General features: G+C 40.2%; 114 protein-coding genes (2 of these 114 cut by a window edge). 81 read left to right on the top strand and 33 right to left on the bottom strand.

The annotated features are described in order from the left end of the window. Window positions 1-79, bottom strand: partial view of a TetR/AcrR family transcriptional regulator gene (locus tag AACM45_RS16070; RefSeq protein ID WP_339143999.1) — the 5' end (the start) only. The gene continues 557 nt to the left of window position 1, outside the view; the window shows 79 of its 636 coding nt (coding positions 1-79); the start codon lies at window positions 77-79; its stop codon lies off the left edge, out of view. Window positions 80-439: 360 nt separating this feature from the next. Between AACM45_RS16070 and AACM45_RS16065 the strand changes: the two genes are divergently transcribed. The 3 genes from AACM45_RS16065 (at window position 440) to AACM45_RS16055 (ending at window position 4048) form a co-directional block, all read left to right on the top strand. Beyond that, window positions 440-2548 (top strand): M48 family metalloprotease, encoded by a 2109-nt coding sequence (locus AACM45_RS16065; RefSeq protein ID WP_339143997.1) that lies wholly within the window; start codon window positions 440-442, stop codon window positions 2546-2548. A gap of 80 nt (window positions 2549-2628) precedes the next feature. Next, window positions 2629-3201 (top strand): Crp/Fnr family transcriptional regulator, encoded by a 573-nt coding sequence (locus AACM45_RS16060; RefSeq protein WP_339143996.1) that lies wholly within the window; start codon window positions 2629-2631, stop codon window positions 3199-3201. A gap of 76 nt (window positions 3202-3277) precedes the next feature. Further along, window positions 3278-4048: a sterol desaturase family protein gene (locus tag AACM45_RS16055; protein ID WP_339143995.1), complete on the top strand. Its 771-nt coding sequence runs from the start codon at window positions 3278-3280 to the stop codon at window positions 4046-4048. Between the two features lie 162 nt (window positions 4049-4210). Here the strand turns inward: AACM45_RS16055 and arsM are convergent, their stop codons facing one another. The 4 genes from arsM to AACM45_RS16035 all read right to left on the bottom strand — a co-directional run bounded on the left by arsM (window position 4211) and on the right by AACM45_RS16035 (window position 7571). Then, complete coding sequence (gene arsM / locus AACM45_RS16050; RefSeq protein WP_339143994.1) at window positions 4211-5179, bottom strand: arsenosugar biosynthesis arsenite methyltransferase ArsM; 969 nt, start codon at window positions 5177-5179, stop codon at window positions 4211-4213. A gap of 132 nt (window positions 5180-5311) precedes the next feature. After that, window positions 5312-6397, bottom strand: a complete 1086-nt coding sequence (gene arsS, locus AACM45_RS16045; RefSeq protein WP_339143993.1) for an arsenosugar biosynthesis radical SAM (seleno)protein ArsS — start codon at window positions 6395-6397, stop codon at window positions 5312-5314. Window positions 6398-6430: 33 nt separating this feature from the next. After that, window positions 6431-6766, bottom strand: a complete 336-nt coding sequence (locus AACM45_RS16040) for an arsenosugar biosynthesis-associated peroxidase-like protein (protein ID WP_339143992.1) — start codon at window positions 6764-6766, stop codon at window positions 6431-6433. Window positions 6767-6869: 103 nt separating this feature from the next. Continuing rightward, window positions 6870-7571, bottom strand: a complete 702-nt coding sequence (locus AACM45_RS16035) for a TIGR04282 family arsenosugar biosynthesis glycosyltransferase (RefSeq protein ID WP_339143991.1) — start codon at window positions 7569-7571, stop codon at window positions 6870-6872. A 261-nt stretch (window positions 7572-7832) separates the two neighbouring features. On the opposite strand from AACM45_RS16035, the gene AACM45_RS16030 reads away from it, so the two are divergent. Beyond that, entirely contained in the window at window positions 7833-8630 is a 798-nt protein-coding gene (locus AACM45_RS16030; protein WP_445227734.1) for a patatin-like phospholipase family protein, read from the top strand. Between the two features lie 7 nt (window positions 8631-8637). On the opposite strand, the gene AACM45_RS16025 is transcribed toward AACM45_RS16030, so the two are convergent. Then, entirely contained in the window at window positions 8638-9687 is a 1050-nt protein-coding gene (locus tag AACM45_RS16025) for a ferredoxin--NADP reductase (protein WP_339143988.1), read from the bottom strand. 127 nt (window positions 9688-9814) lie between these two features. Between AACM45_RS16025 and AACM45_RS16020 the strand changes: the two genes are divergently transcribed. The 5 genes from AACM45_RS16020 to AACM45_RS16000 all read left to right on the top strand — a co-directional run bounded on the left by AACM45_RS16020 (window position 9815) and on the right by AACM45_RS16000 (window position 18924). Next, on the top strand, window positions 9815-11284 hold the full coding sequence (locus AACM45_RS16020) for a DUF5687 family protein (protein ID WP_339143987.1): 1470 nt from the start codon (window positions 9815-9817) through the stop codon (window positions 11282-11284). Window positions 11285-11351: 67 nt separating this feature from the next. Next, window positions 11352-12047, top strand: a complete 696-nt coding sequence (locus AACM45_RS16015; RefSeq protein WP_339143986.1) for an ABC transporter ATP-binding protein — start codon at window positions 11352-11354, stop codon at window positions 12045-12047. A 72-nt stretch (window positions 12048-12119) separates the two neighbouring features. After that, window positions 12120-14984, top strand: coding sequence for a response regulator (locus AACM45_RS16010; protein WP_339143985.1), 2865 nt, complete (start codon window positions 12120-12122; stop codon window positions 14982-14984). Window positions 14985-15300: 316 nt separating this feature from the next. Then, a complete protein-coding gene (locus AACM45_RS16005; protein ID WP_339143984.1) occupies window positions 15301-15933 on the top strand; it encodes a hypothetical protein in 633 nt (210 codons plus the stop codon). 210 nt (window positions 15934-16143) lie between these two features. After that, window positions 16144-18924 carry a CHAT domain-containing protein gene (locus AACM45_RS16000; protein ID WP_339143983.1) on the top strand — a complete coding sequence of 927 codons (2781 nt, stop codon included), beginning with the start codon at window positions 16144-16146 and terminating at the stop codon, window positions 18922-18924. On the opposite strand, the gene AACM45_RS15995 is transcribed toward AACM45_RS16000, so the two are convergent. Both AACM45_RS15995 and AACM45_RS15990 read right to left on the bottom strand, forming a co-directional pair. After that, window positions 18897-19634 (bottom strand): tetratricopeptide repeat protein, encoded by a 738-nt coding sequence (locus AACM45_RS15995; RefSeq protein ID WP_339143982.1) that lies wholly within the window; start codon window positions 19632-19634, stop codon window positions 18897-18899. The genes AACM45_RS16000 and AACM45_RS15995 overlap by 28 nt on opposite strands. Further along, window positions 19627-20202 carry an RNA polymerase sigma factor gene (locus AACM45_RS15990; RefSeq protein ID WP_339143980.1) on the bottom strand — a complete coding sequence of 192 codons (576 nt, stop codon included), beginning with the start codon at window positions 20200-20202 and terminating at the stop codon, window positions 19627-19629. The genes AACM45_RS15995 and AACM45_RS15990 overlap by 8 nt, the downstream gene beginning before the upstream one ends. A 104-nt stretch (window positions 20203-20306) precedes the next feature. Between AACM45_RS15990 and AACM45_RS15985 the strand changes: the two genes are divergently transcribed. From AACM45_RS15985 to AACM45_RS15860, 26 genes are all read left to right on the top strand, one after another. After that, complete coding sequence (locus AACM45_RS15985) at window positions 20307-20906, top strand: hypothetical protein (RefSeq protein WP_339143979.1); 600 nt, start codon at window positions 20307-20309, stop codon at window positions 20904-20906. 77 nt (window positions 20907-20983) lie between these two features. Beyond that, the gene (locus tag AACM45_RS15980; RefSeq protein ID WP_339143977.1) at window positions 20984-21631 is read left to right on the top strand and encodes a hypothetical protein; all 648 of its coding nucleotides are present in this window, start codon (window positions 20984-20986) and stop codon (window positions 21629-21631) included. A gap of 181 nt (window positions 21632-21812) precedes the next feature. Next, on the top strand, window positions 21813-22859 hold the full coding sequence (locus tag AACM45_RS15975; protein ID WP_339143976.1) for a hypothetical protein: 1047 nt from the start codon (window positions 21813-21815) through the stop codon (window positions 22857-22859). 15 nt (window positions 22860-22874) lie between these two features. Further along, entirely contained in the window at window positions 22875-23252 is a 378-nt protein-coding gene (locus AACM45_RS15970; protein ID WP_339143975.1) for a hypothetical protein, read from the top strand. Further along, window positions 23249-24043 carry a DUF4412 domain-containing protein gene (locus tag AACM45_RS15965; RefSeq protein WP_339143974.1) on the top strand — a complete coding sequence of 265 codons (795 nt, stop codon included), beginning with the start codon at window positions 23249-23251 and terminating at the stop codon, window positions 24041-24043. Before AACM45_RS15970 ends, AACM45_RS15965 begins: the two co-directional genes overlap by 4 nt. Before the next feature lie 10 nt (window positions 24044-24053). Further along, entirely contained in the window at window positions 24054-24734 is a 681-nt protein-coding gene (locus AACM45_RS15960; protein WP_339143973.1) for a hypothetical protein, read from the top strand. Next, window positions 24731-26668 carry a hypothetical protein gene (locus AACM45_RS15955; protein WP_339143972.1) on the top strand — a complete coding sequence of 646 codons (1938 nt, stop codon included), beginning with the start codon at window positions 24731-24733 and terminating at the stop codon, window positions 26666-26668. Before AACM45_RS15960 ends, AACM45_RS15955 begins: the two co-directional genes overlap by 4 nt. Next, a complete protein-coding gene (locus tag AACM45_RS15950; protein WP_339143971.1) occupies window positions 26652-28583 on the top strand; it encodes an OmpA family protein in 1932 nt (643 codons plus the stop codon). The genes AACM45_RS15955 and AACM45_RS15950 overlap by 17 nt, the downstream gene beginning before the upstream one ends. Before the next feature lie 122 nt (window positions 28584-28705). Continuing rightward, window positions 28706-28861, top strand: a complete 156-nt coding sequence (locus AACM45_RS15945) for a hypothetical protein (protein WP_339143970.1) — start codon at window positions 28706-28708, stop codon at window positions 28859-28861. Between the two features lie 24 nt (window positions 28862-28885). Beyond that, window positions 28886-30103, top strand: a complete 1218-nt coding sequence (locus AACM45_RS15940; RefSeq protein ID WP_339143969.1) for a DUF763 domain-containing protein — start codon at window positions 28886-28888, stop codon at window positions 30101-30103. 93 nt (window positions 30104-30196) lie between these two features. Beyond that, window positions 30197-30913, top strand: coding sequence for a hypothetical protein (locus tag AACM45_RS15935; protein WP_339143968.1), 717 nt, complete (start codon window positions 30197-30199; stop codon window positions 30911-30913). 81 nt (window positions 30914-30994) lie between these two features. Further along, window positions 30995-33547 (top strand): type IX secretion system periplasmic lipoprotein PorW/SprE, encoded by a 2553-nt coding sequence (porW, locus tag AACM45_RS15930; RefSeq protein ID WP_339143967.1) that lies wholly within the window; start codon window positions 30995-30997, stop codon window positions 33545-33547. 5 nt (window positions 33548-33552) lie between these two features. Further along, complete coding sequence (locus AACM45_RS15925) at window positions 33553-33975, top strand: bactofilin family protein (RefSeq protein WP_339143966.1); 423 nt, start codon at window positions 33553-33555, stop codon at window positions 33973-33975. Continuing rightward, window positions 33953-34192 carry an AtpZ/AtpI family protein gene (locus AACM45_RS15920; protein ID WP_339143965.1) on the top strand — a complete coding sequence of 80 codons (240 nt, stop codon included), beginning with the start codon at window positions 33953-33955 and terminating at the stop codon, window positions 34190-34192. The genes AACM45_RS15925 and AACM45_RS15920 overlap by 23 nt, the downstream gene beginning before the upstream one ends. Continuing rightward, entirely contained in the window at window positions 34192-34590 is a 399-nt protein-coding gene (locus AACM45_RS15915; protein ID WP_339143964.1) for a hypothetical protein, read from the top strand. The genes AACM45_RS15920 and AACM45_RS15915 overlap by 1 nt, the downstream gene beginning before the upstream one ends. An 86-nt stretch (window positions 34591-34676) precedes the next feature. Beyond that, on the top strand, window positions 34677-35759 hold the full coding sequence (atpB, locus tag AACM45_RS15910; RefSeq protein ID WP_339143963.1) for a F0F1 ATP synthase subunit A: 1083 nt from the start codon (window positions 34677-34679) through the stop codon (window positions 35757-35759). A gap of 15 nt (window positions 35760-35774) precedes the next feature. Further along, window positions 35775-35996: an ATP synthase F0 subunit C gene (gene atpE / locus AACM45_RS15905; RefSeq protein WP_339143962.1), complete on the top strand. Its 222-nt coding sequence runs from the start codon at window positions 35775-35777 to the stop codon at window positions 35994-35996. A 93-nt stretch (window positions 35997-36089) separates the two neighbouring features. Next, on the top strand, window positions 36090-36584 hold the full coding sequence (locus AACM45_RS15900) for a F0F1 ATP synthase subunit B (protein ID WP_339143961.1): 495 nt from the start codon (window positions 36090-36092) through the stop codon (window positions 36582-36584). Between the two features lie 3 nt (window positions 36585-36587). Next, a complete protein-coding gene (gene atpH / locus AACM45_RS15895; protein ID WP_339143959.1) occupies window positions 36588-37127 on the top strand; it encodes an ATP synthase F1 subunit delta in 540 nt (179 codons plus the stop codon). Between the two features lie 61 nt (window positions 37128-37188). Next, window positions 37189-38766 carry a F0F1 ATP synthase subunit alpha gene (atpA, locus tag AACM45_RS15890; RefSeq protein WP_339143958.1) on the top strand — a complete coding sequence of 526 codons (1578 nt, stop codon included), beginning with the start codon at window positions 37189-37191 and terminating at the stop codon, window positions 38764-38766. 19 nt (window positions 38767-38785) lie between these two features. Then, complete coding sequence (locus AACM45_RS15885; RefSeq protein ID WP_339143957.1) at window positions 38786-39124, top strand: four helix bundle protein; 339 nt, start codon at window positions 38786-38788, stop codon at window positions 39122-39124. Between the two features lie 33 nt (window positions 39125-39157). Continuing rightward, window positions 39158-40015, top strand: a complete 858-nt coding sequence (gene atpG, locus AACM45_RS15880) for an ATP synthase F1 subunit gamma (RefSeq protein ID WP_339143955.1) — start codon at window positions 39158-39160, stop codon at window positions 40013-40015. A gap of 233 nt (window positions 40016-40248) precedes the next feature. Then, a complete protein-coding gene (locus tag AACM45_RS15875; protein ID WP_339143954.1) occupies window positions 40249-41460 on the top strand; it encodes an MFS transporter in 1212 nt (403 codons plus the stop codon). Between the two features lie 87 nt (window positions 41461-41547). Then, window positions 41548-42399: an alpha/beta fold hydrolase gene (locus AACM45_RS15870; RefSeq protein WP_339143953.1), complete on the top strand. Its 852-nt coding sequence runs from the start codon at window positions 41548-41550 to the stop codon at window positions 42397-42399. After that, complete coding sequence (locus tag AACM45_RS15865) at window positions 42392-42883, top strand: RNA polymerase sigma factor (protein WP_339143952.1); 492 nt, start codon at window positions 42392-42394, stop codon at window positions 42881-42883. The genes AACM45_RS15870 and AACM45_RS15865 overlap by 8 nt, the downstream gene beginning before the upstream one ends. Beyond that, complete coding sequence (locus AACM45_RS15860; RefSeq protein WP_339143951.1) at window positions 42876-43433, top strand: hypothetical protein; 558 nt, start codon at window positions 42876-42878, stop codon at window positions 43431-43433. The genes AACM45_RS15865 and AACM45_RS15860 overlap by 8 nt, the downstream gene beginning before the upstream one ends. 20 nt (window positions 43434-43453) lie before the next feature. Here AACM45_RS15860 and AACM45_RS15855 read toward each other — a convergent pair whose 3' ends face one another. Then, window positions 43454-45109 (bottom strand): sulfatase family protein, encoded by a 1656-nt coding sequence (locus tag AACM45_RS15855; protein ID WP_339143949.1) that lies wholly within the window; start codon window positions 45107-45109, stop codon window positions 43454-43456. A gap of 316 nt (window positions 45110-45425) precedes the next feature. Between AACM45_RS15855 and AACM45_RS15850 the strand changes: the two genes are divergently transcribed. From AACM45_RS15850 to AACM45_RS15810, 9 genes are all read left to right on the top strand, one after another. Then, complete coding sequence (locus tag AACM45_RS15850; protein ID WP_339143948.1) at window positions 45426-45593, top strand: DUF6747 family protein; 168 nt, start codon at window positions 45426-45428, stop codon at window positions 45591-45593. A gap of 94 nt (window positions 45594-45687) precedes the next feature. After that, window positions 45688-46173 (top strand): hypothetical protein, encoded by a 486-nt coding sequence (locus AACM45_RS15845; protein WP_339143947.1) that lies wholly within the window; start codon window positions 45688-45690, stop codon window positions 46171-46173. Between the two features lie 106 nt (window positions 46174-46279). After that, window positions 46280-47737, top strand: a complete 1458-nt coding sequence (locus AACM45_RS15840) for a lipopolysaccharide biosynthesis protein (protein WP_339143946.1) — start codon at window positions 46280-46282, stop codon at window positions 47735-47737. Continuing rightward, window positions 47727-48161 carry a dUTP diphosphatase gene (gene dut, locus AACM45_RS15835; protein ID WP_339143945.1) on the top strand — a complete coding sequence of 145 codons (435 nt, stop codon included), beginning with the start codon at window positions 47727-47729 and terminating at the stop codon, window positions 48159-48161. Before AACM45_RS15840 ends, dut begins: the two co-directional genes overlap by 11 nt. Window positions 48162-48229: 68 nt before the next feature. Then, entirely contained in the window at window positions 48230-49246 is a 1017-nt protein-coding gene (locus AACM45_RS15830) for a sugar phosphate nucleotidyltransferase (RefSeq protein ID WP_339143944.1), read from the top strand. 40 nt (window positions 49247-49286) lie between these two features. Then, on the top strand, window positions 49287-50225 hold the full coding sequence (locus tag AACM45_RS15825; protein ID WP_339143943.1) for a tetratricopeptide repeat protein: 939 nt from the start codon (window positions 49287-49289) through the stop codon (window positions 50223-50225). 37 nt (window positions 50226-50262) lie between these two features. Next, window positions 50263-51006, top strand: coding sequence for a DUF4292 domain-containing protein (locus AACM45_RS15820; protein WP_339143941.1), 744 nt, complete (start codon window positions 50263-50265; stop codon window positions 51004-51006). Between the two features lie 133 nt (window positions 51007-51139). Further along, window positions 51140-52228, top strand: a complete 1089-nt coding sequence (locus tag AACM45_RS15815; protein WP_339143939.1) for a murein hydrolase activator EnvC family protein — start codon at window positions 51140-51142, stop codon at window positions 52226-52228. Window positions 52229-52232: 4 nt separating this feature from the next. Continuing rightward, complete coding sequence (locus AACM45_RS15810; RefSeq protein WP_339143937.1) at window positions 52233-53069, top strand: aldo/keto reductase; 837 nt, start codon at window positions 52233-52235, stop codon at window positions 53067-53069. A 1-nt stretch (window position 53070) separates the two neighbouring features. On the opposite strand, the gene AACM45_RS15805 is transcribed toward AACM45_RS15810, so the two are convergent. Next, a complete protein-coding gene (locus tag AACM45_RS15805) occupies window positions 53071-53583 on the bottom strand; it encodes an acyl-CoA thioesterase (protein WP_339143936.1) in 513 nt (170 codons plus the stop codon). Window positions 53584-53640: 57 nt separating this feature from the next. Beyond that, the gene (locus tag AACM45_RS15800; protein ID WP_339143935.1) at window positions 53641-54594 is read right to left on the bottom strand and encodes an HU domain-containing protein; all 954 of its coding nucleotides are present in this window, start codon (window positions 54592-54594) and stop codon (window positions 53641-53643) included. A 105-nt stretch (window positions 54595-54699) separates the two neighbouring features. Between AACM45_RS15800 and dprA the strand changes: the two genes are divergently transcribed. Further along, window positions 54700-55803, top strand: a complete 1104-nt coding sequence (gene dprA, locus AACM45_RS15795; RefSeq protein ID WP_339143934.1) for a DNA-processing protein DprA — start codon at window positions 54700-54702, stop codon at window positions 55801-55803. 575 nt (window positions 55804-56378) lie between these two features. Here dprA and trpS read toward each other — a convergent pair. Further along, a complete protein-coding gene (gene trpS / locus AACM45_RS15790) occupies window positions 56379-57347 on the bottom strand; it encodes a tryptophan--tRNA ligase (protein ID WP_339143933.1) in 969 nt (322 codons plus the stop codon). Window positions 57348-57443: 96 nt separating this feature from the next. Between trpS and AACM45_RS15785 the strand changes: the two genes are divergently transcribed. After that, on the top strand, window positions 57444-58193 hold the full coding sequence (locus AACM45_RS15785; protein ID WP_339143932.1) for a lysophospholipid acyltransferase family protein: 750 nt from the start codon (window positions 57444-57446) through the stop codon (window positions 58191-58193). A 62-nt stretch (window positions 58194-58255) separates the two neighbouring features. Here the strand turns inward: AACM45_RS15785 and AACM45_RS15780 are convergent, their stop codons facing one another. The 4 genes from AACM45_RS15780 to recA all read right to left on the bottom strand — a co-directional run bounded on the left by AACM45_RS15780 (window position 58256) and on the right by recA (window position 61914). Beyond that, entirely contained in the window at window positions 58256-59821 is a 1566-nt protein-coding gene (locus AACM45_RS15780) for an outer membrane beta-barrel protein (protein ID WP_339143931.1), read from the bottom strand. 10 nt (window positions 59822-59831) lie between these two features. Next, a complete protein-coding gene (locus AACM45_RS15775; RefSeq protein ID WP_339143930.1) occupies window positions 59832-60362 on the bottom strand; it encodes an RNA polymerase sigma factor in 531 nt (176 codons plus the stop codon). A gap of 32 nt (window positions 60363-60394) precedes the next feature. Further along, window positions 60395-60823, bottom strand: a complete 429-nt coding sequence (locus tag AACM45_RS15770) for a hypothetical protein (RefSeq protein WP_339143929.1) — start codon at window positions 60821-60823, stop codon at window positions 60395-60397. A gap of 83 nt (window positions 60824-60906) precedes the next feature. After that, window positions 60907-61914: a recombinase RecA gene (recA, locus tag AACM45_RS15765; RefSeq protein ID WP_339143927.1), complete on the bottom strand. Its 1008-nt coding sequence runs from the start codon at window positions 61912-61914 to the stop codon at window positions 60907-60909. Between the two features lie 270 nt (window positions 61915-62184). On the opposite strand from recA, the gene trhO reads away from it, so the two are divergent. The 9 genes from trhO to AACM45_RS15720 all read left to right on the top strand — a co-directional run bounded on the left by trhO (window position 62185) and on the right by AACM45_RS15720 (window position 71120). Then, complete coding sequence (trhO, locus tag AACM45_RS15760) at window positions 62185-63216, top strand: oxygen-dependent tRNA uridine(34) hydroxylase TrhO (protein ID WP_339143926.1); 1032 nt, start codon at window positions 62185-62187, stop codon at window positions 63214-63216. A gap of 102 nt (window positions 63217-63318) precedes the next feature. Further along, window positions 63319-64491, top strand: coding sequence for a PSP1 domain-containing protein (locus AACM45_RS15755; protein WP_339143925.1), 1173 nt, complete (start codon window positions 63319-63321; stop codon window positions 64489-64491). Further along, on the top strand, window positions 64484-64975 hold the full coding sequence (locus AACM45_RS15750; protein WP_339143924.1) for a gliding motility lipoprotein GldH: 492 nt from the start codon (window positions 64484-64486) through the stop codon (window positions 64973-64975). Before AACM45_RS15755 ends, AACM45_RS15750 begins: the two co-directional genes overlap by 8 nt. After that, window positions 64975-67308, top strand: a complete 2334-nt coding sequence (locus AACM45_RS15745; protein WP_339143922.1) for a penicillin-binding protein 1A — start codon at window positions 64975-64977, stop codon at window positions 67306-67308. The genes AACM45_RS15750 and AACM45_RS15745 overlap by 1 nt, the downstream gene beginning before the upstream one ends. Before the next feature lie 14 nt (window positions 67309-67322). Beyond that, the gene (locus AACM45_RS15740; protein ID WP_339143921.1) at window positions 67323-68027 is read left to right on the top strand and encodes a CoA transferase subunit A; all 705 of its coding nucleotides are present in this window, start codon (window positions 67323-67325) and stop codon (window positions 68025-68027) included. A 24-nt stretch (window positions 68028-68051) separates the two neighbouring features. After that, window positions 68052-68408 (top strand): four helix bundle protein, encoded by a 357-nt coding sequence (locus AACM45_RS15735; protein ID WP_339143920.1) that lies wholly within the window; start codon window positions 68052-68054, stop codon window positions 68406-68408. Between the two features lie 35 nt (window positions 68409-68443). Further along, window positions 68444-69097 (top strand): CoA transferase subunit B, encoded by a 654-nt coding sequence (locus AACM45_RS15730; RefSeq protein ID WP_339143919.1) that lies wholly within the window; start codon window positions 68444-68446, stop codon window positions 69095-69097. A gap of 339 nt (window positions 69098-69436) precedes the next feature. Then, window positions 69437-69961 carry a GNAT family N-acetyltransferase gene (locus AACM45_RS15725; protein ID WP_339143918.1) on the top strand — a complete coding sequence of 175 codons (525 nt, stop codon included), beginning with the start codon at window positions 69437-69439 and terminating at the stop codon, window positions 69959-69961. 1 nt (window position 69962) lies between these two features. Further along, window positions 69963-71120 (top strand): serine hydrolase domain-containing protein, encoded by a 1158-nt coding sequence (locus AACM45_RS15720; RefSeq protein WP_339143917.1) that lies wholly within the window; start codon window positions 69963-69965, stop codon window positions 71118-71120. Between the two features lie 18 nt (window positions 71121-71138). On the opposite strand, the gene AACM45_RS15715 is transcribed toward AACM45_RS15720, so the two are convergent. Continuing rightward, the gene (locus AACM45_RS15715; RefSeq protein WP_339143916.1) at window positions 71139-71459 is read right to left on the bottom strand and encodes a hypothetical protein; all 321 of its coding nucleotides are present in this window, start codon (window positions 71457-71459) and stop codon (window positions 71139-71141) included. A 140-nt stretch (window positions 71460-71599) separates the two neighbouring features. Between AACM45_RS15715 and AACM45_RS15710 the strand changes: the two genes are divergently transcribed. Continuing rightward, on the top strand, window positions 71600-72313 hold the full coding sequence (locus tag AACM45_RS15710) for a helix-turn-helix transcriptional regulator (RefSeq protein ID WP_339143915.1): 714 nt from the start codon (window positions 71600-71602) through the stop codon (window positions 72311-72313). A gap of 11 nt (window positions 72314-72324) precedes the next feature. Here AACM45_RS15710 and AACM45_RS15705 read toward each other — a convergent pair whose 3' ends face one another. The 5 genes from AACM45_RS15705 to AACM45_RS15685 form a co-directional block, all read right to left on the bottom strand. Continuing rightward, window positions 72325-73467 (bottom strand): methionine aminotransferase, encoded by a 1143-nt coding sequence (locus AACM45_RS15705; RefSeq protein WP_339143914.1) that lies wholly within the window; start codon window positions 73465-73467, stop codon window positions 72325-72327. Further along, window positions 73460-73936 (bottom strand): very short patch repair endonuclease, encoded by a 477-nt coding sequence (locus AACM45_RS15700; RefSeq protein ID WP_339143913.1) that lies wholly within the window; start codon window positions 73934-73936, stop codon window positions 73460-73462. Before AACM45_RS15700 ends, AACM45_RS15705 begins: the two co-directional genes overlap by 8 nt. A gap of 86 nt (window positions 73937-74022) precedes the next feature. Further along, window positions 74023-74769, bottom strand: coding sequence for a succinate dehydrogenase/fumarate reductase iron-sulfur subunit (locus AACM45_RS15695; protein ID WP_339143912.1), 747 nt, complete (start codon window positions 74767-74769; stop codon window positions 74023-74025). Window positions 74770-74778: 9 nt separating this feature from the next. Then, the gene (locus AACM45_RS15690; RefSeq protein WP_339143911.1) at window positions 74779-76782 is read right to left on the bottom strand and encodes a fumarate reductase/succinate dehydrogenase flavoprotein subunit; all 2004 of its coding nucleotides are present in this window, start codon (window positions 76780-76782) and stop codon (window positions 74779-74781) included. Between the two features lie 3 nt (window positions 76783-76785). Further along, window positions 76786-77454 (bottom strand): succinate dehydrogenase cytochrome b subunit, encoded by a 669-nt coding sequence (locus AACM45_RS15685; RefSeq protein ID WP_339143909.1) that lies wholly within the window; start codon window positions 77452-77454, stop codon window positions 76786-76788. Window positions 77455-77675: 221 nt separating this feature from the next. Between AACM45_RS15685 and AACM45_RS15680 the strand changes: the two genes are divergently transcribed. From AACM45_RS15680 to AACM45_RS15670, 3 genes are all read left to right on the top strand, one after another. Then, window positions 77676-77819, top strand: coding sequence for a hypothetical protein (locus AACM45_RS15680; RefSeq protein WP_339143908.1), 144 nt, complete (start codon window positions 77676-77678; stop codon window positions 77817-77819). Window positions 77820-77941: 122 nt separating this feature from the next. After that, on the top strand, window positions 77942-78835 hold the full coding sequence (locus AACM45_RS15675; RefSeq protein ID WP_339143907.1) for a RimK family alpha-L-glutamate ligase: 894 nt from the start codon (window positions 77942-77944) through the stop codon (window positions 78833-78835). Beyond that, window positions 78810-79772, top strand: coding sequence for a succinylglutamate desuccinylase/aspartoacylase family protein (locus AACM45_RS15670; protein ID WP_339143906.1), 963 nt, complete (start codon window positions 78810-78812; stop codon window positions 79770-79772). The genes AACM45_RS15675 and AACM45_RS15670 overlap by 26 nt, the downstream gene beginning before the upstream one ends. Before the next feature lie 327 nt (window positions 79773-80099). Here AACM45_RS15670 and AACM45_RS15665 read toward each other — a convergent pair whose 3' ends face one another. Continuing rightward, window positions 80100-80543 (bottom strand): hypothetical protein, encoded by a 444-nt coding sequence (locus AACM45_RS15665; RefSeq protein WP_339143904.1) that lies wholly within the window; start codon window positions 80541-80543, stop codon window positions 80100-80102. Window positions 80544-80677: 134 nt separating this feature from the next. After that, a complete protein-coding gene (locus AACM45_RS15660; RefSeq protein WP_339143903.1) occupies window positions 80678-81067 on the bottom strand; it encodes a DUF2721 domain-containing protein in 390 nt (129 codons plus the stop codon). Between the two features lie 143 nt (window positions 81068-81210). On the opposite strand from AACM45_RS15660, the gene AACM45_RS15655 reads away from it, so the two are divergent. Both AACM45_RS15655 and AACM45_RS15650 read left to right on the top strand, forming a co-directional pair. Next, the gene (locus AACM45_RS15655) at window positions 81211-81492 is read left to right on the top strand and encodes a hypothetical protein (RefSeq protein ID WP_339143901.1); all 282 of its coding nucleotides are present in this window, start codon (window positions 81211-81213) and stop codon (window positions 81490-81492) included. 174 nt (window positions 81493-81666) lie between these two features. Continuing rightward, window positions 81667-82704, top strand: a complete 1038-nt coding sequence (locus AACM45_RS15650) for a DUF547 domain-containing protein (protein ID WP_339143900.1) — start codon at window positions 81667-81669, stop codon at window positions 82702-82704. 87 nt (window positions 82705-82791) lie between these two features. Here the strand turns inward: AACM45_RS15650 and AACM45_RS15645 are convergent, their stop codons facing one another. Next, window positions 82792-85944: a VPS10 domain-containing protein gene (locus AACM45_RS15645; RefSeq protein ID WP_339143899.1), complete on the bottom strand. Its 3153-nt coding sequence runs from the start codon at window positions 85942-85944 to the stop codon at window positions 82792-82794. Between the two features lie 73 nt (window positions 85945-86017). On the opposite strand from AACM45_RS15645, the gene AACM45_RS15640 reads away from it, so the two are divergent. Both AACM45_RS15640 and AACM45_RS15635 read left to right on the top strand, forming a co-directional pair. Next, complete coding sequence (locus AACM45_RS15640) at window positions 86018-86959, top strand: hypothetical protein (RefSeq protein ID WP_339143898.1); 942 nt, start codon at window positions 86018-86020, stop codon at window positions 86957-86959. Between the two features lie 60 nt (window positions 86960-87019). Beyond that, the gene (locus AACM45_RS15635) at window positions 87020-88312 is read left to right on the top strand and encodes an aminopeptidase P family protein (protein ID WP_339143897.1); all 1293 of its coding nucleotides are present in this window, start codon (window positions 87020-87022) and stop codon (window positions 88310-88312) included. A 255-nt stretch (window positions 88313-88567) separates the two neighbouring features. Here the strand turns inward: AACM45_RS15635 and AACM45_RS15630 are convergent, their stop codons facing one another. Both AACM45_RS15630 and brnQ read right to left on the bottom strand, forming a co-directional pair. Continuing rightward, on the bottom strand, window positions 88568-90142 hold the full coding sequence (locus tag AACM45_RS15630) for a hypothetical protein (RefSeq protein ID WP_339143896.1): 1575 nt from the start codon (window positions 90140-90142) through the stop codon (window positions 88568-88570). A 78-nt stretch (window positions 90143-90220) separates the two neighbouring features. Further along, window positions 90221-91492, bottom strand: coding sequence for a branched-chain amino acid transport system II carrier protein (gene brnQ / locus AACM45_RS15625; RefSeq protein WP_339143895.1), 1272 nt, complete (start codon window positions 91490-91492; stop codon window positions 90221-90223). Window positions 91493-91754: 262 nt separating this feature from the next. Here brnQ and AACM45_RS15620 point away from each other — a divergent pair, with 262 nt between their 5' ends. Continuing rightward, window positions 91755-92024, top strand: a complete 270-nt coding sequence (locus tag AACM45_RS15620) for a hypothetical protein (RefSeq protein WP_339143893.1) — start codon at window positions 91755-91757, stop codon at window positions 92022-92024. Window positions 92025-92238: 214 nt separating this feature from the next. Here AACM45_RS15620 and thiL read toward each other — a convergent pair whose 3' ends face one another. Then, window positions 92239-93294 carry a thiamine-phosphate kinase gene (thiL, locus tag AACM45_RS15615; protein WP_339143891.1) on the bottom strand — a complete coding sequence of 352 codons (1056 nt, stop codon included), beginning with the start codon at window positions 93292-93294 and terminating at the stop codon, window positions 92239-92241. 66 nt (window positions 93295-93360) lie between these two features. On the opposite strand from thiL, the gene AACM45_RS15610 reads away from it, so the two are divergent. The 13 genes from AACM45_RS15610 to AACM45_RS15550 all read left to right on the top strand — a co-directional run bounded on the left by AACM45_RS15610 (window position 93361) and on the right by AACM45_RS15550 (window position 105916). Continuing rightward, the gene (locus AACM45_RS15610; protein ID WP_339143890.1) at window positions 93361-95277 is read left to right on the top strand and encodes a choice-of-anchor B family protein; all 1917 of its coding nucleotides are present in this window, start codon (window positions 93361-93363) and stop codon (window positions 95275-95277) included. Between the two features lie 7 nt (window positions 95278-95284). Beyond that, window positions 95285-96634 carry a hypothetical protein gene (locus tag AACM45_RS15605; RefSeq protein WP_339143889.1) on the top strand — a complete coding sequence of 450 codons (1350 nt, stop codon included), beginning with the start codon at window positions 95285-95287 and terminating at the stop codon, window positions 96632-96634. 168 nt (window positions 96635-96802) lie between these two features. Next, complete coding sequence (locus tag AACM45_RS15600; protein WP_339143888.1) at window positions 96803-97132, top strand: HesB/IscA family protein; 330 nt, start codon at window positions 96803-96805, stop codon at window positions 97130-97132. Between the two features lie 67 nt (window positions 97133-97199). Further along, the gene (sufB, locus tag AACM45_RS15595; RefSeq protein WP_339143887.1) at window positions 97200-98645 is read left to right on the top strand and encodes a Fe-S cluster assembly protein SufB; all 1446 of its coding nucleotides are present in this window, start codon (window positions 97200-97202) and stop codon (window positions 98643-98645) included. A gap of 70 nt (window positions 98646-98715) precedes the next feature. Beyond that, window positions 98716-99468 carry a Fe-S cluster assembly ATPase SufC gene (sufC, locus tag AACM45_RS15590; RefSeq protein WP_339143885.1) on the top strand — a complete coding sequence of 251 codons (753 nt, stop codon included), beginning with the start codon at window positions 98716-98718 and terminating at the stop codon, window positions 99466-99468. Between the two features lie 102 nt (window positions 99469-99570). Next, window positions 99571-100887 carry a Fe-S cluster assembly protein SufD gene (sufD, locus tag AACM45_RS15585; protein ID WP_339143884.1) on the top strand — a complete coding sequence of 439 codons (1317 nt, stop codon included), beginning with the start codon at window positions 99571-99573 and terminating at the stop codon, window positions 100885-100887. Then, window positions 100877-101563 carry a porin family protein gene (locus AACM45_RS15580; RefSeq protein WP_339143883.1) on the top strand — a complete coding sequence of 229 codons (687 nt, stop codon included), beginning with the start codon at window positions 100877-100879 and terminating at the stop codon, window positions 101561-101563. Before sufD ends, AACM45_RS15580 begins: the two co-directional genes overlap by 11 nt. 26 nt (window positions 101564-101589) lie before the next feature. Then, window positions 101590-102174: an outer membrane protein gene (locus AACM45_RS15575; protein WP_339143882.1), complete on the top strand. Its 585-nt coding sequence runs from the start codon at window positions 101590-101592 to the stop codon at window positions 102172-102174. A 116-nt stretch (window positions 102175-102290) separates the two neighbouring features. Further along, window positions 102291-103505, top strand: a complete 1215-nt coding sequence (locus AACM45_RS15570) for an aminotransferase class V-fold PLP-dependent enzyme (protein ID WP_339143881.1) — start codon at window positions 102291-102293, stop codon at window positions 103503-103505. 70 nt (window positions 103506-103575) lie between these two features. Then, complete coding sequence (locus AACM45_RS15565; protein ID WP_339143880.1) at window positions 103576-103998, top strand: SufE family protein; 423 nt, start codon at window positions 103576-103578, stop codon at window positions 103996-103998. 2 nt (window positions 103999-104000) lie between these two features. After that, the gene (locus tag AACM45_RS15560) at window positions 104001-104330 is read left to right on the top strand and encodes an SUF system Fe-S cluster assembly protein (RefSeq protein WP_339143879.1); all 330 of its coding nucleotides are present in this window, start codon (window positions 104001-104003) and stop codon (window positions 104328-104330) included. A gap of 87 nt (window positions 104331-104417) precedes the next feature. Next, window positions 104418-104921: a DUF2480 family protein gene (locus tag AACM45_RS15555; RefSeq protein WP_339143877.1), complete on the top strand. Its 504-nt coding sequence runs from the start codon at window positions 104418-104420 to the stop codon at window positions 104919-104921. Between the two features lie 68 nt (window positions 104922-104989). Next, window positions 104990-105916, top strand: a complete 927-nt coding sequence (locus tag AACM45_RS15550) for a DUF3078 domain-containing protein (protein ID WP_339143875.1) — start codon at window positions 104990-104992, stop codon at window positions 105914-105916. Between the two features lie 231 nt (window positions 105917-106147). Here AACM45_RS15550 and hflX read toward each other — a convergent pair whose 3' ends face one another. After that, window positions 106148-107359, bottom strand: a complete 1212-nt coding sequence (gene hflX / locus AACM45_RS15545; protein WP_339143873.1) for a GTPase HflX — start codon at window positions 107357-107359, stop codon at window positions 106148-106150. An 87-nt stretch (window positions 107360-107446) separates the two neighbouring features. Here hflX and AACM45_RS15540 point away from each other — a divergent pair, with 87 nt between their 5' ends. The 3 genes from AACM45_RS15540 (at window position 107447) to AACM45_RS15530 (ending at window position 111572) form a co-directional block, all read left to right on the top strand. Then, window positions 107447-108217 carry a TMEM175 family protein gene (locus tag AACM45_RS15540; protein ID WP_339143871.1) on the top strand — a complete coding sequence of 257 codons (771 nt, stop codon included), beginning with the start codon at window positions 107447-107449 and terminating at the stop codon, window positions 108215-108217. A 29-nt stretch (window positions 108218-108246) separates the two neighbouring features. Further along, window positions 108247-109221, top strand: a complete 975-nt coding sequence (locus AACM45_RS15535; protein WP_339143869.1) for an endonuclease/exonuclease/phosphatase family protein — start codon at window positions 108247-108249, stop codon at window positions 109219-109221. Window positions 109222-109373: 152 nt separating this feature from the next. Continuing rightward, a complete protein-coding gene (locus tag AACM45_RS15530) occupies window positions 109374-111572 on the top strand; it encodes a S8 family serine peptidase (protein WP_339143868.1) in 2199 nt (732 codons plus the stop codon). On the opposite strand, the gene AACM45_RS15525 is transcribed toward AACM45_RS15530, so the two are convergent. Further along, a complete protein-coding gene (locus AACM45_RS15525; protein ID WP_339143867.1) occupies window positions 111569-111937 on the bottom strand; it encodes a glyoxalase/bleomycin resistance/extradiol dioxygenase family protein in 369 nt (122 codons plus the stop codon). The two genes, AACM45_RS15530 and AACM45_RS15525, sit on opposite strands and share 4 nt — an antisense overlap. Then, window positions 111934-112647 (bottom strand): 3'-5' exonuclease, encoded by a 714-nt coding sequence (locus tag AACM45_RS15520; RefSeq protein ID WP_339143866.1) that lies wholly within the window; start codon window positions 112645-112647, stop codon window positions 111934-111936. The genes AACM45_RS15525 and AACM45_RS15520 overlap by 4 nt, the downstream gene beginning before the upstream one ends. A 78-nt stretch (window positions 112648-112725) precedes the next feature. Here AACM45_RS15520 and AACM45_RS15515 point away from each other — a divergent pair, with 78 nt between their 5' ends. Beyond that, a complete protein-coding gene (locus tag AACM45_RS15515) occupies window positions 112726-113835 on the top strand; it encodes a hypothetical protein (RefSeq protein ID WP_339143864.1) in 1110 nt (369 codons plus the stop codon). On the opposite strand, the gene AACM45_RS15510 is transcribed toward AACM45_RS15515, so the two are convergent. Both AACM45_RS15510 and AACM45_RS15505 read right to left on the bottom strand, forming a co-directional pair. Then, complete coding sequence (locus tag AACM45_RS15510) at window positions 113832-114302, bottom strand: methylated-DNA--[protein]-cysteine S-methyltransferase (RefSeq protein ID WP_339144194.1); 471 nt, start codon at window positions 114300-114302, stop codon at window positions 113832-113834. The two genes, AACM45_RS15515 and AACM45_RS15510, sit on opposite strands and share 4 nt — an antisense overlap. Beyond that, on the bottom strand, window positions 114302-115343 hold the 3' portion of the coding sequence (locus AACM45_RS15505) for a hemolysin family protein (RefSeq protein WP_339143862.1). Its footprint extends 80 nt past the window's final position; only the last 1042 of its 1122 coding nucleotides appear in the window; the start codon falls outside the window, past its right edge — the gene reads right to left on this strand; the stop codon is at window positions 114302-114304. Before AACM45_RS15505 ends, AACM45_RS15510 begins: the two co-directional genes overlap by 1 nt.

The raw sequence follows: 115343 nt of genomic DNA, 5'->3' as shown, positions 1-115343 counted from the left end.
AACCATTTTCATAAAAAAGACGAAGGCCCCTATCACGCAGTAAATGAAGTGTTTTGCTCTTTTCAAAAGTTGTTTCCATAAGATTTGGTGACTAAGATTAATAATTCAAGTAGGTTTGTTTTACAAATTTCAAAAGAAATACCTGTAAGATAAATCTTATAAGATTATCAGTATGAAAATATCGTTACAGTGCAGTATTTGACGATTTTTTGAAAAGAGGATGGGTTTTTAAATTCCAATTATCGATAAAAAAGACCATTTGTCGTTATTTCACCCTTTCAAGTCTTTACAGATTTAACTTACATGTTCTCCAATGTTTCTCGCTCTTAGTCCAATTGCTATTTTGATATAAGTTTTTAAGTAAGACCTAAAATAAATAGGAACAAAAAAAGTTTATGTTTTACCAAACTTAAATATCCAAACCTTAAACCAACCCATTATGATTACGGCTTACTACCCCGATAGCCCTAAAGCAGTACCCAAAAAATTAACGGCGTTACCCCCATCCTATCAATTGAGGGCTTTCTTGGCCATAGTCGCCATTATATTGTTTTTTATGCTTTACGGGGCACTGGTCGTTGGACTGGGATACTTGCTTTATTATGCACTTGTATATGACATGGGCGTAATCAACAAACTAACTATTCTGTTGAAAGTTGGTGCAATAGCAGGGGCTGGCATGCTTTTTATTTTTACCCTAAAGTTCATATTTAAACTTAAAAACCACAAACCCAATAACCGCATTAAGTTGGTAAAAGGGAAAAACCTTGAGCTATGGGGCTTCATTGGGCAAATCTGTAAAGAGACCGGGGCACCCAAACCCAAAAACATCTATGTAGATCCAGATGTGAATGCATATGTAGCTTATAGTAATATGTGGTTGAGCCTTTTTCTACCTGTGAGAAAAGAACTTACGATAGGTATGGGATTGACCGATTGTTTGAACCTTTCTGAATTTAAGGCCGTCATAAGTCATGAATTTGGTCATTTTGCACAACGCAGTATGAAAATAGGCAGTTATATTATTTCTGCGAACACGATTATTCACGATATGATCTTTGAAAGGGACAAATGGGACGATACTTTAGATCAGTGGAGGGCTTCAGACCTGAGGTTATCGGCAGCGGCCTGGGTGATTACCCCTATGATTTGGGTAATAAGACAGCTTTTGAACCTATTTTATCAATTTTTGAATATGATGTATTCTTCCCTTTCAAGGGAAATGGAGTTCAATGCCGATAAGGTTGCCGTAAAGACCTCTGGAAGCGATGCCATAATCTCGGCACTATGGAAATTGGACGGAGGGGTATCAGCATGGCAGGCAACTTTGAACCACAGCATTTTAGCGGGCAAGAAGAATATTTTTGTAAAAAACCTATATCGGCATAATGCATTTGCTATTGAAAGAGGTGCAACGGCGCAAAAAAATCTTCTTGATGCTTTGCCCAATGATATTAGAGGAGGCAAGAAGTATTTTTCCAGTTCTGAACTTTCAACGGTAGGCATGTATGCCAGTCATCCACCGAATGACAGAAGGGAAGACAATGCGAAGGTACCGTATATCAATTGCGAAGCCGATAAAAGATCACCTTGGAAGTTATTTGGCGATAAAGAAGCTTTACAAGAAGAAATGACACTGTTGGTTTATAAGCTTTACTTGGATAAAAAACCAAAAGAATGGCAGGCATCTGAAGTACTCGAAGAATTCATTACCTCTGAGACCCAGGGTGCTGATTTGGCCAAAGAATATGAAAACACTTTTTTAAATCGATTTTTACAGATTCCGAATGATGAAAAATTAAATACGGAGATTCAACAATTGGGGATACCTAGAAAAGCTCTTCTAAATGAGTTGAAAGCCGAACTTAAAGAATTGATGAGACCCGTAGAAGAAATAGAGGATTTGCTGTTAAAAGCCCAGCAGATTGCCCAAGGAACCACCAAAGAGAAATCATTTTCTTTTAAAGGGGTGGAGTATAAGAAGAAGAATTTAGAGAACGGCTATAATTTTCTGCTAAGTAAACGAGAAGAACTCTTCAATCGAGGTTTTGAGTCTTGGGATACTACCTTCTGTGCATTTTTCATCGCTCTGGCAAAAACACAAGGAAAAGAAGCGAAATTGAAACAATTGTATGGACAGCATCAATCACTTTCTTTTTTGTATCGCACCATAAGTGCTACAAAAAATAAAATTTATGAAAATGTAATGGACCTTCAATCGCGGGGTGAGGTTAGCAAAGAACAACTTCATTCTTTGACTGCGAGTGTAAAACAGGCCTTTGAAAAACTTAACGAAGAGCTCAATGTTTTTAACGAACGAAATTTTGTGAAAATGCCCAATATTGCTTCAATAGATGATTTAAAAGAAGCCCTGGTCGATATGGGTCAATTTAAGATTGAACACGGATTGATATTTGAAAATGGAGGTTTTCAAAAAATGATGGAACAACTAGAGAATGCGGTTTACAATTGTCATAGAATAGATCAAAAAAGCATTGCGTGTATTCTAGTCTTCCATAAAACCTTAGAATCGACCCTAAATGCTTAGACCATAAAAGAGTAATTTCACATTGGTTGGTTTTTGTTTCTTCAGTAGATTTCCATTACCTTAAAACTGATAATCAACCAATGTCAATTATGACCTTTTTGATGTTTTATAATAGGGTATTGAATGAAAACAACACCTTAGAGGAGCTTCCTTTTCCTGTTGGGAAAGTGTTCTTTCAAAAAGGCACGGTAATTACCGATTATAACGAAATAGAAAATGCGGTCTATTTTGTCAATAGCGGAATTATAGAGTTGAGTATAAAAAGCTATATGACGGAGAAAATCATTGACTTCTTTTTTGAGAATGAAATGGTGGCGAGTCTAACTTCTTTTCTATTGCAATCGGAAAGTGATGTAAAATTGACGGCACTAATGGATTGTGAGCTGGAAATGGTAAAATACCACCATCTTATGGAGGCTTATGATCATGATTTAAGTATAAATAAGTTTGGGCGAAAAATTATGGAGGGGGCCTACATTCGAAAATCAAATCGAGAAAAGGCATTGTTGAGTAAAACAGCCGAAGAAATTTATACCGAAATGTTCCATACCCACACAAAATACATCTCACAGATTCCCGTGAACAAGATTGCCAAGTATCTTGGAATACACCCTGAGAGTTTGAGTAGAATTCGTAAAAAACTAAATTCCTAACATAGGTCAAGTCTTTTTTTTAGTCCGGGATTTCAACTGCATATAGTTTTGTAGCTGAAATTTTAAACTAAAAATCATGGAAAGTTTCATCAATCAACTGCCCACCCCATGGGCAATTTTATCAGACCCTGTTTCTTTAATCGTGTATGCTATTTTCGGAGTATTATTTCTTTGGGAAACGCTAGTTCCCGCAAGGGCATTGCCAAAGATTCCGTATTGGAAACTGAAAGGACTTCTTTTCTTTTTCGCCTATGTTTTGCTCACTACCTATATTCCGTTGTTATGGGATGGCTTTCTGGCACCCTATCAATTACTTGATTTAAGTTCATGGAATCTGCCCTTACAAATAACCATTGGTATATTTTTGGTCGTACTGGTGCAATACGGTTGGCATATCAGCATGCACAAATCAGATTTTTTGTTTCGTGTATCCCATCAAATGCACCACAGTGCCGAGCGATTGGATGTGCCAAGTGCGTTTATGTTCAGTATCAATGATATGATTGGACTTTCACTGGTCGGCTCTATCAGCTTCACCTTGCTTATGGGCCTATCTCCCCAAGCAATTACCGTCATTATCCTGAGCTTAACATTTTTAGGGGTATTTCAACATGCCAATATTAAAACGCCAAGGTGGTTGGGGTACATTATACAAAGACCTGAGAGCCATTCACTGCATCACGCCAAAGGTATACATAGGTATAATTATGCCGATTTACCTATAATAGATATACTTTTTGGAACTTTTAAGAATCCAAAATCTTTTGAAAAAGAAACTGGATATTATCCAGGCGCCTCAAATCGAATTTTAGAGATGTTGAGGTTTAAGGATGTAACCTCAAAGTAAATTTTGGTATTTCATTGGCTATTGAAAGTCCATTCAGCTGATGATATTTTCCTCGATGAAGACAACTTATTACCGTATTCGTTTATTCCATTGGATTCAATAGAATTTTGACAATAAAAACCCCCAAAGTAGTTTTGGGGGTTTTAAACCAATGTACTTTTTCTAACAACACCCGCCACCATCGTAATGGTAGGTAGATTTGCTGATAAAAATATCATTCCTGCCAAGTGAAGCAAGGGCACCAGCGGTCTTGTCACATACGGCCAAAGGCTGGTTTTTTAATAGGACATGTCCTTTGTTATCATCAAAATAGTCTTCATCGCCATAGTAGATGGCCGCTTTACCCGTAAACACACAAGGGCCATCTTCTGGCATAGGATCTTTAATTGCCGCAACTTCAATAGATTCAATATAAATCAATTCATCCGTTGGATATGCACCTGGCGCCAAAACACGATATGGTTTTCTGGCCCGAATTTCAATGGTGCCAAAACCAACATCGGTCAATGCTTTAACATATTGCTTTATGGGCAAGCTACCGCTTAAGCAAAGTGCCCTAAGCCGATCATCATTGCGAAGGGTCTCGTTCATTTCTTGCTCACAGGTAGGATCGCTCATTACCAATTTACCATGGGGTTTCAAGACTCGGTACATTTCTTCAATGGCCCGTTTCAAATCTTCCTCCTTGAAAATATTGAACAAGCAGTTTTGTGCTGCTACGTCAATAGTGTTGTCTTCCACAGGTAGGTTGAGGGCATCTCCTTTTTTCAATTCCACAAAGTCCGACTTGAACCAATCGTTCTCAACTTCGGCAATTTTGAAGTTTTGTCTACTGGCTTCCAACATTTCATCAACCACGTCAACACCTACTACCCCGCCTTTTTGGCGATTAAAGTATGAGAATTGCAAAAGTTCCATTCCACCGCCAACACCAACGTAGAGCATTTTAGGGTTGTTTGAGAGGTCTCTTGCATGAACAGTGCTTCCACAGCCATAGTTCATCTCTTGCATTATTTTAGGAATTTTAAGTCCTGGTAATTCCCAAATAGGGTTAGTGGTGCAGCATAGCCCTACATCAGGGGTCAAAGCGGCTTCTTTGTATAAATCGTTTGTAGCTTGTAAGTAACTCATTGTCGTAACTTTTTGTGAGGTCGAGATGTCATCCTGAGCGCAGTCGAAGGAGCATCGAGACCTAATTAAAATTTTTGTTTTTATGACCTCTCGACTGCGCTCGAAAAGACATTTATTTTGTTCTAATTCTTTCTATGCAACCGTCCCTTGACAACTACTTCCGGCTCCGGCTGTGCAGCCATAGCAGTGTTGCGAGATGATAATATTTCTATCGTTTAAAAGATCTTCGTTGTATTCACTAATGTGTTTTACCTTACTGGCAACTTTAAGGTCTAACATTTGGTTAAAATCACAGTCATAGAGCCAACCGTCCCAACTGATTGAAATGGTATTGGTACACATGACATTTGCCACGGCGGCAGGGTTATACGCCTCTACTAAGGCGTACATGTAATCTTCGTAATTCTCTGAGGCTATCAAATAATCCAAGAAACGGGCTATTGGAAGATTGGTAATGGCAAAAAGATTGTGGAACTGAATTCCAAAATCCTCATCCAAGGCTTTTTTAAAGTCTTTTTCCATGGCGGCTTGATCTCCGGGCAAATAGGCTCCAGATGGATTGTAAACCAAATCCAACCGTAAATCACTGCCAGGCATACCATAACCCCTTGCATTTAGTTCTTGCAATGCTTTGATAGATTTATCAAAAACACCATCGCCCCGTTGTTTATCCGTTTTACCACGGGTATAATGAGGCATGGAAGAGATAACGTGTACATTGTGTTTTTTGAAGAAATCGGGCAGGTCATAATACTTCTTATTGGCTCGAATGATGGTCAAGTTCGAACGCACTATAAAATCTTTGATGCCCGCTTTGGCGGCTTCTTCTACAAACCAACGAAAATCAGGATTCATTTCAGGCGCACCTCCAGTTAAATCCAAAGTGTGGGCACCAGTATTTTTGATGACCTCCAAGCACTGTTGCATGGTCTCGCGTGTCATGATTTCTTTACGGTCTGGACCCGCATCCACATGACAATGCTCACAGACCTGGTTGCACATATAACCTACATTGATCTGTAAAATCTCCAATTTGTTAGGGCGCAGGGGAAAATGGCCAATTTCAGAAATCTTATCTTTAAAATAGGGCAGTTCTCCATCAGCGAAAATACCACCATCCAGTATCTGTAGTTGCTTGTTAGTGCCTGCCAATTCGTTATCCCTCGCTTTAAGCGACTTCTGTAAAGGCCTTTTTTTTGGTAAAATACTTTTTTCCATTTGTTCTAGTTTGAACCCAAAACCTTGGGTTCGTTACATTGAAAGCTTATTGTACTTGTTCATCATCTGTACCCCATGCACCAAAGTGGCACCACTTTCAATAGCTGCCCCGACATGTACGGATTCCATCATTTCTTCTTTTGTAATACCACGCTGTAACCCATCTTTGGTATAGGCATCGATACAGTAGGGGCATTTTACCACATGCGAAACGGCCAAGGCAATTAAAGACTTTTCTCGAGCGCTTAGCGCACCTTCTTCAAAAACTTTTCCGTAATAATCAAAAAATTTCGTTCCCAGTTCTTCACTCCATTCGGTGATTTTACCAAATTTGCGTAGATCGGCAGGGTCGTAATATGAATTTGCCATTTTTAATAGTTTTAGGTGTTGTTAGATTAGACACTACGATTTCCTTCTAGTGATAAGGAGTATAAAATCGTATTGTTATTAAGGTATTTTATCCGTATTGGATTTAAATACAGGTGAGGGGCAGTGAAAGGGGAGACCCCTTATTGAATAAAGAGTAGGAGGTTAAACTTTTATAATGTACTTCCCCTTCTAAAAAGGTGAGGCGTTTTTTTGACCGAATAGCAGTCATAATCCTTTGTAATTCCCTTGAAATGGAGTGGGTAAAATTAAGTAGGCAATCGATATCCTTTTCAACATCAATGTCTCGTAGTACGGGAAGGTGGTAAACCTTCGAATTATTAGACCGAAGTAAAGTTGAAATCCTATTGAAAAGCCCAAATCTTTGCCAGGGCAGCCTTAAGAAAACCTTGGCGTCAAAATCGGACCGGTGAAGCCCCATTAAATAAAAACCCCCATCAAAAGTAGGTCCGAGTACGGTTCTGCCCTGCTGCAATTGGACGGCAGCTGTAGACAAGTGATTCGTTTTCAATTGTGGGCTATCATTACCGATGGTAATGACATGGTCAAATCCTTTTTTAAAAATTTCTTGAATGGCATTGACGAAGCGCTCACCAAAAGTCGTTCCAAGTTGTTCCCTTTCGGTATAATGAAAACAAGGTAGCCCTGTACGTCTTGCTTTTACGAGGGTATCACGGTTTAGCGCTTCAAAAAGCTGCGGATTTTTAGTGAACGATTTGTTCAGCATTTCCTTTTCCGCCGAATGGGAAAAAATCAGAATTGCAGTATTATATTGGGCAGCAGTCAATTAAAAAATGGATTGTTTTTTAAATACGTTGGGTTACGTCCACATACTTCAGTCGAAAGTAAGGTTAAAACTTTACGTAATGTAATAAATTTTAACAAACGTATTAATTTTGATTTGGTATGAACAACAAAATCTATAGTGGGATAAGGTTCTTTTCATAACTTTTCAAAAAGGGAATGTGCTTCGACCTGGAAATTTTGTATGTTGATTCGCTTCGATAAAAATTAGTTTTCTGGAGGGCCGATTTTTTGTTTTAAAGGTATGAAGGGATTGGAAAAAATAAAGGGCCAAATAGGGTTGGTATTATCTGGTGGAGGCATCAGGGGCATGGCCCATATCGGGCTGCTCAAAGCATTAAAGGAACATAATATCGAACCTGAACAAATTGCGGGCAGTAGCGTTGGTGCGTTGGTGGGTGCATTATATGCCAATGGAAATAGCATTGATGATATGCTGAATTTCTTCAAGGATACCCCCATTTTCCAGTACAGTTTTTTTGCCATTGGTAAACCTGGGTTGATCGATACGGCCAAATACTATGATATCTTCAAAAGGTATTTTGTTGAGGATAGTTTTGAGGCACTTACAAAAAAGCTGTTCGTTGTCACCACTGATTTGTTAAAGGGGGAAGAGGTTCTATTTGAAGAAGGCCCTTTAATTTATCCTTTACTGGCATCAGCCGCATTGACCCCGGTTTTTAGCCCGATTGAAATCAACAGGTCCCTTTACGCCGACGGTGGAATTATGAACAACTTCCCCAAAGAATATTTAGATGGGAATTGCGATTTTATCATCGGCAGTAATGTATCCATAGCCGAAGAACTACGTAAAAAAGATTTAAAAAATGCCTTGCAATTGGCTGGGCGTGTCACCGGATTGATGATTTATGCCTCATGCAAGGCAAAATTGGCCCAGTGTGATCTGTTTATTGAACCCAAGGCATTGGAAGCTATTGGCGTTTTAGACAAAAAGGGTATTGAAAAGGCTTACAATTTGGGCTATGAATATACGAGCAAAGCCCTTGAAGGCTTAAGCAAGGAGGCATCGTCGTCGAATTGAATGCGAACTAAACGTCATCGTAATCGATTTTGATAGCGGATGTCGTGGCATGCGCTTGACAGGTTAATATCAAGCCCTCGGCAACCTCGCTATCAGTAAGAATCTGATTTTTCACCATTTCAGCCTTTCCCTCGGTGACCCGTGCAATACAACTGCTGCAAACCCCGCCTTGGCAAGAGTATGGAGCATCAATATTTTCTTTTAATACGGCATCTAATACCAAGTCTTTTTGGTCCATGGTAAAAGAAAATGTTTCGTCATCCACAGTAACTTTCACATGTGTTCTGCCTTCCAGATTTTCAGCTATCGTGTCGTCTGGAGCGGTACTGGTGAACAGCTCAAAAAGAATGTTGTCTTCAGAAACGCCATTATTCTTAAGGGTTTCGGAAACCGTATTTATCATGGCTTCAGGGCCACATAGATAGAAGGCGTCAAAATCGAAATCTTTGAATTTGTTTTTGGTAATAAGGTTGACCGTTGAGGTTTCAATACGACCAAAAAGACAATCTGGTTCGGTTGAGCGGCTATAGATATGCTGAACAAAAAACCGTTCGTTATATTTTGCTTGTAGTGCCTTGAGTTTATCAAGGTACATGGTCTCAGTTGGGGTCTGGTTACCGAAAACCAAAACAAAACGATTGTTCAGATTGCTCTCCAATACGGTTTCAGCGATACTCATAATCGGTGTAATTCCACTACCCGCGGCAAAAGCACCAATTGTTTTTTCTGAACCGTTATTTTCAAAAACAAAACGGCCTTCAGGGGGCATAACTTCTAAAACATCCCCCGTTTTGACACTTTCATTGGCATAAACCGAAAATGTACCATCTGGTACTTTCTTAATCCCTACCGTTAGTTTGCCTGACGATGGGGCAGAAGAAATGGAGTAGGCCCTACGAACCTCTTCTCCATCAATATCATGTTTTAGCGTGATGTATTGGCCAGCGACAAAAGAAAAAGTCTTTTTTAGGTTCTCGGGTATAGTAAAAGTAAGGGCTACGGCGTTCGGGGTTAATCGGTCAACCGCTGCAATGGTCAATGCGTGAAAATCGCTCATGGAATCAATTTTTGGGCAAAATTAATGATTCATAAAATTCTTAAGGCGGTTTTGTACAAATTGAATGGACTTTGTAACAAATTAGTAACTTTCAGCACAAATACTAAAGAACAAATTGACCAACGACATGTTCAACCGTTTCATAAGTCTTCAGTGGAAATCTTTCTTTCGTTCGTCTTCATTTGGTAAAAGTCTGGGCATCAAAATCTTTATGGGTTTCATGATGCTTTATCTTTTGGCTTCCTTGGCAATGATGGGTGGGTTTTTGTACTTGATATTGAGAAAATTGGTGCCAAATGAAGGCCCGATGTGGGTGTTGAGCCAATACCTTATTTTCTGGATTATTGGGGAATTAATGCTACGGTATTTTATGCAAAAGCTGCCGGTAATGGACATTAAACCCATGCTGATCAATAATATCAAAAAATCAAAAATTGTCAACTATATCTTGGGTAGGTCCGCTTTTTCGGGTTTCAATATGCTGTCATTGGTTTGTTTTTTTCCTTTTTCGGTGGTCTTGATTAGCAATGGCTATCCTGTTTTAAATGTTTTGTTGTGGTTGGTCGCAATGATTTCCATCGCACTTTGCTTGAATTATGTCAATTTTATCATCAATAAAAACGACAAGGCGTTAGCGGTGATTTTAGGCGTTGCGATAATTCTATACGGCTTGGATTACTTTGATGTATTACCGGTAATGGCCTTTTTCGGACCCGTTTTTCATGCATTGTATGCCTATCCGATTACGGTGCTGATTCCCATAGGGTTTTTGGTAGCGGTATATGCCATCAATTTTAAGTATCTAAAAAGGGTATTGTACCTAGATAGTGCTTTGAAGGTAGAATCGAAGGTCGTTGAAACCTCAGAGCTGGCTTGGACCAAAAGATTTGGGGATATGGCTCCCTTTTTACAACTAGATCTTAGATTGATATGGCGTAACAAACGCACGAAAGCGCAAGTATTCATTTCGTTACTTTTCGTATTCTACGGGCTTATATTCTACACACAAGAAATATACGCCAACATGGTATTCATGCATGTGTTCTTAGGCATATTCATGACAGGTATTTTCTTATCGAATTTTGGGCAGTTCATCCCAGCTTGGGATAGTGCCTATTACAGCATGATGATGTCGCAGAACATACCCTTACGTAAATATTTGGAATCAAAGGCATTGTTGATTACCGTCAGTGTCGTGGCCATGTTCCTTCTGACGATTCCCTATGTTTATTTTGGCTGGAACATATTAGTGGTGAATATCGCCTGTGCCATTTATAACCTTGGGGTGAATGTACCCGTTATCCTGTATTTCGGATCTTTCAATAAAAAAAGGATTGAATTGGACAAAAGTCCGTTTGGCAATATGCAAGGTACCAGCGCTACCCAGTTTTTGATTATGCTGCCGGTTTTAGTGATCCCAATGGTGATTTTTTCAGTTTTAAATCTATTGATTGGCCTTGAGATTGCGGCAGGTGTGATCATTGTGATTGGCGTTATAGGATTGGTGCTGCGTAACAAGTTACTTGATGCGATTACAGACCAATACCGCAAAAAGAAATATGGCATGGTGGCCGGGTTCAAAGAAAAGAATAGCTAAGACCGAAATTAGGCTTAAGTGATAAGCAAAGTTTGAAAATAGCCGTAAAAACGTAAAGAAAAAACCAATGATTAAAGTAGATGACCTTTCTAAGAAATATGGAGCTCAGACCGTTTTAAATATTGAATCTCTTGAAATTCCGAAAGGGCAGAGTTTTGGCCTGGTAGGCAATAATGGTGCAGGTAAAACAACATTATTTAGCCTGTTGCTTGATTTGATTCAACCTACAACGGGGCATATTGTGAATAATGAGGTTCAGGTCAATCAAAGTGAAGCCTGGAAACCCTTTACTTCGGCCTTTATCGATGAAACCTTTTTGATTGGGTACTTGACCCCTGAAGAATATTTTTATTTTATTGGGGAATTGCGTGCAAGGAACAAAGCGGATGTAGACACATTGCTGGCGCAGTTCCAAGATTTCTTCCATGGTGAAATTTTAGGTCAGAAAAAATACTTACGCGACCTATCAAAAGGCAATCAAAAGAAAGTAGGCATTGTTGCGAGCTTTATCGGAAATCCGGAAGTGGTGATATTGGATGAACCCTTTGCCAATTTAGACCCTACCACCCAAATACGTTTAAAGGGAATCATCAAAGACTTGGCGGCAAAGGAAGAGGTGACCGTTTTGGTATCAAGTCACGACTTGATGCATGTTACCGATGTTTGCGAGCGCATCGTAGTACTTAATAAAGGTGAAGTGGTAAAAGACATCAAAACCTCAGAAGAGACTTTAAAGGAATTGGAAGCGTTTTTTGGGGGATGACATTCTAAAAGAATCGCGAATGTTTAGTTAAATTGAGGCGATATAATGAATGTTCTAACCAAACTTAAGACATTGCGATATTTACTTCCATTTCATTGGAAAATGCCATTATCCATAAAGGCAAGCATAGAGAATTCGTTAGGCACATTCGTCTTGTTACTTGGCTTCTGTCTCGTTTTTGGTTCGAACCTTCATAGCCAAAAGCAGACAGTAACACCTATTGAATTGGTCAAGAATGACAGTGTGTATTATCCTGTAAATAAAATTGCGATTTACCTTGATACTACAAAATCACTCACCTTTGATACCATTCAAAAGCAGGTATTTGAGAATACCCTCGCTGATATTGACAACACACAAGGGTTCTTATGGCATCGTTTCAAAATAGCGGACCCGGTGCAAAGTGACTCGCTCTTGATCTATGACTTTGCAAGTGATTTTTTGACCATATATACACCTTATATAGGCGGTTATAAAAAAACGGAGACAGGAATTTGTTATAAACTTAAAAAGCCAGTAACGAATACCATATTTGAGATTGCAATTACTTCATTGCCAACGGATTCCATAGATTTTAGCAGACCGTTTTACGCAATGAAAAAGACGGTCAGCAGTGCTGGCATGTACAACAGAAAACTCGGATTTGAGTTTATGCATTCCAATAATCCGGATTCAAGAAAGTTTATCGATTTGGTCTCACAAGCCAAGTTGCCTAAATACCTCTCTGTTTATGCAGGGGTATTTCTCATTTCCTGCCTATTGTTCTTGGTAGGGTTTCTAATGACCATCGACAAGAACTTTTTGATCTACAGTCTTTACCTATTTTTCACAACTACTTTATTTATAGGGACCATACCTTTTTTCTTCAATATTTTAAATGCAATTAACCCCATGCTCCCGTTTTTTTTGGGCAAGGTTTCCACCCTAGTGGCCACGGGTTTATATTTCTTTTTTGCCATACGGATTCTTGAAGTTGAAGAGGAGTTGCCGAGAACATTTTTTTTGAGCAAAATAGTTCTTGCCATTATCTCGATTTTCATTGTTGCCTACGTTGCGATATTATTGGCCAACCCTTTCAACGCTTATACGATAGGGGCATTTAAATGGTTTCGCATCATTTTTGGAGTGCTCTCCTTTACCATGTTCGTTTATCTAGCTGTAGTCTTAAAGCGCACTTTAGTACGTAAACTAGTGCTTTTCGGTAGCTTTTTGTTGATCATCGGTAACATATTCTCTTTAGTGTTGGGTAGTTTTTTCTTTTTCTTGAATACGGCCGTTGTTGAAATCTTGATTTTTTGGGCCGTAGTGAATTATAACAATAAAATTAATGTCAGAAAAAAAGTGCTCGCCCAATACGAACTCGAAAATGAGCGGCTTTTAAAAGAAGATATCAAAAAGTTGAGCTTGGCAAAATCAACTTTCTTTGCCAATATCTCCCATGAGCTGCGAACACCCTTGACGCTTATGGCGACACCCATTCAACAAAAGCTGCAGCAGCCAGGTCTTTCTGCAAAGGAGCGTAAGGAATACAACTTGATATTACGCAATAATACCCGTCTGGTCAATCTTGTAGACGAACTTCTGGACCTGTCAAAACTAGAGTCGGGCAACCTCAGTTTAAAAGTGGCTCAAATCGATATACGTAGTTTTCTGAAATCGCAAATTGAGCCCTTTCAATATCTAGCGGAGTCAAACCGATTGGATTTTGACACTAGTCTGAATATTACGCAAGAATTTATTTGGATAGACCGGGAAGCACTGCAAAAAATAATATCCAACCTGTTTTCAAACGCTATCAAGTACAGCCATGGCCAAGGTAGTGTAAAAGGATTTTTTACCGTGACCCCAAAAGAGCTTTCCATTGTAATAAAGAATACTGCAGATCCCTTGACCGAGGTGCAAAAACAACAACTTTTTGATAGATTCTATCAGGCAAACGAGTTTAATGAAGGTGCTGGTATCGGTTTGGCTTTGGTAAACGAATTGGTAGAATTACATCAAGGTAGGATAACCGTGGAAAATGAAGATGGTTTTATCGTGTTCAAGGTTTCCCTTCCCTGCCACAAATCGAATTTTAAGACTGAAGAATTGCATGAAGGGATAACCATACCTTCGAAGGCCGCAAATGCCATACCGGCCGCTGCTACTATTACAGAAGATGATGCATTTGCGAATGGGGAATCATTACCCTTACTTCTTATTATTGAAGATAACCCTGACCTAAGAACGGTTTTAAAGGAAACCTTTCTCGAAGAATATCAAATTGATTTCGCTATCGATGGCGAAGAAGGTCTAATCAAAGCCATAAGCTTAGTGCCAGACCTAATTCTTTCTGATGTAATGATGCCCAGAAAGAATGGCGTGGAACTCACCCAAGAACTCAAAGACCATGAACTCACCAGTCACATCCCCATTATTTTGCTCACCGCAAAAGCGGGCGACGAAAATGAATTGACAGGTATCAAAAGCGGCGCCGATGATTACATTACCAAACCTTTTAACAGTGCCCTGTTAAAATCGAAAATGACCAATTTGATCCACAATAGAAAGCGAATGCGGGCACGCTACAGCCAAGAGGTCATTTTAAGACCAAAAGACATTGCGGTAACGCCTTCTGATCAAATCTTATTGGAGCGCATTCAGTCCGTTCTTGACGTTTCTTTGACGGAACCTTCGTTTTCCGCAGAAGACTTCGCTAAGGCATTGGGCTTTAGCCGCATGCAACTGCATCGAAAATTGAAAGCCCTCACAGGTCTTTCCGCATCAGGGTTCATTAGGTCGCAAAGATTAAAATTAGCGGCCCAGCAACTTGAAAAATCAGGCGCCAATGTGTCTGAGGTATGCTATCAAACAGGCTTTAACAACCTATCTTATTTTGCCAAGTGCTTTAAGGAAGCCTACGGGGTAACCCCGTCACAATACCCAAAAAAGGACTAAAACCTTCCATTTATCCACGGTTTTCAGCAGGTGACACAGCATGTTACATAATTGTTCAAACCTGTTACAATGCTCGCATACCCCGCAGCTAAAGGGCCGTATTTTAGTTTCAACTTTTTATCAAGAAAAGGCAATCGTTCATATACGGTCATGTAATGGCATCTTAAGATCCCCTTAAACGATAATGGGTTACAAAAAGAAACTCTAACCTATGCCCTTCCTTGAGGTGAAAAATCCGAAGGTGTTAACCTTTTGTTGATCAATAGCATAAAATGGAAGTAGTGAAAATAGAATTAACCATTCAAATAAAGTAGATATGAAAACGAGATTAGGTATGGTATATGTCGTATTGGCGATGTTGATTTCATGTACCGACGAACTTAAGGAAAATGACGGCGCCCTGTTCGCTGTTAGTTCGGAAATTGAGTTGCAAAAAGAAAAACCAACTGCTGAAAACAGTCTCTACGAAGGGGATCTTTACCGCTTTTATTTAAATGGCGAAATAGAGACAACAGATTTGGAAATCGCAGCACTACAAAAGTTGTTGGACAGTGGTAAGGATGAGGCGGATACCAAAGAAAAGTTACAAAAAGCATTCGCTTATAGGGCCGGTTTAAAAGTTGAGCTTGGTAAGATACAAGATGTTTTCATCGGGGTAAAACCACCAAGACCACCATGCCCAAAACCTCGAAGATGTGATTTTGACTTTGATTTCGGCATAGCACCTGGAGGAGCAGAAAACCTCGACATAGTTATTCGAGATAGCAAGGGAACCGCATATGGAGGTACTACGGGAGGTTTAGGGGAAATATTGCAACCTAAAGGAGGTTCCATTGTATTCAAATCCTTCAATCTTAAAAAATTTAAAGGTAATGGTACCGTTGCCGTAAAGTATACTGATAGTGCTGGAAAAACGCGTGAATATGAATTCAACTATAATCCAGAGTAGCCTTTAGACATTTTTTGGTAGAAAGCCCCATGGTTCCATGGGGCTACTTCAATTTATCACAAGCCTTTTGTTTCAAAGTTCGACGATACATCAGTTTTTTTTAGGTTCCCTTTTCAAGCACTTGGCAAATGCCACGTCCAAGAAGCGACAGGTCAAAAGAATGATTCTTCGTGCCCGATAGGTTTAATTATTTTCGATATATTGGTTACTATGAGTAGCAGGGGCCTTACTTGTTTTCTCTTAATTTTTGCTTTGCTGGGTGCTACTGGGTTATTTGGCCAAGAGAACGAGCTGATAAAAGCCGAAGAGCACTATTGGACCCATAAAGATAGTAGCGCCTACTATTTTGAAATTGCCTTTGATTTGGCCAAATCGAAAAATGATAGCATAAATGCATTTGGTATCCTTTGCGAAAAAGTGGCTTTGTTCAGTTATCATCGAGATCGATTACAAGAAAAAAATGAACTTGTCAGGGCAGACAGTCTTTTAGGTGTGATTGCCAAGTCAAATGATATTTCCGCAGTTGGCAAATACTATAAATACTATCATTGGTATAATAAAGGATCTTACCATTATAACCTGCATGATTATGTAGAAGCGCGAATGTATTTTTTGAAGCTTCGAAATGTTATCAAAGAAGATACGATTACGAACGAAGATTTCTCAAGCTTCGAGACCGTAGCAAATAGTTTTATCGCTACAATGTATAGTGACGAACTGAAATATGAACTCGCAGGGCAATTTTACGAGCACAACCTGCGACTTCATAAAAAATACGGCCATGATGATGAGGCAATATACGATACCAAAAATTTAATCGCCGCATTAAAAGCAAAGCAAAAACGGTTCAAGGTCTCCAACAGTTATGCGAGGGAATCCATCGCTTGGATGTTGAAATTCGATGTACGCGATTTTGAGAACAGCTTTATAAGTACAAGCATATTGCTTATCAATAATTACTTGGCATTAGGGCAACCTGATAGCGCTACCTACTATGTTGATTTGATCAAAAAAGAATTTCCTGACAAGCATGGTTTTCAAGTGGATTTGGCCATTTCGCAGGCCGGTATTGCCAAACAAAAAGGGGAACACGACAATGCGCTCGTAAACTACCGCAAAGCGCTAACATATGCTGAGAAAAATAGGGTCGTCGACGAAATAGCCCTTGTATTTCAAGACATTGGAGAACTGTACTACGACATGATGGAGTATGATGAGGCATTGAAGAATTATCAAAAAGCAGCATCTTATTTTAAAGTGGATTCCCACACCCATCACGAAAAGGCCAAAGCCTCTAACCGCATCGCCCATTTTCCTATTCTACTTGGGTTGTCGAAAATCTACGGATCCCAAAAATCCACTAGGGCATGGGCAGAACAAATAGCAATCGGACAAACCGCCATTATGGAACTATTGCAATTAAAAAGCACTTTTTACGATGATACCGATAAACAGGTCTTGGTAGAAAATGTACTCCCCATTTTTGAGAAAAGCATAGAAGCCTGTTACCAACGGTATCAAAGAAGTGGACAAAGAAGCTATATTGATACCGCATTTGTCTTTTTTGAACGAAGTAAAGGGAATATCCTATTGGATGCACTTCACAAAAACGACGCAACTTTATTTGCCGGGGTACCTTCCAAGCTTTTAGAGCAAGAAAAGATTTTGAAAATCTCTATTGCCGATAAAGAACGCGAAATACAAGAAGGTGATAGTTTGACCCGCACAGCACTCTTCGAATTGAAAAGGGAGCATGAACGTTTGCTTTCCGTCTTAGAAAAGAAACACCCTTCGTATTTTGAATTAAAATACGACAAGACCGTTACCGGTTTGAAAGGGCTTCAAAATACTTTAGCCAAACAGCAGACGGCAATTTCCTATTTTTTCGGTGATGAAGCGGTATATGCCATCCGTATCTCGAATGAGGATAAAGCACTGTATAAGGTTCCATTTTCTAAAAAGGAACTTTCACAAATAGAAACATTTAAGCGCCATTTAGCCAACCCAAAAAGTGATATAGTCGCGTTGAACAAGAACTCCTTTGGGCTCTATCAAAAGTTCGTTGCTCCCTTTCTGAAAGGTACGCACACCGAAAAATTATTGATTATACCTGACGGTATACTACAATCCCTTCCTTTTGGTGCCCTGAATACGGATGTAAACACCAAAAGCTACTTGATTCAAAAGTATGGTATTGCCTATGCGAACTCAGCCACTTTATGGTCGCGGCTAGAGGGCCCAAAAAAGGGGAACCCGAATTACCTGGCTGTGGCACCGAGTTTTAAAACCGATTTTCTGGTCAATGATATCGCTTTCGCCCCATTGCCCAATGCTAGTAGGGAAGTTGATGCCTTGGCTACCTATTTCGAAGGTACCGCGGTTAAAGACGAGGCCGCGACCATCAATGCCTTTAAACAAGGCATGCAAAGTTACAGTATATTACATTTGGCCACACATGCAAGAATCAACGATAGGTTTCCTGAATACTCATTTTTGACCTTTACGCCAGATACGACTACTTCAGGGGTATTATACATCAATGATCTATATGCACTCGATGTTACTGCAGATTTGGTAACCCTAAGTGCCTGCGAAACAGGTTTGGGAGAGCTTCAAAAAGGGGAAGGGGCCATTAGTTTGGCGCGTGCTTTTTTCTACAGTGGGGCAAGTAGCATCGTACAAACCTCGTGGAGCATCAACGATGGTTCGACCCCAGAGATCATGGATGCCTTTTATGGTCAACTTTCTGACGGAAGCGCAAAGGACGATGCCTTACAACATGCTAAATTGGTTTTCTTGAAAAAGCATGATGAAAATAGATATTCGCATCCCTTCTATTGGTCCGGTTTTCTGCTTAGTGGTAACACCGAACCCCTGGTAGGTTCCTTTGATTTCGCCTGGCACCATTATCTGTTCATAGGGCTAAGCATAGTGTCGGTTTTTCTCATTTTTAGAAGAAAAGATCAATCCAAGGTATCCAACAATTCCTGAGCTTGGGCTTTTTTATAATTTCCTTCGGTAACCAACAATTGCAGCTTTTGCCTGGCCCTGCTTTTATTCCCTAATTTTAGGTAACCCAGTGAACTGTACCATAGGGCCTCACTTTTAAAATCGGTATCTTTTTCTGCGATTGACTCAAACTGTTGCAATGCTTGTTCAATTTGTCCATTCTGTAGATAAGACTGTCCGAGAAAAAAAGGGATGTAGTCAAGATTGCTAATGGTCGATAGCTCTTCAAAATACAAAACGGCTGCCTTAAGGTCATTTCCTTCGTACGCTTCAAAAGCTTTTCGTTCAGGTGAATTGTCTAGGGTGTCGCTGCGGGTAATGGTATAGACCGTATTGGGAAATTTAGAATAATTGGCCTCGTAAAGTTTTTCTAAGTTCGGGGTGGTGTACGATTGATAAACAAACCATGAGGTTGCGAGCAATACCGCGACGGAAGCGGCAATCTTCAAGTAGCCCATAGGTCTTCTGAAGACTTTCGGCTTTTGACCTTTTGTGTTTTGCGACTCGTAAGTCTTTAATTTCGATTTCAAAGCTGCCCTTTCACGATGTTGTATCGTACGTTGCAGGTCTTCTTCGAAAGCTACTTGTGCCCGAAATTCTGCATCTTTTTCCAATAATGAAGTAAATGCCATTTCCTCTTCCGCGCTAAGCGATTCAGCAAAATACTTCAACAGAAGCGTTTCTTTATCCATGGTTATTGGGGTTTTTCATGGCTTCTTTTAGACTCTTTAAACATCGCGACTTTTGACTTTTTACAACATTTTCATTGTTATAACCACCCTTCTCCATAATCTGTTTTATACTGTATTTCTTATAATAGAACAGTACCAATATGGTCTTGCACTTTTCACCAAGCGATGCGAAGTGTGTGTTCAACAACCGTTGTCTTGGGGTAAGTGTGGGCAGCGCTACATCAAAATTCTCCAAGGTTTCGTCGACCTCTGGCGATACCTCGAGGGCCACATCACTTCTTACCGTCTTTTTATTCTTACGTAACCTTTCGAGCACCATATATTTTCCAATACCAATAAGGTATGTACCTAAAGAACTTTTAAGTTCTATCAGCTTTCCGTTTTGAATATTCTCATAAAAGGCGATGTACGCATCTTGATAGACATCTAAAATATCCTCAGTATCCAAACCATATTTTTTTGCAAAGTTCAAAAAGGTGTTCCTATTGGCTTCATAAACCGTCTTGAAAGCTATTTCAGACCCGTCACGTAAGCTTTTGAACAACGCTTTGTCAGATACGTTTACCATTAATGCGATTCGTTTGGAAAGGTTAACATCTAAAGTAGTAAAAAATGGTTTGTGTTAACCTTTTGGGCAGAATGTCAATGAATGCATATTAGAATAATGCTCAAATGAAATACGAATTTTTCTTTGGTACTATGATTCTGATCAGTGTCGTAAATGCCCAATTAGTGGTCGATGATTTTGAGACAGGCAACTTAGAACCCACCATTGTTACTACTGAGACTACGAACATTCACGTTCAAAAGGGAAACACCATTATTGGAAAAACCCGAAGTATCTGGATCAACCCGCATGAAAACCGATTTGGGCAGTATTTTCAAACAACTATTACAGAAGGTTTATGGGTGGTTACGACCCCCTATGATACAAAAGGCACTTTTTATTTGGCATACGGTAAGAATACTAAAGTAGCGACAACACCCCTACGATTAGATTTAAGCCAGCATACCCATTTACATATACAGTTTGAGGCAAAGAGCACGGTCAACGGTCTTTACGCCATATTTTTTGCCGGAAGTTCTAGGGCTACTTACGGGAAACAACTTCCGGCAAGTGAAAGCGCCTTCATAGTTACCATTCCACTATCCGATTTTAAAAAAATCGGTCCGAATTATAGATTATCACAAATTGACGGAATTCGTTTTCAATTCGATTCGCGCAGTAAAACTGGGTGTTCTATGGCTATCGACAAGATTTGGTTCGAATAATTCAAGATTATCATGTTAACCTTTTTAATCCCGTCCCATTAAATGAAAAATAATGATAACGATTTAAATTTTTTAAAATGAAAACAATTAAAACAAGTTTTAAATTTTTAACCCTATTGTTTGTACTTGCCTCTTTGACGGTGGCCTGTGATGGTGAAGATGGTATGGATGGTGTTGATGGATTGGACGGGACCCAAGGTCCGGCCGGTGCTGACGGCTTAGATGGAATTGATGGTGTTGACGGAGCACAAGGTCCAGCGGGCATGGATGGTGCTGATGGCCAAGACGGCAACGCCAACGTATTTGCTTCACCTTGGATAGCGGCAGATTTTCCCGACGCGTATGAATTTTCACAAGCTTCTTTTACAATAGAAGATGAAACAATCACCCAAGAAGTAGTTAACACGTATACTATTTTGACCTATTTCTCTTTCGGCGACTCATTTGAACAGGTCTTTTCGGTTCCATTTACAGAACCGCTCTTCAGGTCTTTTGATATGCAAATGTCAGTATCAGTTGGCGAGATTATATTGACCGAGCTAGGAAATCCGGATACCGTTGCGACAATAGCCCCGATTGACGGTTTTGCCAGATATATTTTAATCGAACCCTCGAATACTGGGGGGAGTGCAAGAGAGGCAGACGTAGTTAGCGTTATGCAGCAACAAGGTGTGGATATCAATGACTACTATCAAGTAATGGATTATCTAGGGTTACATTACTAATCAAGCTTCAATTGGAAGACGGGGATTTCTTCCCTGTCTTCTTATCAAAAAATGGAACCTACTTTAAAAGACCTAGGCCACAAAAGCTGAGAAATTCGACTCCCCTAACTACAGTGGTTCAATAACGGATGTTACGGTGCCAAGAAATTTCGAATCAATTCAAACCAAAAACGAGTAAAGAATGAAAAACCTTGTCAAAACCATAAGAACTTGTGTAAGCCTGGTATTATTGGGCTTTTTGATGGGATGCCCTAACCCTGATGATGACGTATTTCTCGATGGGGATATTTTAATGGATGATGAAGGAATGAGCCTTGAACTTCTATTGACCATAGAAACAGAAGAAGATCAAATTGGTGCAATAGCAAGTAATGCCACGGCCATATTCAATGATCAAGTCTGGTCTATTGGAGGAAATAGACCCGGCACGCGAATAGATCAAAGCGATATCTGGCGCAGTGAAAACGGGGTTGCCTGGGTATCCATAGCCGAGAACCCGTTCGCTTACAGAACCGAGGGTAAACTCATATCATATAACGGTAAACTATGGCTTATAGGGGGTCGCGATCTAGATGGTAACGCCATAGCGGAAGTATGGTCCTCTGAAACCGGTCTTAGCTGGAACCTGGTTACAAATACCCCAGCTTTTGGTGCCGCAGTAAATCATGATGTCGTTGTTTTTGACAACAGGCTATTTTTAATTGCTAGGAATATCGATTCCCCAGAAAATACTTCGGTATGGTCATCGACCGATGGCATCGATTGGCAACTTGAAGCGGAAAATGCCTTCACCGGTCGAGAAGAATTTAGTGCAGTGGTCTTTAATGGGGCCATCTACGTTCTAGGGGGTTTTGACCCAACTGATGCATCGTTGCCCATTACCAATGAGATATGGACCAGCACCAATGGTGCGGACTGGTCAAGGGTCGAGACCAATACCATTTTTCAATCCCGTTATGCGCATACGGCCACGGTCTATAAAAATAAGGTGTTTGTGACCGGGGGTATTGGCACAACATCTTCTTCGCTAGGCATTCAAGGAAACCTATGGTACTCTGAAGACATGGTCAATTGGTTTGAATATGAACCTTTTAGATCAGATATCGGTGTTGCCGAACATTCAGCATTGGTTTTCGAAGGAAAACTGTGGTTGTTTTTTGGCATTGAAGGAGGTGAATTTCCTGATGGGGAACAATCCTCAAGAATAGTAAGTATTCTAGAAGAATAAGTTAAATACAGAACAATGAAAACAATACGAATAATAGGTCTTGTGGTATTCTTAGTATCAACAACGGCCGGTGTTTCACAAACAAAAAAGACTAAGCAACCCTCTAAGAAAGATAGTCTAGAAAACAAACAAGACAACTTTATGGATATGCTTTCAGGCACGCTGACCGGAACCTTTGGCGAAAACCTGGATGGAAACACTATGGGATTGGGTCAAGGGATCGGATTCTTGGAGTTGTTGGAAAAAATGGAGCTGACCCCAAAGGAAAAAGCAGAGTACCGAATGGTATATCTAGCGCAATCCAAGGATTTGCCTAAGAAAAAACAAGACTCTTTGGGTACGGTTATGTTCAAAAAAATTATGGGAGCGGAACTTAAAAAACAAAAAAAATGAAAGTGATCAAGCATATTACAACTGTTGCCCTGCTCTTGTTCGTCGTAGGTGCCAATGGTCAATTTTTAAAGAAATTGGGACAAAAAGCCCAAAAAGCGGCAGAGCGGACTGTAGAAAGACGAGTGCAGCGTGAAGCATCCAAGAAAACGGACCAAACCCTAGATCAAATTTTTGAAAAAAAGTCATGGGGTAACGAAACTAGACCCATCTACGATTTTACCGATGTAATCGAAATGGAGATCACGACCAATGATGACACGGTTGGTTTTAAATCCTATGCAGGAAAGGAGGATAAGATTTCGGCAACGCTCGTTGAGCTACGACCCGGAGAACAAACCATTACCGTACTGGATTTTAATGACAAACTGATTCACGCCTTGTTGGATTTAAGCGGTTTGAAGACACTCACCTCCTTAAAACTTGACACGAAAAAATTGTATGACGGTATCGATGAACGAAGGGGTTTTGATTTAAAGCAAAACGGGGAAACAAAAACTATTTTGGGCTATACCTGCAAAGGCTACAATATTATAGGCAAAGACTACTCCGGTACCGTCTGGGGTACTACGGAGCTGGATGAAAAGTTCAATAACATTCTAAAGAATTTTCATTTGAGCAACCAACAAAACAAAAATTCGAAATCGCCCTGGACGGAATTAAGTAACGGAATTGCCTTGGAAATGGAAATCACCGATACCTCTAAAAGAAAACCGATAAAGACCCATTTGGTCTGTACGCGTATAGCCACGGAAACCTTGACCGTAGATCTCAACGATTACCAAACCAATTAAATCAGTAAACATGAAAACACGACTCCACATATTAGGTTTGCTACTAGGGCTACTTTTGTTCGGATCTTGCGGAGAACCCACAAAAAACACCAATAAAGAAGCTTCAGCAACAACAGCAGTGACAACCGCTGCACAATCTTCAAGTTCTGTGGATTACAGCGCCTTACTCACAGCTTTTTCATGTGATATCGATGCTTCGGATATTGCCAAAGCTACAGGTATACCCATTTCCAATATCAAAAGGACAAGCTCACAAGAACAAGCAAAAAAAGTTTTTGGATCTGATTTTCCTTTTGGTAACAAAGAAGGGAGCGATAACGAATGCCTATTCGAATTGAGCGGTTTTGGAATTGATAAACTTGGCAATGCCATGGTAATCGAATTCCGGGTCTCTGATTTGGGCAAGGCTACAATAAAAAAGGCCATAAAAGAGCATCTAGAACATAAGGAAGAGGGCATCGAAAAAATCACCCAAAGGTTTATTATTGAGGCAGACACCAAAGACAATTATATCACTACCCAGCCGCGTTACGGACGAGTCAGTATTTATAACGAAAATTACGATGGGGCATTTATCATTTCTTATGGCTCAGGCAATGCCAATAATGACCGTACGAAAGAACAGCAAGAAATTTTGGGTCAGAAAATGGTAAGGCTTGCCAATCATTTATTAAAAGAATATAGAAAATGAAAACTAGGGCCATGCATACTATTGTAGTTAGACCAATAATTTTCTGGTTGTCCATACTTACCCTAGGCTTGGCTTTTGGCCAAGATAAAAAGGGTTTTATTCCGCCGTCAATCGATGATGACGACATACCGGTGGTCAAAACCGAACTTCCAATTCCTGAAGCAGGAGAAGACTTTACCGTAAAATATTTTAAAGGTATTACAGATGAAATTGAGAGCAGAATAGCGATAAAAAAGCTGGGCTATATACTGCGTCCAGCAATGATAAAGGTATTTGTAGAAGATGGTAATGAATTATCCGTTGAACTTGTCAAAAAAAATTGGGACGATGTCGTGCGAAGCGGGTACACCGAAAATGGCGAGTATTCAACAGCTTTCAGAACCGCTATGGAATTTGGTATTAAAATAAGTGCTAAAAAACGGGGTATTCCCTTTGTAGTTGCTATTTCGGCTGGCATTGAACTGTTTCCCGAAAGCAATCTATTTGTAGACGCTGGTAGTATGCGGCAAATTGATGGAGGGCTAGAAGATCAAGGTGGCGTCAATACAAACAATACCGATGATCCTTACCTCTTTTATATGCTGATTATTGGCCTATTGGTTGTTTTGATCTTGATTCTGGCACTACTTTTTTTTAAAAGGAAATCTAGTGGCACCGCAGCTTTATTACTTCTTCTATTCACGAGTAGTGTTTTGAGTGCACAAATAGTGCCGCATGAAATCGGCCAAAGCGAAGTTGGGCAATTCGCTGGTAATTTGACCAACGCATTCGCTAATTTTTATGGCAATGGCAATTTCGACAAATTTGATCTACTAGGTTCTGATGATGCCGACCATGACCCTAATATGGACCCCCGAGGCCAGCCAAACTTGCCCTCTAGTTGTTACAATATTGCTCGGATCAGTCAATCTCACAGTTCGGGTTCTAACTCAAATAATGATGGTATTAATAAAAACCAAACGAATGCCTCTGGTGCTGGAGATTCTATCGAACCAAACCAAACCGAAGATGCAAAAGACGAAAATACGGAAGAGGCAATCAGAAAGGCTGAACGAAAGAAAAACCGTAGCCTTCAGCAGGCAGCCGATATTCGAAATGCGGTAATCGAGGCACATACTACTACTTTTACAAATACCAACCAGGCAGTTTCGCAGCAATATAGAACTGAATTGAGTAATGCAAGAGGCGAGGCAGATGCTATTTCCCGTGCCACGGAACGTTATCAGAATGCATTGGATAATGCAACACAATTACTTCAACGTGGAAGGGCAGACGCCGAGACCAACTATTCAACCAGTGTTAGTGAAATCATGACTTCATATGCACGGGAAATAGGTGGAATTCAACAAAGAAATACTACAGAATCACTAGACGGTAAAGACTCAGATAGAGAAACCCAAAAAGACAAAAACCGAAGTGAGGATAAAAAACAGGGTGATCGAAATGACGGGGCCAAAGGCGGTGGTGATAACGAAGGAGCCAATAGGAACTTAAACAACCCTCAAGATACTGAAAGTTCGAGACGTTCACAAAACACTGGTAACTCGAATGAGGAAAACAAAGAAGGCTGTGACTGTCTAGAAAATGCCTACAGAGACTTGCAGCACAACAGGTATACCCTAGAAAAATTGTTGAAAATAGCACAGCACACTAAAAAGGTAACCGATTTTGGCATCTCTTTCGGGGATAATTTCTCTGGCATACATGCAGTTTCTGGTTTGGCCTGGCAAAAAGAGCGCTTTAAGATTATAAAGTCCATAGAAAAGTTTGACAAGACCTATGACAACAAATACAAAGAACTTATGGATCATTTGTACGGCTCTTTAATGAAAATTGATGCCTGTGAAAAAAAGTTGGGCTATGAAAATTGGTATAGCCATTCAGGTTTTATCTACTACGAATTTATGAAAGTACGCTATGCATCCTACAAATAAATTTAATCTAATAGATGCCTTGGATTTGGTACTATTAAGGGATTCGGCTAGTTCTGCATTAGGGCGCAACGGACGAAAGTATTTTGCCATTGGCCAAATAAGCTTTTTAGTTCTTTTGACATTTGGCTGTACCGAAAGTAGCCCAGAAAAAAAAGAATCTTTGAGTCCTTCGGCACATACGGCCTTGGATAAAGAACCCTTGAACTCCAATGTGGAAGAAAACCAAGGAATTCTGGTGTTAGATGAGCAATTTCTTAGAGAAGACTTTACCAAGACCTATGACATCCCCTTTGAAAAAGAACCTACAGCGCAAAGTGAGGAAGAAGAAAAGTCGGCACTCGAGAAAATGGATATCACGGAGTTAAAACCAATGATTGCCACAGTATTTGACCTCAATGAAAAAGAAGTAGACTCTTTGATTGCGCTACGAATAAAAATGATAGGGCTTGAAAAAGAAAAAAATGCCAATGGTACCGAAGCAAATAGATTGGTGAAAAATGCCCATGCCTTTATAGATGGTTTGGGCAAAAAAGAACGTAACGGGCATGATATAACGGATTTGTATGGCCTTTTTAAGAAGACCGATTATGAAAAAAGAAAAAAAGACAGTTTAAACTATTTGATTCGTGAGGCAATCGACCGAATTCCCAAAGAATTTTTAAGCGCCGATGGTCTCGTTCAGCCCAGCTATATTGAATTTTTGGTCAAAAAAACTGAATTTGGAAAAATCGTTTACGAGGCGATAGAAAATCAAGAGGCATTTTTAGCATCTCTAAAAATGGATAAAACCCAACTGGCTGCACTTTTAAATATAACTGAAGATGAAGTTGAAATGTTAAAAGAAACCCCGGGGAACATAGAAATTAAATCCTCAACCGAGGCAAAAGAACTTTTACGGAATGGGCTATCAGATAAAATTACCAAGCATATTGGCAATGGCGATGCAACCGATAATTTTAAAACCAGAATGGCTACCCTTGACAAGCAAAGAAAGAAGCAGGCAAAAACGTTTCTGAAAAAGGCCAAAAATGCTGAAGACGAATTCTACAAGAAAAACCCTAGTTGGTACGCCAGTGATACGAATGTAGGGGAGACCTACCTTTCTGAGCAGGGAAAATTTGTCTTTCTTCCCTTGGGCAGGCTATCTTTTGCCGATAACGATGTTTCCTTTATACGAGGGGAAAAAGCTGAGAAAGCAAATCCAAAAACAAGCTTAGGAGAACCAGACTATGAGGGGCTGAATTCAGACTATGAAAAGACGATGTGCAATTTAGGCTTAAATGGAATAATGGTCCTTGAATTCGTTGACAATGTGCTGATCGATGTCAACGGGCCGGATCTTTTTGTATTTGAAGTGGGCGAAATTGAACCTACAAAATTGGAGATTTCCACCGATGCGGTGAACTGGATTGCCATTGGAAAAATCGATGGCGGCACCGCCATGGTGGATATCGGTGATTATGTGGCACCGAACCAACGCTTCAATTATATACGGCTCACCGATCTTGAAACAAGGAGTGAAGTGCCTGGGGCCGATATTGATGCGGTTGCCACTATTGGTGGGGCGCTGCGTATGAGTCTCGACAGTGCCGTGTTGTTTGATAGTGGTGAGCATATGCTCAAACCAGAAGGTTTGGCCGCTATTGATGAATTGGCCAAACAAATGAAAAACATACCCAGAGGTACCATCACGGTCGAAGGTCATACCGATGATGTAGGCGGCGATAAAAGCAATCTTGAACTATCAAGAAAGCGTGCGGTGAGCGTGGCGGAAGAACTTCGAAAGGCCATGGGTAATGCTGATTTTAAATGGAAGGAAATAGGTTATGGCGAAACGAATCCCATAGTGCCCAATGACAGTGATGAAAACCGGCAGAAAAACAGAAGGGTAGAAATACTGGTGACCCCTTTTTAGAAATTTAAAAAAAACAGTAGTATCTGTGTCCCGTAGGCCTTTCGCCTATGGTTATAAGAATAGGTATCACCACTCTGTCGAGAGTCATGATTGTTCAACATTTTGGTTGCCGAACAATTGAAATGAATCTATTTAGTATCTTTAGAATGCGGAAAGGTCATTTTCAGGCTGTCATTCCTGCGAATGTAGAAATCCATAGTTCCTATTTTGTTTTGGATTCCGCATCCACGCCAGAATCGTCTTATCTGGCTGGTGGACGGGTAAGAAGTGGGGAATAACAAATTCACAAAAAAAATTAACCTTTGGCACGATCAGGCACGGCAGATTTGACCTTACATGGAGGGCATGTTCCACCCTGGCTCTTAAATAGGATGAAAGCCCTTTCATTACCTATGGTAGAGGCTATTATTTTAGAACATGGCAAAGAGGGTTTTATAGAACGAATGGCCAATCCGTTTTGGTTTCAAAGCTTCGGAACGGTCATTGGGATGGATTGGAATTCTTCAGGGGTCACCACCACGGTAATGAACGTTTTAAAACAGGTCATCAATCCCGTATCAAAACAATTAGGGCTCTATGTTTGCGGTGGCAAGGGTAAACATTCCTTAAAAACACCGCAAGAGTTGCAGCAGGTCGGCATGAAAACAGGCCTAGATGGCAACTACCTCGCACATTGCAGTAAACTCAGCGCAAAGGTTGACAATACGGCCCTACAAGACGGTTTTCAACTGTACATCCATAACTTTATGGTGTCGGATACCGGGGCATGGACAGTCGTTCAACAAGGTATGAACGGAAAAAATGGTAAAGCCCGACGTTACCATTGGCATTCAGGAAAGATAACTGATTTTGTAAAAGAGCCCCATACCGCTATTTGCGGTGAAAATCAAGGTAAGATTCTGAATTTGGTTCATGGTGACGCCCAAAATACGCAAAGCGCCATTTTAAAGATCGCCAAGGAAAACCCTGATAAGGTCATTAAAGAACTGCCCCACTTGTTGGTGCCAAGCCATCATAATATACGGGCAAGCGATGTTGATTTTAAACGTTTGGGGAGTATTTTATGGTTGGCCCATGAAAACGAGACTGAAAAGTTCGAAGAGCTGTTATTGTTGAAGGGATTGGGCCCAAGAACATTACAGTCTTTGGCTTTGGTCAGTGAGGTAATTCATGGTACCCCATCACGTTTCTCAGACCCGGCACGTTTCGCTTTTGCCCATGGTGGAAAAGATGCCACTCCCTTTCCCGTTCCTACAAAAGTGTACGATGATACCATTTCTACCATGCAGACCGCTGTTGAAAATGCAAAAATCGGTCGTTCCGATAAAATGGCGGCCATTAAAAAATTAACTGAAATGGCGCAACAAGCTGAAAGGAACTTCGTGCCCAATCAAAATTTTGATGACTTGGTACAGAAAGAAAATGAAGAATCGTATAAATATTGGGGACGAAGTGTATTTGGGTATGCCAAACCACCTAAAGCCAAGCAATTGGATTTGTTTGATCAACCTTTACCTTAGACTAAGGTACTTCAGTCATTGATTCTTTAGTCAGTTGACAATCGGCTTCATCCCCTACACTGAAATCTTTTATATTTGGATATAAAAAACCAAATGCCTTCCGATATAGACATGCTTATTGACTATTACCAATGGGAGATTATTAGGGTCGGTGAGGCGATAAAAGAAAATTTAGAACAACATTTGTATCGAGAAGTAGAGTTTGATGAAAGAGCATTGGGCCATCTACATAAAGAGCTTGATACATTGCTTGAGCTTAAAAATCCTTCATATCCGGAAATAAAAAAAGCTAAAAGCCTAATAGAATCATATGAACGGATGGAAAAAAGTTTTGAAGAAGAGAAGGGTTCTGAATTTAGAAGAATTTTTTACGAAGAATACACAAAGCCAAAGATTAACGAACAAAAGAGAATCGTAGAAAATTTAGAAAAACATCCTATAAGGCCTAGTTACAAGGAAACCCAAGAAATAGATGAGGCACTATTTAAATTGATTCAGAAGAAAATCAAGCGCTTTTTTCTTCATCTAGATGAAGAAAGTGGTGCTCAATTTGAAGTATTTTTACAAGAGAAGTCAAAATTCAAGATAAAATTCAGAATAATAAATGGGGAACTTTCGTGGTATAAAAGGCATTCTATCCTTAGAGAAATGAATTTTACGGAAAGTGAGAACAAAACCCATTTAGAGAGAAGCTTTGCACTTCAAAATCAAAAGGATGTTTTACCCCTAAAAGGGTTTTTGGCAAGCCTGATTATTGGGCTTAAATCATATTTTAAGTCAGCCCAAAGCATTTACTTGGAATTGATATAGCCAGTTATTTACATTTTATCGATCAGACCCATACTAAATAGGGCTTTTTTGAGTTATGCATAGGTAGGAAAGATTACTAGATTGAAGCTTCACATAAAACTTTTGATTTCCGCGATTGTCGGATTATTGGTATTCAATGCGTGTTCCGTAAAAAAGGACAAGTTCATTAATCGCAATTGGCATGCCTTGAACACCAAATACAATACTTTGTATAATGGTAATATCGCCTTTGAAACGGGTCGGCAAGAATTGAATGCCAGCTACCGAGATGATTTTTGGGAGGTATTGCCCGTAGAGCGTTTAGAGGTGACCGATGAGATCAAGCTTGATTCCGAAGACAACAACCCCAATTTTGTCATCGCAGAAGAAAAAGCCACGAAAGCCATACAGAAACATAGTATGGACATTAAAGATGAGGAGCGCAACCCGCAAACCGATGAGGCCTTTTTACTTTTAGGTAAGGCACGTTATTTTGACCAACGTTATATTCCCGCCCTGGAATCTTTCAATTATATCCTTAGAAAATATATCAAAAGTGACAAATTCAATGAGGCCCGTATTTGGAGGGAAAAGACCAATATGCGATTGGATAATCCAGAACTGGCCATCAAAAACCTTAAGAACCTCTTCAAATATGATGAATTAAGCAAGCAAGAATATGCCGATGCCAATGCGGTAATGGCACAATCTTATTTGAATTTAAAAGCGCCCGATACGGCAATACAACGATTGAAAATTGCACAGAGCTATACCAAAAAGAATGAAGAACGCGGCAGGTACCTTTTTATCATAGGCCAGCTATACAATCAATTGGGTTATAAAGACAGTGCCAATTATGCTTTTGACAAGGTGATTGCATTAAATCGAAAATCACCACGGGTGTACATGATCAATGCACATTTGAAAAAGATTCAGAATACCGAACTTACAGATGCCAACTATGAAGAATTATTGGCGTATTTGACCGATTTAGAGGAAAATCGCGAAAACCGTCCGTTTTTAGATAAAATATATCGCCAGATAGCCAAGTTTCATTTAGAGACCGAATCAGATAGTTTGGCCATAGTCTATTTCAACAAATCATTGAAAGCTACCCAAAATGACCGTAAGCTGAATGCAAAGAACTATGAAAACCTAGGGGAATATAATTTTGACCAAAACGAATACAAGATTGCAGGGGCCTATTATGACAGTGTTCTGACCAATCTCACGGAGAATACGCGTAAATACCGGGCTATTAAGAAGAAGTTTGACAACCTTGAAGATGTTATCAAGTATGAAGACATCGTTCAGTCTGCCGACAGTGTCATCACCCTTTATGAAATGCCCGAACAAGAGCGTATCGCATATTTTGAAACCTATATTGCAGAATTACAACGAAAAGCGGCTGAAGCAGAAGCTGAAAAAGAGAAAAGGGCAAATGCCGGGTTTGCCACTTTTGCCAATTCTAAAGGTGGAAAGGAAAACAAAGGGAAATTCTACTTTTATAATGTCGCCAGTTTAGGATATGGCAAAACATCGTTCAAAACACAATGGGGAGAACGGGCATTGGAAGACGACTGGCGGTGGAGCAATAAGAACAGGGCATTACCCTCAGAAGCTACGGGTGAGACAATCTTGGCCGACGGCACTTCACCAGAGGCTACTTTAGAAGAAAAGTACAATGTTGACTTTTATATGGACCAAATGCCAACTGACGTTGCGATCATAGATAGTCTTAGAACCGAACGCAACTTTGCCAATTACCAACTAGGGCTTATCTACAAAGAGAAATTCAAAGAAAACCTATTGGCGGCCGGTAAATTGGAGCGCGTATTGGCATCCAACCCTGAAGAACGGTTGATACTTCCTTCAAAATACAATCTGTTTAAGATTTATGAAGAATCCGCAAGTCCATTGGCTGAAGCGATGAAGCAAAATATAATAACGAATCACCCCAACACCAGGTACGCGGAAATCTTGTTGAATCCGCAAGCGGTCTTATCCGATAGTAACGATAGTCCTGATAAAAAATATGCCGATTTATACAAGCTTTACGAAAACCAAGAGTTTTTAAGGGTAATCACACTATCTCAAGAGAATATCAATACATATACAGGGGATCCCATAGTTCCAAAATTCGAGATGTTGAAGGCGAATGCCATTGGCAGATTGCAGGGCTTTGAGTCTTTTAAAGAGGCATTGAATTATGTAGCATTGACCTATCCTAACAATCCAGAAGGTAAAAAGGCCGAACAAATGATAGCGGAGCAATTACCAAAATTGGAAGCAAAAACTTTTTCGCCAGAAACGGGAACCGTTGGCGCTGGTAATTGGAAGGTGGTATTTCCGTTTAAGATCAAAGATGATGAAAAAGCCTTAAAGTTGATGAAACGCTTGGAGGAATCCATAAAAGAACTACGCTATAAAAATGTGGTTTCTAAAGATATCTATAATCTTGAAGACCAATATGTGGTGGTTCACGGATTCAAATCAAAGGATTTTGCCTTGGGTTACGTCGAGCTCTTAAAAAACAACAAGGACTACCGAATTAAGGATGAGAATTTCGTAATTTTATCATCCAATTATAAAACCATACTCGTACATAAAAATTTAGAAGATTATAAAGCACAAATTTTAACCCCAAAACCGTGAGCAAAATGTTTTCAGACAAGCAAAAACCTATGGAAAGCTTTGGCGGACAGCCAAACAGAATCGAAAAGAACACCGTTATCAAAGGCGATATCTCGTCACAGGCCGATTTTAGGATTGATGGCAAATTGGAAGGTAACGTAAAAACCTCAGGAAAGGTCGTTATCGGAAAAGATGGCTTGATCAAAGGCAAGGTAGAATGTGTCAATGCAGATATTGAAGGTAACTTCAATGGCGAACTTTATGTATCTGAATTGTTGGCCTTAAAAAGCTCCGCTAAAATCGAAGGTACCGTCAACGTATCAAAACTGGCTGTTGAGCCGGGCGCTACCTTCAATGCCTCATGCACCATGGGCAAAGGCACGGTTTCAAACAGTACCCCCCATAAACTGCAGTCGAACAAAATAAATGAGCCAGCAAAAGTCTCCTAAAAAGAAACAATCTGTAAACAGCTACGCCCGATTTTCAGGGATGGCGTTTCAAATGATCGCGATTATTGGGGGCGGCACATATTTAGGAGTCTTTTTAGACGATAAATTTCCTAATAAACACAATATTTATACGGTTATTTGTTCTTTATTTGCGGTTTTGATTGCCATATATTTTGTCGTACGGCAGATTATTAAAATGTCTAATCGCAACAAGTAATGAATGAAGCCTTTAAAAAGCGCCAAACTTTGATGGTGTTACAGCTATTCGTTGGCGCTGTGGTGCTTTATATGCTTCATTCGTATCTGCTAAATGCCTTACTGCCCAGTAGGGAATTTGTAATACCAATATGGAATATTTATGTTTTTCATTCCATATCGGTCTTGATAGTTTATACCATCATCAATTTTCGGTTTTCCAATGGCAAAACACAGGTTTTTAATCCATTTATATTGCTAATGGTTTTAAAGATGGTTTTTGTCGTCGTTTTTTTACTGCCCTTGTTTCTTTCAGATACTGTTGATAAAATAGGTGACGCAGTCAATTTTTTCATTCCTTATTTCATTTTTTTAGCCTTTGAGGTTTACAGTATTAACCGGTTTTTAACTACTGAATAATCCTTCCGGTTTAATGTTTGTCAATTAAGATAATGTGCGTACATTTGCACGGAATTTTGAGAGCGGTATTTTAATCTGATGAACGAATGCGAATAAGTAGTTTTAAGGTAATTTTTATAGGACTTTTACTTGCACTGCCCATTGCCGGTTTTGCCTATGATAAGAATGAATCGGAAACCGATAAGAAATTTGACCCAAATGAGATGATCATGCATCACGTTAAGGATGCACATGAATTTCATATCATTGACATCAATGACAAAGCCATCTCACTTCCGTTACCGATAATTTTATGGACTGACAATGGCCTCACCACCTTTATGTCAAGCGAATTCCATCATGATGATACCGGTCAGGTCGTCGTTGAAAAGAACGGTGGGAAATTCGTAAAATTAAATGAGAAGATCTATCAACTCAATCAAGGTGCAACGTCTGTAATCTTTGATGAAAAGCACGACCCAACCAATGCGTCAAAACCATTGGACATTTCCATCACGAGAAATGTGTTTATGATGTGGGTTTCGGTTTTGGTGTTGCTTTTGGTCTTTATATCTGCCGCTAGGGTCTATAAAAAATCTGAGAACAAAGTGCCGACCGGTATCGCGGGTTTTGTAGAGCCTTTGGTGGTGTTCGTACGTGATGAAATAGCTAGGCCAATGATCGGCGAACATAAATACAAAAGGTATATGCCCTATCTTTTAACCATTTTCTTCTTTATATGGATTAATAATATTTTCGGGCTTATCCCAATTTTGAATGGGGCTAACCTTAGTGGAAATATTGCCTTTACATTCACATTGGCCTTATTTACGTTCATCATAACCACGTTTAGCGGAAATAAAAATTACTGGAAGCATATCTTCTGGATGCCTGGTGTACCGGTACCCATGAAAATATTCTTAATGCCAATAGAACTTATTGGAATTTTCACCAAGCCAATTTCATTGATGATACGTTTGTTCGCCAATATTACGGCCGGGCATATCATCATCTTGGCCTTGATGTCATTGATTTTCATTTTTGAAACTGTAGCGGTTGCACCAATTTCTGTATTATTCTCACTGTTTATTACGGTTATTGAAATCGTCGTAACGGCTATTCAAGCATATATTTTTACAATATTGTCGGCCCTTTATTTCGGAATGGCAACAGAAGAAGAACATCATTAATTTAAATTTTGTAGTATGACTATTTATGGAATCGCAGCTATTGGAGCTGGTTTAGCAGCCATCGGAGCTGGTGTTGGTATTGGTAACATCGGTGGAAGGGCAATGGAAGCTATGGCGCGTCAGCCAGAAATGCACGGTAAGATCCAATCTTCTGCGCTTATTCTTGCGGCTTTCGTTGAGGCGGTAGCGTTATTCGGTGTGGTTGTTGCTTTATTACAGGCAGCTCCTACAGCTTAAGTATTTTTAGGTACAGAAGTAACGGTTGGTTGCTTCTGTGCTTGATTATTGTAGTAGTTAAGGCAAAATTTGAATTAGTTAAAATACTAAGAAATGGATTTAGTAAACCCAGGTTTTGGATTGGTCTTTTGGACAGCGATTACGTTTTTGATTTTACTTTTTATTCTGCGCAGGTTTGCTTGGAAACCCATTCTAGGAGCCGTAAGTGAGCGTGAGGAATCTATAAAGAGCGCATTGGATTCTGCTGAAGAGGCCAAAAAGGAAATGCAGAACCTTCAAGCGGATAATGAAAGGATATTGAAAGAGGCTAGGGCTGAACGTGATGCCATGTTGAAAGAAGCTAGGGAACTCAAAGAAGGCATCATCTCAGAAGCTAAAGAACAGGCAAAAGTCGAAGGTGATAAGATGATGAAGCAAGCGCAAGCTGCCATTGAAAGTGAAAAGAAAGCCGCTCTTGCCGATATTAAGGCACAAGTGGCAACCCTTTCGGTCGATATTGCCGAAAAAGTAATCAAAGAAGAACTGTCTGACAAGAAGAAACAACTGAAGTTGGTCGATGACATGTTAGGCGACATCAAATTGAATTAATCGATGAAAGAAGCTAGAGCAGCCCTGCGATATGCAAAAGCAACCTTAGATTTTGCCGTTGAGAAAAAAGTAGCGGACAAGGTTGAAGGTGATATGCGTGATATGGTGTCGGTTATCACTGAAAATAAAGAACTTCAAAGTGTTTTGGCCAGTCCGGTTGTTAATGGTAAAGCCAAGAAAGATACTTTGAAAGCGATTTTTAAAGGTAGTCATGAAATAACCGTTGGGCTAATCGATACGCTTGCTGAGAACAAACGTATCGAAATGCTTCAAGAAGTGGCCTTAAAGTACATCATACTCTTTGAAAAAATGAAGGGTGAGGCTATTGCATTTGTGACTTCGGCGGTACCGCTAACGGCAGCTTTAGAGAAGAAAATATTAGCACAGGTTGCCAAAATTACGGGTAACAAGCTAACCATAGAGAATAAGGTTGATGAAAGCATTGTAGGTGGATTTATCCTCAGGGTAGGTGATCTTCAATACGACGCAAGCGTGGCAAGTAAACTAAACGGATTAAAACGAGAATTTTCAAATAGTCTATAAATTTCTAAAGGGATGATTTGACGTCTTGCGTCTTACATCCCATGTCTTATATCTTAATAAAATGGCAGGAGTAAAAGCAGCTGAGGTTTCAGCAATATTAAAGCAGCAATTATCAGGTTTCGAGGCTACCTCTTCTTTAGATGAGGTCGGCACGGTACTTCAAGTAGGTGATGGTATTGCCCGTGTGTATGGTCTTTCGAATGTACAATATGGTGAATTGGTTGAGTTTGAAGGCGGTATGCAAGGTATCGTATTGAACTTGGAGGAAGATAATGTAGGTGTGGTATTGTTAGGCCCGTCAAGGGAAATCAAAGAAGGTGCTACCGTAAAACGAACACAGACCATCGCCTCCATCAACGTAGGTGAAGGTATCGTCGGTCGTGTAGTGGACACCTTGGGTAATCCTATAGACGGTAAAGGACCTATAGCTGGAGATACGTATGAAATGCCATTGGAGCGTAAAGCACCGGGCGTTATCTTTCGTCAGCCGGTAAATGAACCCTTACAGACAGGGGTAAAGGCCATCGATGCCATGATTCCTATTGGTAGGGGGCAGCGTGAGTTGGTTATCGGTGACCGTCAAACTGGTAAGACTACGGTATGTATCGATACCATTCTGAACCAAAAGGAATTTTATGATGCTGGCGAGCCAGTATATTGTATCTATGTAGCAGTTGGTCAAAAGGCTTCAACTGTAGCCGGAATCGCAAAAACATTGGAAGACAAGGGCGCATTGGCGTATACCACCATTGTTGCGGCAAATGCATCCGATCCTGCCCCGATGCAAGTTTATGCTCCCTTTGCAGGAGCTGCAATTGGGGAATATTTCAGGGATACAGGGCGTCCGGCGTTGATTATCTATGATGATTTATCAAAACAAGCCGTAGCCTATCGTGAGGTTTCCTTGTTGTTAAGAAGACCTCCAGGACGTGAGGCCTACCCTGGTGACGTTTTCTACTTGCACTCAAGATTGTTGGAGCGTGCTGCTAAGGTTATTGCAGATGACGGTATCGCAAAAGATATGAACGACCTTCCTGAATCTTTAAAGTCAATCGTTAAAGGTGGCGGATCGTTAACGGCATTACCGATTATTGAAACACAAGCGGGCGACGTTTCTGCCTATATCCCAACCAACGTAATTTCCATTACCGATGGGCAGATTTTCTTGGAGCAGGATTTATTCAACCAAGGGGTAAGACCAGCGATTAACGTGGGTATTTCCGTATCACGTGTTGGGGGTTCTGCGCAGATTAAGTCCATGAAGAAAGTAGCAGGTACCTTGAAACTGGATCAGGCCCAATTTCGTGAATTGGAAGCGTTTGCCAAGTTTGGTTCCGATTTGGATGCGGCTACCTTAAACGTTATTGAAAAGGGACGTCGTAACGTTGAAATATTGAAGCAAGCCCAAAACGATCCATTTACGGTTGAAGATCAGGTAGCAATAATTTTTGCGGGATCTAAAAACTTATTGCGTGATGTTCCTGTTGATAAGGTAAAAGAATTCGAAAGGGACTTTATCGAATTTTTAAATGCCAAGCACAGGGATGTTTTGGATACCTTAAAAGCGGGTAAGTTGACCGATGAGGTTACGGAAACGTTAATGGCTGTTTGTAAAGACCTTTCTTCAAAATATAATTAAAAGTTATGAGTGCTGAGTTATGAGTAAATTGGATAAGAGTCCAATTAGGACGAAAAGTTTTCAATTTGCTTGTGATATTGTAAAGTACTGTGACAAATTAAAAAATGATAAAGATTTTGAACTAGCCTCTCAGTTGTTAAGGAGTGGAACAAGTATTGGAGCAAATACTCGAGAAGCGCAGCGAGCGGTTAGCACGAAAGATTTTAAATATAAGTTTAGTATTGCTCTAAAGGAGGCAGATGAAACCAAATATTGGTTACAAATTTTAAAAGCAACCGGAAGAAAAGTACCAGAAGAGATGATGAATAATTGTGAGGAGTTAATCAAGATTTTGGTTTCGATTATCAAAAACTCTTAACTCAATCACTTTTAACTCTTAACTCAACAAGGAATGGCAAACTTAAAAGAAATACGAAATAGAATAGCATCCGTATCTTCAACGATGCAGATTACCAGTGCCATGAAGATGGTTTCTGCTGCGAAGTTGAAAAAAGCCCAAGATGCTATTACGGCAATGCGTCCGTATTCAGACAAGCTAACTGAGCTTTTGCAGGGCTTGAGTGCTAGTCTTGACGGTGATGCAGGTAGCAAATTCGCTGATAACCGAGAAGTAAAAAAAGTACTCGTTGTTGCAATTACCTCTAACCGGGGCTTGTGTGGTGCCTTCAATACGAACATCCTAAAGCAATGTAGTACCCTTCTAAACATGTATGCCGATAAGCAAGTTGATTTTATGGCCATCGGTAAAAAAGCCAATGATATTCTTTCTAAAAAGAATACCATTGTTTCCAATCATAGTGACATCTATGATAATTTGACTTTTGATAATGCCGCCGGTATTGCTGAAAACTTGATGCGTTTGTTTACCGAAGGGGAATACGATAAGATTGAATTGGTCTATAATAAATTCAAAAATGCGGCGACCCAATTGGTGATGACGGAGCAGTTTTTGCCTATCCAACCAATGGAGGATGATAAGGCTGCCGCTTCCGATTACATTTTTGAACCTTCCAAACCTGAGATTGTAGAACAGTTGATTCCAAAATCGTTGAAAACGCAATTGTTCAAAGCCATTCGTGATTCGTTTGCCAGTGAGCACGGTGCTCGAATGACTGCTATGCACAAAGCAACTGACAACGCGACGGAACTGCGTGATCAGTTGAAATTGACGTACAATAAAGCACGTCAAGCAGCTATTACCAACGAAATCTTGGAAATTGTTGGTGGTGCGGAAGCCCTAAACAATTAGACGAGGCGTCGGTGGAGTCAAATTTTCAAAGCGGTTTAAGCTTTCATGAGTAATTACCGCTGTCATACTGAGCGCAGTAGAAGTAGGATTTTTACTAAAATTTAAATTATTTAGCCCCGCAATTTATGCTGGGCTTCTTTTTTTATCCGATTTTTGCCGGAACTCATTTATCCTTTTAGGATCTAAAAGAATACTTTTCAAACAATTAAGAAAGGACAAAAGAGTTCCTTGGCATGAAATCGAAAAAAACCGCACTTCTTTTCATTTTCATTACCATTTTGGTTGATGTTATCGGCATTGGGATAATATTGCCGATCATTCCAGAGTTTATCATGCAACTCACGGGTGAAGGCAACCATATAGCCGTAATCTATGGCATGTGGCTTACCACGGCTTTTGCCGGAATGCAATTCTTATTTTCCCCTGTGCTGGGTGAGATTTCAGACCAATTCGGTCGCAAACCCATACTCTTATTGGCCCTATTGGGTCTGAGTATCGATTATATGATCCATGCATGGGCACCGACTATTCTATGGCTTTTTGTAGGCCGATTTTTAGCGGGTATTACCGGCGCCAGTTTTACGGTGGCATCGGCCTATATCGCTGATATTAGTACCAATGAGGAAAAAGCCAAGAACTTCGGGCTCATTGGTGCCGCTTTTGGCTTAGGATTTATAATAGGACCTGGTATTGGAGGCTTTTTTGGGGAAATAGACATCAGACTACCATTTTACATCGCTGCAGGTCTTACGTTCGCCAACTTTCTTTTCGGATGGTTTTTTGTTCCGGAATCCCTCACCCTCGAAAACCGAAGGCCAATCGATTTGATGAAAATGATTCCTGGGGTTTCTTTAGTGGCCTTAAAGCGATATAAAGGGGTATTATTGTTGATTGCTGCCTTCTTTCTGGCAAACTTGGCCGGACAAGCATTACCCTCTACCTGGTCTTATTTTGCGATTGAACGTTTTGATTGGAATCCGAAACAGATCGGACTCTCGTTAGTGGTAGTTGGTCTTTTGGTTGCCATTGTCCAGGGCTTTTTAGTGGGTAAGGCCGTAAAACGATTCGGTAAGCAAAAAGTAGTAGGGTTTGGTTTTTTGTTATGGACATTGGGAATGTTCTTATTTTCCATAGCTTCTGAACCTTGGATGCTGTACGCCTTCTTAGTGCCCTATGCTTTGGGTGGGGTTGCCGGACCCACGGTACAGGGCATTATCTCGAATCAGGTTTCTGAAAAAGAGCAAGGTAATTTACAGGGTTCCATTACGGCTCTGGTAAGCGTTACCGCTATTTTGGGGCAATTGATCTTTTCCCCGGTATTTTATTACTTTGTTAGGCCGCAAGGCAATCTATATTTTCCGGGGGCGGCCTATGCACTTGCAGCCCTCTTCTTATTGGTGGCGTTTATTTTGGCCAAAATAGCCATGAATAGAATTAGGCTTTAACATACCGAAGAAGATTTTTTTTCGAATTTGATGTAACATTTTTAAAGTATTGAATCTAAAAGGCAAAATGATTCAAAATCCTTAGAAATGAAAACGATTAAAATTTTTACCCTTATCCTGATTCTAACGGTTTTTAGCCTTCCTATTACGGCACAGCAACCCGAGTTTAAAGTTCGCGTTGTTGGTTCTGGCCAACCTGTATTATTGTTTCCTGGCTTTAGCTGTACCGACGAGGTATGGGAAGATACGGTTGCCACACTTTCAAAAGATTACGAATGCCATTTATTTACCTTTGCGGGCTTTGGCGATGTACCACCTATAGCATTCCCTTGGTATCCTAAAATAGAAAACGCAGTTTTAGATTATATAAAAATGAATGACTTGGATAATCCTAAACTTATAGGGCATAGTCTCGGCGGTACACTTGCACTTTCATTAGCTGCAAAAGCACCTATATTCGATCAATTGATTATTGTTGATGCCTTAACCGCTACAGGTGCCTTATTCTTTCCAGATTATAAAAGTGAGAATATGGTTTACGAGAGCCCTTATAATACCAACCTTTTGGCTATGGAGATGGAAGGGTTTAAAGGAATGGCCACGCAAATGGCTTCAGGTATGACTTTAAATAAAGAAAAGCAACAGCAACTTATAGCTTGGATGTTGCAAGCCGATAGGGAGACCTATGTTTATGGTTACACCGATTATTTAAAGGTAGATTTGAGGGAAACAGTGGCACAAATTAAAAGTCCCGTTACAATTTTGGCAGCAACGCACCCTTTTGGTATCGAAGCGGCAAAAAAAACCTATGAGGCCCAATACAAGAATCTGCCCGAGTACACTCTTAAATTTGCAGAAGGTTCCGCACACTTTATAATGTATGACAAGCCAGAATGGTTTTTAGAACAACTTACCTTGGCCTTTGCCCCTAATGAATAAAAACAACCGACAATTTGAGCTTATTTACCGAGACAACTTCAATAAAGTGATGCGGTTGTGCCTTGGCTATGCCTCAGGAGATAAAGATTTGGCAAAAGACCTCACCCAAGAAGTATTTGTTAAGGTGTGGGACAATCTATCAAAATTTCGTGAGGATAGCCAAGTGGGCACATGGATTTATCGCATTACGGTAAATACCTGTTTGATGCAGCTGAGAAAGAAAAAACGCTATTTATTAAAAGGGGAACTTCAAAATGAAATAGCAGTAGCTGACCAAGAAGGTAGTAACAAAGAACGGCAATTTAAAAAAATGTATCAGTGTATCGCCAAACTTTCGGCAAGCAATAAGACCATTATTTTAATGGAACTGGAAGGACTGTCGCAAAAAGAAATTGCAGCGGTCATGGGAATGAACCATACGGCAATACGAACAAGGATACATAGAATAAAAACACAACTTTCAAAATGTGTTACCCATGAATGAATATGAAAAAATAAAACAAACTTGGAGGGAGCAACCGATTGCAGAGCCTTCAGAACTGGATTTTAAAGCACTTAAAAATCGAATAGGGCAGATTGCAAGAAACCAGAAGATTACGAATGTAATATTATTGGCAACAGCAGGTGTTTTGATGTATTTCTTCTACTTTATTGAAGCCATCGCCTATAAAAAGGTGGCTTTGGCCTTAGGCGCCATGATTGGGGTATTGTTGATTAGGGTCGCAGTCGAATTATTTAGCATATATACCTTAAAAAGACTGTCAGAAACGTTGAATTTTACTGGTTTTAATGAGAAGCTAAGCAAATACTATAAAAAAAGAATCGGTGTCCATCTTGTGTTGACCCCCATAGCAATACTAATCTATTGTTATAGTTTCTGGACATTGTTGCCTAGCTTTGAGGCAAGTCTTTCAAAAGGGTTTTACCACTATATCGTGATTTCTTCCTTAGTGGTATTGGTAGTTCTTGGGGTGTTGATTTTTACTCAAGTGCGTAAGGAAATTCGAATTCTAAAAGATTTAAAGAATGATTGACCATTAGAAAAGAAGCAGTCTCACTTTTTACCTTTTAGGGGAGAGTCGATACTGTTTTCTAAATGGATATCAATATACTTTTGGTTAAGCTCATCAGAATCCCCGTATTGTTCCCGTAGTTTTTCTAATCTTACTTTTAGCATTTTGACAATAGTGGCATAATTAGGGTCATGGTATACATTATGGGTTTCATTCGGATCTTTTTTACGATCGTAAAGTTCCCATTCATCAACATCGTAATAAAAATGGGTCAATTTATAGTTTATGGTAACAATGCCATAATGCCTTTTCACTTGGTGTACGGCAGGATATTCGTAGTAATGGTAATACACCGCATCCCTAGTCCAATCCGCATCGTTTGAGGTTAGCAAGGGTATAAGGCTTTCACCCTGCATATCTTTTGGGGCATTTATTTGCGCCGCTTCCAACAGGGTTTGGGCGAAATCCAGATTTTGTACCATTTCTTCACTGGTAATGCCTGGTTTTATTTTGTTGGGCCAGCGCACCAATAATGGCGTTTTGAACGATTCATTGTAAATAAAACGTTTGTCAAACCAACCGTGTTCCCCTAAATAAAATCCTTGATCCGAAGTATAAACGACCAAAGTGTTTTCAGAGAGCTCGTTTTCATCTAAATAGTCTAGAACGCGCCCCACGTTATCATCGACGGAAGAAATACAGGCCAAATAATCTTGCATATAGCGTTGGTACTTCCAACGCATTTTTTCTTTTTTTGTCATAGTAGGCCAATTTTCTTCAAAATCAGCATTTATTCTAGTTAAAATAGGCTCATAAGCCGCTTTTTGGGCTGCTGTAGCGCGATTGCTGTACGGATTATGAAAGCCGCCCTTATACTCCGGAACTTCTGGGGTAGGCTTCATTTTTTTGGTTAGCTCTGGTCGTATTTTACTATCATGATTGTACATCATATCAGTTAACAAATTCATTTCGGCAGTTTTTGCTGCTGTACCCCTGTTTTCATAGTCGTCAAAAAGGGTGGCGGGTTCCGGAAAGGTTTTATCAAGATATGCTTTGAACTTATCCGGTTTGGGCCACCATGGTCGATGGGGCGCCTTGTGCAGATACATTAGCATAAAAGGTTTCGTCGTATCGCGTTCCCGCTCCATCCAATCCAAGGTCAGGTCCGTGATGACATCCGTAACATAGCCTTCTTTTCTAATGGTATCTCCCGTTTTGGTAATAAAATCAGGATTAATATAATTTCCCTGGCCTGGTAGTATCATAAAATCATCAACACCTTTTGGGTTGTTTCCGAAATGGAGTTTTCCAAACATTGCGGTCTGATAACCTGCTTTTTGAAATAATTCAGGAAAAGTCACCTGTGTCGTATCAAATGGGCGCGCATTGTCGGTCTTTCCATTGATATGGGTATGTTTTCCGGTCAAAATGGTGGCTCGTGACGGCGCACAGATAGAGTTGCTTACACAGGCGTTGGTGAATTTTATCCCTTCATTGGCAATCCGATCGATATTCGGGGTTTCGATCAAATGATTTTGATAGGCGCTTATAGCCTGATAAGCATGGTCGTCTGACATAATGAAGAGAATGTTCGGTCTTTTGGCCCGTATCCCTTTATCGATTTTTTTCTTGTTGTCACAACTGAATAGGACTAGGGCTATTGATAGGCCTATTGAAATTCTAAAGTAAGAGGTCATGGTCGCTGGTAGTTTGCCTTTAAGATAAGGATTATTAAGATCTTGCTTGTAAAGTAATACTTACCATTTTGATGTTGTGAAACTTCCAATTTTTGTGGTCAATATATATTTGGATGTTGTAAAAATGTACTTTATCGATATATGCCATCGATTAACGGAAGTGTCTCCTTTGCCGATTATCCATTTTAAGACCCCTTTCATGGAATATGCGAAGTTGACCTTTCATTTCACCTGATTTATTGTGCGTTAAATCCAACAACTTATACTACCTGTTTTGGTTGTAACAACTTTGTCACCTAATGTAAAAGGTACTTTAATGAAAAATTTATTACTCGTAAAAGAAATTTACCTAGAAGGATTTAGGGGTTTAGGATACTGGATTGCAAAGTATTACTTTAAAATTCTGTTCTGGACCACCTTAGTATTATTTTCAGTAGTGCTTTATGCCTTTTTCTATAGGCTTTCTACTGGATGGGCATTCTAAATGAACTCCCTTACATAGTGGCTCAAGATTCTAAGGTGTTATAACTATGGCACTAATTTTGGTTTCATATCTTTATAACTTATAAAATAATTATATGAGAATCTTTACATACACTATTTTGGCAATGGTTTTTTCGTTATCCGGATGTTCTTCACAGAAAAAATTAGTCGATAATCCACCTTTTGAATTGGGGCAGGCAACCTGTCAGGCATGGAAAGGGGGGCGCGCTGAAACCGGCTCAGGAATGCTGTTGGAAATACCCGTGCTAAGTGAAAACCTAGAGAACATAAAAATACAACAGGCGTATTTTAGGGGTATGCTAGCAGACGTAGCCGTAACTTCCAACGAGGGAAATTGGGTGGCAAAAGCAAATTTCACTAATAACAATGCTGGAAAACCTGATATGGTGATGCATGAAGATGCTACAAAAGAGGTGGGTAACCAACCACCAAGCAAGCAAGTAAAGTTTCCGTTTGAACTAGGTAGCGATGAATGTGTGATCAGTTATATGGATGGTGATACGGTGAAGTATTTTAAAATTGAAGGCATAAAAGAAACCAAAGCACGAATCTATCAATAGTTAAAACCCTTTGTATTTTTGAACGAATACCGATATTGACTACTTTTAGTAAAAATATGACCCCGAAGTGTTGCTTCGGGGTTTCTTTTAAAAGCCCGTTTTACTATTGAATCCGCTTAAAAAGCTTTTTAAACAGACTGCAATCTATGGTTTGGCTACGGTATTACCTAGAATGTTATCAGTGCTTTTACTTCCACTATACACTTCGGTATTTCAAAATGCTTCAGGGTATGGAGAGTATATCAATATCTATGCATGGATAGCTATCTTCAATGTTTTTCTTGCTTATGGTATGGAGACGGCTTTTTTCAGATTTTACCATAAGCTAGCTGACAAAAACAAAGTGGTTTCCACTTCTTTGATTTCATTGGCAGCGACATCATTGACCTTTTTATTTTTAGCACTACTTTTCAAGACAACACTTTCAGAAATTACCAACATCAATGCTGATTATATAAAGTATACCTCATATATTTTGGTTTTAGACGCTTTGGTAATTGTTCCTTTTGCGCTGCTAAGGGCGAATGAAAAACCAATGAAATATGCGGTTATAAAGACGCTCAATGTAGCCATAAACCTATCTTTGAATATTTTCTTTTTATTGGTTTTACCAAAGTTGGCTATAGAAAACACGGATAGTTTCTTTAGCCCTATCTACAAAACAGGGAATGAAATCAATTACATTTTTATATCAAATATGATTGCTAGCGCAATTACATTATTGATTTTAGTACCCAACTATTTCAGAGATAAATATGCTTTTGATTTTGATTTATGGAAGTCAATGTTGAAATATGCTGCGCCGGTTATGTTGGCTGGTATCGCCTTTACCATTAATGAAGTAGTTGACAAAATTTTATTGACCGAAATGGCTTCCGAATCCATTGCAGGTAAATACGGGGCGTGCTATAAACTTGCCTTGTTTATGACCTTATTTGGCACTGCGTTCAGAATGGGGGTAGAACCTTTCTTTTTTAGCCATTCGACTACCGAGAATCCGCAGAGAACTTATGCGCAGATCACAAATTATTTTGTCATTTTAGGAAGCTTTATTTTATTGGCAGTTATTGTCTTTATTGATATTTTGATTCCAATTTTAATAAGAAACGAAGTTTTAAGAGAGGCTCTTGAAATCGTACCCATAGTGTTGTTGGCAAGCTTTTGTTTGGGTATTTATCATAACCTATCGGTTTGGTATAAAGTCACGGATCGAACCAGATATGGGGCCTATATTTCATCAATCGGGGCGGTATTAACGCTGGCTATCAATCTAATTTTTATTCCTATGATAGGTTATATGGCCTCTGCCATAGCCACTTTGGCTGCTTATGGTTCCATGATGTCTCTCTCGTATTACTTCGGGAAAAAGCATTATCCAATTCCCTACAACATGCGAAAGATTTATTTCTATTCGGGTATCTCAATCTTGTTTTCAGCACTGTCTTTTTATGTTTTTAACCGAAACTTAGTTGTGGGAAGCTTATTGCTTTTGGTATTTTTGGCACTGATTTACAAACTAGAGGGCGATACCCTTAAAACTATATTCATAAGACGTGCAAATTAAGATCATCAACAAGTCAGAACATCCGTTGCCACATTACGAAACCATTGCTTCGGCGGGTATGGATCTAAGAGCCAACATAACTGAGGCTATCAGATTAAAGCCTTTGGAAAGAACAATTGTCAAAACAGGGTTATACATAGAATTACCCATTGGTTTTGAGGCGCAAGTACGCCCACGCAGTGGACTGGCGGCAAAAAAGGGCATAACCGTGCTGAACTCACCGGGCACTGTCGATGCCGATTATAGAGGGGAAATAGGTGTAATATTGGTTAATCTTTCCAATGAAGATTTTACCATTGAAAATGGGGAACGCGTAGCGCAATTGGTCATAGCCAAGCACGAACGTGCCGAATGGATGGAAGTTAAAGAACTTTCCAAAACAGATAGAGGAGCAGGAGGCTTCGGCAGTACGGGCACCAAGTAGTAACAAAAAACAAACCAGAGCGTCTAGCTTGTAGTGTCTAAAAGCGAAACGGTCTTATATCTTATTTTATGAAAATAATAGTACCCATGGCCGGGCGTGGCTCGAGATTACGACCGCACACATTAACCGTTCCGAAACCGTTGATACCCGTTGCGGGAAAACCCATAGTGTACCGATTGGTTAGCGATATCGCCAAAGTTTTGGATGAACCCATTGAAGAGGTCGCTTTCATATTAGGGGATCCTGCCTTTTTTGGCGATGACGTAGTCTCAAGTTTAAAGCAATTGGCCCATGAATTGGGAGCGAAAGCATCGATATATCGTCAAGATGAACCTTTAGGTACCGGCCATGCCATTATGAGCGCAAAATCTTCCTTAAGTGGCCCAGCTGTAATCGCCTACGCCGACACCTTGATCAGGGCGGAGTTTAATCTAGATAAAGATGCTGATAGCGTTATTTGGGTAAAACAAGTAGAAAAACCAGAGGCATTCGGTGTTGTAAAGCTAAATGATGCCAATGAAATTATTGAGCTCGTTGAAAAACCCCAAGAATTCGTGTCAGATTTGGCAGTCATTGGCATCTACTATTTTAAAGATGTAGGGGTGCTCAAAGAAGAACTCCAGTATGTTTTGGACAATAACGTTCTTAACGGAGGGGAATACCAAATCAATGATGGTATCAAGCGGATGATGGCCAAGGGCAAAAAATTTGTAACAGGTAAGGTAGATGAATGGATGGACTGTGGAAATAAAAATGTAACGGTAGAAACAAACCAACGCATGTTGGGTTTTTTAGGCACAGATGGGGAAAAACTGATTGCAGACTCGGTTGAACAAAATAATGCTAACATTATTGAGCCCTGTTTTATTGGTGAGAATGTTGTTTTAACGAATAGTACCATAGGACCCTATGTTTCTGTGGGGGATGGAACGGTTATTGAAGGGTCAACAGTTAAAAATAGTTTAATCCAATCGCATAGTAGTATCAAAAATGCTAATTTGGATAATGCTATGATTGGTAATTATGTAACATACGATGGTAATTTTGAGACCATCAGTATTGGGGACTACTCGGTACTGCAGTAAAGAGGATTAAGGGGTAACCCCATCATAGGTTTGTAGTGTTATGAAAAAATGGTTCTTATATGGAATGCTTGTTGCCTATTACCTTTTGGTCTGGGGTACTTGCCATGCCCAAGAAGAACCAGGTAAAACCATTGATGTAGAAGAAAGTTCTGAAGTGTTCCTCGAAGAATATACCGATGAGTTTCAAGAAACGTTCTTTGAGGCCTTAAAGCAAAAAGGAATCCAGAATTACGATCGCGCGGCCAACCTCTTTTTAAAATGCAAAACGCTTGATGCCGAAAACACCGTAATTGACCATGAATTGGCCAAGACCTATCTGCTTGACAAGAAATACCTATCTGCACAGCAATATGCCATTGAATCATTGGTTGTAGAACCTTCCAATTACTGGTTTTTAGATACCTTGATCGCTATTCTTGATAAACAATCCAATACTATTGACGCAGTAAAAACCGATATTCCATTTGATGACGGCCAACTTCAGAAGAACCTGGCCTTAATCTACTATAAACGTAAAAAGTATACCGATGCCTTGACTATTTTGAAAGGCCTGTCCAAATCGGATTTTACAGAGGAATTAACCCTTAAGATTCAAGACTCCATGGCGAAACCCAAGCAATCGCCTTCGGTCAAAAGTACAGGTCAAATAGTCGTGAATAATGATCCTGTAAAAGTCTTGGAAATGAATTTGGAACAGCAAATACGCTTGGGGCAGTTTCGTATGGTCGAACAACGGGCCAAAGATGCTGTAGAAACCTATCCGTTACAACCCTATTTTTATTATGCCTATGGATTAGCGCTCCATAAAAACAACAAGAGCACCCAGGCAATAGACGTTTTACAGTCTTCCCTCGATTATTTATTCGAGAATACCGCTTTGGCAAATAAAATTTATCAAACCCTTTCAGACGCTTACCAGAAGACAAATAATTTCTCTAAGGCAAATGAGTACCTTAGTAAGATAAAACCCGGATTTTAATATGTTGGCCTTTCACAAGCACCTTAAAAAATTGGGTATGGTGATTTTAATCCTTTCCATAGCCTCTTGTAAATCGACCAAATCAATCGGTTCAGGAGCGGTCGATACCGCTTTGTCGCCAAAAAAGATCATCCAAAACCACTATCAAAACCAACAAGATTTCCAAACCCTTAGGGGAAAGGTCAAAATCGATTATTCCGATGGGGAAAACTCGCAGGGGGTGAGTGTGAGTATGCGCATAAAAAAAGATGAGGTCATATGGATAAGTGCACCATTGGGTATCGTGAAAGCTCATATCACGCCGAACAAGGTGTCTTTTTATAACAAGCTTGAAGGAGAATATTTTGAAGGAGACTTTAGTTATTTAAGTGGTATTTTAGGAACGGAAGTCGATTTTATCAAACTGCAGAACCTATTAATTGGCAACGCCCTATTGGATCTAAGAACGGAAAAATATGTAGCCATTAATGAAGGGGACGCTTACGGTCTTAAGCCTAAAAAGCAAAATGACCTTTACAAGATTTTGTTTTTTTTAGAACCGAAGTATTTTAAAATTACCAGACAAGAACTATCACAACCTTGGAAAAACCGTTTTTTGAAAATGCAATATTCCTATCAAGAAGTTGATAGTAAAGTGATACCGAATACCATCGCCATTGAAGCAGTAAGTGATGAACAAGTAAATACAATTGCATTGGACTATAAAAGTATGGAGTTCGATAAACAATTGAATTTTCCCTACAGAATACCAAAAGGATTAAAAGAGATCGTATTGAAGTAATATGCCAATTTCAAAACCATATTATTTTTTTCTACTAGTTGCCTTGTTTGCAATTAAAATGTCGTTTTCCCAAACGAGCGAGCAAAAAGCCCTGGAAGCAAAACGCACTCGGCTTCAAAATGAGATCAAGGAAATGAATCGGTTACTTTTTGCCGAAAAAAAGGAAAAGGGAAGTGTTTTAGAGCAGATGGATGCGATTGATAGAAAAGTGAATATCAGCCAAGAGTTGATTAGGGTCACCAACCAACAATCGAATTTATTGAATCGACAGATCAATGCCAACATCAGAAGTATTGGAAAATTAAGGGAAGACCTAGAGTTTTTAAAGAAGGATTATGCCCAGTTGATTCAAAAATCATATCAAAACAAGCTAAACGGAAACAGACTAATGTTTTTGTTGTCTTCAGATAATTTTTTCCAGGCTTTTAAGCGTATGCAGTATATGAAGCAGTACGCTAACCATCGTAAGAAACAGGGTTTGGAAATTATGACCAAAACGGAAGAGTTGGCGGTACGCAATAAAGATTTGGTACAACAGCGTAAGGTAAAAGACCGATTAATTGCCGAAAACACAAAGGTAAAAAAGAATTTATATGCCGAGATAGCGTCACAGAAAGCCTTGTTAAAAAGTATTCGACAGAACGAAAGTAAATATGCCGCTGCCATAGATGATAAGAAGAAGGAAGCCAGAAGAATCGACCGGGAAATAGAAAAATTGATACGAAGTGCAATAGCGAGCTCAAATAAAAAGTCAGGTAGTAGCAGTAAAACATCATTTGCCCTGACACCTGAGGCCAAATTGATAGCATCTAACTTTTCATCCAATAAGGGCAAGTTGATCTGGCCAGTGGAAAAGGGGGTCAAAAGCCAAGGATTCGGGGTTTATGCAGATAAGGTATATCCTGGTATCAAACATCAAAACAATGGGGTGATCATTGCGACCGATAAAGGCGCAGAGGCAAGGGCTATTTTTGAAGGCGAGGTAATGACCATATTCACCAACAAAAATGGGGTCAAGGGAGTGTACCTAAGGCATGGTAATTATATTAGTATGTATTACAACCTCTCGAAAATTTATGTAAAGAAAGGGGATAAAGTGGCCGCAAAAGAAGCACTTGGTGAGGTTTATACCAATCGGTTTGACAGTTCGACCAAGTTAAAATTCTATTTATATCAAGACACTAAAAAACTCAATCCTGAAGATTGGGTCTATCGATTATAAGTACATGGAAAAAATTACGGATTTACAAGGTACGTTTACATTGAATAATGGGGTGAAAATGCCATATTTCGGCTTGGGGGTCTATCTATCTGAAGACGGTCAAGAAGTAATCAATGCCGTGAAATGGGCGTTGGATGAAGGTTATCGCCATATAGATACGGCTTCTATATACAAAAACGAAGAAGGTGTTGGTCAAGGTATTGCAGAGAGTACTGTTGATCGTGAAAACGTATTCGTGGTCAGCAAGGTTTGGAATTCTGATCAGGGTTACGAGCATACCTTAAGGGCTTTTAATGACAGTTTAAATCGTTTGGGCTTTGACTATCTCGATCTGTACCTTATCCATTGGCCCGTGGCAGGCAAGTATAAAGAGACTTGGAGGGCCTTGGAACACTTATATCATCAGAAGAAGGTTCGTGCCATTGGAGTAAGTAATTTTATGCAACACCATTTAGAAGACTTACTTAAAGATGCTGAAGTCGTACCGATGGTGAATCAAATGGAGTTCCATCCTTTTTTAGTACAGCAAGACCTTATTGATTTCTGTAATGAAAAAGGAATTCAATACGAAGCTTGGTCCCCAATGATGCAGGGAAGGGTGTTCAAAATGGAGGAGTTCAAACAACTTGCCGATAAGTACGGAAAGTCCATTGCCCAAATTGTGTTGCGATGGAATTTACAAAAAGGGGTAATCACTATTCCTAAGTCCTCAAAAAAAGAACGTATTATAGCTAACGCCGCGATTTTTGATTTCGAATTAGCTACCGAAGATATTGCTTTACTTGATGCTATGCATAAAGGGAAGCGCTTTGGCCCAGACCCCAATGATTTTGATTTTTAAATCATTGCATGAAAAGTGCCCTGAGCTCAGTTGCCTCTGAGGGCTTCATTTTTCCGGCAAGCACTAGGCTAAGTTGCTTTCTACGTAAGGCGGCAGCATAACGCTCCTTTTCGATTTCAGTTTCAGGCTCTAAAGGCGGCACTTCGGTAGGCGTTCCGGTTTCATCTACGGCAACAAAGGTGTAAATGGCCTCGTTGGCCTTGGTACGTTCCCCCGTGAAGCGATCTTCCATCCAAACATCGATAAAGATTTCCATTGAGGTTTTAAAAGCCCTAGAAACACTGGCTTCGACCGTTACTACACTACCTAAGGGCACTGACCTATTAAATGCCACATGGTTTACCGAGGCAGTGACGGTAATTCGACGGCTGTGCCGACGTGCCGAAATACTTGCGGCCCGATCCATACGTGCCAAGAGTTCTCCCCCAAACAGGTTGTTCAAAGGATTGGTTTCACTAGGCAAGACCATATCGGTCATAATGGTTCTTGATTCTTTAGGAGTCTTTACCCGCATTTTAGGAATTTTGCGCAAAGATATTGAAGATGTAGCTGTGATTTGAATTAAGTGGGGTTATTTCTCAGAAAGAATCCAAACATCAGTAGAAATGGTACGTTTGATTTGCCGATAGAGGCGAAGCGCTTCTCTGTTATCAGGGAAACTGGAATAAGCGACTTGATGCAATCCAAATTTATTCAAACCAATATACTGGGCATCATAACCTTCTTGCTTTAGTTGGGCCACTTTTTTGTCCGCATTGTCCTTAATTCTAAAAGCCCCAGCGATAACGTGATGCAAAGGCCCCTTGTAAGGCGCTGTTTTAGTAATGTTCAATGCAATTGCCGGTAGCTCCATGGGTGCACTATCAAAAAAGGTGGCCTCTTGTATATGCTTAGAGACCTCTTCTTGAGCGGTTTGCCGTACCAACTCTTGTTTTTTATGGTTTTGTAGGTAAAACTGATACGAACTGATACCTAATGAAAACAATAATAAACCTATAGCGGCAACTTTAAGTAAAGGCCGATATACTGATGTTTCCCTTTTCTCTGGAGTAATGATAAAGGGTACGCGTTCTTCTATCGCTTCGACCTCTTCTTTTAGTTCTTCTCTTACTATAGGCGTTGAACCAAACGGAGACAATCCAAAAGACGATGTGAGGTAGTTTATTTTGTCCTCAGGCTTGAACTGAATTTTATGTTCGGCGCTGAGGGTTAGTTTCCCAATGCCAAACAATTCAATTGCCTCACCTTTTTCCAAGGTCTCCTTCCATTTGATAGAGGTCTCGCTGATTTCTTCGAGCATATCCTCATAAGACAGCTTTTTCGCTTTCGAAACGTAAGACACCAGAAGGCCATCATTTTTCGAAAGTTGCTCGTTGAAAGAGATGATTTTGGTGGGCGGGTATAGGGTGTTGCTTGTCGAATCAATACGGGCAGAAGTGGTTTGCGCCAGAAATGCCCCAAAACCAGGCATGACCACACAGTTGTACCGATACAATAATTCCTCTATATAGTGTTCCACCCTCATTGGTGGCAAATATTACAAAAATTGACCTATCACAAAATAGTGCGCATAACTTTTTATTAACATTCTAATTTGTGTATTTTGTGGAAAACTAAAGTATAAGATTTCATGTCTGAAAATGAGCTAATAGCCTTACTGCGATTACAGCAAATTCCTAATATCGGGGATGTGATCGCAAAAAAGTTATTGGAACGGTGTGGAAGCGCAACGGCTATTTTTCAAGAGAAAAAACAACATCTTCTCAAAATAGATGGGGTTGGTACCGCTACCTTAAGCGGACTTCACGCCAAAGTATATCTAGAGGCCGCTGAAGCCGAGCTACGGTTTATACAAGCTAATGCCATCGATTATCACTATTTTCTTGACGATAAGTATCCCAGTAAATTAAAGCATTGCTTTGATGGCCCAATCCTACTTTTTCAATCGGGTACTATCGAGCTTAAAGAAAGAAGGATAATCAGTGTCGTCGGTACAAGAAAAATTACCAGTTATGGACAGGCATTTTGTGAAAAATTCATAGCGGATATAGCTCCTTTAAATCCTGTAATTGTTAGTGGTTTCGCTTACGGGGTCGATATTGCGATTCAACGGGCCGCCATGGAACATGGCCTACAGACCATTGGTTGCTTGGCCCATGGATTGAATCAGATTTATCCGAAGGCCCATAAGAAATATGTGGCCGATATTGATGCAAACGGTGGGTTTTTTACGGAGTTCTGGAGTAATACGAACCCAGAAAGGGAGAATTTTCTAAAGCGAAATCGTATTATCGCCGGATTGAGCGAGGCAACCGTAGTAGTTGAATCTGCTGAAAAAGGGGGTAGTTTGGTTACTGCCGACATGGCCCATGGCTATAATCGTGATGTATTCGCGGTACCCGGCCGCGCTACGGACAAATACAGTTTGGGATGCAATAATCTAATCAAACAACAGAAGGCACAACTCTTGACCTCAGCCGCAGATTTGGTGTATTTATTGGGATGGCGAATCGATGAAAGGCGAAAACAGCCCCACCAAAAACAGCTCTTTATTGAGCTGGATAGCACAGAACAGTCTATCTACTCCTACTTACAGTTAAACGGAAAACAAGTACTTGATACCGTTGCTTTAGCATGTAATCTGCCCATTTTTAAAGTTTCGGCAACCTTATTGAACATGGAGATGAAAGGTGTGATTCGTCCGTTGCCCGGTAAGTTGTTCGAGGCAATTTAGATTTGTGGGTCATTGTATAACCGATTATCGAAGAACCCTAAGACAGAACGGGTATTCTGCATTTGGGGTATTTTAGACGGTATATTGGTACTATTCATCGGCCTACTTTTTACTGGAAGGGTAATTTCACGTAAAACCCAAGTTTTCCATAGTGGTGAATTGTTTTATTTGAATCGACGACCTACCACATATCTGACAAAAGATGAAAATAGCCTTTTTTGAAGTAGTTTAACCCCTATATTCAGTGTCCGAAGAACGGTTGTATTTAAAGGACTAAAGGTAAATGATGTTTTTAAGATTGTTAGTTAGCCTGTAAACTCGTTTGTAGGGCAAAAATTCCTGCCGAAAAGATGTTTTTTCATTTGTTCATTTCTTTGAACAAGCTTCAGCAATGAATGGTTACTACTAATTTCGTTTTTGCATTGGCTAGAAAAGAAACGAATAGGTAGTCCCTCATAAAAAGTTGTAATTTTCTTTGCAACTGATCATATGCCAACAGTTACAATCATATTACCTTAGTATTAGGGATAGCAGTACCAAACTAATTCCCCTCCATTGGAGGGGTTGGGGGAGGCTTAGTATCCCACTTTTGCCCTCACCCTAGCTAACACTCCATCAGCAACTTTTGAAGCTTTTCTAGCTCCTTTGGCCAAAGCTTCGTCAACCTCATTTAAGTTGTTCATGTAATATTCAAACTTTTCACGAGGTTCTTTAAATTTCTCGATGATAGCCTCAAAAAGTTCTTGCTTGGCATGGCCATAACCGTAATTGCCAGCCAGATAATTGGCACTCATGGCTTCAATTTCTTCTTGCGACGCCAGTAATTTAAATAGGGCAAATACATTGTCGTTGGTAGGATCTTTTGGATCTTCTATAGGGGTGCTATCGGTAACTATCCCCATAAGCTGTTTTCGTAGTTTTTTATCGGGCTGAAAAAGGTTGATAATATTGCCCTTGCTTTTGCTCATTTTTGCACCGTCCGTACCAGGTACGTACATGGTGTTTTCCTGTAATTTGGTCTCGGGCATCACAAAAGTCTCCCCAAAAACATGATGGAACCTTGAAGCTACGTCACGGGTCATCTCTAAATGCTGTGACTGGTCTTTGCCAACGGGGACTATTTCGGCATCATAAAGCAAGATGTCCGCAGCCATTAGCATGGGGTAGCTAAAAAGACCGGCATTCACGTCTTCCAACCTGTCGGCTTTATCTTTAAAAGAATGCGCCAATGTCAACCGTTGGTACGGGAAAAAGCAGCTGAGATACCATGCAAGCTCTGTAACCTGCGGCACATCACTTTGTCTGTAGAAAATGGTTTTCTCGATATCCAATCCGAAAGCGAGCCATGTTGCAGCAGTGGCATAGGTGTTCTGTCGCAATTCTTCACCGTTTTTTATCTGGGTTAGGGAATGCATGTCTGCAATAAAGAGAAAAGACTCATTATCAACGTCTTTTGCCATTTCGATGGCCGGAACAATAGCTCCTAAAATATTACCCAAATGCGGTACTCCAGTACTTTGAATACCCGTTAAGATCCTTGCCATAAACTTGTTTTCGACCGTAAATGTAACAATCCAGATTTTATTAAAAAAGAAAGGTAATTTGATACCGTTGTTTTTTGAAAATTCTACTTTTGAAAAGTGCTACGATTTATCAAGAATATTGGTTTCACACTATACAGGGTCTGGTTTTACCTATTGGTCGCCCTTCCGATTATCGTGTTTTTGCCATTTTTGGTAGCGACTACGCTATCACAAAAAACATACCACCAGTTTTTTTGGCTGGCAAGGAACCTATGGGCCAAACCAATACTTTTTGGAATGGGCTGTCCACCTAAAATAGTTTGGCAACAGCATTTGCAAAAAGATAAAAGTTACATGTTGGTTGCCAACCATACGAGTATGTTGGATATTATGTTGATGCTTTATATTAGCAAAAATCCCTTTGTTTTTGTGGGAAAAAAAGAATTGGCCACGATTCCGCTATTTGGGTTTTTCTACAAACGGGTATGTATTTTGGTAGATAGAAAAGATCCCAAAAGTAGAATAGCGGTTTATCGCAGTGTGCAAAACCGCTTAAAACAACACTTAGGTATCTGTATTTTTCCTGAAGGAGGCGTTCCTGACGAAGAAATAGTGCTCGACAGCTTTAAAGACGGGGCTTTTAGAATGGCCATTGCGCATAATATACCGGTCGTTCCAATGACGTTTTACGATTGCAAAAAACGTTTTTCATGGTCATTTTTTAGTGGGAATCCTGGTACTTTAAGGGTCAAGGTCCATAATTTCTTCAATACCGACCTGTTGAAATCAGAAAGCACCTCAATATTGCGTGAAGAGGTAAGGAACTTAATTCTTCATGATTTAAAAGAGGATAAACGCAACGCTTAGACCACAACCCTTTATTATTTTCTAATGATTGAACACTAGCATTCAAATAACAATGCGAAAATTTAGAACTTAAAACTAATGCCGCTGTAAATACCTAAAGTATAAGGTCTGAACTGGCCAGCGGTTTCTGAAAAGGTATTCAGTTGGTATTTGAAGATCGGTTCAAGGTTTAATTGCAAATTTGGCGCAAATTCGTAGTTGAATCCCAAACCAATATTTGTACTGAAGTTCACGTCATTAATATTATTTGCCTCCCCTACATCGGTTACTAGTCCATCTGATACCAGGGAAACAGAATTGTCGATTAGAAACAACGAACTTACACCACCAATAATATTCACCCCGACCTTTTTATCCAATAATGCGTAATTCAGTTCAAAGGGTACTTCTAAATACCCCATCTGTTGTACCATACTGCCTTCAAAGGAATTAGAGATGCCGCTAAACTCTGAAACAGCAGTAGGGCTGTCGTTGGCAAATGTGTTGCTAGTCGATTTGCTCTCTACCACCAAGCTTCTTGAGGCAGTCGAATAATTGATATTATCGATTAACTCGTTCGTTGATGCTGTCAAAGAAGAAGAGAAAACGACTTCATTGGTATCGTAGCCATAGTCAACCATATGTACCCCTGAACGAACGCTTAGTTTTTTGCTGATGTCGTATGAGACGGTAAGGCCATAACTTAGATTTAGGTTGCCCGATTTAGAGTTACGCGCAAAGTTGGAGTGTATAGGCGATCCCTGGCCGACGGCATCAAAGTATACGGGTGCTACCGAAGGCCCCATTGCCCATCTGTTGGCTTGACTTTCTTTGGGTTGCTCTTTGTCGTTTGTTTCGAGCTCTTCTATGGCGTCAAATATGGATTTTTTCCCTTTTTGATTTTCTTCTACAGCCGTAATGGCTTCTTCTTGTTTCAAAAGGGGTAGTTCAGAATCCTTGTTAATGCTTTTGCCTTCTTTTTCTTTAGCACCAATGTCATTTGATTTTTGATTCTTTCCGTTGATGGCAATGGCATTATTTTCGATGGTCTCTTTTTTGCGATCGAGGCCACTAGGGTCTTTTTTAGGATTAGTTAGAACTATAGCTTCCGTTTTATTGGTAGCATCAATTTTTAAAGTTGACTTGGCCTTATTCTTTTCTTTGCTTTCTGAATCGGCATCGTTTTTAGCAAGTTGATTGGCTGTAATACGTTCTGCCCCTTGGTCAAGATTACGTTTATCCCCTTTCGTTGAGGGTGAATCGTCAATAGTCTTTTGCTGTGGGTCATTTACATTGCCCGTATTTGAATCGACTTCGGTCACCTGAATGGTCTCGCCATTTTTATCTATGGTAACATAAGGATTCATGTTTAGGGAGTCATTCGTCTGATTATCTAAATTCGTAGGATCTTCAACGTTCGTAATTGTTGTACCACTACTATTAGAATCCGTTTTTAAAGGATTGAATACGAGGAACAACACTGCCAAAAGTGCGGCCACCCCACCTAGTTTCCACCAAATAGGTACGATTCTCGACTTCTTTTTTTTGTCTAAAGAAGCCTCGATGGAATCCCAGACTCTTTCTTCTGGGGCCTCCGAAAAGCTTGAGAGCTTTTCTTGAAACAGTTTATCTAAATTCTTTTCTTCCATACTTAATCACTTAAGCAATATTTATATTTTCCTTTTCTATCTTTTCTTTCAAAATCATCCGTGCCCGTGCTAGGTTTGATTTTGATGTACCGGTTGAAGTGCCCAACATTTCGCTGATTTCCTTATGCGAGTGACCATCCATAACATAAAGGTTGAACGTGAGCCTATATTTATTCGGAAGCTCTTGAATATACCTCAAAAGTGTCGCCAAACTTATGTCGGTATGGGCAGTTTCAATATCCTCAACCTCCCCGAAATTTTCAGAGACCACATCTAAATGGCGCTCTTTTCTATATTTCTGCAAAACCGTGTTAACGGTAATCCTTTTCATCCATCCTTCAAAAGAACCTTTAAAATTGTATTGCCCAATTTTATCATAAATCGTCATAAAACTATCATGAAGGTTGTCTTCTGCCTCGGTTTTATTGCGAGAATACTTTAAACAAATACCGAACAGTATACTTGAATACCTGCGATAGAGTTCTTCTTGGGCCTTTCGCCTTCCTTTTTTACAATTAGCTATGAGTTCTTCAAGACTCAAAATAGTTGGTCAGATTAAAAAAGTATTAAAGATTAGTTCAGCCCTTCCGGCTTAACCGGAACTACATATTCGATATATTCCGGTTCTCCTTCCAAGGTTTCACCTGCATAAAACCGGAAAGTGTACGCGCCAATTTCCAAAGCCGTGAATTCAAATTGGGCGGTTACCTCATCATTCGTATCCGTACAGTCAGATTCGGTCAACAAAGACCCTATGGCAATGATACTTCGTGCATTGGCATTATCACTTTCCACATCAAAGTTGGAAAAGAAGGTACAGGTATCGGGCCTTCTAAACACAACTTCTATGCTATGGGGCTCATTTTGATTAAAGACCTCTGGCATTGTAGCGGAAACCACTTCAAGAATCACAAATTGGAAATTTTCATCAGAATCTATATCACAGCCGCTTAGGCAAAACAACATAGTCATTCCTAAAAAGAATACAATTGTCCTTTTCATAACCTTTTATACTTGGTTATTAGATGTATATAAAACGCTTAGGTTGCGTTTTTAGGATATGGACAGGTACAAATCGACAAAAATTAATCGTTTACGGCACTAATGGCCTCTCTGATTTTAGCCTCAAGCTCTTCAGATAACTCCGGATTGTCTTCTAGTAGGCTTTTGACCGCATCTCGACCCTGCCCTAATTTGGTGTCGCCATAACTGAACCACGAACCACTCTTTTTAACGATTTCATAGGCCACCCCAAGGTCAAGAACCTCACCTACCTTCGAAATGCCCTCACCGTACATGATATCAAATTCGGCTGTTCTGAAAGGCGGGGCAACTTTGTTCTTTACGACTTTGACCCGGGTTTTGTTCCCTTGAACATTGCCATCGGTATTCTTGATTTGGGTAGATCTTCTGATATCAAGTCGAACGGATGCATAGAATTTTAAGGCATTACCACCTGTTGTTGTTTCTGGATTACCAAACATAACCCCAATTTTTTCACGTAGCTGGTTGATAAAAATTACGGTACAATTGGTCTTACTGATAGATCCCGTCAATTTACGAAGTGCTTGTGACATCAATCGGGCGTGCAGCCCCATTTTAGAATCACCCATTTCACCTTCAATCTCACTCTTTGGGGTAAGTGCGGCAACCGAATCTACAATGACAATGTCTATGGCACCTGACCTGATGAGGTTATCCGCTATTTCAAGGGCCTGTTCGCCATTATCTGGTTGTGAAATGATCAAATTATCAATATCAACCCCTAATTTCTGGGCATAAAAGCGGTCAAAAGCATGCTCGGCATCAATAAAAGCTGCAATGCCACCGTTCTTTTGTGCCTCAGCAATGGCATGAAGGGTCAAGGTGGTCTTACCAGACGATTCGGGGCCATATATCTCAATTACCCTGCCCCGCGGGTAGCCACCAACGCCTAAAGCAAGATCCAAACCTAAAGATCCCGAAGAAATGACCTCAACATCTTCAACGACACTGTCACCCATTTTCATTACGGTGCCCTTGCCATAGGTTTTATCCAATTTATCTAAAGTAAGTTTTAACGCTTTTAATTTTGCCTCGTTCTCGTTGCCCATGATTAAAAAAATTTGAGGACTAAATTACCACTTCTTTGGCATTTATGGATACCAACGCAACCATTTAAAATAATCGACATCTCTTTAGGGCCTAATTCAAATATAATTAAGACTTTATGTGAAGTTTGTAAGACCACTACAAAAGACTTTTTATCTATGAAAAAGAAAGATAGTGGTCAAAAGGCATCCTTCCCCAAGGATGCCTTTTTATTTTAATCCCTATTTTTGCCATATTAAATACACTTCTTTAACTTAAACTATTGGTATAGCATGCAACTGTACAATACACTAAGTGCGAAAGAAAGGGAACAATTGATTGAGGAGGCCGGAAAAGAAAGGCTTACCATCTCTTTCTACAAATATGCGCATATTAAGAATACCCAGATATTTCGAAATCATCTCTTTATCCATTGGAATGAGCTCGATGTCTTAGGTAGGATCTATATTGCCCATGAGGGGATAAACGCACAATTATCGGTTCCGGCAGAAAGTTTTGGGGTTTTCAAGGCACATTTGGACAGCATTTCATTCTTAGAAAATGTGAGGTTGAATATTGCTATTGAACAAGACAATAAATCGTTTCTAAAATTAAAGGTAAAGGTGCGTGATAAGATTGTTGCCGACGGATTGAATGATGAAACCTTCGATGTCACGGATAAGGGCATCCATGTAGATGCAACGCGTTTTAACAAACTGATTGAAGACCCTGATACCGTGCTGGTCGACATGCGTAACCATTATGAAAGTGAAATAGGCCATTTTAAGAATGCCATTACCCCTGATGTCGATACCTTTCGAGATTCTTTGGATATTATTGAGGCTGATTTGGCCGATAATAAAGAAGATAAAAAACTGGTCATGTATTGCACCGGTGGCATTCGCTGTGAAAAGGCAAGTGCTTACTATAAACACAAAGGGTTTAAGAACGTATATCAGTTGGAAGGGGGCATCATTGAGTACACAAGACAAGTAAAAGCCGAACAATTGGAGAATAAGTTCATGGGAAAGAACTTCGTTTTTGACCATAGGCGCAGTGAAAGGATATCCAATGATGTGATTGCTAATTGCCATCAATGTGGCAAGCCTTGTGATACCCATGTGAACTGTGCCAATGAGGCATGTCACCTATTGTTCATTCAATGTGCCGACTGTGCAGAAGTCATGAACGACTGTTGCTCTGATAGTTGCAAAGAAATAAATGCATTGCCCTTTGAAGAACAGAAAAGACTTAGAAAAGGAAAGCATGCAAGCAACAAAATTTTTAAAAAAGGGCGTTCTGAAGTGCTAAAGTTTAAAAAGTAGGCAATAGCTACTGTTATATTTGTCTTATATTTACTTTCAGTTAATTTATGAACCCTTTTTAAGGAAGCTGTGTAACAATTTCCTTAATTCAAGATATAAAATATGGGATGTAGCAGTTGTTCAACCGGTAAGGATGGGCAGCCGCGTGGATGCAAGAACAATGGTACTTGTGGCACAGATGGTTGCAATAAGCTTACGGTTTTCGATTGGCTTTCTAATATGTCGCTACCAAATGGTCAAAAACCCTTTGACGGTGTAGAAGTGCGCTTTAAGAATAGTAGAAAAGAGTTTTTTAGAAATACGGAACAAACCCCATTGGCCATTGGCGACATTGTAGCTACCCAGGCCAAATCGGGCCACGACGTAGGTATGGTGACTTTGACAGGGGAACTGGTCAAAGTACAGATGAAAAAAAAGAAGGTTGCCCCAGATGATAAAACCCTTCCTAAAATCTACCGAAAAGCTTCACAACGGGATATTGATATCTGGCAAAAATGCCGCGACAAAGAAGAAGAAATAAAGAAACGGTCTCGTGAAATCGCCATTTCGTTGAACTTGCAGATGAAATTAAGCGATGTGGAGTTTCAAGGTGATGGCTCAAAGGCCACATTCTATTACACTGCTGAAGACCGTGTGGATTTTAGACAGTTGATTAAGGACATGGCCAAGGCATTCGGCATTCGAATTGAAATGCGCCAGATAGGATATCGTCAAGAAGCCCAGCGACTAGGTGGTATAGGCTCTTGCGGTAGGGAACTTTGTTGCTCTACATGGCTATCCGATTTTAGATCGGTCAGTACGGCATCGGCCCGTTACCAACAATTGGCATTGAACCCTCAAAAGCTCGCCGGTCAGTGTGGTAAATTAAAATGCTGTTTAAATTACGAGTTGGATACCTATTTAGAGGCGCTTAAAGACTTTCCCTCGCAAGACACCAAACTACAAACTGAGAAAGGGGTTGCATTTTGTCAAAAATCGGATATTTTTAAAGAAATGCTTTGGTTTTCGTATAAAAATGACGCCGCGAATTGGCATGCACTCCATAAAGATCAGGTTCTTGAAATCATTGAGATCAATAAAACCAGTAAAAAGATTGCCAGTTTAGAGGCTTATGTGGTCGAAACCGTTTCTGAAGAAAAGCTCGTATTTGAAAATGTGGTCGGGCAAGATAGTCTCAATCGCTTTGACAAACCTAAAAACCATCGCAAAAAGAAAAGGAGAAATAAAAAGAGGAACCCGAACAAAAACAACAAGCAAACGGCTAGAAATGGTTAGAAGTCTAGGTATTCTATTTTTTGTAATTCTTTTTACAGCCTGTGGCAATAAGAATATGGTGTATTCTGAATATGAGAGTCTTGATAATGGGCTATGGAAGACCTCAGATACTGTAAAATTCAACTTCGCAGGGTTGGATACCCTTTCAGACTACAATGTTTTCATTAATATAAGAAATGACGATACGTATAAATTCAGCAATCTTTTTTTAATTACGGAATTAGAGGCACCGAGCGGTGAAACCGTAATCGATACCTTGGAATATGAAATGGCTTTCCCTGATGGCACTTGGATGGGCACAGGTTCTGGCGCGATTAAAGAAAACAAATTATGGTTTCGTGAAAACGTCGTTTTTCCAGAGATGGGCGTATATAGTTTTAGAGTGAGCCATGCGATGCGCGAAAACGGTGCGCTTGAAGGAGTTCAAGAATTGGGCGGCATTACGGATATCGGGCTACAAATTGAAAAAACGAAATTACCCTAATGGCAAAGGTTAAAAAGACAACAAAAAATCGATTTTTTAGATTTATTAAGTGGTTTTGGATTTTGTTCGTTACAGGATTGTTCGCTGGCGGATTGATATTTTTATTGGCATCATGGGGTGCTTTCGGTGATATGCCCGAATACGAGTATTTAGAAAATCCTGAGACCAATTTGGCGACGGAGTTTATCTCTTCTGATGGGGAAACCTTAGGGAAGCTATATCTTGATGATAATCGTACCCCTGTGGATTTTAAAGACTTGCCCAAGAACTTGGTTGATGCTTTGGTGGCCACCGAAGATGCCCGGTTTTATGACCACGCCGGTATTGATGCAAGGGGCTTTTTAAGGGCTTTGGTCTACCTCGGAAAAAAAGGTGGTGCAAGTACGATTTCACAGCAATTGGCCCGACAACTTTTTGTCGGTGTGCGATCGAGAAATAAGGTTGAAGCGATTACCCAAAAAATAAAGGAATGGGTCTTGGCCACCAGATTAGAACGGCAGTATACCAAAGAGGAAATCATAGCAATGTATTTTAACATCTATGATTTTGGTAACAATGCAGATGGCATTCGTTCGGCATCACGAATTTACTTTGGCAAAGAACCCCAAGAGTTAAGGGTAGAGGAATCTGCGATGCTGGTAGGTATGTTCAAGAACTCTTCTCTTTACAATCCACGACCTAGTAGAAACCCCGTTGGAACCAGAAACAGACGTAATGTGGTTTTGGCACAAATGGCGAAATACGGGTATATAGAAGATCAACTTAAAGATTCCCTTCAAAAACTGCCATTAAATCTGAATTATAACCCAGAATCCCATCGTGAAGGTTTGGCGACCTACTTTAGAATGTATATGCAGCGCTGGTTGAACAGTTGGGTAAAAGAGAATCCGAAACTAGATGGCGAAAAGTATAATATTTACCAAGACGGGTTAAAGATTTACACGACGATTGATTCTAGAATGCAAAAAAATGCTGAAGATGCCGTTGAGGCCCATATGTCAAAACTGCAAGCCGAATTTTTTGTTCAAAACACGTTGGAACGCAACCCCACAACCCCATTTTTAGACCTTGAGGATTTCGAGATTGACAATATTATGGAACGAGCCATCAAAACTTCAGACCGCTGGAGGGTGCTCAAAAGCCAAGGGAAATCAGATAGTGAAATCAAGACATCGTTCAATAAGAAAACTGAAATGATTGTTTTTGATTGGAATAGTGATTCGTTTGAAAAAGATACTATTATGACTCCTATGGATTCCATTCGGTATTATAAGACTTTTTTACGCACCGCAATGATGTCCATGGAACCCCAAACAGGTCATGTAAAGGCTTGGATCGGCGGAGTCGATTACAAGCATTTTCAGTACGATAATGTAAAACAGGGTGCAAGACAGGCCGGGTCTACCTTCAAGCCGTTTGTATATGCTGCGGCAATAGACCAATTACGTTATTCCCCTTGCGACTCGCTACCCGATTATCAATATTGTATAGAGCCATTAAAGCATGGTAATGTAGAAGAATGGTGCCCAAAAAACTCAGATGGTAAATATTCAGGCAATAATAGAACCTTAAAAAATGCCTTGGCAAATTCTATTAATACAGTTACGGCACGATTAATAGACCAAGTTGGCCCGGGTTCGGTTGTTTCTTTTGCAAAGAATATGGGTATAACCAGAGAAATTCCGCCTGTGCCCTCTATCGCATTGGGTACTGTGGATGTCAATGTTTATGAAATGGTAGGGGCGTACGGTACATTTGCCAATCAAGGGGTTTACGTGAAACCGGTCATGGTAACCCGTATCGAAGATAAGAACGGAACGGTACTCTATGAGTATGTGCCAGAAACCCGTGATGTACTGAGCAAAGATGTGGCATACACCATGGTTAATTTGATGGAAGGGGTGACGCAACATGGTTCTGGAGCTAGATTAAGACATTCCTTTGCAAAAGAACAAACGGTATATAAAGAAATCATGACGGGGTATCCCTATGAATTGACCAACCCCATTGCAGGCAAGACCGGTACCACACAAAACCAAAGTGATGGTTGGTTTATGGGTATGGTGCCTAATTTGGTCACGGGTGTCTGGGTAGGGGGAGAAGAACGGTCCACCCACTTTAAGTCGCTTAGATACGGCCAAGCAGCATCAATGGCACTCCCTATTTGGGCATTGTATATGAAAGCCAATTATGCCAATGAGGAATTGGGTATTTCAAAAGGGGCTTTCGAAAAACCTGAAGACCTTTCCATCAATGTGGACTGTACCAAAATTGTTGAGGAGATGAAACAGGATTTGGACACTGAAGATGACCTTGAGGGTCTCGACTTTTAGTTAAAGGTTTTGATATGATAAAAAAAACGGTTTCGAATGTATCTGATGCCCTAAGTGGTGTTTCGAACGGCATGACCTTCATGCTTGGCGGATTTGGCCTCTGTGGCATTCCTGAAAATGCTATTGCTGAGTTGGTCAATTTGGGTATAAAAGACATCACCTGCATTTCTAACAATGCGGGGGTTGATGATTTTGGCCTTGGGTTACTACTGCAGAACCGCCAAATAAAGAAAATGATTTCCTCTTACGTGGGTGAAAATGACGAGTTTGAGCGACAAATGTTGAGCGGTGAACTAGAAGTAGAACTTACTCCCCAGGGTACTTTGGCCGAAAAATGTAGGGCAGCGCAGGCAGGCTTTCCGGCCTTTTATACTCCCGCAGGTTATGGTACTGAAGTGGCAGAAGGTAAGGAGGTAAGGGAATTTAACGGTAAAATGTATGTATTGGAACCCGCTTTCAAAGCAGATTTTGCATTTGTGAAAGCTTGGAAGGGTGATGAAGCAGGTAACCTTATTTTTAAAGGAACCGCACGCAATTTTAACCCTTGTATGTGCGGTGCCGCCACAATAACAGTGGCTGAGGTGGAAGAACTGCTTCCGGCAGGTAGTCTAGATCCAAATGAAATTCATACCCCAGGAATTTTTGTCCAACGAATATTCCAGGGGAAAAATTATGAAAAGCGTATCGAGCAGCGAACTGTTCGCAGTCGCAATGTGTAAATTTTTTAATGTGCCAATGTAATAATGGTAGTTAAGAATAATCCAGTAGTGGATAAATCGATAGGGTTTGCTTTGATGATAAGCAAATTTTGTGAACTATTAGAAGAGCATAAAAAGTATGTAGTTGCAAGACAATTGTTAAAATCGGGCACTAGTATCGGGGCCAACATCCATGAAGCTCAAAACGCCGAGACAAGGATAGATTTTATACACAAAATGAAAATTGCGCTAAAAGAATTGGAAGAAACCAAGTATTGGTTGACCTTATGCGAACGTTCCGAGTCATATCCTTTTAATACAAGGTTGAAGACTAGTGTCAATGAACTCGGATTGATTATGTATAAAATTGTCAGCACAAGTAAAAAGAATTTGAATAAATAACACTGATATATTGCTTCATTGCTGAATTAAATTATATGTTAGATAAAAACGGAATCGCAAAACGGATTGCACAAGAAGTACAAGATGGGTACTATGTGAATTTGGGCATAGGTATTCCAACCTTGGTCGCCAATTTTGTACGTGAAGACATCAGCGTAGAGTTTCAAAGTGAAAATGGGGTTTTGGGCATGGGCCCCTTTCCTTATGAAGGCGAAGAAGATGCAGACATCATTAATGCGGGTAAACAAACGATAACCACCTTGCCGGGGGCATCGTTTTTTGATTCCGCAATGAGTTTTAGTATGATTCGTGGCAGACATGTTGATTTGACTATTTTAGGAGCTATGGAAGTTGCTGAAAACGGTGATATTGCCAATTGGAAGATTCCAGGCAAAATGGTAAAAGGCATGGGTGGAGCGATGGATTTAGTGGCATCTGCCGAAAATATTATAGTGGCGATGATGCATACCAATAGGGCCGGACAATCAAAATTACTGAAAAAGTGCACCTTGCCCTTGACCGGAGTGGCATGTGTGAAGAAAATCGTAACCAACTTAGCGGTATTGGAAGTCACACCTGATGGATTTTTGCTTTTGGAAAGAGCACCGGGAGTCGATATTGAAACGATTCAAAAGGCAACCGAAGGAAAACTTATCGTCAATGACAATATTCCAGAAATGATGATATAAGGGTGCTAGCCTAGCCTTTATGTATTTACAATTTCATTTTTTATGGAACTGGCAACAGGTTAGGATGCTTACACAACAAAAAATGGGATTCGACGTTACTTTAAAAGAAATTTATACTATAATAACAACCCCAAATTATCCACAATAAAACCCTAAAGAATAATGATTACCGAATTTAACCAAAAGGCTGTTGAAGAAGAAATACAGATATACCGCAATGATTTTTACAGCGGCATAATGCGATTGGTCAGAAAACTATTTATGTTATAAACCAAACACCTCAACAAAAAAACAAAAGGCCTGATAATTATCAAGGCCTTTTTTTATTTTTAGGGTTTGATGGATAAAATGGACATTGAATTCAGAAAATGTACTCGCGACGATTTGACCTATCTTGTACAAATTTCAAAAAGTACGTTTTGCGAGGCCTTTGAAGCAGATAACGACCCCGAAGACTTTAACACCTACATAGACTCAGCTTTTTCAACAACGCAACTTCAGAAAGAACTGTCCCAAGAACATACTACATTTTATTTCGTAATTGGCAAAGGGCAAGTTCTGGGGTACTTTAAACTTAATGAATTTGATGTACAATCAGAGTTTCACGAAGTTATCGGAATAGAGCTCGAAAGGGTTTACATAACTTCAGGGTATCAAGGTAAAGGTATCGGACGCCAAGTACTGAACCAAATTTTTGAAATTGCCAAGACCAGAAAGAAACACTATGTTTGGTTGGGGGTTTGGCAAAGAAACCCTAGGGCAATTAAGTTTTACGAGGCATATGGTTTTCAAAAAATCGGGACACATCCCTATTTTATCGGGAATGATAGACAAACCGATTGGCTAATGCGAAAAGAAGTATAATATGAAAAATTTGAGTGTATTTTTTTTAATAGGATGTTTTACCATACGACTAACGGTAGCCCAAGAATATTACTTTCCTGAACAAAACGAAACATGGAAACAGTTGGGCGAAGTAGAAACGTATTTCAATAGTGAAAAATTAGAGGAAGTTGTCAAGTTTGCTGAGGCAAACGAATATTCTGGTTCTCGAGACTTGCGAATTGCAATTTTAAAGGGTTTTGAACGCGAACCGTTCCACGAAATATTAGGCCCCACTAAAAAGAGGGGAGGCCCCGCTGGAATGATTTTAAAAAACGGGTATTTGGTCGCTTCTTGGGGCGATATCAAAAGGGTAGATATGACGTTTAGTGTCACGAAGAGCTTTCTTTCGACCGTTGCAGGCATGGCATTCGATCAAAAGTTGATTGCCAATACCAATGACAAGGTAGGCGGATATATTTGGGATGGAACCTTTGATGGGCAGCATAACTCAAAAATTACCTGGGAGCATCTTTTACAACAAAATTCAGCTTGGTCTGGTGAACTATGGGGAGGGAAAGACTGGGCCGATAGACCACCTAAAGAGGGAGGTATTGACGATTGGAAGTTTGAAAAGCCCAAAGAGCCCGGCACGGTCATGGAATATAATGATGTTCGGGTGAATGTATTGGCTTATGCATTGACTCATGTGTGGCGAAAACCACTTCCAATGGTGTTGAAAGAAAACCTTATGGATAAAATAGGTGCCTCTACTACTTGGCGTTGGCACGGTTATGACCATGCATGGACAGAAATAGATGGCATTAAAATGAAGTCTGTTACGGGTGGTGGGCATTCCGGCGCCGGAATGTTTATTTCGGCTGAGGACATGGCACGATTTGGAGTGTTGTTCTTGAATAACGGTAAATGGAGAGGACAAAGACTGATCAGTGAAAATTGGATTGCAAAAGCGATACGACCTTCTTTACCAAATGCGAATTACGGTTATATGTGGTGGTTGAATAGAAAAGGTAAGCGCCATTGGCGGGGCCTTTCAGAAAATATATACTACGCTGCCGGTTTTGGGGGCAATTTTATCGTTATTGATAAAGAAAATGACGTTGTGGCCGTTACAAGATGGTTAGAACCTAATAAAATTGGGGAATTCATGGAAAAGTTGGCGACTTCGATGCGTAAATAGAATGCGGATTACGCGATGCTATAATTTCAACATATTATCCATAAACATGATATCGCCCTCGGCCTGAAGTTTTTGTGCGATCGCATTTTCAAACGCGACGTGAATGAGCAAGGCGATAGCTTTTGCATTTGATTTGGTCAAGCTGTTCGTTCTGTAAACAACATCCCTGATGGTTGAAAAACTGACATTACTGCGCAAGGCAATGTTGGCCAAGTCGTCTTTTGAGGTAGTTCTTCTCAAAATCGTTGAAAGTCTTTCAGAAATCGGTTTTCCGTAATCCTCTTCACTAAACATAGTTTCATTTCTAATCGTTAGGCTATACTTTGGTTTAGATAACATGTCGGTTTTTTTAAGAATGAATGACTTAAATCGATTGCGATTCTATTCCTATATTTGTTTGTAATCCAATTACAGAAATACGATTTATTTTTGCATGTATATATAAATATATGCAAAAATATTACACATAATATAGAATTTTGCATATCATAAAGGAATTAAGGCGTAAAAACGGTATAAATCAATCTGATTTGGCGTCGGCAATAGGCGTAAGCTTAAGAACAATTCAACTTTATGAAAAAAAAGATGCGAATATTCCAATCAAGAATTTGACTAAAATCGCTGATTTCTTTGACAGTACCATTGCCGAGTTGTACCTACAAGAGGTCAATGAAGAAGATGGAATATATACACATAAAAGGGTTTTTAGTACCCATGGTAATATTTGCCACGTTTTAAAAAACGGCAAGTTCTTGATAGAGGCACCTTTACTTTTGGCCGATTCACATGACACTTTTTTAGAAAGCGTAACGAACGAAAAGGCACTTGAAAGGCCCGTAAAATGTACATTTTTAATTGACTATTTCGATGATGGGGGCTATATGGCCTTTGAGGTAATAGGTGATTCCATGAATGATGGTAGCGTTCATAGTATCCCTAACAATGCTTTGGTTTTAGGTGTCAAAATTGATAAGGGGAATATTTTTTCCGACGCTGAAATGAGCGGGTTTTTGAATAAGGCGTTTGTGATCGTTGGTCAAAATAGAATTATTTGTAAACAAATTACAGGGTTTAATGCCAAAAATCAGTCCCTGACCTGTAGCAGTTTGAACGATTCACCCGAATATCGTGATTTTGAGATTCCGCTTGTCGATGTCGTAAGTATATTTCGCGTTGTAAAAAGACAGTTTTAACCTTTCCATAGCTATCGAATTCCACATAGGATTGTTGCTGCCCTATCTAGGGTCTCCTCAGTTTTGGCAAAGCAAAACCGCAGTTGTTTGTTGTCTTGGTTGTTGAGGTTGAAGACTGAAATGGGTATACTTGCGATTTTATGCTCTTTTATAAGCCTTTGTGCAAAAGACAGGTCACTTTCATGTGTGATTGCTGAGTAGTCTAAAATTTGAAAATAAGTGCCTGAGCAAGGACTTATTTTAAAACGGGAACCCTCAAGCGCATTTAAGAAGTAATCCCTTTTCTGTTGATAAAATCGACCCAACGATAAATAGTGATCTGGGTTTTTCAAATAGTGCGCAATACCCTGTTGCATAGGGTGGTTTGCACAGAAAACGACATACTGATGTACTTTTCGAAATTCTACCATTAACTCTTTGGGGGCCGCACAATAGCCCATTTTCCAACCGGTGACATGAAAGGTCTTTCCAAAAGATGCACAAAGAATACTTCTCGAAGCCAAGTCTTTAAACTTTGCGGCACTTTCATGGGTATTGCCATCGAAAACCAGATGTTCATAGACTTCATCACTTATCAAGATGATATCGGTATCTTTCAAAATGGCTTGAAGGCGTAGCATATCTTGCTTAGAAAGAATGGTTCCGGTAGGGTTATGTGGGGTATTGATGATGACCGCTTTGGTCTTTTCGTTAATGGCAGATTTAAAACTTTCCCAATCAATTCGAAAATCCTTACCTAAAAGTTGAATGGCAACGGCAACACCGCCACAAAGTTCAATGGCCGGTTCGTAGCAGTCGTAGGCAGGTTTAAAGACAATAACTTCATCATTTGGAGTTATGAATGCTGAAATCGCCGTAAAAATGCCTTGGGTCGCGCTAGCGGTTATGGTAATTTCAGATTCTGGATGATAGTAATGGCCATATAATTTCTCAATCTTTTCGGAGATAACCTCTCTAAGTGCGTATACGCCCTGCATTGGGGCATATTGATTATATCCTTCGGAAATAGCATCTTGAACTAGCCCAAGTAATTTGGGATCTGCATTGAAATTTGGAAAGCCTTGCGACAGATTTACGGCATTGTGGGCCTTGGCAAGTTTACCGATTGCCGTGAAGATGGTGGTGCCTACATGGGGGAGTTTGGATTCAATCAAGGGTGTGGTTTTTGAGATGCTCGATAACCGAATGTAAGCATTCTTCTAGGTTTTTATCCACTTCTTTTTGCCAAAACCGAAATACGGTATAGCCCAGTTCTTTCAAAGCAGCGTTCACTTCTCGATCTCGCTGCATATTGCGTTCGATTTTGGCAATCCAAAATTCTCGGTTGCTCTTCAGTTTGGCCTTTCGCTCTTTCCATTGATAACCATGCCAGAACTCACCATCAATAAAAATGGCGGTCTTGTATTTTTTTAAGAGGATGTCGGGCCTGCCGATTAATTTTTTGTAATCAATGCGATAACGGTAACCAGCGGCCCATAGGGCTTTTCGAAAGGCTAGTTCTGGTTTGGTATTCTTACCACGGATCTTGCCCATGATCTTAGAGCGTTCCGGCGTAGTGTAGAAACCTGATTCTTCGTTGAACCTTGGCACTTTTATCGGTTGTTCTGAATATTTTTCGGGCATGCTTCAAGATAACAAAAACCGTGAATTAAAAAGACCTGTTGGATATCGATATCCAACAGGTCTACTACTTCATGTTTGATTTATGATTACCCTTTCACGCTGGCCGCCAAGTACTCGCGGTTCATACGGGCAATATTCTCTAAAGAAATTCCTTTTGGGCATTCTACTTCGCAGGCTCCGGTATTGGTGCAATTTCCAAAACCTTCGAGATCCATTTGACGCACCATGTTCAAGACCCTATCGGCTGCCTCTACTTGACCTTGCGGTAGCAAGGCAAATTGAGAGACTTTTGCAGAGGTGAACAACATGGCGCTGGCATTTTTACAAGCAGCCACACAGGCACCACAACCAATGCAGGTCGCTGCATTGAACGAGGCATCGGCAGCGTCTTTCTCGATAGGAATGGCATTTGCATCTACCGGACGGCCCGAGGTGTTCACAGAAATGTATCCACCAGCCTGTTGAATACGATCGAATGCGGTTCTGTCAACAATGAGATCTTTGATAACAGGAAACGCTTTTGCCCTCCATGGCTCTATGACAATGGTATCACCATCATTAAAACTGCGCATATGCAATTGACAGACAGTGATTCGAGAGTCGGGACCGTGTGGGCGACCATTAATCATTAAAGAACAGGTACCGCAAATACCTTCCCTACAATCGTGGTCAAATTCTACAGGTTCTTCGCCTTTGTTGATTAAATCTTCGTTCAATACATCGAGCATCTCTAAAAAAGACATGTCGCTTTCAACACCATCAAGGGTGTATTGGACCATGCTTCCTTTCGTAGCTGCGCTCTTTTGTCTCCAAATCTTTAAATAAATTTTCATAGCAATATGTTATTTATAAGAACGTGTCTTTACTTCGATATTTTCATAATTCAATTTCTCTTTGTGGAGTTTGGCTTTTCTAGGGTCACCCATATACTCCCAAGCAGATACGAAGGTGTAATTTTTATCATCGCGTAGGGCTTCACCCTCAGGTGTTTGGTATTCTTCCCTAAAATGCCCCCCACATGATTCGTTTCTTTCGAAGGCATCCTTGGCAAAAAGTTCACCCAATTCTAGAAAGTCGGCTACACGGCCCGCTTTTTCCAATTCTTGGTTTTTGGCATCTGCACTACCGGTGACCTTTACATTTTCCCAAAAATCTTGGCGTAGTTCCGCTATTTCATCCATAGCTTCTTGCAATTCTTTTGCATTACGGGCCATACCACATTTATTCCACATGATTTTACCTAATTTTTTATGGTAGTAATCAACGGAATGTTGGCCTTTGGCCGATAGCAATTTTTCGATTCTCTCCCTTACGTTTTTTTCTGCTTCTTCAAATTCCTGTGTCTCCGTAGAAATAGGTCCGGTACGGATGTCATCCGATAGATAGTCACCAATAGTATAGGGCAATACAAAATAACCGTCGGCCAGGCCTTGCATAAGGGCAGAAGCACCCAGGCGGTTTGCGCCATGGTCACTAAAGTTAGCTTCTCCCGCGGCATAGCAACCCGGTATACTCGTCATTAGATTATAATCTACCCAAAGGCCGCCCATGGTATAGTGGACCGCCGGATAAATCATCATAGGTGTCTTATAGGGATTTTGATCTACGATTTTTTCGTACATCTGAAAAAGGTTCCCGTATTTAGCCTCTACTACTTCTTCCCCTAACTTCCTTACGGTGGTGTCATCGGGGTTTTTCATTCCTGAGGTCAATGCTTTTTCACGACCATAGCGCATAATGGCGGCATCAAAATCCAGATAAACCGCTTCACCGGTCTTATTCACACCATAACCTGCATCACAACGCTCTTTAGCGGCTCGAGATGCAACATCGCGAGGCACGAGGTTACCGAATGCAGGGTATCTTCGTTCTAGATAGTAATCCCTATCTTCTTCTGCCAATTCAGTTGGTTTCAATTTACCTTCACGAATGGCCTGAGCGTCCTCTAGTTTTTTAGGAACCCAAATACGGCCATCGTTTCGTAATGATTCTGACATCAAGGTCAATTTTGATTGATGGTCACCTGAAACGGGTATGCACGTGGGGTGGATTTGTGTGAAGCACGGGTTCGCAAAATGGGCTCCCCTTTTATGTGCTTTCCAAGCTGCCATAACATTTGCCCCCATACAATAGGTAGAAAGAAAGAACAAGTTACCATAACCACCTGTTGCCAAAACAACGGCATGTGCCGAATGTCTCTCAATCTCGCCGGTTACGAGGTTCCGTGCTATAATACCCCTTGCTTTTCCATCAACCAATACCAAATCCAACATCTCATGTCGCGTATGTGATTTGATTTTACCGCGTTGTATCTGACGGTTCATAGCGGCATAAGCACCTAAAAGTAATTGTTGCCCTGTTTGACCTTTGGCATAAAAAGTTCGGGAGACCAGAACCCCACCGAAAGAACGGTTATCCAAAAGGCCGCCATATTCCCTTGCAAAAGGAACCCCTTGGGCCACACACTGGTCGATAATACTGGTCGATACTTCTGCGAGACGGTGCACATTTGCCTCACGGGAGCGGTAATCGCCGCCCTTTACCGTATCATAGAAAAGTCGGTAGACACTATCACCGTCACCTTGATAATTCTTAGCTGCGTTTACACCGCCTTGTGCCGCAATGGAGTGCGCACGTCTTGGGGAATCTTGGTAACAAAATGTTTTTACATTATAACCCAATTCTGCCAAGGTTGCAGCCGCAGAACCACCCGCAAGCCCTGTACCCACTACGATGATATCGATGTTGCGCTTATTGGCAGGATTGACAAGGTTGATTTCGTTTTTATGCTTTGTCCATTTATCGGCCAATGGCCCTGATGGAACTTTAGAATCCAATACTCCCATAAATTAGTGTGTTATTGGGTTAAGATGGTGGTATAAAGCAATGAACGCGAATATCAATGGAACAACCACCGCAAATAATTTAGTAAATTTTTTAATGGCCGGGGTGTATTTGTTGTTAACCCCCATGCTTTGAAACGAGGATTGGAATCCGTGCCATAAATGTAAACCTAATAGGCCAAAAGAGACCACATAGATAATCGTTCTCCAAAACGGGGCAAATTTCTCAACGGTCTCGGCATAATACCTTGTCGGGTCTTCTGGATTTGCCTCAATATACTTGTAGGTCATCTCATGTACCCAAAAATCATAGAAATGTAGCCCTAGAAAGGCCAAGATCACCAAACCAGAATAGATCATATTTCGTGACACCCAAGAGGCATTTGCACTACCTTGATATTTTGCATAGCTGATTCCCCTTGCTGATCGATTTTTGGCCTCCAGTACAAAACCCATGACAAAATGGACAATAACACCGATAATCAAAATAGGTTGCATGGCATACTGTACTATGGGGTTGTAACCCATAAAATGCGATGCTTCATTGAAAAAGTCCGGTGAAATTACCGATGCTAAATTGATGGAGACATGTAATACTAGAAAAATCACTAAAAAAAGACCTGAAAGTGCCATCACTACTTTTCTGGCTAGTGAAGATGTAATCAATCCACTCATTAGTAGTTGGTTTTAGTTACAAATTTAAGTTACAAGCTAGTTTTTAACAAGCTTTCAACAATGCAATCCTTCTTATTTAGAAACATTATAAGCAGCGTACGAAAACGTTTGATGAAAGTATTCAAAACCCTTGGTTTTCGTCGTGAACCTTGAACAAACTTGTCGGATTTTGGTAAAAAACATTTTGCATTTGGTACAATGGTGTTTTTTGACCGATATTGATGGTTGAATTTTTAGGAATGCAACTGGAATTGGACGTGCCAGTCGATTTAAAATGGAGCAAATACCAACAAAAACAGATAGTTGTCACATGGGTGTCTGCCGAACGAACAGGCAGTCGAGGCCTTGAAAAATTGAATGTTTAAAAAGGTTTCGACTTCACTTGTCTTGCAATAAGGCAGGCTGACCTGATATTAGGTTTTAAATCACTGGAAGCGGGATAATTGACAAATTTCTTATGTCGAACTTACATTAATATGATAGTCTAATGGATATTGCCTTGCTTTCTGTGAGTTTGAATGTACATTCCACCAAAAGAATTGCCGAAGAAGCCAAAAATAGGGGGCATTATGTTGAGTTGATAGACCATACCAGATGCTCGGTCAAATTAGGTGATGGTACGCCTAAGATTTTTTTTGGGGAAGAGGATGTCACCAATGAGTTCGACGCCATCATTCCAAGAATAGGGACTAAGGTCACCCGACATGGGGCTGCGATAGTGAAACAGTTTGAAATGAATGGGGTATTCAGTACAGCACGTTCTTTGGCTATCACCAGGGCAAGAAATAAGGTGCGTACCCTTCAAATAATGGCCCGAAAAGGTATTCCGGTACCCGAAACATTGTTTTCAATCAATCCGGATAATATTGAAGATCAGATACGCTTACTTGGTGGCCCACCCGTAATCATAAAAATTCAAGAAGGTACACAGGGTATCGGTGTTATTCTGGCAGAAAGTAAAAAATCAGCAAAATCAATAATAGACACCTTTTATAAAATGGATACCAGTATTTTGCTGCAACGTTACATCGAAGAAGCCAAAGGCGAAGACATTCGTATTATCGTAGTGGGCAATAAAGTGGTGGCCAGTATGAGGCGAACCAGTGAAATCGATGAGTTTCGATCTAACGTCCATCGTGGGGGTCAGACCGAAGCAGTGGAACTTACGCAAAGAGAGAAGTACATTGCTCTAAATGCGACCAGGCATTTGGGCTTGGGCGTTGCCGGAGTCGATCTAATGCGTTCGAAAGACGGGCCACTCTTGTTAGAAGTAAACGCCTCTCCAGGCTTAAAGGGTATTGAAGCGGCCACTGAGGTCAATGTTGCCAAACACATCATACAATTCGTAGAACGAAATGCACTCAAATCAGGAAGTAAATAGGCAGATTACCATCAATGGGGCCATAGTTGCACCAGGGCAAAACAAACAGTTAAGAATCGAAATAGCGAGTTTGCCCACGGGTACCATTATAGACATACCGGTACATGTATTCAATGCCAAAAAACCTGGCCCGACAATTTTATTGCAGGCAGGATTGCATGGTGATGAAATAAATGGTGTCGAGACGCTGCGAAGAATGCTAGAGCAAAAAGATTTTGACGTTCAAAAGGGTACGGTGATAGTCGTGCCGATTCTGAATATTTTTGGATTTATCCATTTTTCAAGGGATGTGCCTGATGGCAAAGATGTCAATAGAAGTTTTCCAGGAAGTAAAAACGGTTCATTGGCCAGTCGAATAGCCTATCACTACACGAAGGAGATACTTCCCCAAATTGATTTTGGTATAGATCTACATACCGGGGGAGGTCAGCGACATAATTACCCACAGGTTCGGTACACTGATGGTGATAAAATGAGTGAAGAAATGGCGAAATTATTTAATGCTCCTTTGTACTTTTCTTCACGCCTTATCAATGGATCTTTTAGAAAGGCAGCTTTTAAAATGGGGAAACCTATTGTAGTCTATGAAGCCGGGGAGAGTATGCGTTTTGATGAATTTTCGATAGAAACTGCAATTTTGGGAATCAAAAATATCTTAAGCCATTATGATATGGTCTCAAGTACCGAAAGACCCCTACAAATAGCTTCCGTACATCTACAAAAGACAAAATGGATAAGGGCCCCAAGGGCAGGCATGTTCATTCCTGAGGTCAAAAATGGGATGTTTATAAAAAAAGGTCAAAAATTGGGTTGTGTCACAGATACTTATGCCAAAAAAAGCAAGAAAATCAATTCACCTATTGATGGTCATGTGTTTTGTGTCAATCATCAGGCCGTGGTAAATCAGGGTGATGCTCTATTTCATATTGGGATTTGATACATCATCTGGGGAAAAGTCCTTATCGTTAAGCGAAGACTTTATTTTTATCGCATTTTGCGTTATACGCACTTCGCAGCTTAAAAGGAGGTATTGATTTAGGTAATTAAATAATGACCTCAATCGCAACAATAATTGACATTTGGGCTTTAAAATGGCACTAATTGAAGTTACCTCCTTTTTTTTCGGAGAGGGGATGATAGTTGTTGGTATGAAAAGGAATCATTCAAGTACCTAAGTCAAAATACGCAAAGCAATGATTTTATAGTGCTATGTTTGACTGATGTGCTTTTGCAGACTGAAGTAGAGGCGACAACGCACAGGTCTTTAGCCGAGGGTTGCTTGGTTGGCCAGTTCCTTTTTCTTTTCAATTTTAGATAAGCTCCATGCAATGGCCTCTTCCAAATCCATAAATTGTTTGATGGAATTTTTGAAAAACATTCGCTCCATGACCAGACTTGCAAAACTACCTTTGGTACTGCCTACCACCGAATAGAAGCTCAACTTGTTTCTGTTGGTATAAAATTTTACCCAATCAGCAGGAACTACATAATAACTATTCACTCGATTGGAAATATAGGTAATGGGCATTTCTTCGCCAAAAACTTCCTTTGCCGCGGCAATAACTTTTTTCCCCATTTCCCAACCAAGGGTTACTCCCTCATTTATTTCAGAAATGACCAAACCATTGAAAAAATAGAAAGTCCCGAATTGGTACTCCCTTATTTCTCGAATGTTCTTAAAAAAAGGGATATCCCTTACCCTTTTCATTGCTTGAAGTTTTTAATTAAGTTGGATGCTAAAGATACTAATAATCTTGGTTTTTCTAAGCAGGATAAATAGAATATTGATTAGCGATTATTCTTACAAACACCAGAGAATTAGGAGTTTAGGTGCTTTACGACCTATTTCTCCATGTTCTTTAATTGTATGCCGAGCGCTTTGGTCGAAAGCTGTACCTCTATAAGCGAAAGTATCAATGATATCATTAAAAAAACCAAACTTATGCCAAATAATATCTTCGCTAGAATTTGAAATTCTACATACACCAAGAACATGGTTACAGCCGCCAACAGAAAACTGATGATTGCAGTGGCCTGCATGTTTTTGATGATCTCCAATCGTTTGCGTAAAGAAGCTATTTGCTTTTTTAAAGGTGACGCCTCGGTTTCTTGAAATTGCTTGTGTAGTTGTCTGATCAGTCCAGCAATAGCCAAATAACGGGCGTTGTAGGCCAACATGGTCAATGAAATGGCCGGAAATAAAAGTGCAGGAATCGTTAGGTTCAGGAGCATGCTATTTGGCATTAAGGATTTTGACGAAACTACTAAAAATCGCAAAAGCCATTATTGCATAAATCACAATTTTAAAATCAAATTATTGACATATACCTAAAAATCGTTTTATTTTATTGAGTATTACGTATTTTTATCGAAGTATGAACGAATATTTACCCTTGATCATTCAGTTGCTTGCTGGTGCTATTGGTGGAAATTTGGCAGGCAGGCTTTTACCAAAATTAGACTTGGGAACTTTAGGGAATTCCCTATCTGGAATTGTTGGGGGCGGACTTGGCGGAACCCTATTGGTAGTGTTTGATTTGGTGGTCAACAACGGAATTGATATGCCCAATATTGTGGGAAGCATTGCGAGTGGTGGTGTTGGTGGCGGCATTCTCATGACCATTACTGGAGCACTGAAATCTGCGATATCCAAATAAGTGTCCTCAGTCCAAAACCGTTCAAGTGAAAAGGCTTCTAAACCCAATTTTTCTACTTCATAACGCTCCATCTTAGCTATTTTCTTTCACGATTACCGTCTAAGTTTACGTAAACCTGTAATTCATAACCGTTTTTTACGTCAAAGCACATAACACCATCAAATCCATTGAACTATGAAACTGGCCACCCTGGCATATAGCTTTTTGATAATTATTTCTTGTGCAAACAATACGGTCAAAGAGAGGCAAGCACAAGCCGTTGAGGAGAGTCCGACACAACATAACAATGAAGTCGCTGAATATGATGAAGCCCGACAAGACGGTATTGAAAGGCCAATTGAAGAAGTGACCGTTCAAGAACCCAGCACGATAGAAAGGGGAAAAGGTGTGAAAACCGATAGTGGGGATGGAATGGTAGAGGCCAGGCATAAATTTGCTGATGCAGCCACTTCCGATGTTTCCTCTGGAACTACTAAAATGGAAGCCAATCAGAATGAAGAGACGGCAGATGAGGTTGAGAAAACTGCTTCACAAACCCCGAAAGTAGAAATAGAAGTGGCAAGTACCCCTTCCCACAAAACTTGGGATCAATTGCTTCAAAAATATGTAGATAATGACGGAAATGTAGCTTATGGTAGTTTTAAAAAAGACATCCTTGAACTTAGTGCCTATTTAGACCTTCTTGCCAACAATGCGCCCACCTCGAACTGGTCTAAAAATGAAAAGCTGGCCTATTATATCAATTTATACAACGCAGCAACGGTTAAACTGATTTTGGATAATTATCCCACCAAAAGCATTAAGGATATTAAGAGACCCTGGGGAAGGGATATTGTGAAGATTGGTGATGATTTAGTGTCTTTGGGGCATATCGAGCATAAGGTGCTACGCAAAATGAACGAACCCAGAATCCATTTTGCGATTAACTGCGCTTCGTATTCCTGCCCAAAGTTGGTCAACAGGGCTTTTACAGCAACCGAAATGGAAGGTCAACTGAAGACAGCTACCAAAGATTTCATAAACGATACTACTCGAAATCAATTTAGCGCTAACGAAGCGAAACTTTCTGAAATCTTTAAATGGTATAAGGGTGATTTTACAACAAATGGGTCTTTAAAAGACTATATCAATCGGTATTTGGATGAACCCATGACTTCTGAAACCAAAATCAAATATTTGAAGTACAATTGGAATCTAAATGAGAGGAAATAAGTTGTCATCATCAAAGTTATGTTGGACAGCCAGTGATACGATGGCTGAAACCATTACTCCCTTCTAAATATGACCGTGAGGTTGGTTTTATGATTTTATTTTCTTTCCAAATTCCAATTGCAACTCTGTCTTCTTCAACTGTTCGTTGAGTGCATTTACCTCTACTTTTAAAAAGCTGTCGAATTTTTCTTGGGCCCTACGAAGGCGTTTATTCAGTACCTGATATACTTCACGTTGCTGGTCGGTAGGTTTAAAATCCACACCAAATCCACCAATATCACTTGCTAATGCACTTATACGACCATATAACTTCATAGGTGATCGAAAAGCATCTTCACGTGCTCCGGTCAAATGGATATCGTATAAGGCGCCAGCTATATTTTGGGCATTCGAGAACAACTGTTTTGCCGTAACCTTGTCTTGGGTTTTTTGTAATTGTGGAATCAAGGTTTCCAATTCAGACTTAATGGCCTCAATATCATTGATCATGGTTACTGCCAGGTTCATGGCATCACGAAGCTCTAATGAAAATGTCACTTGCTCTTGAATACTCTCTTTGGTTCCAACGGTATTCGGGTCTTTTAATACGGTCAACTCTCGAACAAATTCTTGATTGCCAATGATAAGCTTGACTTTATAATTATCTGGTACGACCCGTGGGCCGAATTGTCCGCGCCATAAATCCAAATCCCATGTAACCAATGGCCGCCAACCCTCGCCGTTCAATTGCACCCAAGGCCTTCCCGGCGGTGTGGTCTTCAACCTGGGCTTGTAAGTGGGTTCATAACGTAAATCCCATACTGCACGGTGCACCCCGGCGGATTGTTCCCCTTTCAGTGTTCTCACGATTTCATTGGAGTCCGTTAGAATTTGAATTTCAACTTTTTGTTTGGTACTATTTTTTAAATAGTAATTGATATAGGCCCCATATTTTGGATTTTGTCCTGAATTCAAACTCGGACCGTCCGTTTTAATAGCTTGTTGATTTTGAAAACGATACGCCGGGCGAAGACTAAAAAGATGTGCTTTTGTATTTTTTACTTCATCAAACTCACGTAGTGCCGAAACATCATCTAAAATATAATAGCCCCGACCGTAAGTGCCTATAATAAGATCGTCAAACCGCTCTTGAATTTCTAACCAGTAAATTGGCGCTGGGGGGAGATTATTCCGTAATCGCATCCAATTATCCCCGTCATCAAAACTGAGATACAATCCATTGTCAACGCCTAAATAGAGCATTCCCTCCCTTTTTGGATCTTCTTTGATGACATGAGCGAAACTATGAACCGATTTTGGAACCCCTTCACTTATTTTTCTCCAGGTTTCGCCATAGTCTTCCGTTTTATACGCATAGGGGTCAAAATCTCCCATTTGATGCAGATCTACGGTGATATAGACCGTGCCTTTTTTATATCGTGAGGGTTCAATATTGGCAATGGTTCCCCATTTGGGTAAATCAGTGATATTGTTGGTGACATTGGTCCAGTTTTCCCCACCATCTTTGGTAAGTTGTACCTGCCCATCATTACTACCTGTCCAAATAACCCCAGGCTCCAAAGCAGACTCCTCGATACTAAATAGGGTAGCACCATCAAAAGTCATTAAATTATCTACGGCAATACCCCCAGAACTTTGTTGGTGCGTCTTATCGTTCAAAGTTAAATCAGGACTAATGACTTGCCAGCTTTGACCATCATCATCACTTTTATGCACGAATTGACTGCCTACATAAACACGATGTTCGGTATGGGGTGAAAACGATAAAGGAAAGTTCCAATGCCAGCGGTATTTTAGTTTTCCCGGTTCCCAACCATAACCCGCTTCCGGCCAAACCCGAACATCGCGGGCATGCCCTGTTTTCGCATCGTAACGTTGCAGACCACCATCATAACAACCCGACCAAACAATAGTATTGTCCAATGGGTCGGGTTGGGCAAATCCACTCTCACATCCGCCGACACCTTTCCATAATCCTAAGGGAATATACCCTTGTCGGCTGTTACTAGGGCCCTTGTAGGAGTATCCATCTTGGCGGTTTCCATAAACATTATATGGAATTTGATCATCGACTGAAACATGGTACATCTGGGCAATAGGCAATACAATCCTTTGGTATGACTTTCCTCGATTTGAGCTAATACTGGCACCCCCATCGTGGGCTACCATAATACGATTCGCATTGGTCGGATCGACCCAAATATCATGATTGTCACCACCAGCACGATATCCTGATTTTAGCGTTTTACCACCATCTTTGGAAACACTGAATTTTACCGATGCAAAATAGACTTCATTGGGATCATCTGTAGAAACTGCCATTCTTGTGTAATAGGGGGCACGCTCATTGATATCATGGTTTCGGGTTTGCAAGGTCCAGCTTTCGCCAAAATTTTCAGAACGGTAGAGGGCGGGGCTATCAATCTCAAAAAGTGCATAAACGATATTGGGTTGCGAATGTGAAATAGCTACGGCAGTTTTTCCTACCGGATTATTTTCCCCACCGGGTAATCCGTTTTCTGAAAGGGGCTTCCAAGTCGTACCGCCGTCCATAGAGCGATAAATTCCGCCACCTGCACCGCCACTTCGCAATCCCCAGGTATTGATATGGATCGACCACATGGCGACCATAAGTTGATCTGGATTATTAGGGTTTAATGCCATATCTGCTGCACCGGTGTTCTCATCAATAAATAAAATACGTTTCCACGTTTTACCGCCATCTACGGTTTTATAAACCCCTCGGTCTTGTTGAGGCCCATAAGTATGCCCCAAAGCGGCGGCATAGACAATATTGGGATTCGTGGGATGCACCAAAATGCGACCGATACGCCCTGTTTTTTTTAACCCCATATTTTTCCATGTCTTTCCAGCATCTTCAGATTTATAGATGCCATCACCCATAGCGTGTGCAGGGCGAATCACAAAGGTTTCTCCCGTACCCGCCCAAACGATATCAGGATTGGTTGGGGTAATCGCCAATGCCCCAATGGAAGAAGCCTCTTGGTCATCAAAAATGGGTTTCCAATTAATTCCACCATCGGTTGTTTTCCATAATCCGCCAGAGGCAGCACCGATATAGGTAATCATGGGGTCGTTTTGAACACCTGCAATGGCAATCGTTCGATTACCTTCAGGACCAATAAAACGGAAATCAAATTCTTTAAAGGCTGATAAGTCGTTTTGCGCAAATGTTATCAAAGAAATTAGCGCAAAGAATAAGAGTAGCTTGAATTTCATAAGGATGTTCGTTGGTTGGAAAACAGTTCTTAAATTTACGGAATATCACGTTATTTCCTTTTTAACTTAATCAATGAAGAAAGTACTAGTTGTTTTGTGCATTAGTTTGCCAATGCTATCGGCTTTTGCCCAAGAAGTTGTGGGTTCACGGCTAACTGATGCACACGTTGATGTTGAAGGAACCAAAATCAGTATGGTTCCCCCAAAAGGATTTACAAAAGCTGCGAATTTTGCAGGATTTCAGCAAGATGAAAGTGGATCAAGCATCATGGTGTTGGATTTGCCAGGACCTTTTTCAGAGGTTTCAAAAGGATTCACCAAAGAAGGTTTGCTTACCCAAGGTATGACATTGATCCAACTTGAAGAAATGACCCTTAATGATTCACCTGCCGTGCTTCTAACTGCGGAACAAGATGCCTATGGCAATACCTATAAAAAATACATACTGGCCTTTGGTACTGAGAAGGAATCGATATTGGTCAATGGAACATTTATCAAAGATGGCCCTGAATTGGACGAGCCAATAAAAACTGCTTTGTTAAGTGTGGTTTATCACTCAGAAAAAGAAATTGACCCTTTCGACACGGTAGATTTTGAAATCAATACAAACGGTACGGGATTTTTATTTGCAAAGGGAATGATGAACGCTTTAATATTCAACCGTGATGGTAAAATACCGTCACAGTCTGATGATCAAGCAAATTTTATTGTCGGCAAGGCATTTTCTGAAATACTTACAGGTGACAAAGAACAATTTGCCCTGAACCGCATAAAACAACTACCTATAGCGATTGAAGAAATCGTTTCCATAGAACCAATTGAGATTGATGGTATGAACGGATTTGAAATTGTTGCTGACGGAAAAGATAGAAAAACGGGCAGCCTTGAAAAAGTGTATCAGGTGATGCTTTTTACCGACAATCTATACTACATTTTGTTGGCTTCCTCAACAGCTGATTTTGATGAAAATATTGACCTTTTTAAAAAAATGGCGAGAACCTTCAAGCGAAAATAAATGGGTCTTGCTTAGTATTGAAACTAAAGAAAACCTAATAAGTATCTTAATATTACAGTTATGAAATACCACCAAATACCCAATCGACTTTTTATCAAAAACCGTAAAAAGTTTATGGCCCAAATGAGGCCCAAAAGTATTGCGGTATTCAACTCCAACGATATTTATCCGATAAGTGCCGACAGTACCATGCCTTTCGAGCAGCACCGCGATATTTTCTATTTAAGTGGTGCGGATCAAGAAGAGACCATACTCGTATTGTTTCCTGATGCGATGGATGCAAAACATAAAGAAATCTTATTTGTTCGGGAAACCAATGCCCATATTGCGGTTTGGGAAGGGGAAAAATTAACTAAAGCAAAGGCGACAGCCGTTTCAGGCATTCGAACCATTTACTGGTTGACCGATTTTGATAAAGTGTTTTTTGACCTAATGACGGAGGCCGATACGATTTATTTTAATACCAACGAGCACTATCGGCAAGCCGTAGAGACCCAAACCCGTGAAGACCGCTTTATAGCTAAGTGTAAAAAAGATTTTCCGGCGCATCAATGGGCAAAAAGTAACCCCATTCTTCAGCAGATTCGAGGGGTTAAGGAACCTGAGGAATTGGAGCTGATGCAAACCGCCTGTAACATTACCGAAAAAGGTTTCAGAAGGGTATTGGGCTTTGTAAAACCTGGGGTTTGGGAATATATGATAGAAGCAGAACTGCTGCATGAATTTATCCGCAACCGTTCAAAGGGCTTCGCTTACACGCCAATAATTGCTTCTGGCAACAATGCCAATGTATTGCACTATATAGAGAACAATCAGCAATGTGAAGAGGGAGATCTAATTTTAATGGACGTAGCGGCGGAGTACGCCAATTACTCAAGCGACCTTACCCGTACCATACCCGTGAATGGAAGGTTTACCAAACGCCAAAAAGAGGTTTATAATGCTGTGCTTCGCGTAAAGAATGAAGCGACCAAATTATTGGTTCCGGGAACCCTCTGGGCAGAGTATCACAAAGAATGCGGAAAATTGATGACTTCAGAATTATTGGGATTGGGATTGTTGGATAAGGCCGACGTACAAAATGAAAATCCGGATTGGCCTGCGTATAAAAAATATTTTATGCACGGCACCAGTCATCATATTGGTTTAAACACCCATGATTACGGGGAGCTTAAAACACCCATGAAGGCCAATATGGTCTTTACAGTAGAACCTGGCATTTACATACCTGCTGAGAAAATGGGCATTCGACTGGAAGATGATGTGGTTATACAAGAAACGGGGGAACCTTTTAACTTAATGGAGCGTATTCCGATTGAAGCAGAGGAGATCGAAGAGTTGATGAATAGTTGATGGTTGTCGGTTGTTGGGTTCTAGTCTATTGTCATATCTAGCGCAGTCGAGATAAGAGTTAGAAATCTATGCTTATAAAAATGCTTTTACTGTTTTTATAACAGCCCTATATTAAAAAAATAACCCCCCCCCCCCCCGACTCAGCTTATAAAACAGGAGTCTTGATTGGTACTTATTTACCTTTTGTAATTTTGGTTATTACGGATTATGCGATTTATTATTACACCAAAAAGAGGGAGGTTTAGAGTAAATCAATTAATCACAGTCGCCAACTTGCATTTCTTCTAGGGTCTTTCCAAAACCTGCATTATATACATCCCATGTTCCCATTAATTGGCCATCCTGAATTAGATTAGTTAATGCACAGTAATCCCTAAGTTCAAAACAGTTATCTATTCTAATATAGTTTCTAGATAAAATTAGATTTTCTAGGCCATTAAGAGTTGTTAAGTTGGGATTATCCGTTATTAAGAAACCTTCTATTTCTGTCAAACCTTCTAATCCATTAAAAGATATAAAGTTTTGACAAAACGTAACCTGAATGAATGCAGTAATTTCGTTACCTATTCTGATTCCTTCAAAGTTGATAAGTGAATCGCAATTATCAATTTCTAAAAAGGTTCCAATATTTGATAGACTAATTCCATTAAGATTATTTAAAACAGGTAAAGACTTTAATGAAATTACTCTGGCATAGTTTAAGTCATTAAGTTGTTCTATCGATTTTAGTACAGGATTACTTTCTATGGTGATGGTCTCCAAATTCAAAATGGAGTCCATACCATCTAAAGACTCTAAATTTTTATTGTTCTGAATGGTCATGGATTCAGTAACACTTTCTAATCCATCCAACCCTTCTAGGTTTCTTAGGTTATCGTTGAATTGTAATGTCAATTTTTTGACATTTTCGATACTTTCTAATCCAGCCAAATTATTTAAAGAGTGATTAAATAAAATACTAAGAGTATTGTGAATAGTCGTCAGGTTACTAAGGCCTTCAAAATCTTCAAGAGCAAAGTTTTCCGCAATTACTAGGTCGGTTAATTCTGTGATATTTTCCAACCCTGTAAGATTCGATAATGACAAATTTGAAAGAATATAAATACCCGTAATAGGAGCGGATTCCTCAAAATCTGCCGCCTCAGCTGTTAGCTTTTGAAGATTTTGAAGGCCATTAATAGAAAGCAGTCCTCGATTTCGTCTGATGATTAGGGCACCTGCACTAGAAAGGTTTTCAAGTCCATTGAGATTAGTTAATTTTTCATTTTCTTCTATAAACAAACTCCCTTTGATTTCTGTTAATCCTTTTAAATTGGATAAATCTGTTATTGCATCCTCACTTTCGGAACTATTAATAATTAGCGTTCCATCAATTCCATTATAACAAAGTCCACCAAAACTGTCGACTTCTGATTGAGTGCTTAATGAAATGTCTCCGTCATAAAAACCTAAATTACAAGTTGTAGTAACAGAAACAGGGCTTGACCAATCACTGAAGACAGATTCACATAAACCTCTTACGTATACATCAATTGTTGAATTAAGGTCTAATGACACCAATGTGATATCTTTGCTATTAGAATTTAGTCTTGTACCTTCACCTAGTGAGAACTCTTGGGACCCATACTCAATTTCAAAAGAGTCATAATTACCAGTTGTATTCCAACTTATCTCTGCGGTATCATTTGACACATCTCCCAAAATCAGGTTGATTGCCGCGTCGCATTGGTTTAGTTCTTCTTGCTCTTCAGACGGATTGTCAGCTGAATCATTTGAGCAACTTACTAAAAGCATTAAAAGAATTGAACTAACTTTTTTGAAATATTTCATTGTGAGCAATTTTTTTCAAAGAAAAAATAAATTCTAATCTCAGACAATTAGATATGAGATTTATTTTCAGTCTTAAAATTAGAACTTAGCTCTGCTCATTGTATTCGCCATCAAAAAAGCGACAAACGCCGGCAGCACCCATCCCATTTGATATTGACCCAACGGAATCCAGTCAAGAGTTCCCCCTTTGGAGAGGGGGCCAATACTTCCTAAAAAATCAGGAATACTAAAAATAATCGTTGTCAAAACTACCCATCGAAACACCTTTTGCGAGGCAAATTTATTAGGGACAACGTTGAGCACTATCAAAACGATGGTAATTGGGTAAATAAACATTAACGCGGGCAGGGCTACTGCAATAATATAGCCTACATTAAATTGCCCCATGACAATACCTAAAAGGCAGCTGACAATCGCGGTAACTAGATAGGCTGTTTGTGAATTGTTAAACCGCCCTTTTACAAAATCAGCCGTACCGGTAACAATTCCCACTGCCGTCGTGAAACATGCCAAGCTCACCAGAATGCTTAAAAAGATGTTTGCCGTACTTCCTAAGGTCTTAATGCTAATTCCACTAAGTAATGCAGTGCGCGAAGTATCAGCATCAAATTCGTTGTGCATCAAAGCCCCGGTCAAAACCAGTCCTGTATAAATTAAAAAGAGCCCGAGGCCTGAGAACAATCCCGCTTTGGCGATGGCACTTTTTTTCTGTTCATAAGGTATTTTATCATTTTTCAGGTTGATAGATACTATAATTACACCACCTACGACCACTGCCCCAATGGCATCAAAGGTCTGGTAGCCCTCTAGAATTCCACTGGTGAAAGGGCTGTCAAATTGTGTTTGCCCAAAATTAAATTCGAACCCGAATAAAGCCTGTGCTATAATGCATATCAAAATCAAAATGATGGCTGGGGTCAGAAGCTTGCCGATTACATCTAAAATTTTGGAGCGATTGATAACAAAGATGAAGACCAAAACAAAATAGACAACACTGGTCAATAATGATGGCGAACCAAAGAAAGGTGCTATGCCCATTTCGTGGGTTACCGATGCTGTACGGGGTGAGGGCAAACTAATGGATATCGCATAGACCAAATAGCAATAGATCAGACTAAAGGTAGGGGAAACCTTCTTCGCGAAATCAAACATGGTGCCCTGTAGTTTTGCATGGGCCAAAATTCCAAAAATAGGAATCAAAACTGCTGAAAGACAAAATCCTAAAGTAACCAACAGCCAAGCATCACCTGACTTGAAACCAAGTTGTGGGGGTAAAATCAGATTACCTGCTCCAAAAAAAAGTGAGAAAAGTGCGAATGAGACTACAAGCACGTTTCTTTTTGTGATCATAAGACATAAATTATTTGGAAAGATAGGTCAAATTTGTATATTGAAATCGTTACCAGTTCAACGGATTTTTTAAACGATTGGTCGATGAAGTGCATTTCATCGAAAAAATTAAAAAAATCGATTCGTATAAGTAATAAATTGGATTTCAGTACCGTTGCAATTAATATGTGTGCCAAAAACATGGTTTTTCACAACAAACAAAACTAAATAAGTACATGAATCGACCCCAAATCGAAACTGTGCTACTACCAATACCAAGCTTATGAAGAAAACTATTACTCCCGATGGTAATAAATTTACTGGAATCTTCTGCAATTTTTTTGGCCACCATTTCGTGGTTTCAAAAAAGGTTACTGACCACATCAAAGAATACCGTTGTATACACTGTCAAAAACAGGTTACGACAGACGAAAGGGGAAAATTATCTACACTGACCCCAGAAATGCAGGAAATCAATAGTACGTTGGAGGATATGTATCAAAAACGCAATCGAAGGTCTACGAGAAGGATTGAACCCAAGCGAGTAGCCTAATAGGCCGCTAACTTAAGCTGGTATCAATATAAAAGCCATTCCTGGAGATTAGGTGCGCGCCCTTATTCTTATCCGTCCTGTGCCCCATGACCGTAAGATTAGGATTGCCCTTGATTTTCGGGAATTTTTCATTTTTTCATAACAAAGAAAAATAGCAATTGGTGCATTACCGTTTTTTAACTGCTTTCGAATGGGAAAGTAACCGAAAAGTACGTTATTGATCAGCTTCCGTAAAAGAATTCCAACCTTGGGCCTTTAATGGTATTTTGGTATTTGCCCTTGTAATCAAATGCGCACCTTCAGAAGGTTTGGTCATGTGCCCAATCACGGTCAAATTAGGATTACCCTTGATTTTCGGGAATTCCTTTTGGTCAATGGTAAACAACAATTCATAATCTTCACCGCCACTTAGGGCAATCATGGTACTATCCATTTTAAATTCTTCTGATGTGGTAATTACGGTGGGGTCTAAGGGAATCTTATCTTCATATAGATTGCAGCCAACCTGACTTTGTTCGCATAAGTGCAAAACTTCAGAAGAAAGGCCATCGCTAATATCGATCATCGCAGAGGGGTGAACCTCCAATTTTCTTAAAATTTCAACGATATCCTTTCTGGCCTCAGGTTTTAGTTGTCGCTCTACAATATAAGAATAGGGCTCTAGGTCTGGTTGGTTTTGGGGGTTTACCTTGAAAACCTCTTTTTCGCGCTCCAAAACCTGAAGGCCTAGGTAAGCGCCGCCTAAATCCCCCGAAACAACTAGTAAATCATTTTCTTTTGCCCCTGAACGATAAACGATTTGCTCTTCTTTTGCCTCACCGATGGCCGTCACGCTAACAAGCATACCGGTATTGGAAGAGGTGGTATCGCCACCAATCAAATCGACGCCATAAACCTTGCAGGCCGTTAAGACCCCGGCATAAAATTCTTCTAGGGCCTCAAGTGGAAAACGGTTCGAAACGGCGATGGAAACGGTTATTTGTGTTGCAATGGCATTCATCGCATAGATGTCCGATAAATTCACAATGACCGATTTATAACCCAAATGTTTCAGGGGCATATAGCTCAAATCGAAGTGAACACCTTCTATCAGCAAATCTGTAGAGATTACTGTTTTTTGTTTGGCAAAGTCAAGTACTGCAGCATCATCACCAATACCTTTGAACGTGGATTTTTGTGTGACCTCAAAATCTTTGGTAAGGTGTTTGATAAGTTTAAATTCACCGAGTTGCCCTAATGCGGTTCGTAATTGGTCTTTATCTTCTATCATGTTACAAAAATAAGTCGAATACTTTTAAATTGTATCTTTACATAAAGCCCTATAATTGCTATGGTTATGTCTTATCGCACCTTTATTGTTTTTGCTCTTTTTTTGGTATTTTCCTGTGGGGGTGATGATGACGCTCCACAACCCATAGAAGCAACCCAACTTACCGTTTCTTTTGCAAGTAGTTCAAGTTTTGATGTCGAGGGCGAAGAAGGTAATTTGCCCCAATTACTGCTTTCTGGAACCGTGGTCGACCCGACTACCGTTACCATCGGGGTACTTTTTAATGAATCGACCGCAACTGAAAATGAAGATTTCACCTTTGGGTCAGGGCAAGTTATAACCATACCACCGGGCACCTATCAAGGTAACTCTGCTACAATAGCCATAGCGGGTTTTTCTGTTCTAGATGATTTTGAGGAAGAAAATAGCGAAACGATACAACTGGAATTATCAAATCCCACAGGGGATGCGGTTCTTGGCGAAACCGACCAAACCACCTATACTATTTTAGATAATGATGGCCTCACCATATCCTTTTCACAGCAAACCGCTTCCGGTAGGGAGAGTGAAGGCAATAATCTGCCCGAAGTCATTGTATTGGGTAATGTAGATGCCGATTTATCCGTTGAAGTAAGGGTCGTTCAAAATGGCTCGGCGATACTCGGTACTGATTTCACACTTGATTCACCACAGACCCTTGTAATACCTGTAGGAAATTATAATTCTTCTGGGGAGAATACATTTTCAATCCCAGGCCTTGCCATTATTGATGATGACCAAGTAGAACCTGCTGAATTTTTTGAATTGGAACTTTCTGGTCCTGAAGATGATTTGGGAATCACCCAAACCAGATATGAGATTCAGGGATTAACCCCTTGTGAAGGGGGTACGGCTGGGCAATACCCGTGTAATGGATATGACCTGATAGGGCGAATCAGTGTCTCTGATTTTGATGCGGTTTCCGGCAATGATGTTTGGGGGTGGCGAGATCAGACTTCTGGACGTGAATTCGCCTTGGTCGGTTTAGATAATGGTACCGCGTTTGTTGAGGTAAGTGGTGATGAGCCCATTTATTTAGGTAAATTGCCTACTGCCACAGGCTCCAGTGTCTGGAGGGATGTAAAAGTATACCAAGACCATGCCTATGTCGTCTCAGAAGCTGCAGGTCATGGCATGCAGGTTTTTGATCTTAGAAGACTATTGACCGTTACCAATCCTCCCCAGACCTTTGCGACGACTACAACATATACTGAAATTGGAAACGCCCATAACGTCGTCATTAATGAGGCAAGCTCGTTCGCTTACCCAGTAGGTACGGCCAGAAATGATGCATTTAACGGTGGGGTGCATTTTGTTGATATTCAAAATCCGACTGCCCCGACCCCAGCAGGGGGCCATGGGGATAATGGTTATACCCATGATGCCCAAGTGGTCACCTACAACGGCCCTGACGCAGATTATGCGGGGCGAGAGATTTTCATTGGGGCCAATGAAGACCAAATCGCAATTGTCGATATTACGGATAAAAATAATCCTGTAGAGATCGCGACCTTGACCTATGGTAATTTAGGATATACCCATCAAGGTTGGTTTACTGAAGATCAACGATTTTTTCTTTTAGGGGATGAACTCGATGAGATAGACTTTGGGTTTAACTCAAGAACCCTTGTTTTTGACCTTCAAGACCTTGATAACCCGCAATTACACACGACCTATTTAGGTCCGACAGGGGCTATTGACCATAACGGTTATGTTTTGGGAGATGAGTTCTACCTTGCCAATTATACCGCAGGGGTTCGCGTATTGGATATTTCAGGTATTGCGGATAGAACAATTTCTGAAGTCGGATTTTTTGATACGTTTCCCGCTAACAATACAGCCAGTTTTGATGGGGTATGGAGTGTATATCCTTACCTGGAAAGCCAAAAAATTTTAGTAAACGACTCGAATAATGGTTTTTTCCTAATTAGGAAATCTGAATGATATTATTATGAAAAGGGGAATACTTCTTATCGGTTTGCTATTGGTCTTATGGTCTTGCACAAATGATGATGCTCCAAGTACCGATAGTGGTTCAGAAGACGGGCTTGAAGAATTTGGCAGCGTTGCCTGGATTCAAAATTTTGGGGGATCCGGTGATGACTCCCCAAGATCTATTGTCTCGACATTAGATGGGGGCTTTGCCGTTTTTGGCTTTACAAATAGTATTGACGGTGATTTGGCGCAAAAGTCATTGGCCGTAAATGATTATTGGCTCTTAAAATTTGATTCAGAAGGAAGCCTACAATGGAGCAAGACTTATGGCGGTAGTAAAGACGATCGCGGTCAACAAGTAATACAAACAAAAGACGGCGGTTACGCAATTACCGGGTATGCCATGAGTGACGATGGAGACGGAACCAAGAATGAAGGGTTTCATGACAATTGGATTTTAAAATTGGATGCGTCAGGAACTATTCTTTGGGAAAAAAGTTTTGGGTTCTCAGGTCACGACCACTCCTACGATATTATAGAAACCAGTGATGGGGGTTTCTTTTTTTCGGGATTTTTGGATGTGACTTCGTCAAATGGGGAAGGAAGTACTGAAAAATCAAGGACTACGGCACATGGAGTAGGTGAGTTTTGGGGAACACGATTAGATGCCGAGGGCAATCTTGTCTGGCGTAAGTATTTTGGCGGAACGAACAACGATCGTTCTTTTGGCGTAATTAACGCAAATGATGGCGGGTTTATCTTAACAGGAGCATCTGAAAGTGATGATTTTGATATCTCAAACCCAAAAGGCAGCTATGATTATTGGGTCGTGAAAGTAGACAAAAATGGCAATTTCGAGTGGGAACGTTCTTTTGGGGGCACTGGTATTGATCAATCACATGATGTTTCAAAAACTGCAGATGGCGCTTACGTTATTGTTGGAAATACATTTAGTACTGATGTTCAGGTCTCCAAAAATAATGGGGAATCCGATATTTGGTTAGTGAAATTCGATGAAAATGGAAACTTAATTTGGGAACGAAATTATGGGGGCCCTTTATTTGACTCCGCTCACGGTGTTAGCTTGGCCGCAGATGGTGGGTTTATTATTTCAGGAAATTCCAAGAGTTTTGGCGGTGACACTACGGCCAACTTTGGTGAAAATGACCTTTGGCTACTCAAAACAAATGCTACGGGCGATCTGGTCTGGCAGCAAACCTTCGGAGGCACGGGTTTGGACTTTGGGTACGACGCGATCCAAACTTCAGACGGTAGTGTATTATTTGTCGGCGACACTTCGAGCCAAGATTTTCCTGAAATTCAGCACAAAGGAGGTGTCGATTTGGTAATCGTAAAAGTGCAGTGACCCTAACCCTGTTCGCTGAAAATACCCCCAAATACCATTACTTCTTTCTGTTTAACGTTTGCATAGAGAAAGTTTATCAAAATATACGTTATAATAATGTTAGGAAATAGGATATAATACCTTCTAACACCTATATTTGTAAGCTATTTAGAATAAATCTTAGTAATCATGATAAAAGTATCTGAAACCGCGAAACAAAAAGTAGTGGCCTTAATGACCGAATCAGGCTTTAATGCTACTAAGGACTATGTTCGCGTCGGTGTAAAGAGTGGCGGATGCAGCGGGCTATCGTATGAATTGGATTTTGATAAAGAAGTCGGGGAAACGGACAAGATTTTTGAAGATAACGCCGTTCGAATTATCGTGGATAAAAAAAGCTTTTTATACTTGGTCGGTACGACCTTGGAATATTCTGGGGGCTTAAACGGAAAGGGATTTGTATTCAACAATCCCAATGCCCAGCGAACCTGTGGTTGTGGAGAGAGCTTTTCACTATGATCCTATATTTGAAAATGGTATAATTGACCAATTGGGACATTTATAAATCGGCACATTAAAGTAGAACATGGCATATACTGAAGAAGAATTAAAAAAAGAGCTCGAGACCAAAGAATACGAATACGGGTTCTATACGGATATTGAATCGGATACGTTTCCTAAAGGATTGAGTGCCGATATCGTTAGGGCAATTTCGAAAAAGAAAAACGAACCCGAATGGATGACGGAATGGCGCTTGGACGCTTTTCGTATTTGGGAGGATATGAAAGAACCTGAATGGGCCAATGTCAATTATGAAAAACCCGATTTTCAGGCAATCAGTTATTATTCCGCACCTAAAAAGGCAGACCCCAATAAATCTTTGGACGATGTCGATCCAGAGTTGTTGGAGATGTATAAAAAACTAGGTATTTCCGTCGACGAGCAAAAACGTTTGCAGAACGTGGCTGTAGATATTGTCGTTGACTCGGTATCCGTGGCAACTACGTTCAAGAAAACCCTTGCGGAAAAAGGGATTATTTTCATGCCTATCTCTGAGGCGATTCAAGAGCATCCTGAATTGGTCAAAAAGTATATGGGTACGGTTGTGCCCAAAACGGACAACTTTTATGCCGCCCTGAATTCGGCCGTTTTTACCGATGGTTCGTTTTGTTATATCCCAAAGGGAGTGAAGTGCCCAATGGAACTTTCTACGTACTTCAGAATTAATGAGGGAGGTACGGGTCAGTTTGAACGTACTTTGGTAATAGCGGATGAAAGTAGCTATGTCAGCTATTTAGAAGGTTGTACCGCACCATCGCGTGATGAAAACCAGTTACATGCCGCAGTGGTTGAATTGATAGCCCTTGATGATGCAGAAATCAAATATTCAACGGTGCAAAACTGGTTTCCTGGCGATAAAGAAGGCAAAGGGGGTGTTTATAATTTCGTGACCAAAAGGGGCTTGTGTGAAAAAAATTCAAAAATTTCATGGACCCAAGTAGAAACAGGTTCAGCAGTAACTTGGAAATACCCTTCTTGTATTTTAAAAGGAGACAACGCTGTCGGGGAATTCTATTCCATTGCAGTCACCAATAATTTTCAACAGGCCGATACAGGCACCAAAATGGTACACTTGGGCAAGAACACCAAGAGTACCATTATATCCAAAGGTATTTCAGCAGGTAAATCCCAAAACAGTTATAGAGGCTTGGTACAAGTGAGTAGTAGGGCGGAAAACGCTCGAAACTTCTCACAGTGCGATTCGCTTTTGATGGGTAATGAGTGTGGGGCTCATACCTTTCCGTATATAGAGGCGAAAAATAAATCCGCACAAATAGAACATGAGGCAACTACAAGTAAGATAGGCGAAGATCAAATTTTTTATTGTAACCAACGAGGCATTGACACCGAAAAGGCGATTGCATTGATCGTGAACGGTTTCAGTAAAGAAGTGTTGAACAAACTACCTATGGAATTTGCGGTTGAGGCACAAAAATTATTGGAAATAAGTTTAGAAGGTTCGGTAGGATAATCAGAAATATTAAAGGGAATAATCATACTACGAAACATTCCATTTTATACTAATTACAAAAGTAGCAGTGATGTTAGAAATTAAGGATTTACACGCGAGTGTTGAAGAAAAAGACATATTAAAGGGAATCAACCTCAATGTAAGTGCGGGCGAGGTACATGCTATTATGGGCCCAAATGGTTCTGGTAAAAGTACCTTGGCATCGGTGATAGCAGGCAAAGAGGAGTTTGATGTTGACAAGGGAAGTATTGCTCTGGAGGGTGAGGATTTGGAGGACTTGGCCCCAGAAGAACGTGCTCACAAAGGTATCTTTTTATCTTTTCAATACCCGGTTGAAATACCCGGTGTTTCCGTGACCAATTTCATGAAAACGGCCATTAATGAAAGTCGTAAGGCCAGGGGAATGGAAGATATGCCGGCAAATGAGATGTTGAAACTCATCCGTGAAAAGTCAGAGATGCTTGAAATCGATAGAAAATTCCTTTCCCGTTCGTTGAATGAAGGCTTTTCTGGTGGTGAGAAAAAACGAAATGAGATTTTTCAGATGGCGATGTTAGAACCCAAACTTGCCATTTTAGATGAAACGGATTCCGGTTTGGATATTGACGCACTTCGAATAGTTGCAAATGGGGTGAACAAACTTCGTAGCAAAGACAATGCGATTGTGGTCATTACGCACTACCAAAGGCTTTTAGAATACATTGTACCAGATTATGTACATGTCTTGTATGACGGTAAGATCGTAAAATCAGGAGGAAAAGAACTTGCCCTTGAGCTGGAAGAAAAAGGATACGATTGGATCAAACAAGAGGCGGTAGTCTAAGGGTTAGCTGTCATTCCCGCGAAGGCGGGAATCTGTTAATTTTTTTCATAAACTAAATAAAGTAGATTCCCGCCTTCGCGGGAATGACAATGGAAACGAATTATGGATTTAAAAGAAAAATTGATCTCCTCCTTTATGGCATTCGAGAATAATGTTGATGTAGAACATCCCGTCCATGATCTTCGAATGGAAGCTATAAAGAATTTTGAGGTAAAAGGTTTTCCTTCCAAAAAAGAGGAAGCTTGGAAGTATACATCATTGAAAAGCCTACAAAAGGTTGATTTCAGTATTTTTCCAAAGCAAGAAAATGCATTGGAATATAAAGATGTCAAACGGTACTTTCTTCACGAAATAGATAGCTACAAGATTGTTTTTATAGATGGTATTTACAGTTCTTTTCTTTCTGAGACTACCCACGATAGAGTAGATATTTGTTTGATGAGTTCGGCGCTTACCAAACCCATGTACAAACCGATTATTGATGTGTATTTCAATAAGGTGGCCTCTAAAGATGAATCACTTACCACCTTGAACACGGCTTTCAGCAAAGAGGGCGCATATATTTATATTCCGAAAAATAAGATGCCCAAAAAACCTGTTGAAATCGTCCATTTTGCAACAGGTAATGAAGCTTCTTTAATGTTACAGCCCCGTAACTTGGTCATAGTTGAAGAAAATGCTGAAGTACAGATTATAGAACGCCATCAAAGTTTAACGACGAATGCAGTATTGACCAATGCCGTCACAGAAATTTTTGCGGCCCAAAATGCCATTGTCGACTATTATAAAATTCAGAACGATAACAGCTCGGCCTCTTTGATAGACAATACCTATATCGACCAAAAAAGTAAGAGTAACGTTAATGTACATACTTTTTCTTTTGGTGGTAAACTGACCCGAAATAACTTGAATTTCTATCAAGATGGAGAGCATATGGACTCCACCATGAAAGGGGTTACCATACTTGGCGAAAAACAACATGTAGACCACCATACCCTAGTACACCACCAACAACCCAATTGTGAAAGCCATCAAGACTATAAAGGTATTTACGGTGAAAATGCCACCGGTGTTTTCAATGGTAAGATTATTGTGGATAAAATCGCGCAAAAAACGAATGCCTTTCAGCAGAACAATAATATTTTGATTAGTGATAAAGCAACAATCAACACCAAACCACAATTGGAAATTTTCGCTGATGATGTAAAATGTTCGCATGGGTGTACCATTGGGCAATTGGATGAAGAGGCCCTATTTTATTTACAATCTCGTGGTATACCCAAAAAAGAGGCCACAGCCTTATTGATGTATGCATTTTCGAACAATGTTTTAGATAGTGTTCGCATTCCTGAACTGAAGGTTAGGGTCAATAAGATTATTGCCCAGAAACTAGGGGTAAACCTTGGGTTTGATTTATAGCATATTTAAAGAGTATCGCATAATTAGAACAAGAAGACCTTTGTTCATCTTGCTTTTTTTCTTGTTTACGGCACTACATAGTAATGCACAAGAGAGTCGTTTCGGAATAAAAGCTGGGCCAAACTATTCTTCCATTGTCGGCGATTTGACCGAAGGTTTGAAATTCCGATTTTCAGGCCATTTAGGAGTCTTAGTTGAAATTGGCCTTTCGTATAAATTAAAATTTCAACCGGAATTGGTCTATTCTTCCCAAGGTTTTCAGTTCAGTACTGATTTAGCCTCAATTCAGGCAGATAGTCCCGTTGTTGGTGAGAATGACTTTAGAAATAATGTGCAATTGAACTATTTGACCGTTCCGCTTATCATGAAATTTGCACTTAATGAAAACCTGGATATTGAAGTAGGGCCCCAATTTGGGTTTTTGTTGAATCAGGTGAGTATTATCAAAAATCTAGATGAAATAGATGGAACCGACCTGGCACGCCGCACGACCATCTCTGGCGACTTTCAACTGGACTATGGTGCAGCCTTTGGCCTCGGGCTACGATTGAACGACCATTTTTCATTGGCCCCACGGGCTTATATTGGCCTCCGTAACCGATTGAATGGGTTAGGGGGTTTCGCCCAAAACTATAATGTCGCATTGCAGCTATCTGTAAATTATTCTTTTAGATAAACCTATCTAATCTAAAAACAACCATTATGACCAAAAAACTACTATCCGCATTTTTACTTTTTTCATTGACCCATGTTTTCGCGCAAGACCAAAAATGGAGCTTAGAGGCCAACTACACCATTATTCCTGGTGATGGTTTATTTGGAGAGGATGATTTTATAGACGTTGGCTTAAAATATAGATTCGTCAAATTAGGCCTGTTCCATCTAGGTTTCGGGGTAAATGGTGGTTTTTCGAGTGAAGACGTTGAGAATACGGGGTTTGATAGCCGTCGTGATAATACCTACTTGATTCAACCTCGTGTATTTTCAGAACTTGTTGTTCCTGGTTTTGAAAAACTACGTCCATCATTGGGTGTGGGCTATAGTTTTTTGAACACGGTCTCCTCTAGAACGATTAACGGAATGGAAAGCTCCGATGATTCTTGGGTACAAGGCTTTAATTTGAATTTTGGAATCTCTTACTATATCAGCAAACGCTTCTTTCTACAGGCGCAATATGATTTCATTGATTTGACCCTAGATGATGATGTTCCAAATGACATATTGCTGCCGGCCCAAATCAATGGCAATATCAATAACATAAGATTGGGGGTGGGCTTTCGTTTCTAAGAGGAATATTATAGAATCCCACACCCTTTGTTCGTTAACGTTACCGCTAAATGAATATGTATAAGGACACCTTGTTTATGCTGCAGTAACTATCTTTGTAAATCAATCGAATTGCTATGTTGGATGTTACCAAAATAAGGGCCGATTTTCCAATTCTAGACCGAGAGGTCAATGGAAAACCCTTGGTTTATTTAGATAATGCGGCTACGTCGCAGACCCCGAAACATGTGATTGATGTTATCGTGGATTACTATCAGCGGTTGAACGCCAACATACACCGTGGGGTGCATACCCTATCCCAAGAGGCCACTGATGCCTATGAACAGGCACGACTAAAGGTTCAAAAACATTTTAATATCGCAAAAACCCATGAAGTAATCCTGACCTCAGGTACAACCCATAGTATCAATTTGGTCGCAAATGGTTTTGGTGCGTTGCTTCAAAATGGAGATGAGTTATTGGTTTCGGCCATGGAACACCATTCCAATATTGTGCCTTGGCAAATGCTATGTGAACGCACAGGTGCGATGTTAAAAGTGATTCCCATGAATATAGATGGAGAGTTGGTCATGGAAGCTTTTGACCAATTGCTCTCTGAACGGACAAAACTGGTTTTTTGCAATCATGTTTCCAATGCTTTGGGTACCATAAATCCCATAAAAGAAATTATCGCAAAAGCCCATGAGGTTGGTGCGGCAGTTTTGGTTGATGGCGCACAGGCAGCACCGCATATTCAAGCGGACTTACAAGCTTTGGATGTTGATTTCTATACCATTTCCGCGCACAAGGTTTGTGGTCCTACGGGTGTGGGCATGTTATATGGAAAAGAAGCATGGTTGAAAAAACTTCCCCCTTACCAAGGTGGTGGTGAAATGATTGCCGAGGTGACCTTTGATAAAACGACCTATGCTGAACTACCCCATAAATTTGAGGCGGGCACTCCCAATATTTGTGGCGGTATTGCTTTTGGCGCGGCATTGGATTATATGCATCAAATTGGTTTTGATGCTATAGCTACCTATGAACATGGGCTTTTGGAATATGCGACACAAGAACTGCTCAAAATAGGGGGGCTTAAAATTTATGGGACGGCGGTAGAAAAAACGGCCGTAATTTCCTTTAATATCGAGGGCATACACCCTTACGATATCGGCACCATCTTAGACAAATTGGGTATCGCCGTGCGAACTGGGCATCATTGTGCGCAGCCTATCATGGATTTTTACCAAATTCCAGGTACGGTTCGGGCAAGCTTCAGTTTTTACAATACCAAAGAAGAGGTTGACGTATTGGTAGCTGGGGTAGCGCGTGCCAAGAACATGCTACTATAACACACCTTAACATTTTGCCAATCTTTTGATTAACAACCATCCTAATTGTATTTTTGTATAAAATTGAAACATGACCATTGAAGCCATACAAGACGAAATCATTGATGAATTTGCAATGTTCGATGATTGGATGCAGCGTTATGAATATATGATAGAATTGGGCAAGTCGTTACCTTTGATTGAAACACAGTACAAGACCGATGATAATATTATTAAGGGCTGTCAGAGCAGGGTATGGGTCCATGCTGAATTAAATAATGGCAAACTGGTTTTTACAGCTGATAGCGACGCCATCATTACTAAAGGGATCATTGCCATATTGATCCGGGCTTTCAGCAATCAGAGGCCGCAAGACATTATTGAGGCCGATACTGATTTTATTGATGAGATCGGCCTAAAAGAACATTTATCGCCCACTAGGGCAAACGGCTTGGTAAGCATGGTAAAACAATTGAAATTGTATGCTATTGCCTATCAAACACAATTGAATTGAAAATGAGCGAAGAAGTTACTATTGATACGGCAGAACTCGGTGATAAAATAGTTCGGGTACTGAAAACCATATACGACCCTGAGATTCCGGTTGATATTTATGAATTGGGCTTGATTTACGACGTTTTTGTCAATGAAGATAATGATGTTAAGATTTTGATGACCTTGACTTCACCTAATTGTCCCGTTGCCGAGACCTTACCTGTTGAAGTGGAGGAAAAAGTAAAATCATTGGATGCGGTAAAGGATGCAGAGGTTGAAATTACGTTTGACCCACCATGGACGCAAGAATTGATGAGCGAAGAAGCGAAGTTGGAGTTAGGGATGTTATAATCCAATTAAGCGAAGTTTCAATAGGATTATCTAATCGCCCACCTGCCAGTAAGCAGGTAGTCGAAGGGTTTTAAAATCTGATATCTTATGTCTGAAATCGTAAATAGGGTAGCACAAAGTAAACTGGTCACTTTTGATCTAGAAGATTTGTATCCTGACGGGAAAAGAGTCGTTCTTGATATCAAAGATTGGTTATATGAGGAAATCATTTTGCGTGAAAAGGAGTTTCGTGAAAAAGTAGATGCCCATGATTGGTCTCAATATCAAGATGGTTATGTCGCACTAACGTGTTCTTCAGATGCCATAATACCAGGGTGGGCCTTTATGTTGGTCACTTCCAGATTGAGTCCGTTCGCGAAAAAGGTCATTGTTGGAACTTTAGAACAATTGGAATCATCCATTTATCAATCCATTATAGACGAATTGGATGTTTCTGAGTTACAAGATAAACCCGTAATCATAAAGGGATGCTCAAACAAACCGGTACCACAAAACGCGTACCTCATGGCGATGGCCAAAATACAAACCGTGGCAAAAAGCGTTAGGTATGGTGAAGCCTGTTCTTCGGTACCCTTGTTCAAGAGAAAATAGGCATTTCTTTCGCAGCAATGTGACAATTCTTACTTTTGCGTTTCTAACACACTAAACATTATAGACATATGAAAAAGGTAATCTTAGTATTTGCTTTTTTGGTCATCGCCATGAACTTGACCGCACAGACCGAAGAAGAATTAAAGGCCACTTTGGCAAGTAAAAAAGACTCTATAGCAGCCATACAAGGTAGGGCCAATGCGCTTCAGGCACAACTAGATGCCTTACCGGGATGGAAAATCGGTGCTTTTGGTACCATAGGGGGTAGTCTCTCTGACTTTAACAATTGGTTCGCCCAAGGGGTGCCCAATAACTCATCGGGTAATATAGGGTTCAATTTTAATGCCTACGCCAATTTAAAACAAAAAAAGTTTTTTTGGAGAAACGCGCTTACCGTAAATTTAGCTTGGGTAAAAGTAGACAATAAAGACATTGATACCGACGAAGAAGGCTTTACCGGAACTACCGATGTGTTCAATCTTTCTTCATTATATGGTAGAAACCTAAGTGAAAAACTTGCCGTCTCGGGCCTACTGGAATACAGGACCACGATACTTGACAACTTCAACGATCCCGGATACCTAGATATCGGTGTAGGTTTCACCTGGATGCCGGTGACGGATTTGGTAGTAGTTATCCACCCGTTGAACTATAACTTTGTGTTTGCCGATAATGATTCCGTTTTTGAATCCTCTGCGGGTGCCAAGATCGTAGCTGATTACACGAGAAGAATAGGTGCTATCAACTTTAAGACCAACCTTTCGGTGTTTCAAAGTTATGAAGATAATGACCTGAGTAACTGGACATGGACCAATTCGTTCAGCTATACTTTATGGAAGGCCATTGGGGTGGGCTTTGATTTTGGACTAAGAAACAACAGGCAAGAAGCATTGAACTTTGCCTTGGCACAAGATCCACCTACTGCCACCAGTTTTGACGATTTAGATAATGAATTGCAGAGTTTTTGGACGATAGGCTTGAGCTACGCATTCTAAAAAACACGTAGAAAAATACGAATGAAAAAGCCCCGAGCAATAATGCTTGGGGCTTTTTGAGTTAGGTTATAAAGTTCAATGGGGTTTTGTATCGTAAAGAACAACCTTGGGGCTAGCTATTGATTACAGAACGAAAGTAAACCTACCAATTGACATTACTTAGTTTTTGATGTGAATCCCGTTTTTTTTGTGGAAAGTGAAAAAATTGATTTTTTCTGACAGAAAAACGGCTTAGTACTCATCTAAATGTTCTGGATAGAGAAAATTATTATAAGGGAAACGGGTAACATGAATATCGCGTACCTCATCATAGACCCGCTTTCTAAAATCATCTAAGTTCTCTTTGTTCAGCGCCGATATAAATAGCGCTCGATCACCAACTTTGCTGTACCAAGTTCGTTTCCAATCTTCCAAAGTGAAATGGATTTTCGTTTTTTCGGTAACGAGATCGTCCTCATCAATAACTTCTGGTTCGTATTGGTCGATTTTATTGAATACCATGATGGTTTTTTTATCGGCACTCTTGATTTCATCCAATATCTTATGAACCGAGTCTATATGTTCTTCAAAGTTAGGGTGCGAAATATCAACTACGTGTAACAATAAATCGGCCTCGCGTACTTCATCCAACGTACTTTTGAAACTTTCGACCAATTGTGTGGGTAGCTTTCTGATAAAACCTACGGTATCGCTGAGTAGAAACGGTAAATTGCCCAGAACGACCTTTCGTACTGTAGTATCCAAAGTGGCGAATAACTTATTCTCAGCGAAAACCTCACTCTTGCTTATAACGTTCATAAGGGTAGATTTGCCTACATTGGTATAGCCGACCAAAGCTACCCTAACCAGAGCACCACGGTTTCCCCGTTGGGTTTCCATTTGGCGATCTATCTTGCTCAGTTTCTTTTTGAGTAATGCAATCCGATCACGAACGATACGCCTATCCGTCTCAATTTCCGTTTCACCGGGGCCACGCATTCCGATACCCCCTTTTTGTCGTTCCAAGTGCGTCCAAAGTCCTGTCAATCTCGGAAGTAAATACTGATACTGTGCCAGTTCGACTTGGGTTCGGGCATAACTGGTTTGGGCACGTTGGGCAAAAATATCTAGGATCAAACTCGTGCGGTCAATAATCTTGCAACGTAAGATCTTTTCGATATTACGTTGTTGCGCAGGGGTAAGCTCATCATCAAAAATAGCCGCACCGATTTCATGGTCCTTGACATAGATGGCGACTTCCTCCATTTTTCCGCTTCCGATCAGTGTCTTCGGATTTGGAATTTCCATGCGTTGCACAAAGCGTTTCAATACTTCACCACCGGCAGTGTATGTGAGAAATTCCAATTCATCTAGATATTCATTGACGGTAGTTTCATTTTGTTTTGAATTGATGACACCTATCAGTATCGATTTTTCGTAATCAAAAGTTTTCTTTTCTAACATGGCATACCATAAAGTACAAAGCTACATAATGTTTGCAAGTCGTTTTTTGTATTTTACACTTATGTTTTTGTAATTAAAGGGATTTCAATGAAAAAAAAACTATTGGGTCTGACTAAGACAACATCAAAAGATGGTTTTAGGTATAGGGGTATTCAGACAACCCGACTTGAAAATTTGACGGATGCCGTTTTTGGTTTTTCGATTACCCTCTTGGTAATTTCATCACAGGTACCCACTACGTATATTGAACTTCAGGCCTCGATGTATAGTTTTATCGGATTTATATTTTGCACGATGCTCTTGCTGGGATTATGGAACAACCATAGCAACTTTTTTCTTTATTATGGCTTAAACGATAAAACGACCAAGATACTTAATGCCTTATTTTTATTCGTACTGTTATTCTACATCTATCCGTTAAAATATCTTTTTTCATTCATCGGTACCGCGATTTATGCAAGTATCAAACGAAGTATGGGTGATACCTCTGAGGCCCTTCGAACGGCCTATACCAATCTTAAGGTAGCGGAACTAAATGTCGATCAGTGGCAAGATTTGATGATTCGTTTTGGTTTAGGGCTATTCTTTATCTACTTGATTATCATTTTCATGCATGTCAATGCGATGAAAAAAGCGGAAGAATTGAACCTGAACGCGCGGGAAAAATATATTACCAGAACCTTTATTAACGAATATTTCATTTTAATGTCAATCGCGGTAATCGCTATTTTGATCGTCGTCATTTTTGGTGGCAAAGCCGCAGGATATTCGGGAATGACCTATTTGTTGACAGCTATCGTCGTACCCCTTTACAATGGATTTAGAAGAAAAAGAATGAAGGGCTTGAACTTTGATTGAGCTAATTGGTTTGAATTATAAATGGTATAATGGATAAAGAAAATTCTGGAAAATCAAGACGTTCAAAAGAATATACAATAGCTTTTTACAATCTTGAAAATTACTTTGATACGACAAATGATGCCTATGTTTTAGATGACGATTTCACACCAAAAGGATTTAAAAAATGGGACGAAAAAAGGTTTATTTGGAAAACACGCAAGTTGGCCAAGGCCATAAGTAAAATTGGTTTAGACGATTCCCAGTTGCCTCCGGTGCTCATAGGTATAGCAGAAGTAGAAAATGCTCGAGTGATCCAAAGATTACTACAGTCTGAAAAACTCAAGGCTATTGATTATGGGTACGTACATTTTGATTCCCCTGACGAACGTGGTATTGATACGGCCCTGATTTATAATAAAGACTATTTTCATGTTCTTGATGCTGAAACCATTCCACTATTGATTGAAAACACCAATGGCGATCGTGATTTGACACGTGATATTCTTTATGTAAAAGGAGAATTGAATAACGAGGTCTTTCATGTTTTTGTGAATCATTGGCCATCTAGAAGGGACGGTGCCGAGTTAACTGCCTATAAACGTGTAGCGGCGGCAAATACGATTTTGCGAAAAATAAACCTTTTACCACAAGACGGTAAAGATGCCAATATCGTTATCATGGGCGATTTTAACGATGACCCTAATTCTGAGAGCATTCAAACATTGATGGACTCTGGTTTATTTATAAACCCTATGCAGGCACTGCTTACCCCGAATAGCGGAAGTGCAAACTATAAGGGCGAATGGAGCTTGTTCGACCAAGTCATTGTATCACATAGTTTCTTGAACTACGAGGTAGGCACGCATAGTTTTAAGAAAGCAAAGGTTTTTGCACCGAGGTTCTTAAAAGAGTGGAAGGGTAAGTATAAAGGAAATCCATATAGGACCTATGCGGGAAAAAAATATCTCGGGGGGTACAGCGACCATTTTCCCGTTTATATCGTTCTTAATTTCAATTCTTAAAAAGAAAGTAAAATCTTACACAACATAAAAATACACTTTCACCACAGTTCAACAGAACAAATCATGTAATTCGTCGAATTAAAGGTGATTTTTACCGAAGTAATTTGCGTTTAAAAATATATTTGTAGTCCAAATCTTACTTATAAATTATTATGGACTTCAAAAAACCTACTTGGGGAACAGGATTTTTTCCATCTACCGTCATCACCTTCTTTATCACTATTTCGATGTTGGCACAAACTAAAAATCAAGCATTTGCCATACAAAATTCAAATCGCACTAAAGCACTTGAAGGTGTGATTGCCAATTTCAAAAAAGAGGAAAGCGTCACGCAATCAAAAATTTTGGCAATGACGAAGGCAGCACCTTTTAAGCTTTCCGAAAAGCAATTGGATGGTACCTTAGTTGCCTTGAACACTATCGGTACTGACGGCACCCCGATTTTTTATACTACCTATACAACGGCAAATACCAATGTTTCCCGTTCGAAAGCATTTTACAGTGGCGGTGTATTGAACACCCAGGTAACTGGTTTCGGAATGCAGGTCGGTATTTGGGATGCAGGCACCGCTTTACCGACCCATCAAGAATTCGGGAATCGGGTAGTAAGTGGCGATGCCAGTGAAGATATTGATTCACACACCACTATGGTTACCGGGGCTATAGTCTCTTCAGGAATAAATGCAAAAGCAAAAGGAGTCGCTTTTGAGGCACGGGCACTGACCCATAACTGGGCGAGGGACAGAATCGAAGTGGCAGAAGCAGCTGCCGAAGGCCTTTTGGTATCAAACCATTCGTATGGTATTAAGACAGACCGTGTACCTGATTGGTATTTTGGTAGTTATATCAAGGTTTCCCAAGATTGGGACAAAATAATGTACAATGCCCCCTATTATTTAATGGTTAGTGCCGCTGGTAATGCGCAAAGATCGCGAGATAATGGGCTTCCTAATTTTGGTAAGACGGCAGATGGGTATGACTTGCTTTTAGGTTTTGCCACCTCCAAAAACGGTTTGGTCATTGCAGGGGCCGATACCAAGATAAACTCAAAAGGGGAACTAAAAAACGCTGAGGCCTCTTCGTACAGTAGTTTTGGCCCTATAGACGATGGGCGAATAAAACCAGATTTAGCAGGTGACGGGTCACTTATATTTTCGACTGGATCGGCAAATGAGAAAAGCTATAAAAGTGCCATGGGTACCTCAATGGCGGCCCCAGGGGTAACAGGTTCACTTTTATTATTACAACAATACCATGAAGAATTGTACGGATCTTTTATGAAGGCGGCTACCTTGAAAGGTTTGGTATTGCACACTGCTGATGATGTTCAAGAAGCAGGACCCGACTATAAGATGGGTTGGGGGGTCATCAATACCCAAAGAGCAGGTGAGGCATTGAAACACAGGGATTTTAGCTCCAAAATAGTTGAAAACACACTTAAAGAAGGGGAGGTCTATGAAATGAAGGTCACCGCAAGCGGAAAAGCACCTTTACAAGTCTCTATATCATGGACTGACGTAGAAGGGAGTTACACTAACCGTGGGGAATTAAATGCAACTACCCCGGCTTTGGTCAATGATCTTGACATTCGAATTACTAAAGATGATGAAACCCATTTTCCATGGAAGTTGGATGCTTCACAAGCCAATGCCCCTGCGAAAAAAGGAGATAATAGTGTAGATCCTTTTGAACGTGTGGATATCGACGATGCGGTCGGAACATATACGGTTACTATCTCACATAAGGGAAGCTTGTTCAATGAAAACCAAGATTTCTCTTTGATAATTACAGGGGCCGAACTCACCCAATGCACGCTGGTAGCCCCAGAAGAATTACGTATTGAAAACGCGATGGAAATGGGTTGTACCATTGGCTGGCCTATGAACGAAGAGACCTTATATGAATTTGAGTATAAAGTAGCCGGAGCTAACGATTGGATCAGCCAAACAACTTGGGATAACACGGTGAAACTTGATTTTTTGGAAATAGGAAAGCGATATCAAGCACGGGTAAGGGTAGTATGCACCGAAAATCTGGCTTCTGAATATTCAGAAGAACTACAATTTGAATTCGATGGAGAGAATACTGAAGTACTCACAATGGATAGTTTTAGTTATACGGATGATTTAGCTATCAGTTTATACCCAAACCCAGCAGTTAACGAGATAGCCATTGAAGCAGAATTGTCTATGGACGCTGTTTATACGATCAGAAATACAGCTGGAATAACAATCAAAAAGGGAAGTGCCAATGAAGCGCAGATCAATGTGTCGACACTGGCATCGGGAATGTATTTTTTGACCGTTGAAGATTACGGCGGTATTAAGAGTGCTAAATTTTTTAAGAACTAAATATCCTGCACGATAAATATTGCATTGGTATTGAGATCGTAAAATCCAAATTCATGGGTTTTCCACGGGGTGTTAAGCTGTAACTTTTCTTGGGTCACCGTTCCGCGTTTTAAAAACTCTTCGAATATCGGGTGTATGTCTTTTACAAAGAGCTTTATCACAGAACCAGCCAATAAAGGGTCTTCTTTAGTATCGGCATGCCATTGCAAATGAATATTTAGGCCTTCTCGTTCAAGACCGGCATACATCATATCACCAAAAACGGCTTGAAAACCGGTATATTTTTCATGCCAGCTAATATCCCGTTTGATATCCTGGGATGGAAGAACGGGTATTGTCTTGAGAAAATTCGAATTTTGGCTCATACATTTTTGATTGCTTCCCTTGATAACAAATCTTCTCCACGTAATCTTAAAAATACCTGTGCCGTGGTCACAACGTCCAATTCACAATAGGTGACAATTCTATCCAAATCATTTTCTTTATAAAACACATCACGAACCATGCTTCCATCCATATCATCTTTTGGTGAAGGTATGCCCAAGACATTGGCCATCAATTTCAAAGAGGTATAATGCTTATAATCGCCAAACTTCCAGAGTTCCATGGTATCCAAGTGTGGAATTTCCCATGGCTTTTTACCAAATAAGTCTAATTTGTAGGGTAATTTGATGCCATTGATCAACATTCTGCGCGCGATATAAGGGAAATCAAATTCCTTCGCATTGTGTCCACAGAGTAAATGCTTGGCTTGATTAAAATGCTCTTGTAATAAATTTTTAAAGTCTTTTAAAAGTTGAACTTCCTGCCCATAAAAAGAGGTGACCCTGAAATTTTTTGAACTTCCTTTTTCGATGAAATAACCTACCGAAATACAAATGATCTTTCCAAATTCAGCCCAAATACCAGCCCTGTCGTAGTATTCTTCTGGGGTAAATTCGTCTTTTCGTTGGTATTTTGACTTTTGTTCCCATAACAATCTTTGTTCCTCAGAAAGTGCTGAAAAATCCGGTTTCTCCGGCACGGTCTCAATATCCAAGAACAGAATATTCTTTATGTCCAATTTGTAAAGCATATAGTAAAATACTAAAATGCATTGAACTAGAGGATTTTGCACAAATTAAATTGTATCTTGAAGTCGTATTGCTATGCTATGAAATTGAAAAATACCTTATGGGTCTTTATGACCCTTTACGTTGTTGCCTGTTCTGACGACAACAATCCAATAGAAGAAGTTGAAGAACCAACGGCGGCCAGCTTTCAAGTTATCGGGGAAGATGTAAACGCCGTTTACCAATATGATTATGATGGGGCCACGACTTCTGGGGAAGTATTCAACTTAACAGAAGAACTAGGGGTATTGCCTAGTTATTTGACCTTAAGGCAAGTTGATGATTTTGTATCATTTTACTCTTTTTCACAAGGTGCTTTTTCCTTGGCACAGAAAAACCTTAATACTGGTGCGACCACTAATTTTCAAGACTTTTATGTAAATGGACCTGAGCGTTCCTTAGTATGGGGTACCAATACTTTGAGCAATGTGTTTTTTGGCTATTTTAGTCCTTCTGATGATCGTATACTAGCTATTCAAGATGTAACGCTTGCCGACGATTCAAGTCAAGACCTGACCATTGATTTCAGTGTCAACCTCTTATTTCAGCCTATTCTTTTTGAGAATAAGGTTTATATCACCTATTTGGATAATCAGGGTAATTATAAACTCACGTTATACGATACGGTAACAAAGACCTTAGGTACTATAGTTAATTTCAATGATACTCCAATCAGTATATTGATTGAAGATTCGGGCGATTTAGCCGTAATCAAAAATGGGGTCAATGCTACACTTGAGATTTATGATGCAGACACGTTGGCTTTTATCAGTGCCTCGAATCTTTCTTTTAATACCGGATTTTCACCTGGACCAATTGAAGGTGCGGTGCTCTCAGACAATAAATTGTTCTATGCCCTCCCTTTTGTACAACCTGCATTGTTTGCAGCAGGACCTGCAATATTTGATTTAGATACCCAAGAGAACTTTGTTGTGGACTTTGTGGGTATTGCCGATCAGTTGGAAAAGGAGACTGGCCTCACGATTACCTTGACCAATCAGGTCTTTAGTAGTACACAGAATATGTTTTTCGTGGGTTATGCAATATCGGATGGCCTTGGGGGAGGTGGGGTAATGCAAATATCAACGGCCGGTACCCTCGTTGACAATGTAATTTTACCGTTTATTCCAACGGATTTCATTAAAGACTAGAAAAGCGTTTGTTGTTTTACAGGACTTTCGTGCGCCAACAACCATTTTTTACGGTGTAGACCACCGGCGTATCCTACCAAATCACCATTACTGCCAATGACCCGATGGCACGGCACAATGATCCAAAGCGGATTTTTGCCATTTGCTGCAGCGACCGCTCGAATCGCCTTTACATCACCTAATTTCTTGGAGAGTTCTAGATACGAAACCGTTTTTCCATAGGGTATCCCTAAAAGGGCCTTCCAGACTTTTTGTTGAAAATCGGTACCTTGCGGATTTAGCTTCAAGTCAAATTTTCTACGTTTTCCCTCAAAATATTCGGTAAACTGATAAACCGCGTCTTCCAAGGCCTCTGGAATGATATCGATGGGTTTTTCTTCATCGAAGACCGTAACTGAGGCCAATCCGTTCATATCGCCTTGAAATTCGGCATATCCGATGGGTGTTTTTAGGTAGGCGGTTTCCATCATTCCACTTCATTTGAACCTTCGATGAGGCCGAGACGCTTGGCGCGTGCCTCCCAGTTTTTACGTGCCAAGACCTGAAGGTCTTCAACGTTATCACTTTCATCCATAATTTCAAGACCAAGCAAGGTCTCAATAACATCCTCCATGGTTACCAGCCCACTTACCGAACCATATTCATCTACTACCAAAGTGACATGTTCATTCTTTTCCACGAATTTTTCCAGCAATTCTGGAATGGGTTTGATCCTATTGGTGACCAAAATTTCACGCCTGATCGAACCCAGGGTATCCGTTCCTTTTTTATTAATGATGGCTTCCAACATTTCGTCTTTTAGAACAAAACCGGTGATATTATCGGCCCGCTCTTGAAAAACAGGAATCCTTGAGAATCTCAGGGGCCTATTGGCCTCAAAGAAATCTTTGATCAAGGTGTCCTCTGAAGCGATTTTCATCACGGTTCGTGGGGTCATGATATCCTTCGCCTGAATTTCGTCAAAAGACAGCAGGTTGCGAATCACTTTCGATTCCGATTCTTGAAAAACACCTTCCTCTTCGGCAATATCGGTCATGGCCGTGAAATCCTCACGGCTCAACACACTACCATGTCCTCCTTTTTTCCCGATTAATTTCGTGAACAATTGTAATATCCAAAGCAAGCCCGTCCATTTCATGAAAAAGACCATGGCATTCAAAGCTTTTGCCGTAAAATTGGCCAATTGCTTCCAGTAGGTCGCACCAATTGTCTTAGGGATAATTTCAGATGCGACCAAGATAAGTATGGTCATAATGGTTGAGACTACCCCTACCATCAAATCTTCGGTAAACGTAATGCCAAAAAGACTACGTTGTGTGCTTCCGTAGAGTTCAGTGTAGGCAACTTTGGCCTGTACACCTACTAAAATGGCCCCAACGGTATGCGCAATGGTATTTAAGGTAAGAATGGCAATCAGTGGTTTGTCGACATCTTTTTTCAGGGTTTCCAATTCGTTGGCATAAGATTTCCCTTCTTGCTTTTTGACATTCACGAAGGTCGGGGTGATG

It is taken from the genome of Croceitalea sp. MTPC5 (assembly GCF_036985505.1).
GTDB lineage: Bacteria > Bacteroidota > Bacteroidia > Flavobacteriales > Flavobacteriaceae > Croceitalea.
This window is presented reverse-complemented; position numbering and strand designations above follow the sequence as displayed.

Bases quoted from the DNA above. Each gene is read 5' to 3' on its own strand.
- AACM45_RS15725 (WP_339143918.1), top strand. From the start codon at position 69,437: ATGGATAAAATGGACATTGAATTCAGAAAATGTACTCGCGACGATTTG.
- AACM45_RS15650 (WP_339143900.1), top strand. From the start codon at position 81,667: ATGAAACTGGCCACCCTGGCATATAGCTTTTTGATAATTATTTCTTGT.
- AACM45_RS15640 (WP_339143898.1), top strand. From the start codon at position 86,018: ATGAAGAAAGTACTAGTTGTTTTGTGCATTAGTTTGCCAATGCTATCG.
- AACM45_RS15770 (WP_339143929.1), bottom strand. From the start codon at position 60,823: ATGAAAAGGACAATTGTATTCTTTTTAGGAATGACTATGTTGTTTTGC.
- AACM45_RS15685 (WP_339143909.1), bottom strand. From the start codon at position 77,454: ATGAGTGGATTGATTACATCTTCACTAGCCAGAAAAGTAGTGATGGCA.
- AACM45_RS15510 (WP_339144194.1), bottom strand. From the start codon at position 114,302: ATGGAAACCGCCTACCTAAAAACACCCATCGGATATGCCGAATTTCAA.
- arsS (WP_339143993.1), bottom strand. From the start codon at position 6,397: ATGGAAAAAAGTATTTTACCAAAAAAAAGGCCTTTACAGAAGTCGCTT.
- AACM45_RS15805 (WP_339143936.1), bottom strand. From the start codon at position 53,583: ATGCGGGTAAAGACTCCTAAAGAATCAAGAACCATTATGACCGATATG.
- AACM45_RS15970 (WP_339143975.1), top strand. From the start codon at position 22,875: ATGAAAACAATACGAATAATAGGTCTTGTGGTATTCTTAGTATCAACA.
- AACM45_RS15745 (WP_339143922.1), top strand. From the start codon at position 64,975: ATGGCAAAGGTTAAAAAGACAACAAAAAATCGATTTTTTAGATTTATT.
- AACM45_RS15810 (WP_339143937.1), top strand. From the start codon at position 52,233: ATGGAAAAAATTACGGATTTACAAGGTACGTTTACATTGAATAATGGG.
- AACM45_RS15755 (WP_339143925.1), top strand. From the start codon at position 63,319: ATGGGATGTAGCAGTTGTTCAACCGGTAAGGATGGGCAGCCGCGTGGA.
- AACM45_RS15575 (WP_339143882.1), top strand. From the start codon at position 101,590: ATGACCAAAAAACTACTATCCGCATTTTTACTTTTTTCATTGACCCAT.
- AACM45_RS15515 (WP_339143864.1), top strand. From the start codon at position 112,726: ATGAAATTGAAAAATACCTTATGGGTCTTTATGACCCTTTACGTTGTT.
- AACM45_RS15660 (WP_339143903.1), bottom strand. From the start codon at position 81,067: ATGCTCCTGAACCTAACGATTCCTGCACTTTTATTTCCGGCCATTTCA.
- AACM45_RS15845 (WP_339143947.1), top strand. From the start codon at position 45,688: ATGAGAATCTTTACATACACTATTTTGGCAATGGTTTTTTCGTTATCC.
- trhO (WP_339143926.1), top strand. From the start codon at position 62,185: ATGCAACTGTACAATACACTAAGTGCGAAAGAAAGGGAACAATTGATT.
- AACM45_RS15820 (WP_339143941.1), top strand. From the start codon at position 50,263: ATGGTGATTTTAATCCTTTCCATAGCCTCTTGTAAATCGACCAAATCA.
- AACM45_RS15935 (WP_339143968.1), top strand. From the start codon at position 30,197: ATGCCTTCCGATATAGACATGCTTATTGACTATTACCAATGGGAGATT.
- AACM45_RS15780 (WP_339143931.1), bottom strand. From the start codon at position 59,821: ATGGAAGAAAAGAATTTAGATAAACTGTTTCAAGAAAAGCTCTCAAGC.
- AACM45_RS15540 (WP_339143871.1), top strand. From the start codon at position 107,447: ATGAAAAAAAAACTATTGGGTCTGACTAAGACAACATCAAAAGATGGT.
- AACM45_RS15830 (WP_339143944.1), top strand. From the start codon at position 48,230: ATGAAAATAATAGTACCCATGGCCGGGCGTGGCTCGAGATTACGACCG.
- AACM45_RS15630 (WP_339143896.1), bottom strand. From the start codon at position 90,142: ATGAAATATTTCAAAAAAGTTAGTTCAATTCTTTTAATGCTTTTAGTA.
- AACM45_RS16060 (WP_339143996.1), top strand. From the start codon at position 2,629: ATGTCAATTATGACCTTTTTGATGTTTTATAATAGGGTATTGAATGAA.
- atpH (WP_339143959.1), top strand. From the start codon at position 36,588: ATGAAAGAAGCTAGAGCAGCCCTGCGATATGCAAAAGCAACCTTAGAT.
- AACM45_RS16055 (WP_339143995.1), top strand. From the start codon at position 3,278: ATGGAAAGTTTCATCAATCAACTGCCCACCCCATGGGCAATTTTATCA.
- AACM45_RS15715 (WP_339143916.1), bottom strand. From the start codon at position 71,459: ATGTTATCTAAACCAAAGTATAGCCTAACGATTAGAAATGAAACTATG.
- thiL (WP_339143891.1), bottom strand. From the start codon at position 93,294: ATGATAGAAGATAAAGACCAATTACGAACCGCATTAGGGCAACTCGGT.
- AACM45_RS15955 (WP_339143972.1), top strand. From the start codon at position 24,731: ATGAAAACTAGGGCCATGCATACTATTGTAGTTAGACCAATAATTTTC.
- AACM45_RS15555 (WP_339143877.1), top strand. From the start codon at position 104,418: ATGTCTGAAATCGTAAATAGGGTAGCACAAAGTAAACTGGTCACTTTT.
- AACM45_RS15605 (WP_339143889.1), top strand. From the start codon at position 95,285: ATGAAAAGGGGAATACTTCTTATCGGTTTGCTATTGGTCTTATGGTCT.
- AACM45_RS15520 (WP_339143866.1), bottom strand. From the start codon at position 112,647: ATGCTTTACAAATTGGACATAAAGAATATTCTGTTCTTGGATATTGAG.
- AACM45_RS15855 (WP_339143949.1), bottom strand. From the start codon at position 45,109: ATGACCTCTTACTTTAGAATTTCAATAGGCCTATCAATAGCCCTAGTC.
- AACM45_RS15815 (WP_339143939.1), top strand. From the start codon at position 51,140: ATGAATCGGTTACTTTTTGCCGAAAAAAAGGAAAAGGGAAGTGTTTTA.
- AACM45_RS16025 (WP_339143988.1), bottom strand. From the start codon at position 9,687: ATGAGCGATTTTCACGCATTGACCATTGCAGCGGTTGACCGATTAACC.
- sufD (WP_339143884.1), top strand. From the start codon at position 99,571: ATGGATTTAAAAGAAAAATTGATCTCCTCCTTTATGGCATTCGAGAAT.
- AACM45_RS15800 (WP_339143935.1), bottom strand. From the start codon at position 54,594: ATGAGGGTGGAACACTATATAGAGGAATTATTGTATCGGTACAACTGT.
- AACM45_RS15620 (WP_339143893.1), top strand. From the start codon at position 91,755: ATGAAGAAAACTATTACTCCCGATGGTAATAAATTTACTGGAATCTTC.
- AACM45_RS15960 (WP_339143973.1), top strand. From the start codon at position 24,054: ATGAAAACACGACTCCACATATTAGGTTTGCTACTAGGGCTACTTTTG.
- AACM45_RS15560 (WP_339143879.1), top strand. From the start codon at position 104,001: ATGAGCGAAGAAGTTACTATTGATACGGCAGAACTCGGTGATAAAATA.
- AACM45_RS16030 (WP_445227734.1), top strand. From the start codon at position 7,833: ATGAAGGGATTGGAAAAAATAAAGGGCCAAATAGGGTTGGTATTATCT.
- AACM45_RS15645 (WP_339143899.1), bottom strand. From the start codon at position 85,944: ATGAAATTCAAGCTACTCTTATTCTTTGCGCTAATTTCTTTGATAACA.
- atpG (WP_339143955.1), top strand. From the start codon at position 39,158: ATGGCAAACTTAAAAGAAATACGAAATAGAATAGCATCCGTATCTTCA.
- AACM45_RS16000 (WP_339143983.1), top strand. From the start codon at position 16,144: ATGAGTAGCAGGGGCCTTACTTGTTTTCTCTTAATTTTTGCTTTGCTG.
- AACM45_RS16065 (WP_339143997.1), top strand. From the start codon at position 440: ATGATTACGGCTTACTACCCCGATAGCCCTAAAGCAGTACCCAAAAAA.
- AACM45_RS15735 (WP_339143920.1), top strand. From the start codon at position 68,052: ATGGTAGTTAAGAATAATCCAGTAGTGGATAAATCGATAGGGTTTGCT.
- AACM45_RS15565 (WP_339143880.1), top strand. From the start codon at position 103,576: ATGACCATTGAAGCCATACAAGACGAAATCATTGATGAATTTGCAATG.
- recA (WP_339143927.1), bottom strand. From the start codon at position 61,914: ATGGGCAACGAGAACGAGGCAAAATTAAAAGCGTTAAAACTTACTTTA.
- AACM45_RS15915 (WP_339143964.1), top strand. From the start codon at position 34,192: ATGAATGAAGCCTTTAAAAAGCGCCAAACTTTGATGGTGTTACAGCTA.
- AACM45_RS16005 (WP_339143984.1), top strand. From the start codon at position 15,301: ATGAAAACGAGATTAGGTATGGTATATGTCGTATTGGCGATGTTGATT.
- AACM45_RS15750 (WP_339143924.1), top strand. From the start codon at position 64,484: ATGGTTAGAAGTCTAGGTATTCTATTTTTTGTAATTCTTTTTACAGCC.
- AACM45_RS15865 (WP_339143952.1), top strand. From the start codon at position 42,392: ATGAATAAAAACAACCGACAATTTGAGCTTATTTACCGAGACAACTTC.
- sufB (WP_339143887.1), top strand. From the start codon at position 97,200: ATGGCATATACTGAAGAAGAATTAAAAAAAGAGCTCGAGACCAAAGAA.
- AACM45_RS15950 (WP_339143971.1), top strand. From the start codon at position 26,652: ATGCATCCTACAAATAAATTTAATCTAATAGATGCCTTGGATTTGGTA.
- AACM45_RS15670 (WP_339143906.1), top strand. From the start codon at position 78,810: ATGCACTCAAATCAGGAAGTAAATAGGCAGATTACCATCAATGGGGCC.
- AACM45_RS16040 (WP_339143992.1), bottom strand. From the start codon at position 6,766: ATGGCAAATTCATATTACGACCCTGCCGATCTACGCAAATTTGGTAAA.
- AACM45_RS15720 (WP_339143917.1), top strand. From the start codon at position 69,963: ATGAAAAATTTGAGTGTATTTTTTTTAATAGGATGTTTTACCATACGA.
- AACM45_RS15825 (WP_339143943.1), top strand. From the start codon at position 49,287: ATGAAAAAATGGTTCTTATATGGAATGCTTGTTGCCTATTACCTTTTG.
- AACM45_RS16020 (WP_339143987.1), top strand. From the start codon at position 9,815: ATGTTCAACCGTTTCATAAGTCTTCAGTGGAAATCTTTCTTTCGTTCG.
- AACM45_RS15655 (WP_339143901.1), top strand. From the start codon at position 81,211: ATGAACGAATATTTACCCTTGATCATTCAGTTGCTTGCTGGTGCTATT.
- AACM45_RS15700 (WP_339143913.1), bottom strand. From the start codon at position 73,936: ATGCCCGAAAAATATTCAGAACAACCGATAAAAGTGCCAAGGTTCAAC.
- AACM45_RS15945 (WP_339143970.1), top strand. From the start codon at position 28,706: ATGAATCTATTTAGTATCTTTAGAATGCGGAAAGGTCATTTTCAGGCT.
- AACM45_RS15695 (WP_339143912.1), bottom strand. From the start codon at position 74,769: ATGAAAATTTATTTAAAGATTTGGAGACAAAAGAGCGCAGCTACGAAA.
- AACM45_RS15675 (WP_339143907.1), top strand. From the start codon at position 77,942: ATGGATATTGCCTTGCTTTCTGTGAGTTTGAATGTACATTCCACCAAA.
- brnQ (WP_339143895.1), bottom strand. From the start codon at position 91,492: ATGATCACAAAAAGAAACGTGCTTGTAGTCTCATTCGCACTTTTCTCA.
- AACM45_RS15665 (WP_339143904.1), bottom strand. From the start codon at position 80,543: ATGAAAAGGGTAAGGGATATCCCTTTTTTTAAGAACATTCGAGAAATA.
- AACM45_RS15635 (WP_339143897.1), top strand. From the start codon at position 87,020: ATGAAATACCACCAAATACCCAATCGACTTTTTATCAAAAACCGTAAA.
- AACM45_RS15730 (WP_339143919.1), top strand. From the start codon at position 68,444: ATGTTAGATAAAAACGGAATCGCAAAACGGATTGCACAAGAAGTACAA.
- AACM45_RS15525 (WP_339143867.1), bottom strand. From the start codon at position 111,937: ATGAGCCAAAATTCGAATTTTCTCAAGACAATACCCGTTCTTCCATCC.
- AACM45_RS15680 (WP_339143908.1), top strand. From the start codon at position 77,676: ATGGTTGAATTTTTAGGAATGCAACTGGAATTGGACGTGCCAGTCGAT.
- trpS (WP_339143933.1), bottom strand. From the start codon at position 57,347: ATGGCAAGGATCTTAACGGGTATTCAAAGTACTGGAGTACCGCATTTG.
- AACM45_RS15610 (WP_339143890.1), top strand. From the start codon at position 93,361: ATGTCTTATCGCACCTTTATTGTTTTTGCTCTTTTTTTGGTATTTTCC.
- AACM45_RS15850 (WP_339143948.1), top strand. From the start codon at position 45,426: ATGAAAAATTTATTACTCGTAAAAGAAATTTACCTAGAAGGATTTAGG.
- hflX (WP_339143873.1), bottom strand. From the start codon at position 107,359: ATGTTAGAAAAGAAAACTTTTGATTACGAAAAATCGATACTGATAGGT.
- AACM45_RS15900 (WP_339143961.1), top strand. From the start codon at position 36,090: ATGGATTTAGTAAACCCAGGTTTTGGATTGGTCTTTTGGACAGCGATT.
- AACM45_RS15995 (WP_339143982.1), bottom strand. From the start codon at position 19,634: ATGGATAAAGAAACGCTTCTGTTGAAGTATTTTGCTGAATCGCTTAGC.
- AACM45_RS16015 (WP_339143986.1), top strand. From the start codon at position 11,352: ATGATTAAAGTAGATGACCTTTCTAAGAAATATGGAGCTCAGACCGTT.
- AACM45_RS15975 (WP_339143976.1), top strand. From the start codon at position 21,813: ATGAAAAACCTTGTCAAAACCATAAGAACTTGTGTAAGCCTGGTATTA.
- AACM45_RS15740 (WP_339143921.1), top strand. From the start codon at position 67,323: ATGATAAAAAAAACGGTTTCGAATGTATCTGATGCCCTAAGTGGTGTT.
- AACM45_RS15870 (WP_339143953.1), top strand. From the start codon at position 41,548: ATGAAAACGATTAAAATTTTTACCCTTATCCTGATTCTAACGGTTTTT.
- AACM45_RS15535 (WP_339143869.1), top strand. From the start codon at position 108,247: ATGGATAAAGAAAATTCTGGAAAATCAAGACGTTCAAAAGAATATACA.
- AACM45_RS15690 (WP_339143911.1), bottom strand. From the start codon at position 76,782: ATGGGAGTATTGGATTCTAAAGTTCCATCAGGGCCATTGGCCGATAAA.
- AACM45_RS15920 (WP_339143965.1), top strand. From the start codon at position 33,953: ATGAGCCAGCAAAAGTCTCCTAAAAAGAAACAATCTGTAAACAGCTAC.
- AACM45_RS15885 (WP_339143957.1), top strand. From the start codon at position 38,786: ATGAGTAAATTGGATAAGAGTCCAATTAGGACGAAAAGTTTTCAATTT.
- AACM45_RS15860 (WP_339143951.1), top strand. From the start codon at position 42,876: ATGAATGAATATGAAAAAATAAAACAAACTTGGAGGGAGCAACCGATT.
- sufC (WP_339143885.1), top strand. From the start codon at position 98,716: ATGTTAGAAATTAAGGATTTACACGCGAGTGTTGAAGAAAAAGACATA.
- arsM (WP_339143994.1), bottom strand. From the start codon at position 5,179: ATGAGTTACTTACAAGCTACAAACGATTTATACAAAGAAGCCGCTTTG.
- AACM45_RS15925 (WP_339143966.1), top strand. From the start codon at position 33,553: ATGTTTTCAGACAAGCAAAAACCTATGGAAAGCTTTGGCGGACAGCCA.
- dprA (WP_339143934.1), top strand. From the start codon at position 54,700: ATGTCTGAAAATGAGCTAATAGCCTTACTGCGATTACAGCAAATTCCT.
- AACM45_RS15990 (WP_339143980.1), bottom strand. From the start codon at position 20,202: ATGGTAAACGTATCTGACAAAGCGTTGTTCAAAAGCTTACGTGACGGG.
- atpE (WP_339143962.1), top strand. From the start codon at position 35,775: ATGACTATTTATGGAATCGCAGCTATTGGAGCTGGTTTAGCAGCCATC.
- AACM45_RS15570 (WP_339143881.1), top strand. From the start codon at position 102,291: ATGTTGGATGTTACCAAAATAAGGGCCGATTTTCCAATTCTAGACCGA.
- atpB (WP_339143963.1), top strand. From the start codon at position 34,677: ATGCGAATAAGTAGTTTTAAGGTAATTTTTATAGGACTTTTACTTGCA.
- AACM45_RS15965 (WP_339143974.1), top strand. From the start codon at position 23,249: ATGAAAGTGATCAAGCATATTACAACTGTTGCCCTGCTCTTGTTCGTC.
- AACM45_RS15985 (WP_339143979.1), top strand. From the start codon at position 20,307: ATGAAATACGAATTTTTCTTTGGTACTATGATTCTGATCAGTGTCGTA.
- AACM45_RS15875 (WP_339143954.1), top strand. From the start codon at position 40,249: ATGAAATCGAAAAAAACCGCACTTCTTTTCATTTTCATTACCATTTTG.
- AACM45_RS15550 (WP_339143875.1), top strand. From the start codon at position 104,990: ATGAAAAAGGTAATCTTAGTATTTGCTTTTTTGGTCATCGCCATGAAC.
- atpA (WP_339143958.1), top strand. From the start codon at position 37,189: ATGGCAGGAGTAAAAGCAGCTGAGGTTTCAGCAATATTAAAGCAGCAA.
- AACM45_RS15530 (WP_339143868.1), top strand. From the start codon at position 109,374: ATGGACTTCAAAAAACCTACTTGGGGAACAGGATTTTTTCCATCTACC.
- AACM45_RS15980 (WP_339143977.1), top strand. From the start codon at position 20,984: ATGAAAACAATTAAAACAAGTTTTAAATTTTTAACCCTATTGTTTGTA.
- AACM45_RS15600 (WP_339143888.1), top strand. From the start codon at position 96,803: ATGATAAAAGTATCTGAAACCGCGAAACAAAAAGTAGTGGCCTTAATG.